Annotated in this window: 113 protein-coding genes (1 of these 113 cut by a window edge); 76 read left to right on the forward strand and 37 right to left on the reverse strand. The window is 68.4% G+C overall.

Annotated elements, in window-relative coordinates; genetic code table 11:
* The first annotated feature begins 549 nt into the window (after positions 1–549).
* Together TY25_RS44185 and TY25_RS21650 are read left to right on the forward strand one after the other, a co-directional pair.
* On the forward strand, positions 550–3,414 hold the full coding sequence (locus tag TY25_RS44185; RefSeq protein WP_226887267.1) for a primosomal protein N': 2,865 nt from the start codon (positions 550–552) through the stop codon (positions 3,412–3,414).
* Positions 3,415–3,584: 170 nt separating this feature from the next.
* Positions 3,585–3,989, forward strand: a complete 405-nt coding sequence (locus tag TY25_RS21650) for a subtilase-type protease inhibitor (protein WP_042258841.1) — start codon at positions 3,585–3,587, stop codon at positions 3,987–3,989.
* Here the strand turns inward: TY25_RS21650 and TY25_RS21655 are convergent.
* Entirely contained in the window at positions 3,986–4,402 is a 417-nt protein-coding gene (locus tag TY25_RS21655) for a DUF6196 family protein (RefSeq protein WP_226887268.1), read from the reverse strand. The genes TY25_RS21650 and TY25_RS21655 overlap by 4 nt on opposite strands.
* Before the next feature lie 64 nt (positions 4,403–4,466).
* Here TY25_RS21655 and TY25_RS21660 point away from each other — a divergent pair, with 64 nt between their 5' ends.
* Both TY25_RS21660 and TY25_RS21665 read left to right on the forward strand, forming a co-directional pair.
* The gene (locus TY25_RS21660; RefSeq protein ID WP_042258844.1) at positions 4,467–5,072 is read left to right on the forward strand and encodes a TetR/AcrR family transcriptional regulator; all 606 of its coding nucleotides are present in this window, start codon (positions 4,467–4,469) and stop codon (positions 5,070–5,072) included.
* Entirely contained in the window at positions 5,069–5,761 is a 693-nt protein-coding gene (locus TY25_RS21665; RefSeq protein WP_052383108.1) for a YqeB family protein, read from the forward strand. Before TY25_RS21660 ends, TY25_RS21665 begins: the two co-directional genes overlap by 4 nt.
* Before the next feature lie 10 nt (positions 5,762–5,771).
* Here TY25_RS21665 and TY25_RS21670 read toward each other — a convergent pair whose 3' ends face one another.
* Positions 5,772–6,617: an SDR family oxidoreductase gene (locus TY25_RS21670; protein WP_042258845.1), complete on the reverse strand. Its 846-nt coding sequence runs from the start codon at positions 6,615–6,617 to the stop codon at positions 5,772–5,774.
* A 79-nt stretch (positions 6,618–6,696) separates the two neighbouring features.
* Here TY25_RS21670 and TY25_RS21675 point away from each other — a divergent pair, with 79 nt between their 5' ends.
* The 7 genes from TY25_RS21675 (at position 6,697) to TY25_RS21705 (ending at position 13,607) form a co-directional block, all read left to right on the forward strand.
* On the forward strand, positions 6,697–7,281 hold the full coding sequence (locus TY25_RS21675) for a TetR/AcrR family transcriptional regulator (RefSeq protein WP_169744350.1): 585 nt from the start codon (positions 6,697–6,699) through the stop codon (positions 7,279–7,281).
* A 92-nt stretch (positions 7,282–7,373) separates the two neighbouring features.
* Complete coding sequence (locus TY25_RS21680; protein ID WP_042258847.1) at positions 7,374–8,030, forward strand: PadR family transcriptional regulator; 657 nt, start codon at positions 7,374–7,376, stop codon at positions 8,028–8,030.
* 61 nt (positions 8,031–8,091) lie between these two features.
* Entirely contained in the window at positions 8,092–9,099 is a 1,008-nt protein-coding gene (locus TY25_RS21685) for an esterase/lipase family protein (protein ID WP_370466249.1), read from the forward strand.
* Positions 9,100–9,249: 150 nt separating this feature from the next.
* Positions 9,250–9,816 carry a peptide deformylase gene (def, locus tag TY25_RS21690; RefSeq protein WP_042258961.1) on the forward strand — a complete coding sequence of 189 codons (567 nt, stop codon included), beginning with the start codon at positions 9,250–9,252 and terminating at the stop codon, positions 9,814–9,816.
* Positions 9,816–10,739: a methionyl-tRNA formyltransferase gene (fmt, locus tag TY25_RS21695; RefSeq protein ID WP_042258849.1), complete on the forward strand. Its 924-nt coding sequence runs from the start codon at positions 9,816–9,818 to the stop codon at positions 10,737–10,739. The genes def and fmt overlap by 1 nt, the downstream gene beginning before the upstream one ends.
* Positions 10,740–11,361: 622 nt before the next feature.
* Positions 11,362–12,801 carry an RsmB/NOP family class I SAM-dependent RNA methyltransferase gene (locus tag TY25_RS21700; RefSeq protein ID WP_081869005.1) on the forward strand — a complete coding sequence of 480 codons (1,440 nt, stop codon included), beginning with the start codon at positions 11,362–11,364 and terminating at the stop codon, positions 12,799–12,801.
* 461 nt (positions 12,802–13,262) lie between these two features.
* The gene (locus tag TY25_RS21705) at positions 13,263–13,607 is read left to right on the forward strand and encodes an MmcQ/YjbR family DNA-binding protein (RefSeq protein WP_042258851.1); all 345 of its coding nucleotides are present in this window, start codon (positions 13,263–13,265) and stop codon (positions 13,605–13,607) included.
* 1 nt (position 13,608) lies between these two features.
* On the opposite strand, the gene TY25_RS21710 is transcribed toward TY25_RS21705, so the two are convergent.
* Positions 13,609–14,511: an RNA polymerase sigma factor SigF gene (locus TY25_RS21710; protein ID WP_088606732.1), complete on the reverse strand. Its 903-nt coding sequence runs from the start codon at positions 14,509–14,511 to the stop codon at positions 13,609–13,611.
* Complete coding sequence (locus tag TY25_RS21715) at positions 14,511–14,933, reverse strand: ATP-binding protein (RefSeq protein ID WP_029903159.1); 423 nt, start codon at positions 14,931–14,933, stop codon at positions 14,511–14,513. Before TY25_RS21715 ends, TY25_RS21710 begins: the two co-directional genes overlap by 1 nt.
* 96 nt (positions 14,934–15,029) lie before the next feature.
* Between TY25_RS21715 and rpe the strand changes: the two genes are divergently transcribed.
* Positions 15,030–15,680 carry a ribulose-phosphate 3-epimerase gene (gene rpe / locus TY25_RS21720; RefSeq protein WP_042258963.1) on the forward strand — a complete coding sequence of 217 codons (651 nt, stop codon included), beginning with the start codon at positions 15,030–15,032 and terminating at the stop codon, positions 15,678–15,680.
* An 838-nt stretch (positions 15,681–16,518) separates the two neighbouring features.
* Here the strand turns inward: rpe and TY25_RS21725 are convergent.
* A complete protein-coding gene (locus TY25_RS21725; protein ID WP_042258852.1) occupies positions 16,519–16,989 on the reverse strand; it encodes a hypothetical protein in 471 nt (156 codons plus the stop codon).
* Positions 16,990–17,589: 600 nt separating this feature from the next.
* Between TY25_RS21725 and TY25_RS21730 the strand changes: the two genes are divergently transcribed.
* From TY25_RS21730 to TY25_RS21750, 5 genes are all read left to right on the forward strand, one after another.
* A complete protein-coding gene (locus TY25_RS21730) occupies positions 17,590–18,213 on the forward strand; it encodes a riboflavin synthase (protein ID WP_042258853.1) in 624 nt (207 codons plus the stop codon).
* Positions 18,214–18,364: 151 nt separating this feature from the next.
* The gene (locus TY25_RS21735) at positions 18,365–19,609 is read left to right on the forward strand and encodes a bifunctional 3,4-dihydroxy-2-butanone-4-phosphate synthase/GTP cyclohydrolase II (protein ID WP_029903165.1); all 1,245 of its coding nucleotides are present in this window, start codon (positions 18,365–18,367) and stop codon (positions 19,607–19,609) included.
* Positions 19,610–19,630: 21 nt separating this feature from the next.
* Entirely contained in the window at positions 19,631–20,110 is a 480-nt protein-coding gene (gene ribH / locus TY25_RS21740; RefSeq protein ID WP_014986425.1) for a 6,7-dimethyl-8-ribityllumazine synthase, read from the forward strand.
* Positions 20,111–20,416: 306 nt separating this feature from the next.
* The gene (locus TY25_RS21745) at positions 20,417–20,911 is read left to right on the forward strand and encodes a PH domain-containing protein (RefSeq protein ID WP_042258854.1); all 495 of its coding nucleotides are present in this window, start codon (positions 20,417–20,419) and stop codon (positions 20,909–20,911) included.
* A gap of 880 nt (positions 20,912–21,791) precedes the next feature.
* Positions 21,792–22,331, forward strand: coding sequence for a GNAT family N-acetyltransferase (locus TY25_RS21750; RefSeq protein WP_042258855.1), 540 nt, complete (start codon positions 21,792–21,794; stop codon positions 22,329–22,331).
* A 505-nt stretch (positions 22,332–22,836) separates the two neighbouring features.
* Here TY25_RS21750 and TY25_RS21755 read toward each other — a convergent pair.
* Positions 22,837–24,801, reverse strand: a complete 1,965-nt coding sequence (locus TY25_RS21755) for a gamma-glutamyltransferase family protein (protein WP_042258856.1) — start codon at positions 24,799–24,801, stop codon at positions 22,837–22,839.
* Positions 24,802–24,939: 138 nt separating this feature from the next.
* Here TY25_RS21755 and TY25_RS21760 point away from each other — a divergent pair, with 138 nt between their 5' ends.
* The 8 genes from TY25_RS21760 to tpiA all read left to right on the forward strand — a co-directional run bounded on the left by TY25_RS21760 (position 24,940) and on the right by tpiA (position 34,652).
* Positions 24,940–25,635 carry an HAD family hydrolase gene (locus TY25_RS21760; RefSeq protein ID WP_042258857.1) on the forward strand — a complete coding sequence of 232 codons (696 nt, stop codon included), beginning with the start codon at positions 24,940–24,942 and terminating at the stop codon, positions 25,633–25,635.
* Between the two features lie 190 nt (positions 25,636–25,825).
* Entirely contained in the window at positions 25,826–27,832 is a 2,007-nt protein-coding gene (gene uvrC / locus TY25_RS21765) for an excinuclease ABC subunit UvrC (protein WP_042258858.1), read from the forward strand.
* 175 nt (positions 27,833–28,007) lie between these two features.
* Entirely contained in the window at positions 28,008–28,988 is a 981-nt protein-coding gene (rapZ, locus tag TY25_RS21770; RefSeq protein ID WP_029903176.1) for an RNase adapter RapZ, read from the forward strand.
* Entirely contained in the window at positions 28,985–30,031 is a 1,047-nt protein-coding gene (locus TY25_RS21775) for a gluconeogenesis factor YvcK family protein (protein ID WP_042258859.1), read from the forward strand. The genes rapZ and TY25_RS21775 overlap by 4 nt, the downstream gene beginning before the upstream one ends.
* On the forward strand, positions 30,022–31,005 hold the full coding sequence (gene whiA, locus TY25_RS21780) for a DNA-binding protein WhiA (protein WP_014986417.1): 984 nt from the start codon (positions 30,022–30,024) through the stop codon (positions 31,003–31,005). Before TY25_RS21775 ends, whiA begins: the two co-directional genes overlap by 10 nt.
* Before the next feature lie 619 nt (positions 31,006–31,624).
* Positions 31,625–32,644 (forward strand): type I glyceraldehyde-3-phosphate dehydrogenase, encoded by a 1,020-nt coding sequence (gap, locus tag TY25_RS21785; protein ID WP_029903178.1) that lies wholly within the window; start codon positions 31,625–31,627, stop codon positions 32,642–32,644.
* A 4-nt stretch (positions 32,645–32,648) separates the two neighbouring features.
* On the forward strand, positions 32,649–33,863 hold the full coding sequence (locus tag TY25_RS21790; protein ID WP_042258860.1) for a phosphoglycerate kinase: 1,215 nt from the start codon (positions 32,649–32,651) through the stop codon (positions 33,861–33,863).
* 3 nt (positions 33,864–33,866) lie between these two features.
* Entirely contained in the window at positions 33,867–34,652 is a 786-nt protein-coding gene (gene tpiA / locus TY25_RS21795) for a triose-phosphate isomerase (protein WP_042258861.1), read from the forward strand.
* Positions 34,653–34,708: 56 nt separating this feature from the next.
* Here tpiA and TY25_RS21800 read toward each other — a convergent pair whose 3' ends face one another.
* From TY25_RS21800 to TY25_RS21810, 3 genes are read right to left on the reverse strand one after another with little or no spacing between them, the layout of a single operon-like run.
* Complete coding sequence (locus TY25_RS21800) at positions 34,709–35,632, reverse strand: hypothetical protein (RefSeq protein WP_042258863.1); 924 nt, start codon at positions 35,630–35,632, stop codon at positions 34,709–34,711.
* Positions 35,633–35,687: 55 nt separating this feature from the next.
* Positions 35,688–36,476: an META domain-containing protein gene (locus TY25_RS21805; protein WP_042258864.1), complete on the reverse strand. Its 789-nt coding sequence runs from the start codon at positions 36,474–36,476 to the stop codon at positions 35,688–35,690.
* Positions 36,477–36,524: 48 nt separating this feature from the next.
* The gene (locus TY25_RS21810; protein ID WP_236639138.1) at positions 36,525–37,772 is read right to left on the reverse strand and encodes a lipase family protein; all 1,248 of its coding nucleotides are present in this window, start codon (positions 37,770–37,772) and stop codon (positions 36,525–36,527) included.
* A gap of 340 nt (positions 37,773–38,112) precedes the next feature.
* On the opposite strand from TY25_RS21810, the gene TY25_RS21815 reads away from it, so the two are divergent.
* The 5 genes from TY25_RS21815 (at position 38,113) to secG (ending at position 43,127) form a co-directional block, all read left to right on the forward strand.
* Positions 38,113–38,742, forward strand: coding sequence for a TetR/AcrR family transcriptional regulator (locus TY25_RS21815; RefSeq protein ID WP_042258866.1), 630 nt, complete (start codon positions 38,113–38,115; stop codon positions 38,740–38,742).
* Between the two features lie 4 nt (positions 38,743–38,746).
* A complete protein-coding gene (locus TY25_RS21820) occupies positions 38,747–39,274 on the forward strand; it encodes a hypothetical protein (protein WP_042258867.1) in 528 nt (175 codons plus the stop codon).
* A 686-nt stretch (positions 39,275–39,960) separates the two neighbouring features.
* The gene (locus tag TY25_RS21825; RefSeq protein ID WP_042258868.1) at positions 39,961–40,875 is read left to right on the forward strand and encodes a DMT family transporter; all 915 of its coding nucleotides are present in this window, start codon (positions 39,961–39,963) and stop codon (positions 40,873–40,875) included.
* A 350-nt stretch (positions 40,876–41,225) separates the two neighbouring features.
* A complete protein-coding gene (locus TY25_RS21830) occupies positions 41,226–42,821 on the forward strand; it encodes an MFS transporter (protein WP_370466248.1) in 1,596 nt (531 codons plus the stop codon).
* A 72-nt stretch (positions 42,822–42,893) separates the two neighbouring features.
* Positions 42,894–43,127, forward strand: coding sequence for a preprotein translocase subunit SecG (gene secG / locus TY25_RS21835; protein ID WP_014986406.1), 234 nt, complete (start codon positions 42,894–42,896; stop codon positions 43,125–43,127).
* On the opposite strand, the gene TY25_RS21840 is transcribed toward secG, so the two are convergent.
* On the reverse strand, positions 43,114–44,247 hold the full coding sequence (locus TY25_RS21840) for a YbfB/YjiJ family MFS transporter (protein WP_172595811.1): 1,134 nt from the start codon (positions 44,245–44,247) through the stop codon (positions 43,114–43,116). The genes secG and TY25_RS21840 overlap by 14 nt on opposite strands.
* Before the next feature lie 68 nt (positions 44,248–44,315).
* Here TY25_RS21840 and TY25_RS21845 point away from each other — a divergent pair, with 68 nt between their 5' ends.
* Entirely contained in the window at positions 44,316–45,215 is a 900-nt protein-coding gene (locus TY25_RS21845) for a LysR family transcriptional regulator (RefSeq protein WP_052383109.1), read from the forward strand.
* 4 nt (positions 45,216–45,219) lie between these two features.
* Here the strand turns inward: TY25_RS21845 and TY25_RS21850 are convergent, their stop codons facing one another.
* A complete protein-coding gene (locus TY25_RS21850; protein WP_042258873.1) occupies positions 45,220–46,068 on the reverse strand; it encodes an SDR family NAD(P)-dependent oxidoreductase in 849 nt (282 codons plus the stop codon).
* A 56-nt stretch (positions 46,069–46,124) separates the two neighbouring features.
* Here TY25_RS21850 and TY25_RS21855 point away from each other — a divergent pair, with 56 nt between their 5' ends.
* Positions 46,125–47,114, forward strand: coding sequence for an alpha/beta hydrolase (locus tag TY25_RS21855; protein WP_081869006.1), 990 nt, complete (start codon positions 46,125–46,127; stop codon positions 47,112–47,114).
* A gap of 59 nt (positions 47,115–47,173) precedes the next feature.
* Positions 47,174–47,776: a DUF7691 family protein gene (locus TY25_RS21860; protein ID WP_014986401.1), complete on the forward strand. Its 603-nt coding sequence runs from the start codon at positions 47,174–47,176 to the stop codon at positions 47,774–47,776.
* Between the two features lie 5 nt (positions 47,777–47,781).
* On the opposite strand, the gene TY25_RS21865 is transcribed toward TY25_RS21860, so the two are convergent.
* Positions 47,782–48,258, reverse strand: coding sequence for an SRPBCC family protein (locus tag TY25_RS21865; RefSeq protein ID WP_042258874.1), 477 nt, complete (start codon positions 48,256–48,258; stop codon positions 47,782–47,784).
* Positions 48,259–48,765: 507 nt separating this feature from the next.
* Between TY25_RS21865 and TY25_RS21870 the strand changes: the two genes are divergently transcribed.
* From TY25_RS21870 to TY25_RS21895, 6 genes are read left to right on the forward strand one after another with little or no spacing between them, the layout of a single operon-like run.
* A complete protein-coding gene (locus TY25_RS21870; protein WP_042258875.1) occupies positions 48,766–50,127 on the forward strand; it encodes a sensor histidine kinase in 1,362 nt (453 codons plus the stop codon).
* Entirely contained in the window at positions 50,124–50,585 is a 462-nt protein-coding gene (locus TY25_RS21875) for a roadblock/LC7 domain-containing protein (RefSeq protein WP_042258877.1), read from the forward strand. The genes TY25_RS21870 and TY25_RS21875 overlap by 4 nt, the downstream gene beginning before the upstream one ends.
* Entirely contained in the window at positions 50,582–50,953 is a 372-nt protein-coding gene (locus TY25_RS21880) for a DUF742 domain-containing protein (RefSeq protein WP_042258878.1), read from the forward strand. The genes TY25_RS21875 and TY25_RS21880 overlap by 4 nt, the downstream gene beginning before the upstream one ends.
* Complete coding sequence (locus TY25_RS21885) at positions 50,934–51,548, forward strand: GTP-binding protein (protein WP_014986396.1); 615 nt, start codon at positions 50,934–50,936, stop codon at positions 51,546–51,548. Before TY25_RS21880 ends, TY25_RS21885 begins: the two co-directional genes overlap by 20 nt.
* A complete protein-coding gene (locus tag TY25_RS21890) occupies positions 51,545–52,825 on the forward strand; it encodes a cytochrome P450 (protein WP_029903218.1) in 1,281 nt (426 codons plus the stop codon). Before TY25_RS21885 ends, TY25_RS21890 begins: the two co-directional genes overlap by 4 nt.
* The gene (locus TY25_RS21895) at positions 52,822–54,039 is read left to right on the forward strand and encodes a cytochrome P450 family protein (protein ID WP_042258880.1); all 1,218 of its coding nucleotides are present in this window, start codon (positions 52,822–52,824) and stop codon (positions 54,037–54,039) included. Before TY25_RS21890 ends, TY25_RS21895 begins: the two co-directional genes overlap by 4 nt.
* 40 nt (positions 54,040–54,079) lie before the next feature.
* Here TY25_RS21895 and TY25_RS21900 read toward each other — a convergent pair whose 3' ends face one another.
* From TY25_RS21900 to tkt, 6 genes are all read right to left on the reverse strand, one after another.
* A complete protein-coding gene (locus TY25_RS21900; RefSeq protein ID WP_042258882.1) occupies positions 54,080–56,296 on the reverse strand; it encodes a thiamine pyrophosphate-dependent enzyme in 2,217 nt (738 codons plus the stop codon).
* Between the two features lie 316 nt (positions 56,297–56,612).
* A complete protein-coding gene (pgl, locus tag TY25_RS21905; RefSeq protein ID WP_014986391.1) occupies positions 56,613–57,386 on the reverse strand; it encodes a 6-phosphogluconolactonase in 774 nt (257 codons plus the stop codon).
* A complete protein-coding gene (gene opcA, locus TY25_RS21910; RefSeq protein WP_014986390.1) occupies positions 57,379–58,287 on the reverse strand; it encodes a glucose-6-phosphate dehydrogenase assembly protein OpcA in 909 nt (302 codons plus the stop codon). Before opcA ends, pgl begins: the two co-directional genes overlap by 8 nt.
* Entirely contained in the window at positions 58,284–59,843 is a 1,560-nt protein-coding gene (gene zwf, locus TY25_RS21915; RefSeq protein ID WP_042258884.1) for a glucose-6-phosphate dehydrogenase, read from the reverse strand. The genes opcA and zwf overlap by 4 nt, the downstream gene beginning before the upstream one ends.
* Positions 59,844–59,847: 4 nt before the next feature.
* Positions 59,848–60,978 (reverse strand): transaldolase, encoded by a 1,131-nt coding sequence (tal, locus tag TY25_RS21920; RefSeq protein ID WP_014986388.1) that lies wholly within the window; start codon positions 60,976–60,978, stop codon positions 59,848–59,850.
* A gap of 6 nt (positions 60,979–60,984) precedes the next feature.
* Positions 60,985–63,126 (reverse strand): transketolase, encoded by a 2,142-nt coding sequence (gene tkt, locus TY25_RS21925; protein ID WP_042258885.1) that lies wholly within the window; start codon positions 63,124–63,126, stop codon positions 60,985–60,987.
* A gap of 488 nt (positions 63,127–63,614) precedes the next feature.
* Between tkt and TY25_RS21930 the strand changes: the two genes are divergently transcribed.
* Complete coding sequence (locus tag TY25_RS21930; protein ID WP_042258886.1) at positions 63,615–64,604, forward strand: heme o synthase; 990 nt, start codon at positions 63,615–63,617, stop codon at positions 64,602–64,604.
* A 7-nt stretch (positions 64,605–64,611) separates the two neighbouring features.
* Here TY25_RS21930 and TY25_RS21935 read toward each other — a convergent pair whose 3' ends face one another.
* Positions 64,612–66,039: an FAD-dependent monooxygenase gene (locus TY25_RS21935; protein ID WP_042258887.1), complete on the reverse strand. Its 1,428-nt coding sequence runs from the start codon at positions 66,037–66,039 to the stop codon at positions 64,612–64,614.
* A gap of 93 nt (positions 66,040–66,132) precedes the next feature.
* Here TY25_RS21935 and TY25_RS21940 point away from each other — a divergent pair, with 93 nt between their 5' ends.
* Positions 66,133–66,729 (forward strand): TetR/AcrR family transcriptional regulator, encoded by a 597-nt coding sequence (locus TY25_RS21940; protein ID WP_042258969.1) that lies wholly within the window; start codon positions 66,133–66,135, stop codon positions 66,727–66,729.
* Positions 66,730–66,735: 6 nt separating this feature from the next.
* Here TY25_RS21940 and TY25_RS21945 read toward each other — a convergent pair whose 3' ends face one another.
* A complete protein-coding gene (locus TY25_RS21945) occupies positions 66,736–67,701 on the reverse strand; it encodes a quinone oxidoreductase family protein (RefSeq protein ID WP_042258889.1) in 966 nt (321 codons plus the stop codon).
* 60 nt (positions 67,702–67,761) lie between these two features.
* On the opposite strand from TY25_RS21945, the gene TY25_RS21950 reads away from it, so the two are divergent.
* Together TY25_RS21950 and TY25_RS21955 are read left to right on the forward strand one after the other, a co-directional pair.
* A complete protein-coding gene (locus TY25_RS21950) occupies positions 67,762–68,112 on the forward strand; it encodes a hypothetical protein (protein WP_042258891.1) in 351 nt (116 codons plus the stop codon).
* Between the two features lie 80 nt (positions 68,113–68,192).
* Entirely contained in the window at positions 68,193–68,921 is a 729-nt protein-coding gene (locus TY25_RS21955; RefSeq protein WP_162184217.1) for a transporter substrate-binding domain-containing protein, read from the forward strand.
* A gap of 4 nt (positions 68,922–68,925) precedes the next feature.
* Here the strand turns inward: TY25_RS21955 and TY25_RS21960 are convergent, their stop codons facing one another.
* The 4 genes from TY25_RS21960 to TY25_RS21975 all read right to left on the reverse strand — a co-directional run bounded on the left by TY25_RS21960 (position 68,926) and on the right by TY25_RS21975 (position 74,118).
* Complete coding sequence (locus tag TY25_RS21960; protein WP_052383111.1) at positions 68,926–69,744, reverse strand: alpha/beta hydrolase; 819 nt, start codon at positions 69,742–69,744, stop codon at positions 68,926–68,928.
* 13 nt (positions 69,745–69,757) lie between these two features.
* Entirely contained in the window at positions 69,758–72,367 is a 2,610-nt protein-coding gene (locus TY25_RS21965) for a PEP/pyruvate-binding domain-containing protein (protein WP_042258892.1), read from the reverse strand.
* Positions 72,364–73,068 (reverse strand): TetR/AcrR family transcriptional regulator, encoded by a 705-nt coding sequence (locus TY25_RS21970; RefSeq protein WP_042258893.1) that lies wholly within the window; start codon positions 73,066–73,068, stop codon positions 72,364–72,366. Before TY25_RS21970 ends, TY25_RS21965 begins: the two co-directional genes overlap by 4 nt.
* A 138-nt stretch (positions 73,069–73,206) precedes the next feature.
* On the reverse strand, positions 73,207–74,118 hold the full coding sequence (locus TY25_RS21975) for a 2-hydroxyacid dehydrogenase (protein WP_042258895.1): 912 nt from the start codon (positions 74,116–74,118) through the stop codon (positions 73,207–73,209).
* A 262-nt stretch (positions 74,119–74,380) separates the two neighbouring features.
* Between TY25_RS21975 and TY25_RS21980 the strand changes: the two genes are divergently transcribed.
* From TY25_RS21980 to TY25_RS40675, 11 genes are all read left to right on the forward strand, one after another.
* Positions 74,381–75,214: an MlaE family ABC transporter permease gene (locus tag TY25_RS21980; protein ID WP_063602746.1), complete on the forward strand. Its 834-nt coding sequence runs from the start codon at positions 74,381–74,383 to the stop codon at positions 75,212–75,214.
* A gap of 74 nt (positions 75,215–75,288) precedes the next feature.
* On the forward strand, positions 75,289–76,083 hold the full coding sequence (locus TY25_RS21985; RefSeq protein ID WP_226887551.1) for an MlaE family ABC transporter permease: 795 nt from the start codon (positions 75,289–75,291) through the stop codon (positions 76,081–76,083).
* 3 nt (positions 76,084–76,086) lie between these two features.
* A complete protein-coding gene (locus TY25_RS21990; protein ID WP_042258897.1) occupies positions 76,087–77,115 on the forward strand; it encodes an MlaD family protein in 1,029 nt (342 codons plus the stop codon).
* Positions 77,112–78,119 (forward strand): MlaD family protein, encoded by a 1,008-nt coding sequence (locus TY25_RS21995; protein WP_042258898.1) that lies wholly within the window; start codon positions 77,112–77,114, stop codon positions 78,117–78,119. The genes TY25_RS21990 and TY25_RS21995 overlap by 4 nt, the downstream gene beginning before the upstream one ends.
* Positions 78,116–79,162, forward strand: coding sequence for an MlaD family protein (locus TY25_RS22000; protein WP_042258899.1), 1,047 nt, complete (start codon positions 78,116–78,118; stop codon positions 79,160–79,162). Before TY25_RS21995 ends, TY25_RS22000 begins: the two co-directional genes overlap by 4 nt.
* A complete protein-coding gene (locus TY25_RS22005; protein WP_042258975.1) occupies positions 79,162–80,211 on the forward strand; it encodes an MCE family protein in 1,050 nt (349 codons plus the stop codon). The genes TY25_RS22000 and TY25_RS22005 overlap by 1 nt, the downstream gene beginning before the upstream one ends.
* Positions 80,208–81,221, forward strand: coding sequence for an MlaD family protein (locus tag TY25_RS22010; protein WP_042258901.1), 1,014 nt, complete (start codon positions 80,208–80,210; stop codon positions 81,219–81,221). The genes TY25_RS22005 and TY25_RS22010 overlap by 4 nt, the downstream gene beginning before the upstream one ends.
* Entirely contained in the window at positions 81,218–82,162 is a 945-nt protein-coding gene (locus TY25_RS22015) for an MlaD family protein (RefSeq protein ID WP_042258903.1), read from the forward strand. Before TY25_RS22010 ends, TY25_RS22015 begins: the two co-directional genes overlap by 4 nt.
* A 15-nt stretch (positions 82,163–82,177) precedes the next feature.
* Positions 82,178–82,744, forward strand: coding sequence for a hypothetical protein (locus TY25_RS22020; RefSeq protein WP_052383113.1), 567 nt, complete (start codon positions 82,178–82,180; stop codon positions 82,742–82,744).
* A 39-nt stretch (positions 82,745–82,783) separates the two neighbouring features.
* Complete coding sequence (locus TY25_RS22025) at positions 82,784–83,452, forward strand: TetR/AcrR family transcriptional regulator (protein WP_052383114.1); 669 nt, start codon at positions 82,784–82,786, stop codon at positions 83,450–83,452.
* Positions 83,449–84,066: a TetR/AcrR family transcriptional regulator gene (locus TY25_RS40675; RefSeq protein ID WP_052383115.1), complete on the forward strand. Its 618-nt coding sequence runs from the start codon at positions 83,449–83,451 to the stop codon at positions 84,064–84,066. Before TY25_RS22025 ends, TY25_RS40675 begins: the two co-directional genes overlap by 4 nt.
* Before the next feature lie 46 nt (positions 84,067–84,112).
* On the opposite strand, the gene pip is transcribed toward TY25_RS40675, so the two are convergent.
* The 5 genes from pip to mptB form a co-directional block, all read right to left on the reverse strand.
* Entirely contained in the window at positions 84,113–85,105 is a 993-nt protein-coding gene (pip, locus tag TY25_RS22035; RefSeq protein ID WP_081869011.1) for a prolyl aminopeptidase, read from the reverse strand.
* A gap of 24 nt (positions 85,106–85,129) precedes the next feature.
* On the reverse strand, positions 85,130–86,098 hold the full coding sequence (locus tag TY25_RS22040; RefSeq protein ID WP_042258981.1) for a COX15/CtaA family protein: 969 nt from the start codon (positions 86,096–86,098) through the stop codon (positions 85,130–85,132).
* Between the two features lie 107 nt (positions 86,099–86,205).
* Positions 86,206–86,997 carry an ABC transporter permease gene (locus TY25_RS22045; RefSeq protein WP_029900627.1) on the reverse strand — a complete coding sequence of 264 codons (792 nt, stop codon included), beginning with the start codon at positions 86,995–86,997 and terminating at the stop codon, positions 86,206–86,208.
* On the reverse strand, positions 86,994–87,926 hold the full coding sequence (locus TY25_RS22050; protein ID WP_042258905.1) for an ABC transporter ATP-binding protein: 933 nt from the start codon (positions 87,924–87,926) through the stop codon (positions 86,994–86,996). The genes TY25_RS22045 and TY25_RS22050 overlap by 4 nt, the downstream gene beginning before the upstream one ends.
* Positions 87,923–89,605: a polyprenol phosphomannose-dependent alpha 1,6 mannosyltransferase MptB gene (gene mptB / locus TY25_RS22055; protein ID WP_036561526.1), complete on the reverse strand. Its 1,683-nt coding sequence runs from the start codon at positions 89,603–89,605 to the stop codon at positions 87,923–87,925. Before mptB ends, TY25_RS22050 begins: the two co-directional genes overlap by 4 nt.
* Before the next feature lie 94 nt (positions 89,606–89,699).
* On the opposite strand from mptB, the gene TY25_RS22060 reads away from it, so the two are divergent.
* From TY25_RS22060 to TY25_RS22115, 11 genes are all read left to right on the forward strand, one after another.
* Positions 89,700–90,476 (forward strand): TetR/AcrR family transcriptional regulator, encoded by a 777-nt coding sequence (locus tag TY25_RS22060; RefSeq protein ID WP_042258906.1) that lies wholly within the window; start codon positions 89,700–89,702, stop codon positions 90,474–90,476.
* Positions 90,477–90,889: 413 nt separating this feature from the next.
* Entirely contained in the window at positions 90,890–91,690 is an 801-nt protein-coding gene (locus TY25_RS22070; protein WP_029900623.1) for a helix-turn-helix transcriptional regulator, read from the forward strand.
* Positions 91,687–93,123, forward strand: a complete 1,437-nt coding sequence (sufB, locus tag TY25_RS22075; protein WP_029900622.1) for a Fe-S cluster assembly protein SufB — start codon at positions 91,687–91,689, stop codon at positions 93,121–93,123. The genes TY25_RS22070 and sufB overlap by 4 nt, the downstream gene beginning before the upstream one ends.
* Positions 93,123–94,346, forward strand: a complete 1,224-nt coding sequence (gene sufD / locus TY25_RS22080; protein WP_042258908.1) for a Fe-S cluster assembly protein SufD — start codon at positions 93,123–93,125, stop codon at positions 94,344–94,346. The genes sufB and sufD overlap by 1 nt, the downstream gene beginning before the upstream one ends.
* A gap of 32 nt (positions 94,347–94,378) precedes the next feature.
* Positions 94,379–95,155, forward strand: a complete 777-nt coding sequence (gene sufC / locus TY25_RS22085) for a Fe-S cluster assembly ATPase SufC (RefSeq protein ID WP_014986356.1) — start codon at positions 94,379–94,381, stop codon at positions 95,153–95,155.
* A 1-nt stretch (position 95,156) separates the two neighbouring features.
* Positions 95,157–96,410, forward strand: coding sequence for a cysteine desulfurase (locus tag TY25_RS22090; protein ID WP_042258909.1), 1,254 nt, complete (start codon positions 95,157–95,159; stop codon positions 96,408–96,410).
* Between the two features lie 3 nt (positions 96,411–96,413).
* Positions 96,414–96,887, forward strand: coding sequence for a Fe-S cluster assembly sulfur transfer protein SufU (sufU, locus tag TY25_RS22095; protein WP_041562921.1), 474 nt, complete (start codon positions 96,414–96,416; stop codon positions 96,885–96,887).
* Positions 96,880–97,245, forward strand: coding sequence for a metal-sulfur cluster assembly factor (locus TY25_RS22100; protein WP_042258910.1), 366 nt, complete (start codon positions 96,880–96,882; stop codon positions 97,243–97,245). The genes sufU and TY25_RS22100 overlap by 8 nt, the downstream gene beginning before the upstream one ends.
* Positions 97,246–97,415: 170 nt before the next feature.
* A complete protein-coding gene (locus tag TY25_RS22105) occupies positions 97,416–98,003 on the forward strand; it encodes a TIGR03086 family metal-binding protein (RefSeq protein ID WP_042258911.1) in 588 nt (195 codons plus the stop codon).
* Between the two features lie 34 nt (positions 98,004–98,037).
* Complete coding sequence (locus TY25_RS22110; protein ID WP_042258912.1) at positions 98,038–98,403, forward strand: ArsR/SmtB family transcription factor; 366 nt, start codon at positions 98,038–98,040, stop codon at positions 98,401–98,403.
* Complete coding sequence (locus tag TY25_RS22115; RefSeq protein WP_042258913.1) at positions 98,400–98,843, forward strand: SRPBCC family protein; 444 nt, start codon at positions 98,400–98,402, stop codon at positions 98,841–98,843. Before TY25_RS22110 ends, TY25_RS22115 begins: the two co-directional genes overlap by 4 nt.
* Before the next feature lie 102 nt (positions 98,844–98,945).
* On the opposite strand, the gene TY25_RS22120 is transcribed toward TY25_RS22115, so the two are convergent.
* Positions 98,946–99,260, reverse strand: coding sequence for a WXG100 family type VII secretion target (locus TY25_RS22120; protein ID WP_042258915.1), 315 nt, complete (start codon positions 99,258–99,260; stop codon positions 98,946–98,948).
* A gap of 91 nt (positions 99,261–99,351) precedes the next feature.
* Here TY25_RS22120 and TY25_RS22125 point away from each other — a divergent pair, with 91 nt between their 5' ends.
* The 8 genes from TY25_RS22125 to TY25_RS40685 all read left to right on the forward strand — a co-directional run bounded on the left by TY25_RS22125 (position 99,352) and on the right by TY25_RS40685 (position 105,692).
* A complete protein-coding gene (locus tag TY25_RS22125; RefSeq protein WP_042258916.1) occupies positions 99,352–101,043 on the forward strand; it encodes an alpha/beta hydrolase in 1,692 nt (563 codons plus the stop codon).
* Positions 101,044–101,113: 70 nt separating this feature from the next.
* Positions 101,114–101,608 (forward strand): LppA family lipoprotein, encoded by a 495-nt coding sequence (locus TY25_RS22130; RefSeq protein ID WP_162184218.1) that lies wholly within the window; start codon positions 101,114–101,116, stop codon positions 101,606–101,608.
* A gap of 18 nt (positions 101,609–101,626) precedes the next feature.
* Positions 101,627–102,202: a DUF3558 domain-containing protein gene (locus TY25_RS22135; RefSeq protein WP_042258919.1), complete on the forward strand. Its 576-nt coding sequence runs from the start codon at positions 101,627–101,629 to the stop codon at positions 102,200–102,202.
* Between the two features lie 9 nt (positions 102,203–102,211).
* On the forward strand, positions 102,212–102,589 hold the full coding sequence (locus TY25_RS22140) for a hypothetical protein (protein ID WP_146153925.1): 378 nt from the start codon (positions 102,212–102,214) through the stop codon (positions 102,587–102,589).
* Positions 102,586–103,887 (forward strand): hypothetical protein, encoded by a 1,302-nt coding sequence (locus tag TY25_RS42805; protein ID WP_052383116.1) that lies wholly within the window; start codon positions 102,586–102,588, stop codon positions 103,885–103,887. Before TY25_RS22140 ends, TY25_RS42805 begins: the two co-directional genes overlap by 4 nt.
* Positions 103,880–104,659 (forward strand): ESX secretion-associated protein EspG, encoded by a 780-nt coding sequence (locus TY25_RS22150; protein WP_042258921.1) that lies wholly within the window; start codon positions 103,880–103,882, stop codon positions 104,657–104,659. The genes TY25_RS42805 and TY25_RS22150 overlap by 8 nt, the downstream gene beginning before the upstream one ends.
* A 194-nt stretch (positions 104,660–104,853) precedes the next feature.
* Entirely contained in the window at positions 104,854–105,225 is a 372-nt protein-coding gene (locus tag TY25_RS22155; RefSeq protein ID WP_226887270.1) for a DUF4189 domain-containing protein, read from the forward strand.
* Between the two features lie 20 nt (positions 105,226–105,245).
* Positions 105,246–105,692, forward strand: coding sequence for a DUF4189 domain-containing protein (locus TY25_RS40685; protein ID WP_052383117.1), 447 nt, complete (start codon positions 105,246–105,248; stop codon positions 105,690–105,692).
* Positions 105,693–105,736: 44 nt separating this feature from the next.
* Here the strand turns inward: TY25_RS40685 and TY25_RS22165 are convergent, their stop codons facing one another.
* The 3 genes from TY25_RS22165 to TY25_RS22175 are packed head-to-tail and all read right to left on the reverse strand — an operon-like array spanning position 105,737 to position 108,296.
* Positions 105,737–106,399 carry a methionine ABC transporter permease gene (locus tag TY25_RS22165; protein ID WP_042258923.1) on the reverse strand — a complete coding sequence of 221 codons (663 nt, stop codon included), beginning with the start codon at positions 106,397–106,399 and terminating at the stop codon, positions 105,737–105,739.
* A gap of 11 nt (positions 106,400–106,410) precedes the next feature.
* Entirely contained in the window at positions 106,411–107,424 is a 1,014-nt protein-coding gene (locus TY25_RS22170) for a methionine ABC transporter ATP-binding protein (protein ID WP_042258924.1), read from the reverse strand.
* Entirely contained in the window at positions 107,421–108,296 is an 876-nt protein-coding gene (locus TY25_RS22175) for a MetQ/NlpA family ABC transporter substrate-binding protein (protein WP_042258925.1), read from the reverse strand. Before TY25_RS22175 ends, TY25_RS22170 begins: the two co-directional genes overlap by 4 nt.
* A gap of 134 nt (positions 108,297–108,430) precedes the next feature.
* Here TY25_RS22175 and TY25_RS22180 point away from each other — a divergent pair, with 134 nt between their 5' ends.
* The gene (locus tag TY25_RS22180; protein ID WP_042258927.1) at positions 108,431–109,297 is read left to right on the forward strand and encodes a MetQ/NlpA family ABC transporter substrate-binding protein; all 867 of its coding nucleotides are present in this window, start codon (positions 108,431–108,433) and stop codon (positions 109,295–109,297) included.
* A gap of 7 nt (positions 109,298–109,304) precedes the next feature.
* Here TY25_RS22180 and TY25_RS22185 read toward each other — a convergent pair whose 3' ends face one another.
* The gene (locus TY25_RS22185) at positions 109,305–110,342 is read right to left on the reverse strand and encodes an isopenicillin N synthase family dioxygenase (protein ID WP_042258928.1); all 1,038 of its coding nucleotides are present in this window, start codon (positions 110,340–110,342) and stop codon (positions 109,305–109,307) included.
* 262 nt (positions 110,343–110,604) lie between these two features.
* Here TY25_RS22185 and TY25_RS22190 point away from each other — a divergent pair, with 262 nt between their 5' ends.
* Positions 110,605–111,012 (forward strand): hypothetical protein, encoded by a 408-nt coding sequence (locus TY25_RS22190; protein WP_146153926.1) that lies wholly within the window; start codon positions 110,605–110,607, stop codon positions 111,010–111,012.
* A gap of 45 nt (positions 111,013–111,057) precedes the next feature.
* On the forward strand, positions 111,058–111,675 hold the full coding sequence (locus TY25_RS22195; protein ID WP_226887271.1) for a hypothetical protein: 618 nt from the start codon (positions 111,058–111,060) through the stop codon (positions 111,673–111,675).
* A 132-nt stretch (positions 111,676–111,807) separates the two neighbouring features.
* Here the strand turns inward: TY25_RS22195 and TY25_RS22200 are convergent, their stop codons facing one another.
* The 3 genes from TY25_RS22200 to TY25_RS22210 form a co-directional block, all read right to left on the reverse strand.
* Positions 111,808–112,365, reverse strand: coding sequence for a GNAT family N-acetyltransferase (locus TY25_RS22200; RefSeq protein ID WP_042258931.1), 558 nt, complete (start codon positions 112,363–112,365; stop codon positions 111,808–111,810).
* Between the two features lie 34 nt (positions 112,366–112,399).
* Positions 112,400–113,329: a non-homologous end joining protein Ku gene (gene ku, locus TY25_RS22205; RefSeq protein ID WP_029900599.1), complete on the reverse strand. Its 930-nt coding sequence runs from the start codon at positions 113,327–113,329 to the stop codon at positions 112,400–112,402.
* Between the two features lie 88 nt (positions 113,330–113,417).
* On the reverse strand, positions 113,418–114,007 hold the 3' portion of the coding sequence (locus tag TY25_RS22210; protein ID WP_042258985.1) for a lycopene cyclase family protein. It continues 523 nt past the right edge of the window; only the last 590 of its 1,113 coding nucleotides appear in the window; its start codon lies beyond the right edge, outside the window — the gene reads right to left on this strand; it ends in the stop codon at positions 113,418–113,420.

Consider the following 114,007-nt stretch of genomic DNA (forward strand, 5'->3'; position numbering starts at 1 on the left):
TCGCGGATTGCGTCGGGGGGCTGACGCGCTGTTGGGGCGTGGCGTTCAGCGTCCGGCGGCGGGTTTTCGGTGGTCTTCGAGCCGTCACGTGATGTCAAGGGGGGCTATCCCCGGGTGGGTGTTTCGAGCGCACTCTGGCCGTTCATTTCGGCCGGATCCGGGGCGGAATTCTTGTTACCGGCCTTGCGGTGGTGACTTGCCGACGGGTTGCGTAGCGGCCGTCATCGAGGCAGGTCAGCCCGGCTTGGACGAAGGTTGCCAGCGCGTTGCGAAGGGCTACGTGCTGCCGTGGCACCGGGCGGATGCGTCGCGGATTCGCTGCGAGGTGCCTGCCGTGGTGTCGGATCGGCGTTGCGCTGGCCGGGGGCTGCGACGGAAGGTCGGGCAGCCGGCTCAGAAGTCGCTGTCGAGCAGGGTGCGCGCTTACATGTCGGTGGAGCGGATGGCTTGCGTGCCACGGTCGGCGGCTGAGCCGACCAGACCTGCGTGAGCGAGCCGACGGCGGAAACCCCTGCCTCGCAAGGGGTTCTGCCGGTAGGGCCTGCGAGCATGGAGTACCCGATTGCCCGGGTGCTTCCGCTGCTGTCGCCCGCACACCTGGACCGTGACTTCGATTACCTGGTCCCGCCCGAGCTGGACGAACTCGCGCAACCGGGCGTGCGCGTGCGCGTCCGCTTCGCCGGACGATTGGTCGACGGCTATCTCCTGGAGCGTCGCGCGCGCAGCGACCACAGCGGCAAACTGGTGAAACTCGAACGCGTCGTCTCCGCCGAACGCGTCCTGACCCCCGAAATCCGCCAACTGACCACCGCCGTAGCCGCGCGCTACGCCGGCACCCGAGCCGACGTCCTCCGCCTCGCCATCCCACCCCGCCACGCCCGCACCGAAACCGGCGGCAAAAAGAAGTCCGCGACCGCACAAGAACTTTCCGCGGACGACGACGAGACCACCGACGATCCCAACCGCGAAGAAAACGGCGGGACCGCACGCACCTCCCCTCCGGCACCCCCGCAACGCGTCCCCGCCGCCCCGGCAGACGCCGAGACCGCGTCACCTGCCGACCCCGAAACCGGTGGCACCGGGAAGAACTCCGCTGCCGCGTTGTCATCTCCCGAGTCCGGGTCATCGACGGACCCGGCCTCGCCGTCAGGCGTAGTACCGCAACAGATTCCGCCGCCCGAGTTCTCGCATGCCGACGCGGAGTTGCTCGGTAGTCCCAGCGTTGTGGCGGCGCGTGCTGCGGGGAGCGGCGCGGCAGGTTCGGCCGGTGCCGATTCGACAGGCCCGCAGCAGGTTTCGCCCGCGCCCTCGGAAGGTGCCGCGGCTGGCTCAGCTGCCGAAGGTGGGACCGAAGAGGCATCCGACAATACGGAAGGCGTCCGATCGGATGCGGTTGTGCCGCCGGATCCGTCTGCGGCCGATGGAGCCGCGCCGACTTCGGCGATCGTCTCGGTGGCTGATCCCGCTCCGTCCGAGATGGGAGCCGCTGGCGAGGCGACGCAACAGGTTTCGCCCGCAGCACGGGATAGTGCAGCACCGCAGCGGGTTTCGCCGCGCATGTTCTCGCATGCAGATGCGGCGTCGCCCGGCATGTCGGACCATGCTGCCGAACTGCCGGATTCGACTGATGCGGCGCGGACGGATGTGGATTCTTCGCCTCGATCGCCGGGGGAGGGTGAGCAGGTCGGGTCCGAGACCGGGGCGTTGACCGGTGGTCCTTCCGTCGCGAGCGGTGGCAGCGGCGGCGGTGTGGCGCAAGAGGATTCGACCGCCGACGTGGCCGAGGCGTCGCCGGGTGTGCAGGTTCCGGATGCTTGGCATCGGTATGTGCATGGGCCTGCGTTTGTGACGGCGCTGGCGCAGGGGAAAGGGCCGCGGGCGGCTTGGCAGGCGTTGCCGGGGGAGGATTGGCCGCGTCGGCTCGCGGAGTTGGCGGCGACGGTGGCGGGTGCGGGACGCAGTGCGATCCTGATGGTGCCGGATCAGCGGGATCTGGATCGGGTGCTGGCGGAATGCGAACGGCTGCTGGGGGATTCGGCGGTCGGGTTGTCGGCGGGGTTGGGTCCGGCCGCGCGGTATCGGCGCTGGCTTTCGGTGTTGCGCGGGACGGCGCGGGTGGTGGTCGGCACCCGCAGCGCGGTTTTCGCGCCCGCCGACAATCTCGGGCTCATCGCGATCTGGGACGACGGGGACGACACCTACGCCGAGCCGCGCGCACCGTATCCGCACGCGCGCGAGGTGGCCATGCTGCGCTCGCACGAGACGGGGGCGGCGTTCGTCGCAGCGGGTTTCGCGCGGACGGCGGAGATCCAGGCGGTCGTGGAAACCGGATGGGCGCACGACCTGGTGGCCGACCGCGCGGTGGTGCGCAAAGCTTCCCCGCGCATCAGCGTGCCCGGCGATTCCGATGCCGCGCTGGAACGGGACCCGGTCGCGCGGGCGGTCCGCATTCCCGCGGTCGCTTTCGCCGCCGCCCGATCCGCGCTGAAGGAGGGTGCGGGCGTGCTGGTGCAGGTGCCGCGCCGCGGCTATGTCCCGGCGCTGGCCTGCGCGAAATGCCGGACCCCGGCGCGCTGCCGCCATTGCAACGGTCCGCTCGCACTGCCGGACGGCCGTGCGGGGCAACGACATTCACCTGAGCCCGCGCACAGTCCGAGCTGTCGCTGGTGCGGTATCACTGAGGCTGCGTTTCGCTGCCAGGCCTGTGGTTCGCGGGCGCTGCGCGCGGTGGTGATCGGCGCGATTCGCACGGCGGAGGAGCTCGGCCGCGCTTTTCCCGGCGTGCCGATCCGTGGTTCGAGTGGTGGCGCGATGCTCGACACCGTGGAGCCCGGCCCGCAGGTGGTGGTGGCCACGGTCGGCGCGGAACCAGTTCTGCCCGGTGGCTACGGCGTGGCGCTGCTGCTGGACAGCTGGGCCCTGCTCGGCCGCGCCGATCTGCGGGCAGCCGAGGACGCGTTGCGCCGCTGGATGACCGCGGCGACGCTGGTGCGTTCGCACGGGCAGGTGTTCGTCGTCGCGGAGCCCTCGATTCCCACGGTGCAGACGCTGCTGCGCTGGGATCCGGTCGGCCATGCCCGGGCTGAGCTGGCCAGTCGCGCCGAGGTCGGTTTCCCGCCTGCTGTGCGCATGGCGGCGATCGACGGCACCTCCGATTCGATCGCCGAATTGCTCTCCACCGCAACCCTTCCCGACGATGTCGTGGTGCTCGGCCCGGTCCCGCTGCCACCTGCGGCCCGCAAACCGTTCTCCTCTGGCGATTCCCCTGCCGAGGTCGAACGGATCCTGTTGCGGGTGGACCGCAGGTCCGGCGCCGCGCTCGCCCGTGCCCTCACCGCCGCCCAGGCGGTCCGCAGTACGCACCGTTCCGACGCACCCCTGCGCGTCCAGATCGATCCGGTCGATATCGGCTGAGTGCAGCCGCACACCAACGTCTGCACGTTCATCCGTGCGTGGCGGCGCCGCGTTCTCGCCGCGAGGGACTCCCACGTCCGCCGATACACGCCCACGAGCTCACGAAACCGGTTCCGCCACCCCTCGGCGCGTTGGTCCCGCGCGCGGATCGCCCGTGCTTAACTCTCCACGTGCCGACGACTCCGCTCCGCCGCATCCTCGCGACCGTGTGCCTTGCGTTCGCCACCCTCGCCCTGTCCGTCGCCTGCGGGAAGTCCGATTCCGCGCCGGCCCGGACCACCCTCGACCTCGCGGTGAGCGGGGGGCAGACGCTGGGCGTGCAGCCCACGCGTGTCTCGCTCACCTGCGAACCGGCCGGTGGCGATCACGCGAATCCCGATGGGGCGTGTGCCGCGCTGATCGGCGCGGGCGGCGATTTCGACAAGCTGGCCGGCGATCCCAGCACGATGTGCGCGCAGGTCTACGACCCGGTCACCGCGACGGCGACCGGCACGTGGCAGGGCAAAGCGGTGAAGTGGGAGAAGCAGTTCAGCAACAGTTGCGAACTGCGCGCCAAAACCACCCCGGTGTTCTAGTCCGAGGGGGAGCGCAGCGTCTCGATCTCACGCTCGACGGCGGCCAGCAACTCGACCGGACAGCCCCAATAGTCGTAGATACCTCCCCGTTCCCGATTGCTCCCGCACACCACGAACACCCCGGTGCCCAGCGCTCGTTTGAGGTGACCCGCGAGCCAGCCCACGAACCCGCTGTTGTCCATGCCGGTGGGGAAGTGGAACGAGAACAGGCCGAACTTTTCCACGTCGGGCCCGTCGGCCTCCGCGAACGGGACGAGCGCGCTCCAGCTCTGCGCGTCGCGGACCACCGCCAGCGTGCGGGCGGACAGCTGTGGCGGTTCGGCCAGCGGGCTTTCCCGGAAACACCACACGCCCGGCTGCACCTCGAGCACCGCGGCCGCGAGTACGCGCCGAAGGCGTTGGGCGGTGGCCAACGGTAACAACCTTGCGTCCGAATAATTATTTAACTGGCCGATCAGTTAATGATACGATCGCCGCATGGCACGCACCGTGGACCCCGATCGAGTCGCCGAGCGACGCCGCGCCATCACGGCCGCGGCCGCCGAGCTGTTCGGCTCGCACGGCTACGAGAACACCACCGCCACGCAGATCGCGCGGGTCGCCGGGATGAGTTCCGGCAGCGTCTTCTACTACTTCAAAGACAAGGCCGCCGTCTTCCGCTCGATCTTCGAGGCCTCGATTCCCGAACACGCGGAAGTCATTGCGCGCCACATCGATCGGACCGACTGCGTGGCCGCGGTGCTCGACATCGTGGACGCGCTGGCCGCCGAGGCGCTCGACCCGGTGGCGCCCGGTCTGATGGTCGAGTTGCTACGACGCATCGATCAGGACGAGGAGCTGACGCGGGTGGTGCTGGAGGACGCGCGGCTCAGCGCCGAAGCGCTCACCACGCTGCTGGAGCGCGGGGTGCGCGCGGGGCAACTGGACTCCGGTTTCCCGCCCGCGGAAACCGCGCGCTGGATCCTCGCAGTCGTCGACGCGGCCTTCCTCAACGCCGATCCCGCGCACCCGCACGATCCGCGCCCGCTGGTGCGCGCGACCGTGTCGCGGCTGCTGCGACCGACCGAAACGGAGCAACCGTGACCATTACCTCCGCACCCACTGTCCTGCGCTTTTCCGTCCTGTGGGCCTGGGCGTTCTCGATCGGCGGGTTGTTGCTCGGCGTCGGGCTCGGGTTCGTCGTCCGCCCGTTCGGGCACTGGGTTATCGATACCTTCGATGCGACGCCGGGCCCGCTGCGCATCGCGATGACGGTGCCGCCGGTGTGGCTGATACCGGTCACCTCCGTCGTCGGCGTCGTCGCCGGGATCGTGCTGTTCGAGGTGGCCCGGCACGAGGCGCTCACGCTGACCGTCACCGACGACCACGTCGAGCTGTCGCAGAACGGCCGGGCACGGCATGTGCCGCGCAAGAGCGTCGCCGCCGTGTTCCGCGAAGGCGCGGACCTGGTGCTCACCGACCGGTCGCAACGCCCGCTGGCCCGATTCGGGGCAAAGGACCTGTCCCGCAACGATATCGAGCAGGCGTTCCGGGACCACGGCTATCCCTGGCTCGACCAGGACGATCCGTTCGGCGCCGACTTCCTGCGCTGGGTCGACGGCCGCCCGGAGTCCGGCCCCGCCGTCGACGCTGTGCTGCGCGCGCGGCGGCGGGCGCTGGCCGACGAAAAGCCGCTCGCGGTCGAAGAACTCGACGAGGAGCTGCTCGCCCTCGGCGTCGATGTCCGAGACCGCCAGGGCGAGCAGCACATTCGCTTCTTCGATCAGGTGTGAACCTCGCGGGTCAGGCGAACGCCGCGCGATTGCGTTGCGCCCACTGCGCATAGCTCGTCGGCTTGCGGCCCAGCACGCGCTGCACATCGGCGCTGAGTTCGAGTTCCGCGGCGGTCGGCGTGCCGAGGATCGCCAGCGTGTGTTCGACCACCGGTTCCGGCATGAACCGTGTCATTCCGGTAAACGCCTGTGCCCGAGTCAATTCCACGAAACGCACGGGGGCGTCGAGTGCCGCCCCGATGGCCGCCGCCTGTTCCCGCGGCGTGCTCAGCGCGGGACCGGTCAGCGTGTAGGTCTGCCCGGCGTGCCCGTCTTCGCGGAGTGCGGCGGCCGCCACCGCGGCGATATCGGCCGGGTCGATCGACGGCAGGCCGATGGCGCCGAAGGGCGCGGCGACCGTGCGGTCCGCGCGCACGGATGCGGCCCACGCGTAGGTGTTGGCGTAGAAGCCCGCGGGCCGCAGGATGGTCCACGCCAGGTCGGACCGTCGAATGGCGTCCTCGAACGCGGCCAACCTGGCATAGCCCGCGGCACCGGGCCGGGTCGCCACGCCCTGCGACGACACGAAGACCACCCGCCGGACCCCGCCCGCCGCGGCGACCGCGAGTACTTGCTCCGGTGCCGGACCGTCGATCAGTTGCTCGCCGGTGATGAGCAGGAACAGCGCGTCGGCGCCCGCGACCGCGGGGGCGAGGCTGCCGGGATCGGCGAGGTCGGCCCGCATCGACCGCACACCGCTCGGCCACTCGATCGGCCGGTTGCCCCGCGATACCGCCGTGACGTTCTCGCCCGCGTCGGCCAGGGTCTGCACGAGGTGTGCGCCGATGTTTCCGGTTGCTCCGGTGACCACGATCATGCTGTCGAATCCTTCTTAGTTAGTTGACTGACTAAATGAAACATAGCCGCGTCTGCCCAGCTTGTCTATAGTGAGTTGGGTGACTAACTCAGTGGCTGGGGAGCGGCCGAAGGGCGGCAAGCGAGAACGGCTCGGCGCGGCGGCGGCCCGGGTGTTCCACGAGCAAGGGGTGGAAAAGACGACCATCGCCGATATCGCGCACGCCGCCGACGTGCCGGTCGGCAACGTCTACTACTACTTCAAGACCAAGGATCAACTGGTCCGCGCCGCGATCGGTGCGCACGACCACACGTTGACCGAGCTGATCGTCCTGCTCGAGCAGTTGCCCGCGCCGCAGGATCGGCTCAAAGCGCTGATTCGCGGGTGGGTCGATCAGCGGGAGACCGCCGCACGGATCGGGTGTCCGTCGGGGACGCTCGCGACCGAACTGGACAAGCGGGCCGACGGTCTGGACCGCGAACTCGCCGCGGTCATGCGGCGATTGGTCGACTGGGTCGAGGAGCAGTTCGCCGCGATGGGCCGAGCCGACGCGGCCGAGCTGGCCGTCGCGCTGATCGCGGCTTATCAAGGAACCTCGTTGCTCACCAACACGTTTCGCGATCCGTCGTTGATGGCGACGGAGGGGGATCGACTGGCGCGCTGGATCGACTCGCTCGTGAGCTGAGTCGCCTTATTCTCTGTAGACCCTTGCGTTCGATGCATTGCCGATATATCGTCGATACTATGAAACGAACACGAGAGCCTGAGGAGGCTTACATGGAGAACCAAGGACATCGAGATTTCGGACGGCGCGGCCCCTGGTCGCGACCGGGTGGCGAGGACTTCGACCCCCGCCAGCGGTTCCGCCGCGGCAGGCACGGGCATGGCCACGGACCCGATTTCGGTCCGGGCTTCGGCCCAGGATTCGGACCCGGCTTCGGTCCGGGTTTCGGTCGCGGGCGTGGCCGCGGTGGCCGGGGCAGGCGCGGTGACGTGCGTGCCGCAGTGCTGCTACTGCTCACCGAGCGGCCGATGCACGGCTACGAACTCATCCAGCAGATCCGCGAGCGCAGCGACGACGTCTGGCGCCCGAGCCCGGGGTCGATCTACCCCGCGCTGGCCCAGCTGGAAGACGAGGGACTCGTCCTCATCGACAAGATCGCCGGTCGCAAGACCGCGCAGCTGACCGAGGCGGGCACCGCGTACGTCACCGAGCACAAGGACGAACTGGGCGACCCGTGGGCGGACGTCAAGGAAGACGTCGGCGCGCAAGCGATCGATCTGCGCGGTCTGCTCGGCCAGGTGATGGGCGCGGTCGCACAGGTGGCGTCCGTCGGCACCCCCGAACAGGCGACGCGGGCGGCGGAACTGCTCACCGAGACCCGCAAATCGCTCTACCGGATCCTCGCCGAAGACGAGACCCCCGAAAAGTAACGGGGTGTGAAACACCGCGCCGGAGTGCACATTTGAACCGAATCCGGTAGATCATTGTGAAATGCAACAGTCTAGGGGTTCGTGGGGTTGGGGAAAGTCACTCTTGTGCAGGGCCGGGGTGGCCGTGGCGCTGGCCGGAGCCGTAGTTCTCGGCTCCGGGCCGGCGCAGGCCGCGCCCCTCGGTTACCTGCCGCCCGAGGTGCCTTCCGAACCCGGCCCGTCGCAGTCCGATCATCTGGCCGCGGCGTGGTACAAGAAAGCACATCCGAACGCGGTGCCGATCGGCACCAACAATTTCGACTGCAAGCCGACCGCCGGACGTCCGCGCCCGGTGGTCCTCGCACACGGCACCGACTCCAGCGCCTACTCCGATTGGTCCGGGATCGCACCGCAACTCACCGCGGCCGGATTCTGTGTCTTCGCGCTCAACTACGGCGGTAAGCCGGGCGCCGAAACCTTCGGCACCGAAGATGTGGTGCTCAGCTCCTACCAGATCGGCGCGTTCGTCGATCAGGTACTGGCCGCGACCGGCGCCGAAAAGGTGGACCTGGTCGGCTTCTCGCAAGGCGCGACCGTCACGCGGTACTACCTCAACAAGCTCGGGGGAGCAGCCAAGGTCGGGCAGTGGGTCGGGCTCGCGTCGCCGAGCTACGGCGGCGTGATGTACGGCCTGGTGCCGATCGTGCAGGCGGTGCCCGGTGGAATGGCGGCCTTCGCCCGGGTGACCTCGCTGGCCGCGGTGCAGCAGGCGCAGGGCTCGACGATCATGGTCGAGTTGAACGCGGGCGGCGACACCGTGCCGGGTCCGCGCTACACCACGATCGGCAGCCGGGTCGACGAGATGATCCAGCCGTTCAGCAATATCGCGCTGCGCGGTGCGAACGCGACGAACATCGTGTTGCAGGACCGCTGCCCGACGAACCTGACCGGACACTTCCACATGGTCTACGACCCGTTCGTGCAGCAACTGCTGCTGACCGTGCTCGACCCGAGCGCGCCCGCGCCGGTCTGCCGGCCGGTCGCGCTCGGCACCGGGATCCCCGAGGTGATCGTCGCCGGGCACTCCTGAGGACTTGCTCGCGGCGGGCGGCCGGGCGGAGGAACCGTCACCCCGCCCGACCGCACTCGAGTTCTACCAGCTTCCGACTGGTGAATCGGGGACATTCGGTCGTCTCACTAGAATGAGACGACCGTGTTCGTCCGCTTCCGGGAGTTTGCCGTGACCATTCAGCCTGTTCGCCTGTTCGGCGATCCCATTCTGCGCGCCCGCGCGGCGGAGGTCACCGCATTCGACCGGGAACTGCAGCAGCTGGTGACCGACCTGACCGACACCATGCACGACGACGGTGGCGTCGGAATGGCGGCACCGCAGATCGGAGTGGGGTTGCGTGTGTTCGTGTACGACACTCATGACGCGGCGGGGCATCTGGTGAACCCGCAGTGGGAAGTCATCGGCGACGAAGAGCAGGTCGGGCCGGAAGGCTGCCTGTCCATCCCCGGGGTGCGCCACGACACCCGGCGGGCGCTGCGGGTACGCGCCAGCGGCGTCGACATGCATGGCGCGCCAGTCGAATTCATCGCCGAAGGGCTGCTGGCGCGGTGCGTGCAGCACGAGACCGATCATCTCGACGGCGTGCTGTTCATCGATCGGCTCGACCCGGCCGAGCGCAAGGACGCGATGCGGACCATTCGCGAATCCGATTGGTTCAGTGCGGGTGTCACCGCCCGGCCGTCGCGGTCGGTGAGCGGAGCGGGCCAGGCCGGTCCGTTCGGACGGGGTCGCTGATGCGCATCGTCTTCGCGGGCACGCCGGAACCGGCCGTGCCGTCGCTGCGTCGCTTCCTCGAATCCAGCCGGCACGACGTGATCGCCGTGGTCACCCGGCCCGACGCTGTCGCAGGCCGCGGCCGCAAGGTGACCCGCTCGCCGGTCGGCCTGCTCGCCGACGAGCACGGCATACCGGTGCTGACCCCGCGGCGGCCGTCCGAACCCGAATTCATCGAGCAGCTCACCGAATTGGCGCCGGACTGCTGTCCGGTCGTGGCCTACGGGGCGTTGCTGCCGCAGCGGGTGCTCGACATCCCGCGCTTCGGCTGGATCAACCTGCACTTCTCGCTGCTGCCCGCCTGGCGCGGCGCGGCGCCGGTGCAGGCCGCGATCAACGCGGGCGACGAGATCACCGGCGCGTCCACCTTCCAGATCGAAGCCGGCCTCGACACCGGACCGGTGTTCGGCACCGTCACCGAGAAGATCGACGTCACCGATACCGCAGGCATCCTGCTCGACCGGCTCGCCGAAAGCGGCGCCCGGTTGCTGGAAGCCACCCTGGACGGCGTGGAAGACGGGACGCTGCACTCGGTTCCGCAACCCGCCGAAGGCATTTCGCACGCCGCCAAGGTGACCGCCGAGGCCGCGCACATCCGCTGGGACCTGCCCGCCCTCGCCATCGGCCGCCGCATCCGCGCGGTCACCCCGGCACCTGGCGCATGGACCGAAATCGGCGGTGCCCGACTGAAACTCGGACCCGTCGAACTCGTCGAAGAAGAGCTGCCGCCGCGCAGCATCGAGGTCCGCAAAGCGGGGGTCTTCGTCGGCACCGCGACCACCGCGGTCCGGCTCGACCAAGTCCAGCCCCAAGGCAAACGCATGATGGCGGCCCTCGACTGGGCCCGCGGGGCTCGCCTGCAACCCGGCGCGGAGTTCGAGTGAGGATCATCGATCGGACTCAGGGGTGGGCCGAGTGCGGCGGCGTGGCCTCGTCGCAGCATCCAGATCAGGTTCGCGGCGTCGCGCCGCGACCGCGACCAGAGCGGTGGAATATGACAGCACGGCGCAGTATCTCGGTACCCGGCCGGACTGTCGGCTCCCGGCGCGTCGGAGTGGTCGCGTGACACCGCCGGAAGGTAAGGGCGGCAACGAGTCTCGCGGTTCGAAGCCGGGCGGTTCGAGAAGTGGTAGTGGGTACACCGGGTCCGGTGCGGGCTCGGGACGCGAGGGATCCCGCGGTCGCAGCGATGCCGGTCGACCCGGCGGCCCCAACCGCTCGGCTGCGCGGAACGAAGAGCGCTCTGGAGCAGCTCGCTCCGGTGCGAAACAATCTGCTTCCCAGGCGAAGTGGAAGCGTGCCGACAACTCGGCAAGCGCACAACCCGACCCAAATGGTGCGGCCGGGACGGAGCGTCGTGCGCGGTCCGGGGGTCAACCGAACAGCGGCGCGACGAAAGGTGGTGCGCGCGTGGGCGGTCGGGACGGTGGGGCGGGCGGCGGTGGTGGCGTGGGTGCTTCGCGGTCCGGTGGTCGTTCAGGTGGGGCGGCGAATGGTGGTGCGCGCGTGGGTGGTCGAGCCGGTGGGGCGGCGCAGGGGGCCAAGCGCGGGTCCGGCGGCAAGGGGGAAGGGGTGGCGAAACGGGGTGGGAAGGATCGGGTTCCGGAGGGGGTGGATGCGGCTCGGCTTGTCGCGCGGGATGTGTTGCGGGCGGTGCGGGAGCGGGACGCGTATGCGAATCTCGTGCTGCCCGGCCTGCTTCGGGACCGGAAGGTGACGGGGCGGGACGCGGCGTTGGCGACCGAACTCGCCTACGGTGCGTGCCGGTCGCAAGGCCTGCTGGATGCGGTGATCGAGGCCGGTGCGGGGCGCCCGATCGTCGAGATCGACGGTCCACTGCTGGATGTGTTGCGGCTCGGCGTCTATCAACTGTTGCGGACCCGGATCGGTGCGCACGCCGCCGTGGACACCTCGGTGGCGCTCGCGCGTACCGAAGCCGGGGCGGGTAAAGCCGGATTCGTGAACGCGGTACTGCGACGCGCGGGGGAGAAAACCGTCGACGAGTGGGTGGAGACCCTGGCGCCGCGAGATCCCGTGGGCCACTTGGCTTTCGAGTTCGCGCACCCGGTGTGGATTGCGCAGGCATTCGCGGACGCGCTCGGCGCGCGAGCGGGCGAACTGCGCGACGCACTGGCCGCCGACGACGCGCGCCCGGCCGTCCATCTGGTCGCCAGGCCCGGCGATATCACCGCCGAGGAACTGGCGCTGGTGACCGGCGGCGAGGAAGGGCGCTGGTCGCCGTACGCGGTCTATCTCGACGGCGGTGATCCCGGAAAGCTGGAGCCGGTCCGCGACGGCATGGCCGCCGTTCAGGACGAAGGCAGTCAGCTGGTCGCACTGGCGCTGACCAGGGCGCCGCTCGACGGACCGGACGGTGGCCGCTGGCTCGACCTCTGCGCCGGACCCGGCGGAAAGGCCGCGCTGCTCGGTGCGCTCGCCGGTATCGACGGGTTCCACGTCGACGCGGTGGAGCCCGCCGAGCATCGCGCCGAACTCGTCCGCAAGGCGGTGCACGGCCTGCCGGTCGACGTGCACGTCACCGACGGTCGCAGCAGCGGCCTGACACCCGGCTACGACCGCATCCTGGTCGACGCCCCGTGCACCGGTCTCGGCGCACTGCGCCGCCGTCCGGAGGCTCGCTGGCGCCGCACCCCCGCCGACGTCGCCGAACTGGTTCAGCTCCAGCGCGAATTGCTCACCGCCGCATGGGATCTGCTCCGCCCCGGCGGCGTCCTGCTGTACTCGACCTGCTCGCCCCACCTCCCCGAAACGGTGGCGGTCGTCGCCGACGCGGTCCGCCGCACCGGCGCCGAACAACTCGACACCCGCGACCTCCTCCCCGGCGTGTCCGACGTAGGCGACGGCCCCACCGCACAACTGTGGCCGCACCGCCATGGCACCGACGCCATGTTCATGGCCGCCCTCCGCAAACCCGCCACCCCCTGAGCCCTGCGGGCGACTCCAGCTAGTCGCTCGGCCTACCGGTCGTCTGCGGGTCACCCCTCCGTGGACCGGCCACCCACGGATTGCCCACGGCCAACCTGTCCACAGAGGTTTGCCGCCCGTGGCCCACCACCGTATTCGGTACCGGCGCAAAGGGATCGGCCGCGCAGTCCTGCGGGCGAGTGCTCGGCCGGGAACGAGTTGTCTGCGGCGGGCCGGGGAGGCCTCCCGAGCGCTGATCTCGCGCGTCGCGGGCTCCGTCTCCGCGGTGACGAGGGGCGGCGCCGCCGGATCGGTCGAGGGCCACCGTCGTAGTCGTTGCGCTCTCATGGCTACCGGTGTCGGGGCTCGGCCGCGGAAGTCGACCCGTACGGCGGGTGCGCCGGACTGGGCCGCGTCCGCCCTCACGACTCGGGTTCCATTCGTCCAATCGTGACGGCGCAGGGGTACGGCATACTCGGGGTATGGCTCTGACCTGGCAGGATGTGGTGGCGGTGGCGACCGAGCTGCCCGGTGTCGAGGAATCGACGTGGTGGCGCAGCCCGGCATTGAAGGTCGGCGGGAAAGGGTTCGGCAGGTTGCGGGTGGAGGCGGAGGGCGGGTTGGTGCTCGCCTGTGATCTCGCCGAGAAGGAGGCGCTGCTCGCGTCTGGTGACCCGGCGTTCTTCACCACCCCGCACTACGACGGCCACCCCTACATCCTGATCGACCTCGAACACATCGATCGGGACCACCTGCGCGAACTGCTGGACGACGCATGGTGGCGCACCGCCCCGCCGAAGCTCCGCACCCAGCGCCAACCGGAGTGAACTATTCCCGGCTGCTCTGTTCCCGCAGCCGGGCAAGGGTTTTCGCGAGGATGCGGGAGACGTGCATCTGCGAGATCCCCATCTGCTGCGCGATCTGCGTCTGCGTCATCGACTCGAAGAACCGCATGGTGAGAATCCGGCGTTCCCGTTCGGGCAGGCCGGCCAGCAGCGGACGGATCGCGACGTACTCTTCGACCCGATCGAACTGGGTTTCTTCCTCGCCGAGGGTGTCGAGCAGCGAAGCGTCGGTGTCGCGGCCGAGCGTGGCCGCGTCGATGGAACTCGGCTGGTAGGCGTTGCCCGCGATGACGGCCTGGGTCACCTCGTCCGGGTCCACGTCCAGTTCGGCCGCGATCTCCTTCGCCGTCGGTGAGCGGCCGAGCCGCTGCGACAGCGCATCGATCGCGGCGCCGATGCGCAGGTGAGTTTCCTTGACCCGCCGCGGGACTCGCATCGCCCAGGTGTTGTCCCGGAAGTAGCGGCGCACCTCGCCCATGATGGTCGGCACCGCGAAGGACAGGAAATTGGAGCCGCGCTCGATATCGAAGCGGTCCACCGCGTGCACCAACCCGACCCGTGCCACCTGGGTCAGATCGTCGAACGGTTCACCGCGCCCGCTGAATTTGCGCGCGATGTGATCGGCGAGCGGAATGCACCGGCTGATCAGTTCGGCACGGATCGCCGCATGCCGCGCGGTGCCCGCCGTGCTTGCGCCCAACTGCTGGAACAGCAAGCCGACATCGTCGTAACCCGCGACGGTGCTTGCCGTTTCGAGGGTTTCGCTGTCCTCGGCGGCGTCTTCCTCGCTGATCTTTTCGGCCTCGGCGGAGGTGGTTTCGGAATCGTCGGTGGCGGTTTCGGCGTCATCTCGTTCCGAGTCGAACACGGTGTCCTCGTCCGCCACTACGCTTTCCCCCGGACCCGACGGAACTCGACCGTCGTCGGATATCCGGATACTGCCGAGTCGAATGAATCCTGAGTGGCCTGGACCTCATCGGTCAGGGTGCGCAGCACATGCCAGCCGAAACTGCGTTGATCGGGTAAGCCCTCCTTGTCGGCGATGCCGCTCACCTTGACCAGCAATTCGGTCTCGCCGACGGTGAAACGGCAGTGCAGGCTCGTCCCCGGACCCGCGACCGCGATGAGGGTGGAGCAGACCTCGTCGACCGCGAGCCGGATATCGGCCACCTCGTCCAATGTGAAATCGCTTAGTAGGACCAGAGTTTCGGCGAGCCCACGAACGATGGGCAGCTGCGTGACCGATGCGGCCACCCGAATCTCCACCGGGGTGCTGTAGAGCCCCTGTTCCGCCGAAATGTTGATCACCCTATGCAGGCTACCCACTCCCGCGCTGGGCAACCCCCAGTACCGATAGACTGCGGCGTTGTGTCCACCCCGACTTACGCGCGCCCGGCCGTCCCGATGATCGCCCCGTCCATCCTGTCCGCCGATTTCGCGCATCTCGCGGATGAGGCCCGAGCCGTCGAGGGCGCCGACTGGCTGCACGTCGACGTGATGGACGCGCACTTCGTTCCGAACCTGACCCTGGGCCTACCGGTGGTGGAAAGCCTGTTGAAGGCCACCGACATCCCGCTCGACTGCCACTTGATGATCGAGGACCCGGGCCGCTGGGCACCCCCGTACGCCGAGGCGGGCGCCTACAACGTGACCTTCCACGCCGAAGCGACCGACAACCCCATCGCGGTGGCCCGCGACATCCGTGCGGCCGGCGCCAAGGCCGGGCTCTCGGTGAAGCCGAACACGCCGATCGAGCCGTACCTGGAGATTCTGCGCGAGTTCGACACGCTGCTGGTGATGAGCGTCGAGCCCGGCTTCGGCGGGCAGTCGTTCATCGCCGACGTCCTCGACAAGGCACGCACCGTCCGCCGCCTGGTCGACGCCGGCGAACTGCGCCTGCTGGTCGAAATCGACGGCGGCATCAACACCAACACCATCGAAGCCGCGGCGGAAGCAGGCATCGACTGCTTCGTCGCCGGATCCGCGGTCTACAACACCGCCGACCCCGCAGCCACCGTCCAGGCCCTCCGCAAACAAGCTGCCGCCCACCGCTGAAACCGGCGGCCCGGTCTCACTGCTGAAACCGGCGGCCCGGTCTCACTGCTGAAACCGGCGGCCCGGTCACCGGCGGAGCGGGGAGTCGCCGACCGCAGGACCCGGTGGCACTACCCGTAAAATTCGGCGCGGCGTACGGCTGTCGCAGGTTGCCGCCACCTGAAATAGGTGGCCGCCGTCCGCTGAACACTTGGACAGTTGATCACCAGGTAATGGTGGCGGCATCGGCCGAGAGGGTGCCGCCACCATTACCTGGTGATCGCCTGACCAACTCCCGGCCGTGCCGATCTCGCGTCCAGCTTTCCGAACTTGCGTTGCGCCTTCCTGAAATCGGGGGGGCCTTCTTGAACTCGGGGGGCCTCCCGAACTTGCGTCGGCCGTCCCTGACCTCGCGTCGGCCGTCCTGAACGCGCGTCGAGTCGTTCTGAACGCGCGTCGAGTCGTTCTGAACGCGCGTCGAGTCGTTCTGAACGCGCGTCGAGTCGTTCTGAACGCGCGTCGAGTCGTTCTGAACGCGCGTCGAGTCGTTCTGAACGCGCGTCGAGTCGTTCTGAACGCGCGTCGAGTCGTTCTGAACGCGCGTCGAGCCGCCCTGAACGCGCGTCGAGCCGCCCTGAACGCGCGTCGAGCCGCCCTGAACGCGCGTCGAGCCGCCCTGAATTCACGTAGGGCCGCCTGGGCTCGTGTCGGCTCGCGCTCGATTTGCGTTGCGCCGTATCTGAATTCGTGTCAGCCGTCCCCAACTCGCACGGGTCGCCGTGAACTCGGGTTGCGCCGTCCTGAGCCTGGGGCACGTCCCGAACTTGCGTTGCGCCGCCCGGAACTTACGTGCCAACCCTCAGAGGGCGCCGCTCTTTCGCGTGCCCATCTCGCGGGTCGCTTCGATCACCGCGGTGAGGGGTGGGCGGGTGGTGGCTGGTTCGGGTGGGCGGATCCAGGTGCGGTAACCGGTGCGTTCGTCGTCGGGGGACGGCAGGACGACCTGGCTGCCGGTGCAGGCGACGGTCGCGTACATCCGGAACAGTTCGGCGGAGACCGCGGCGGACAGGGTGTCGGGGCGGTATGGGCCGGTGAGGAAGGTCCAGCGCTTGGCGCGCGGATGATCGACGACCGGTCCGGCGATATCGGCCTGTTCGAGCCGCTGCTGCACCCGCGCGCCGAGATCGGCGGGCATGGTGATGGCACCGTAGTGGGTGCCTATGTGCAGGAGTATGCGGCGCGAGGTGGGATCGATCGATGCGGGGAGGTGGAATTCGCGGCGATACTGCACGCAGCGAACCTCCAGCGTCGAGTCGAGAAAAGTGGTCACGCCGCGCCCCCAACTGTGTCGGACTTGATTGGACCCACTGTGGTTTCTGACTTCCTCGAGTGGTGGACATCCCTGGGTCGAACTTCCTGAGGGGCCTGACCGGCGTCCCCAGGTCGAACCGTTCCGCGCTGAACTGGTCGGATTTGAAGTTGAACGGTAGGAATCAGCTACATAACAATATTGCGTCTATTTCGATCACGGCGCAAGGAAACGTTAAAAGTGTGTTGCCCGTGGGTATGAACCCGAATGGGCGCCGAACGGATAGCTGGATCGCCTTCTTGCGGTATCAAAAATGCGTTCGCAAATTCGCGTCGGGAAGAATAATGCGACTTTTCCGTATGCGTGAACGTAATTCCCCGACAATTCATTATCAAACCCTTGGTCGACTGCGACTTCTCCGGCAGTCGGTCTGCTTCTCTCGGCGGTTGCCGGGACCAGGTTCGAGTAGGTCGACACCCGGGCGCGAGCCTGGCAGTCCGCGGGCGAACCGGCGTCGGCCGCGCGAACTAAGCTGAGACAACCGGCAGCGACCGGCGGGAATTCCTGCCGCGGCCGGGCTGTTCCGCAACCGGGGACCACAACGCGACAGGGAGTCAGGGCATGTTCACAGGCATCGTCGAGGAGCTGGGCGAGATCGTCGCCACCGAGCGGTTGGCCGACGCCGCCCGGCTGACCATCCGAGGCGAGCTGGTGACCTCCGATGCCGGGCACGGTGATTCGATCGCCGTCAACGGCGTGTGCTTGACCGTGGTGGAGGTGGTCGGCGGCGACTCGTTCACCGTCGACGTGATGCAGGAGACGCTGAACCGCTCGAGCATCGGCAAGCTGGACACCGGATCGAAGGTCAACCTGGAACGCGCCGCGGCGCTGAACAGCAGGCTCGGCGGGCACCTGGTGCAGGGGCACGTCGACGGTACCGGCACCGTGCTCGCGCGCACGCCCTCGGACAACTGGGATGTCGTGCGCATCTCGCTGCCCGACTCGATCGCCCGCTACGTGGTGCAGAAGGGCTCGATCACCGTCGACGGCATCTCGCTCACCGTCTCCGGTCTCGGCGTCGCCGACGGGCCCGCCGACACCGACAGCAAGGACTGGTTCGAGGTCTCGCTGATCCCCACCACCCTTGCCCTGACGAATCTGGGCTTTGCCACCGTCGGCACGACGGTCAATCTGGAGGTGGATGTGATCGCCAAGTATGTGGAGCGGTTGCAACAGCGAGGCTGAACGCGAAAACAACAGTGCGGCCGCGCACCGATCCGGGCGCACCGCAGACGACCACCACGCGCGAGGCAGGCGAAGGCGCAGCGCCGCAGGCGCTGCGAGTCGGACACAGTAGTGTGGGGGCGGACCTAATTCGAGATGGAGCACAACAGACGTGACCAGGTTCGACACCATCGAGCGCGCAGTCGCCGACATCGCCGCCGGTAAGGCGGTCGTCGTCGTCGACGACGAGGACCGTGAGAACGAGGGCGACCTCATCTTCGCGGCGGAGAAGGCCACCCCGGAGTTGGTGGCCTTCATGATTCGCTACACCTCCGGTTACATCTGTGTGCCGTTGACGGGTGACGACTGCGACCGGCTCGGGCTGCCGCCGATGTACGCGATGAACCAGGACAAGCACGGCACCGCCTACACGGTGGCGGTCGATGCTCGGGAAGGCATCACCACCGGCATCTCGGGCGCCGACCGCGCGCACACCATGCGTCTGCTCGCCGCCGCCGACACCAAGGCCGACGACTTCACCCGCCCGGGGCACGTGGTGCCGCTGCGCGCGAAAGATGGTGGCGTGCTGCGCCGTCCCGGTCACACCGAGGCGGCGGTCGACCTGTCCCGGATGGCCGGGCTGCGGCCCGCGGGCGTGATCTGCGAGATCGTCAGCCAGAAGGACGAGGGCCACATGGCCCGCACCGAAGAGCTGCGCGTCTTCGCCGACGAGCACAACCTCGCGCTGATCTCCATCGCCGACATGATCGCCTGGCGGCGTAAGCACGAAAAGCACGTGGTGCGGGTCGCCGAAGCGCGCATCCCGACCGCGCACGGCGAGTTCATGGCCGTCGGGTACCAGAGCATCTACGACGAGGTCGAGCACGTGGCGCTGGTGCGCGGCGATCTCGCCGACGGTGACGACGTGCTGGTCCGGGTGCACTCCGAATGCCTGACCGGCGACGTGTTCGGCTCGCTGCGCTGCGACTGTGGTCCGCAGCTGGACGCCGCACTGGAGATGGTGGCCCAAGAAGGCCGCGGGGTGGTGCTGTACATGCGCGGACACGAAGGTCGCGGCATCGGGCTGATGCACAAGCTGCAGGCCTACCAGTTGCAGGACTCCGGTCACGACACCGTCGACGCGAACCTCGAACTCGGACTGCCCGCCGACGCCCGCGACTACGGCACCGGCGCGCAGATCCTGGTCGACCTGGGGATCCGTTCCATGCGACTACTCACCAACAACCCGGCCAAACGCGTCGGGTTGGACGGATACGGTCTGCGCATCACCGAGCGCGTGCCGATGCCCTTGCGCGCCAACGCCGAAAACCTGCACTACCTGCGGACCAAACGAGACCGCATGGGCCACGACCTGATCGGGCTGGACGACATCGATCTGGGCGAAACCGCCCGCTGACCCACGGAAAGGCCACTATCGATGAGCGGTACCGGCGTACCGACTTTCGCGCTCGCGGATGCCAAGGACCTCAAGCTGGGCATCGTCGCGTCGCGCTGGCACACCACGATCTGCGACACCCTGGTGGCGAATGCCGAACAGGTCGCCAAAGAAGCCGGCGTGGTGCACGTGACGGTGGTGCGCTGCGCGGGCGCGATGGAGCTGCCGGTGGTGGCGCAGGAACTGGCCCGCACGCATGACGCGGTGGTCGCGCTCGGCGTCGTGATCCGAGGTGGAACACCGCATTTCGAGTACGTGTGCGATGCCGTGACGGCCGGGCTCACCCGGGTGTCGCTGGACGCGGGCACCCCCGTCGCGAACGGCGTGCTCACCACCAACAACGAGGAGCAGGCGCTCGACCGCGCCGGGCTCCCCGGTTCCGCCGAAAACAAGGGCGAACAAGCGTGTGCCGCGGCCCTCGACGCCGCCCTCACCCTGCGCGCCCTGCGCCAGTCGGCATAATGCGCTCGGTGGGTTCGGTGAGCGTGGTGGGCCCGGTCGGCTCGATCAATGCCGCGCTTCGGTGGGCTCGGTGCGTGTGGTGCGCTCGGTGAGCGTGGTGGGCCCGGTCGGCTTGATCAGTTCGGTCGGCTCGGTGCGCGTGGTGGGCTCGGTCGGTTCGGTGCGCTTGGTGCGACGGGGTTACGTTAGCCGTCGTCGACCGGGGTCGTCGAGGTTGAGGCGGCGTAATCAGATGTGCTCCACGGCGATTCGCTCGTCCATTGTCGGCCGTAAGCGGTCGGCCCTAGTGCAGGGGTGTAGGTAGCGATGCCGGTGGTGCGCATTTTCCGGAGGAACGCCGAAGCGGCGCAAGCCGAGTCGCCCGAGTGGGACTTCGAGGTGCGACCGCGGCGTGCGGTGCGTACCGCGTGGATCGTCGCCACCCTGATCGCCGCGGCCTTTCTCGTCGGCGGCATCTGGCTGCGCTCCGGTTCGACCGGTGTGAACTTCCGGGTGGCCGACCAGATCGCCATGATCGGCATCGGCCTGCTCATCGCCGGCGGAGTCCTCATGCTCACCAGGCCCCGGGTACGCGTCGGCCCGAGCGGCGTCACCGTTCGAAATGTGCTGGGTGACAACGAATTCCCCTGGGACACCGTCCGCGGTGTCGCCTTCCCCGACCGCAAATCCTGGGCCCGCCTCGAACTCGTCAACGACGACTACGTCCCCCTCCTGGCCATCCGCTCCAACGACAAAGCACACGCCGCCACCGCCATGGACAAACTCCGCGAACTCGGCGCAAAGTACACCGCCGAAAAGTAGTCAGCACGCTCCACAACGTCGTGCCGAGTACGCCGTCGGCAAGCAGTCCTGTGTTCGCACTAGGGAAGCTCGGCGTCAGACGGCCGCCTGGTCTGCGTGCCCTTGGCAAGCTTGTGAGCTTGGTGGCCGAGTACGTCGTCGGTAAGCAGTAGCGTGATCGCAGCGGGGGAGGCACAGCGACTGGGTGCTCTATGGTCTGTGCCGCCTTGGGCAAGCTGCGCGAGACTTCTTGATCCGCGTGGGCAGGGGTGATTTTCGTGGGCTCGTGCTGAGACGGCTTCAGCGGTAGCCCGTCCGGAGGGTGCAGTCGGCGAGTTCAGGGCCGAGTAGGTCGTGAGTGACTCAAGGTGCCTGGCTGGTGGCTGTCCGCGTGGCGAATGTGTCCGTCTGGGTTGGTTCGATAGCGTCGGTTTGGGCTTGTTGGCTGGCTGCCGAAGTGTGACTTGCCCAATGGGGTGTTCCTGCCGCGGGCGTTACAGGGATGGTGCTGAGCACGTCGTGTGCCGTACCCGGCTGTAGGTGCAGATCAGGTGCGCCGCGCGATGTTCCAGCGTGGTCATCTGGCTGTGGTTGCGTCTCGAGCGGCTTGGGGAAGGGGGCGATGGGAAGCGGGCCGGGTGGGTCTGGACCAAGCGACAGATAGGTTGAGGGTCGCAGAGGTTTCGTACGGTTCACAGGGGCTGTAGGCCTTGTGAACCGTATGGAAAGTCTGTGAGCCCCTGGCGCACAGCGGGTCGGCACCGGTCGGACATGCGGAGGCGCAACGACACCGCGGATACCTCGTCAAAGGAACCGTCGAGCACGGCACCACTGCCAGATGACCACGCTGGGACAGGGCTGCCTCCACCTCACACCTCGGCCGATTCGATAGCCTCGCGCTATGGAGTTGGGAGCGGTTGTGCTGGCGGAGGCGTATGCCGACGATCCGCTGATGACGTACTTCTGGCCGAATGCGGAGCGGCGGGGTAAGGCGTTGCCGTTGTTCTGGGAAGCGCGGATTGCGGCGCGGGCGGAGACCGGCATGGTCGATGTCGCGCTCGATGAGGATCGGAACGTCGTGAGTGTCGCGCTGTGGGAGCCGGTCGGGGTGATCTCGCCGATTGCCAAGCATTTCACGCTGGTTCGGGCGTTGCGGAGCAGTCTGCCGCGTGCGCTCGCGGTTTCGCATCGGATGGAAGAGGCTCGGCCCGCGACTCCGCATCTCTATCTGGCCGCGGTTGGCACTCGGCCGGACGCGCAACGCAAAGGTTTCGCGACCTCCCTGCTGGAACAGCGGTTGGCGACCTCGGCCGAACCTTGCTTCCTGATCGCGAACGCCAAGACCACCATGCCCTTCTACGACCGCTTCGGCTTCCACCCCGAGCCCGAACTCCCCCTCGACCACGGCCCCGTCCTCTACCCCATGCGCCTGGCGCGCTGAACCCGAAATCCCGCACCACTTCTAGGGATTCGCACCCCTTTCCGGCCCCAGAGAGGGTGCGGATCCTTAGAAGTGGTGCGGATGTGCGAAGCAGGTGAACGTGCGCCTGGCACCGACGCCGGGCAGGCATGTTCGCGACGTTCCGCTTTGAGCGACGACCGGAACAATTGCGCGGCGAGGGCTCCGGATGTCAGAACGTCCTGCGGCGGCCCGCCATGCCTGTCGCGGGCGAGTTCACCTCCGCAGCGGGCCCGCCTGTCGGCGCAGGTGCCCGCGTCACGTCGCGACCAGTGCTGCCTAGTGGGCGCGGCAGGTCGCGCGATGTTGGCGCGGGTGCGCAACAACGGCGGTGTCCCAGGCGGAGAATCGGTTTGAAGTGGCCCTGTCAGCGCGGGTGCCCGCGTCACGTCGCGAGTGCTGACTAGTGGGCGCGGCAGGTCGCGCGATGCTCGGCGGGCAGTGCTTGGTGCCCGGTGCTCAGTGAGGCGGCGCCGGGCACCCGTGCTCAGCGGTTGTCGCCGAGGACTGCTCCCTCGCGGCGGGGGTCGGCGCCGCCGACCCAGGCGGTGCCGTCGCGGGTCAGGGCGCTGAGGCCGCTGGATTGGGGGGCGACCGAGACCTGGTGGCCTAGTTCGCGTAGGCGCAGGACGAGGGCGTCGTGGTCGCCGTTGTCGGCGGTGTTGATGCTCGGGTGTTCGCCGCCGACGCCGGTGGCGGGGGAGTTGCCGGCGCCGAAGGACAGGGCGGAGACGGCCTGCTGCGGGTCGAGGCCCCAATCGAGCATGCCGACAAGGGTTTTCACGACGAACTGGATGATCACCGAACCGCCGGGGGAGCCTGCGACATGGGTGAGGTTGCCGCGGGCGCCGTCGGGTGCCTTGTCGAAGACCAGGGTGGGGCTCATCGAGCTGCGCGGACGCTTGTTGGGCTGGAGCCGGTTGGCGACCGGTGCGCCGTCGGTGCCCAGCGGGTCCGCCGAGAAGTCGGTCAGCTGGTTGTTCAGCACGAATCCGTCGACGAGGTGGAAGGAGCCGAACTCGGATTCCACGGTGGTGGTCATGGCGGCCGCGTTGCCGTACTGGTCCACCACGGAGATATGGCTGGTGCCGTGTTCCGGCGGTTGCGGGCCGACGCCGAGCGGGACGGGCCCGAAATCGCCGGGCTGGGCGGTGCCCATGCTGCGGTTGCGGTCGATCAGGGCGGAGCGCTGCTTCAAGTAGTCCTTGTTGAGCAGGGTCTGCAGCGAATTGCCGGGCAGCGGAACGAAATCGGTGTCGGCGACGTACTTGTTGCGGTCGGCGTAGGCGAGCCGCTCGGCTTCGGCGATGAGGTGCACGGCTTCGGCCTTCGGCTTGCCGCCGTTGCGGGCGGTGTCGGAGCCCGCGCCGAGATTGTCCGGCGGCAGCGCGGCCAGGTCGAAGTTCTCCAGGATGCCGAGGGTGGCGGCGACGGTGCTGCCGCCGGACGACGGGTTCGGCATGCCGCAGATCTGATGATTGCGGTAGTCGGTGCACAGGGCCGTGCGCTTCTTCGCCTGATACCCGGCCAGGTCGGCGGTGGTGATCAGGCTGGGCGTGCGGCCGCCGCTGGTCGAGGTGGCCGCGGCGACGATGTCCTGCGCGATGGCGCCGGTGTAGAAGGCCTGCGCGCCTTCGGACGCGATGGCGCCCAGCGTCTTGGCCATCGCCGGGTTGGTGAGCAGCGTGTCGGCCGGCTTGGGTGTGCCGTCGGGATTGAGGAAGTACGCCTTCGCGGCCTCGTCCAGGGCGAGGTTCTTGGCCTGTTCGGCGACCTGCGCGGCGAGCCTGGGGCTGATCGAGAAACCGCGATCCGCGAGTCCGATTGCCGGATCGAACAATTCGCGCCACCCGGTTTTGCCGTGCTCGCGATGCACCATCTCCAGCATCCGCAGCACGCCCGGCACGCCGATGGAGCGGCCGCTGGCGCGCGTGTTCGGCTTGGGTTCGGTGCGGTCGGTGTCGCTGACCCAGCGCAGGTAGTTCTCGGTGGCGGCGGCGGGCGCGACCTCGCGTCCGTCGTAGGCCTCCACGGACTTGCTCGCCGCGTCGTAATACATCAGGAACGCACCGCCGCCGATGCCGGACGACTGGGGTTCCACCAGGCCGAGCATGGTCTGCGCGGTGATCAGCGCGTCCGCGGCCGTGCCGCCGTCGCGCAGCACCTCGCACGCCGCCTTGCTGGCCAGGGTGTTCGCGGTCGCCACGGCGAAGGTCTTGGTGCGGGCGGCCACCATCCCGGACCGGTAGCCGGTGGACAGCTCCGGATTGGTGCTGATGTCCTTGCTGCCCGTCGGCCCGGTCGGCGACGCCGCGACCAGCGTTCCGTTCGGCGTCGTCGCGCAGACGTCGGCGGCCTCGTCCGTGTCATCGGACGAACAAGCGGTGGCCATGCCGGCGACGAGCAGTATTGCCGCCACCACGCTGGTCCAGGTTCCTCGCGTGCGACTCATGCAGGGACTCTAACCGTCGGCACCGACACCTCGGGAGCGTTTGATCACCCGGACGCAACGGACATTCGCGGCGTCCGGCCCGGGGCCCGCGGCCTGCGACGACCGGAGCCCGCACCAACCCGTCGGTAGGCTGTTTTCGTGACTCTCGAGGCGGTGCTGTTCGACTATTCCGGGACCTTGTTTCGACTGGAGGAGAAGCAATCATGGGGTGATGATCTGGTCGCTGCCGACGGCCGGGCCTTGGACGTCCACGAGAAGACCGAGCTGCTGCGCCGGATGACCGCGCCGGTGCACCAGATCGTCGAGTTCGACGCGGCGGGCCAGTACGCCTGGGACAACCGCGACCTCGACCCGGAGCTGCACCGGAAGGCTTACCTGGAGGTGCTCCGCAAGTCGGGTGTGCCGTTCGACGATCAGGCCGCCAAGCTCTACGGCCGGATGATCGACCCGCTGGAGTGGACGCCGTACCCGGACGTCGAGGAGGTGCTGACTTCCCTTGCCGCCCAAGGTATCCAGGTGGCGGTGGTGAGCAATATCGCGTTCGATATCCGCCCGGCGTTCACCGCCCGCGGCTGGGACCGCTACATCGACGCGTTCGCCCTCTCCTTCGAGATCGGCGCGATCAAGCCGCAACCCCGCATCTTCGCCGCCACGCTCGACAAACTCGGTGTCGACCCCAAGGCCGCCCTGATGGTCGGGGACAGCGCCGAAGCCGACGGCGGCGCCACCGCCATCGGCTGTCGCTTCGCGCTGGTCGAGCCGACCCCCACGGGCGAACGCCGCTCCGGTCTGCTCGACGCGGTCGCACAGCATGGTGTCGCCCGTCGGCAATGAACTCTGCCACGGCAGTCGCACCACCGTGCACCGGTGGTTCCCGTGGTGAACCGGCCGTAGCTTTGCGATACATGCTGCGGTGCAGGATGTTTCGAAGCGCCGACGCTGACCGAAACGCTCCGGCCCGGCGCGACGCCGCGGACCCGAGCACCCCGGCGAACCTGTCGTAGCCTCCCTCTAGGCTTGACTGGTGGCAGATCCAGCGACGTACCGGCCCAAGCCGGGCACGATTCCCGTCGAACCAGGGGTGTACAAGTTCCGGGACGCGCATCGACAGGTGATCTACGTCGGCAAGGCCAAGAGCCTGCGCAGCCGGTTGAACTCGTACTTCGCCGATGTGGCGTCGCTGCACCCGCGCACGAAGCAGATGGTCACCACCGCGGCGAGCGTCGAATGGACGGTCGTCTCCACCGAGGTGGAGGCGCTGCAACTCGAATATAACTGGATCAAGGAGTTCGATCCGCGGTTCAACGTCCGCTACCGCGACGACAAGTCGTATCCGGTGCTCGCGGTCACGTTGAACGAGGAGTTCCCCCGCCTGTTCGTCTATCGCGGCGCGCGCAAGAAGGGCGTGCGCTACTTCGGCCCGTACGCGCATGCCTGGGCGATCCGGGAAACCCTGGACCTGCTGCTGCGCGTCTTTCCCGCGCGTACCTGCTCCAACGGGGTGTTCAAACGGCACAGCCAGATCGGCCGTCCCTGCCTGCTCGGCTATATCGACAAGTGCTCGGCGCCGTGTATCGGCCGGGTCAGCGCCGACGAGCATCGCCGGATCGTGGAGGACTTCTGCGACTTCCTGGCCGGCCGCACCGACCGCATGGTGCGTCAGCTGGAACGGCGCATGCAGGAGGCGGCCGAGGACCTCGATTTCGAGAACGCCGCGCGCCTGCGGGACGACGTGCAGGCGCTGCGCCGGGCGCTGGAGAAGCAGGCGGTGGTGCTGGGCACCGGCACCGACGCCGACGTGATCGCCTTCGCCACCGACGAATTGGAGGCCGCGGTACAGATCTTCCATGTCCGGGACGGCCGGGTGCGCGGTCAGCGTGGCTGGGTGGTCGACAAATCCGGCGACGCCATCGACGCGCCGGAAACCGGAAGTGAGCTGGCGGTGCTGGTGGAGCAGTTCCTCACCCAGTTCTACGGCGAGCAGGTCGCCGTCGCCGAGTTCGGCGCGGGGGAGCAGCCCGCGACCGTGGTGCCGCGGGAGGTGCTCGTCCCCGAGCTGCCCGGGGACGCCGAGCAGGTTCAGCAGTGGCTGTCGGACCTGCGCGGCTCGGCCGTGCAGTTGCGGGTGCCCCAGCGCGGCGACAAGAAGGCGCTCGCCGAGACGGTGCAGCGCAACGCGATGGAGGCGCTGCAGCAGCACAAGCTCAAGCGCGCGGGCGATCTCACGTCGAGATCGGCTGCGCTGCAAGCCATTCAGGATGCCTTGGAGCTGGACAGCGCCCCGCTGCGGATCGAATGTGTCGACATCAGCCATGTGCAGGGCACCGACGTGGTGGCCTCGCTGGTGGTGTTCGAGGACGGTCTGGCGCGCAAATCCGAGTACCGCCACTACACGATCAAGGAGGCCGCGGGGGAGGGCCGCTCCGACGACGTGGGCAGCATCCGGGAGGTCACCCGGCGGCGGTTCTACAAGCTGCAGAAGGAACGCGAGCTGCTGGCCAGTGAAGACCTGGCGGCCGAAACCGCGGACGCCGCAGCCGAACTCGACGCCCGGCCGGGCATCGATCCGCAGACCGGACGACCGCGCAAGTTCGCCTACCCGCCGAACCTGTACGTCGTCGACGGCGGCGCGCCCCAGGTCGCGGCCGCCGCCGAGGTGCTCGACGAACTGGGCATCACCGATGTCGCGGTGATCGGCCTGGCCAAACGGCTGGAAGAGGTGTGGGTGCCGGGGGAGAGCGACCCGGTGATCATGCCGCGCAACAGCGAGGCGCTGTTCCTGCTGCAACGGGTCCGCGACGAGGCGCACCGTTTCGCGATCACCTTCCATCGCAGCAAGCGGTCGCGCCGGATGACCGCGTCCGCATTGGACTCGGTGCCCGGCCTGGGTGCGGCGCGCCGCACCGCGCTGGTCACCCACTTCGGTTCGGTCGCGAAACTCAAGGAGGCCACGGTCGAACAGATCACCGAGGTTCCCGGGATCGGCCTGGCGACGGCCAAAGCGGTGCTCGCCGCATTACAGGAGGGGTGAGGAAGTTCGGAATCACCAGCTTTTCACCGATGCACCTATATCCTCGTTACCGTTCCAGCACATGTTCGATCACCGGCCTCGGGCACCACGGAGGGTGACCGCGCATGTCTGCGCCCGCTACCGGAACCGGTGCGGGATGATTCGAGAGGTAACCACGAGACGGATCCGGTAGGACATGACACGCGTCGAATCGAACAACACGGCGGGCAATCCGCGACAGACCGCGGGGCAGGACAGCTTCGCGAGCGCTGTCACCGCGGCGAACCCGCAGGTCGAGGTCGTGATCGTGACCGGACTATCGGGCGCGGGCCGCGGTACCGCCGCCCGCGTGCTCGAGGATCTGGGCTGGTACGTCACCGATAACCTGCCGCCGGAACTGATCGGCCGGATGATCGAACTCGGCGCGGCCACCGAGCCGCCGATCCGGCGCCTCGCCCTGGTGATGGACGTGCGCAGCCGCTTCTTCACCGGCGATCTCTCGGTGGTCACCGAACAGTTGCGCAAGCTCGGCATCGAGACCCGGGTGCTGTTCCTGGAAGCATCCGATGACGTGCTGATCCGGCGTTACGGGTTCGCCCGTCGCCGGCATCCGCTGCAAAGCGAAAGCAAAGACGGCACCCTCTCCGCGGGCATCGCCGCCGAGCGGGTTCGGCTCTCCGCTGTGAAAACCGCCGCCGACCTGGTCATCGACACCACCGAGCTGTCCATCCACCAGCTGCATCGCAAGCTGGAGGAGGCCTACGGCGGCGGTGCGCCGAGCGCGTTGCAGCTCACCGTGCAATCTTTCGGCTTCAAGCACGGGGTTCCACTGGACGCCGACATGGTGTTGGATGTGCGTTTTCTACCTAATCCACATTGGATTCCAGAATTGCGGGAACACACTGGTCAGGAACCGGTGGTGAGTGAGTACGTGCTGTCGCGCCCCGGCGCGGCGGATTACCTGCGTACCTGTCACCACCTGGTGGATCTGACCATGAACGGTTACCGCCAAGAGGGGAAGCGATACATGACGGTGGCAGTGGGCTGCACCGGCGGAAAACACCGCAGCGTGGCGATAGCCGAGGCCCTCGGTGAACTGATGAGCGCGGTCACCGACGTGGCCGAGGGATCCGCCGACGTGGTGCGGGTCGTGCATCGGGATCTGGGGCGCGAATGAGTGGTTGGGAATCCGATCCCAGCATCGTCGCGCTGGGGGGCGGGCACGGCCTGTACGCGACGCTGACCGCGGTCCGGCGGTTGACCAGAAAGATCTGTGCCGTCGTGACGGTCGCCGACGACGGCGGTTCGTCCGGGCGCCTACGCAGCGAGCTAGGGGTGCTGCCGCCCGGTGATCTACGGATGGCGTTGGCCGCATTGGCCGCCGACGCCGACGATGTCTTGACCCGCACCGTGCAGCACCGCTTCGGTGGCACCGGAGCGCTGGCCGGTCATTCGGTCGGCAACCTGATCCTGGCCGGTCTCACCGAGGTGCTCGGCGACCCGGTCGCCGCGCTGGACGAGGTCGCGAAGCTGCTGCGGATCACCGGGCGGGTACTGCCGATGTCACCCATCGCCCTCGACATCGAAGCCGATGTCGCTGGGCTGGAAGCGGATCCGCGGGTCAGCCGCTGCATCCGCGGCCAGGTCGCGATCGCGACCACCCCGGGCAAGGTACGCCGCGTCCGGTTGATTCCGTCCGATCCGCCGGCCAGTCCGGAAGCGACCTCGGCCATCGAACACGCCGACGTGGTCGTGCTCGGGCCGGGATCGTGGTTCACCAGTGTCATCCCCCATGTGCTCGTCCCCGAACTACGAGAGGCGCTCGTGTACACCCGAGCCAGAAAAGTTCTCGTGCTGAACCTCGCCGCCGAGCCCGGCGAAACGGCGGGTTTCTCCGCCGAACGGCACCTGCATGTATTGTCCCAGCACGCACCGGAATTCGTGGTCGACGAGGTGGTGGTCGATTCAGGGTCGGTGCCGGAAGGTCGCGAAAGAGAACACGTGGCCAGAGCTGCCGAACAGTTGCGCGCGCGAGTAACCTTCTCCGATGTCGCCGAAGCGGGAACGGACCGGCATCACCCCGGAAGGCTTGCCGCCGCACTGGATCAACTGATCCGGCAACCTCGGCCGCAAATGGCAGGGCTTCGAGTCGAGGGACGGCACATGGGTCAGGATGTGCGTTCCGGGTTGGGTGGAAAGGAGCGCGTCTCGTGGCGATGACAGCCGATGTGAAGGACGAGCTGAGCAGGCTCACGGTGTCGCAGGTCAGTTCCCGGAAGGCGGAACTGTCGGCGCTGCTGCGGTTCGCGGGCGGTCTACACATCGTCGGAGGGCGGGTGATCGTCGAGGCCGAGGTGGACATGGGTTCCATCGCTCGCCGACTCCGCAGGGAGATCTTCGAGTTGTACGGCTACGGTTCCGATGTGCATGTGCTCGGGGCGGGCGGCCTGCGCAAGACCTCGCGCTATGTGGTGCGGGTGTCGAAGGAGGGCGAGGCGCTGGCCCGGCAGACGGGCCTGCTCGATGTGCGTGGCCGGCCCGTGCGCGGGCTGCCCGCGCAGGTGGTCGGCGGCAGCATCGCCGACGCCGAAGCCGCTTGGCGCGGAGCGTTTCTCGCGCACGGCTCGCTCACCGAGCCGGGTCGCTCCTCGGCGCTCGAGGTCAGCTGCCCGGGCCCGGAGGCGGCGCTCGCGCTCGTCGGTGCGGCCCGCCGGCTCGGCATCACGGCGAAGGCGCGCGAGGTGCGCGGCACCGACCGGGTGGTGGTGCGTGACGGCGAGGCCATCGGCGCGCTGCTGACCCGGATGGGCGCGCACGGCACCCGGATCGTCTGGGAGGAGCGCAGGCTGCGCCGCGAGGTGCGGGCCACCGCGAACCGGCTGGCCAACTTCGACGACGCCAACCTGCGCCGTTCCGCCCGGGCCGCGGTCGCCGCGGCCGCCAGGGTGGAGCGCGCGCTGGAGATCCTCAGCGACGAGGTGCCCGATCATCTCGCCGCCGCGGGCAAACTGCGCGTGCAGCATCGGCAGGCGTCACTGGAGGAACTCGGCCAGCTCGCCGACCCGCCGATGACCAAAGACGCTGTGGCAGGCCGCATTCGGCGCCTGCTGTCGATGGCGGACCGGCGCGCCAAGGAACTCGGCGTCCCCGACACCGAATCCGCCGTCACGGCCGAACTGCTCGACGAGGCCTGAGTCGCGTTCGCACCCTCCCGGGCCGGGCTCGGGAGGGTGCTGCGCGTGCAGGGTGAGATGGCGCAGCCTGACCCGAGAGATGCAGCGCAGACGACAGGGTGACGTGGCCGGGTCCGAGCGGTGCGTTGTGGCGTGGCCGAGCCCAAGCGGTGCGCTGCCGCGTGCGGGTGCAGTGCTGCCGCCGGACCTCGGGAGCGTTGCGGCGCCATACGAGAGCGCGACCCCGTCGAGCCCGGCGGGCGCAATTTGCACCGCTTCTCGGGATTTGCACCGCTTCTGAAGGCCCGGAAAGGGCGCGCATCCCGAGAAGGGGTGTGGATGTGGCCGGTACCCCTACTCGGGTGGGGTGGCAGTGGGGTTGACAAACGGTCGGCGCTGGTCGGTGGGGTGGGGTGTGAGGAAACAGACCGGTCGGTGATTGGGGTCGCTGGTTACCGTAGGGGGGTGGTCCCTCAGCCGACTCCAGGACGGCGCCGGAAAGGTCGATCATCCGGCGACCCGGCAGCTCGCCGACAGATGTCCAGTTCACAACGGACAGGTGCATGTCGGTGCGATGCAGGGCGGGCACTACTGTTACTAGACATCGGAATGATCCGCTTGAAAGCTGAGGAGCGATAACGTGACTGTCCGGGTAGGCATCAACGGCTTCGGTCGTATCGGACGTAACTTCTTCCGGGCGGTGGAGGCGCAGAAGGCGCTGGGCACCACCGACATCGAGATCGTCGCGGTCAACGACCTCACCGACAACGCGACGCTCGCGACCCTGCTCAAGTACGACTCGATCCTGGGCCGCTTGCCGCAGGACGTCTCGCTCGACGGCGATGACACCATCGTGGTCGGTGACCAGCGGATCAAGGCGCTGGCCATCAAGGAGGGCCCGGCGGCGCTGCCATGGGGCGACCTGGGGGTCGACGTGGTGGTCGAGTCCACGGGCATCTTCACCGACGCGACCAAGGCCAAGGGCCACCTCGCGGCCGGCGCCAAGAAGGTCATCATCTCCGCGCCCGCCAAGGGTGAGGACCTGACCGTCGTCATGGGCGTCAACGACGAGAAGTACGACGGCAGCCAGAACATCATCTCCAACGCCTCGTGCACCACCAACTGCCTCGGCCCGCTGGCGAAGGTGCTGAACGACAGCTTCGGCATCGAGCGTGGTCTGATGACCACCATCCACGCCTACACGCAGGACCAGAACCTGCAGGACGGCCCGCACAGCGACCTGCGTCGCGCCCGCGCCGCCGCGCTGAACATCGTGCCGACCGGCACCGGCGCCGCCAAGGCCATCGGCTTGGTGCTCCCGGAGCTGCAGGGCAAGCTCGACGGTTACGCGCTGCGCGTGCCGGTTCCGACGGGCTCGGTCACCGACCTCACCGTCACCCTGCGCACCGCCGCCTCGATCGACGAGATCAACGCCGCGTACCAGGCCGCCGCCGAGGGTCCGCTGAAGGGCATCCTCAAGTACAACGTCGACCCGATCGTGTCGAGCGACATCGTCACCGACCCGCACTCCTCGATCTACGACGCGCCGCTCACCAAGGTGATCGACGACCAGGTCAAGGTCGTGTCCTGGTACGACAACGAGTGGGGCTACTCGAACCGTCTCGCCGACCTCATCGGCCTCGTCGGCAAGTCGCTCTGAGGCCATGGCAGTCAAAACTCTCGACGATCTGCTGAGCGAGGGTGTCGAAGGTCGGGGCGTGCTGGTGCGCTCCGACCTGAACGTCCCCCTCGACGACAACGGTCAGATCACCGATCCCGGTCGCATCCTCGCGTCCGTGCCCACCATCAAGGCGCTGGTCGAGGCCGGTGCGAAGGTGGTACTCACCGCGCATCTCGGCCGGCCGAAGGGCGCGCCGGACGCCAAGCTCTCGCTGGCCCCGGTGGCCGCGAAGCTCGCCGAGGAGCTGGGTCGCAATGTCCAGCTCGCCGGTGACGTGGTCGGCCAGGACGCGCTCGCGCGCTCCGAGGGCCTGACCGACGGCGACGTGCTGCTGCTGGAGAACATCCGCTTCGATCCGCGCGAAACCAGCAAGGACGACGCGGACCGGGCCAAACTGGCCGCCGCACTGGTCGAACTGGTCGGCGACGACGGCGCGTTCGTCTCCGACGGCTTCGGCGTGGTGCACCGCAAGCAGGCGTCGGTCTACGACGTGGCGAAGCTGCTGCCGCATTACGCGGGCAAGCTGGTCGCCGCCGAGGTGGACGTGCTCGCGAAGCTGACCGCGGACACCGAGCGGCCGTACGCGGTGGTGCTCGGCGGTTCGAAGGTCTCCGACAAGCTCGCGGTGATCGAGGCGCTCGCGCCGAAGGTCGACACGCTCGTCATCGGCGGCGGCATGTGCTTCACCTTCCTTGCCGCCCAGGGTCTTTCGGTGGGTTCCTCGCTGTTGCAGGAGGAGATGATCGACACCTGCAAGGGCCTGCTCGAACGGTACGCCGACGTGATCCACCTGCCGCGCGATATCGTCGCGGCGGAGCGGTTCGCGGCCGACGCCGACTCGAAGGTCGTTCCGGTGCACGAGATTCCGGACGGCTGGATGGGTCTGGACATCGGCCCCGAGTCGACCGATCGGTTCGCGGCGCTGCTCACCGAGGCGAAGACGGTGTTCTGGAACGGCCCGATGGGCGTGTTCGAGTTCGAGAACTTCGCGGCGGGCACCCGTGGGGTGGCCGAGGCCATCGTGACGGCGACCGGCAAGGGCGCGTTCACCGTGGTGGGCGGCGGTGATTCGGCCGCGGCCGTGCGCGCGCTCGGCCTGCCCGAGGACGGCTTCTCGCACATCTCGACCGGCGGCGGCGCGTCGCTGGAATACCTGGAGGGCAAAGAACTTCCGGGCATCGCAGTGCTGGAGGGCTGAGCAATGGCACGCAAGCCGCTCATCGCGGGCAACTGGAAGATGAACCTCAATCACCTCGAGGCCATCGCGCTGGTGCAGAAGATCGCGTTCGCCCTGCCGGAGAAGTACTTCGCCAAGGTCGACGTCACCGTCGTGCCGCCGTTCACCGATCTGCGCAGTGTGCAGACCCTGGTGGAGGGCGACAAGCTCCTGCTCACCTATGGGGCGCAGGATCTTTCGCAGCACGATGCCGGCGCCTACACCGGTGAGATCAGTGGCGCCATGCTGGCGAAGCTGGGTTGCACCTATGTGGTGGTCGGGCATTCGGAGCGGCGGCAGTACCACGGCGAGGACGACGCCACCGTGCTCGCCAAGGCCAAGCAGGCGCTCAAGCACGGACTCACCCCGATCGTCTGCATCGGCGAGGGTCTTGATGTGCGCGAGGCGAAGACGCATGTCGAGTACAACCTCGAGCAGTTGCGTGGCTCGCTGAAAGGCCTGACGGCGGAGGAGATCTCGAAGATCGTCATCGCCTACGAGCCGGTCTGGGCGATCGGCACCGGCAAGGTCGCCACCCCGGCCGACGCGCAGGAGGTGTGCGGGGCCATCCGCGGCGAGCTGGTCGAGCTCGCCTCCGCGGAGGTGGCCGCGGAACTGCGCGTGCTCTACGGCGGTTCGGTCAACGCCAAGAACATCGGCGAGCTGATCAAGCAGACCGATATCGACGGCGCGCTGGTCGGCGGCGCCTCGCTGAAGGGTGACGAGTTCGCCACCCTGTCCGCGATCGCCGCGGGCGGCCCACTGCCGTAAGGGTTTTCGAACCGTGAAAGGGCCGAGCACCAGCTGGTGCTCGGCCCTTTTCGGTATCAGTCCACGGGGATGCGGTACTCGGAGATGCTGCCGCGCAAGGTGAATCCCGCGCCGGTGAGGGCGGTGCGCAGCGCCTGGTCGGCCGGGTCGGCGGACAGATCGGCGGTCGCGACCTCGGGATGGTCGCGGCGCAGGCGGTGCAGTGTGCTCGCCAGCAGTGCGCTCAATTCCGGCACGAGGGCCTGCGCGTGCACGATGTTCAGCACCGCGGTGCCGCCGCGGACACCGGCCGAGGACTCGGCCCGCAGTGTGCCGTCCACGTCGAGGTAGCCGAGGGTGAAGGTGGTGTCCAGGTATTCGTCCCGGTCGGCGAGCAGTTCGCCCACGGTCTCGGCGGTCCAGCGATCGGTGCAGCCGGTGTCGTCGCAGCGGCTCAGGCCCGCGTCGGTGTAGAGGCGGGCGTATCGGGCGAGCGTTTCCCCGGTCGGCGGCGCCGGAAGTTCCTCGACGTACGCCGCCGGGGTCTCGGGCCAGTCGCCGCTTTCGGCGCGCCACTCGCAGTCGAGTTCCCGATGCGGGTGCAGGCCGAGCGCCGCCGCGACCGCGACACCGTCGGGATCCTGGACGATCCATTGCACCGCAGTGTGTTTCGAGGAGCGGGCGGCGTCGACGGCCGCGCGCAGCATGGCTCGATAGGTGTCGGTGTCGCCCTCGTCGACGACCGGGACGGCGAGCAGGTACCGTTCCGGATCGTCCGGGTCCACCAGCAACGTCCAGCCCACCACCGCGCCTTGCCTGCGGACCGTCAGCACCCCGCGGGTATGCGGGCCGATCAGTTGCTCGCGTAGCTCTCGGAGCTCGCTTTCGGTGTCCGAGGAGCCGGCTACCGACGGTTGACCGGCGTGTAACTCCGCCACCAGACGGTCATCGATGGTGGTGTGGAGTTCGATCTCGCCGACCTCGGTCTGGATTGCTGACATGTAGCTGATGGTACCGGCGTCCGGCGCGGCAGGGGGCGGCCCGAATTTCGGGGGCTCACTCTGCGTGCAGGACCAGACCGTTGCCGTTCTCGTTCTTGATGGTGAGGGCGTTCGCGTCGACGGTCGCGGTCGCCTTGCCGTCCAAGGCTTTCAGGACCGCCTGCTCGACCTCCATCACCTCGGGCGCGCACGCCATCCTGGTGGTGGCGATCCGGAAGGTGAGCTCGGGGTCGGTGCCCGTGGCGCTGCCGTTCATCGTGTTGCAGCCCGCGGTGCCGGAGACCTTGCCGTCGGTGGCGATGGTGAGGGTCGGTTTCACGTCGTCGATGGCCTGCGAACGGATCTGGGCTTCCGGGGTGAGCAGCGCCGTGACGATCCAGGTGGTGCCGCGCAACGGTTTATCGGGTTCGGCGACCTTCTTGTCGAGCATGGTGACGGTCAGGTTGTCGCTCTTCAAGGTCAGTTTCGGGCCGTCGAGCTGCCAGGCGGGCTGGGAGTTCAGCAGGCCGCTGAGCCACTCGTCGGCGCCCTGCCGGTCGCCGCCGCAGGCCATCAGGGTGCTCGCGAGGCTGGACACGACCAGCTTCTGCTCCTCCGATGCCACCGCGCCCGAATGGGTATTGCAGCCCGCGTCCGCGGAGACGCGGTTGTCCTTGAAGGTCAGCCGGAGTGGACCACCGCCGGGAATCGGCGCGCCCTCGACCCCGGTGGAGACGAAGGTGCGGCCCATCAGCGTTTGATCCGGCGGGTTTGCGGGAGAGTTCGAATCCCCGCTCGAGCAGGCGTTGATCGCGAGAACTGCGAGCAGGACGATCGGGCCGAACCGCACGAGATTAGCCGCCATGACGGCGATGCTACCGATGTCGTGCGGTTCGGCCGGGGTTTCGGCCGGTCAGACCGGCATGCCGAGCGCGGAGGCGAGAGTCTGCCCGAGGGCGTTGACGACGGCGGCCGCCGCGCCGGGATCGAGGATCTGCAACGGCACGTCCCGGTTGGTGCAACCCTGCTGCGCGGGGACGCCGTTGAGCCGATCGTGCAACCACATCACGGCCGAACCCGCGCCCGAGGCGGCGGCGATGCCGTGCTCGCTGAGGATCTCGCGGGTGTAGGTCACCTTGGCGTCCGGGTCGGCGCAGTAGGTGTCGTAGACCTTGTTGAGTGCGTTGATCGGCATGGCTTCATCGAGCGGCGCTTGATAGAAGTACATCGGCGATATCGGGGTGCCGCGGTGGCCGAGGCTGAGTTCCCGCAGCATGGGCTGCAATTCGTGAGCGTTCATCGGATCGCCGGGATAGTCGAACAGTCCCTTGATGTTGACGAACGGGAAGCCCGCGAATTGCAGTGCGACGCACTGCCCTTCGTGCACCACGCGCACGGCTTTGCCGAGCGGGTTCATGTAGCGATCGACGAACTGGTTGAGCTCCGGGTATTCCCTTGCCACGCCGAACAATCCACCGAGTACCGCGCCGCCGAAGGTGGAGGTGGCGTTGTTGTAGTCGATGGCCGCGCGAATATCGGCCATCACGCCGCCGGCCGCGGTGCCGACCAGGTTCAGTTCCGGCGCGTACTCGCGTTGCAGTTCCGCCGCGTGCGCGGTCGGGATCGCGCCGCCGGAGTAGCCCCACAGTGCCGTGCGGGTCGCCGCGCCGGGCAGCCCGGCGGGCTCGAAGTTCTGCGCGGCCCGGATCGCGTCCAGGGTGATCCGCGCGCCGAGCGGGCCGGTCGCGTACGCCGCGTTCGGGCCCTGGTGATCGGGCACCACGACGGCGTGCCCGAGCTGCAGCATGGCCTGGGCCTCGATGAATTCCAGCCCGATCACCGAATTGGTCGGGTTGGGCAGCGAGCCCATCTGCAGCGCATAGGAGGGCGCGCAGTTCACCGACAGTGAGTCCTCGGCGAACTGGAACGAGACCAGGCTGCGCTCGGGTGTCGGCGACGGGCGATGCGGCACGATCACGGTGGCGACCGCGGGAATCGCCTCGCCGCGCGTGTTGGTGCTGCGGTACGACAGCTGCCATGCCCGCACATTCAGCGGGATCAGGAAGAAGTTCGCGAGGTTGACCTGCCGCGCGCCGAGGAGCTCACCGGGCTGGGCCGCGGCCACCCTGGCCGGATCCGGGTTGTAGAAGCCCGGATCCAAGTACGGCGGGGCCGGGGGAGGGGAAGGGGAGCGGGGGTGCGACCGGCACCGGATCCGCGTGCGCGGCGGCGCCCAGCGCCGGGCACACCGCGAGGGTCAGCCCCGCGGTCAGAGCGAGGCAGGTGTGCGCGACCACTTTCTTGGTGCGCCCGACGGTGCCCATCTTCATTCGAACTCCTAGACCTCAACGCAACGTTGCGAGACGCGGCTCTCGGGCAAAAAAGAGAGCAATCGTTTCCTAACTGGCGCGTCGACTGTAGAGGGCGGTGCAGCGATGTGTCAACGGTCACGCTGACCCGCCGATCGGTAGCGTTCTGGACGCCGGGCAGGATGGACAGTCATGACCGGTAGCGCCGAAATCTCGCGTCCGCGCAGGACCCAGCAGGAACGCCGGGCCGCGACCGTCGCCAAACTCGTCGACGCGACCATCGCCGCGATCAGCGAGGTCGGCTACCAGCGCACCACCGTGCAGGAGATCTGCGGGCGCGCAGGGCTTTCCGTCGGCGCGATGTTCCGTCAGTTCGACGGCAGGCTGGACCTGATCGTGCGGACCGCCGAAGCGATCGTCGACCGGCAGCGGATCGCCTTCCTCCTGATGATGGAACATCTGGAAGAGCAAGCGAATCCGCTCGACAGCGCCCTGCGGTTCCTGCGCGCGGCCCAGTCGGCCGAAATCACGCACGCCCTGCGCGAGATCTACCTCGCGGCGCGCTCGGACGCCGAACTGCGGACGCGGATCGCGCCGACCGTGGAGAACTATTACGACGAGATCGTGGCCGCGGTCGAGCACACCGGCGTGCTGCGCCGCTATCCGAAACGAGTGCGTGAGCCGCTGTTCTACCTTGCGCTGCATGTGTTCTCGGGGCAGGCCGTGGTCCGGGGGGTGTATCCGAAACCCGAAGTCGACGACGCGGTGCTCGCGCTGCTGGAAGACATGCTGCAGATGTACGCCGACTCGGTCGAGTCCTAGGGTCATGCGATTGTGGACGCTGCAAGCGCCCGAAGTTGTTGCGGCCGTGCGAGCCGGCGGCAGCTATCGGGCGCGCTGGGACCTCGTCACGCCGAACTGGCATACCGCGTTCCAAGCGATGACGGCCGAGATGACAAGGCGCGGAATGGATTGCGCCGCAGCCCCGCCGGTGTGGTGCTGGCCAGGCCGTGCGTTGCGCGCCGCCACGGTCCGGACCACCGCGAATCTCCTGCTCGGCGACCATGAATGGGCGCACGGCCGCTGGCTGCTGAAACTGGCTGTGCCCGAACGATTCACGCTCGTCACCTCGTACGGCGCCTGGAACGACTACCTCGCCCACACCATGGGCTTCGCCGACGGACCCGACCGCATGGACTGGACCGGCCGCCGCACCTGGGCCCGCGACCAACTCCAGGTCACCCTCCCCGAACTCCGCCGCGAATGGATCATCCGAGCCACCCCCTACCCACCCGACCCCGAAACCGCCGCCCGCATCGCCGCCGACCCGGACCTCGGGGGTCTCGAGTCGTGAACGAGATGCGTGCTGTCTCCCCATGCGCACGGGCAGTGGCAGTAGCTGTTGGAAATACCGGGGCGACGCCGCACGGTGCCGGGCATTAGGATCGGCCTCGTGCATCGATGCTTCCCGATATCCCCGCCGCCCACCTCCTAGCGAGGTGTAGGCGTACCTCCGCATCCGCTCCGGCCGTGCGCGTTTAAGGACGGACTACGTCCGGCTGCGCCTGTTCTGCGTACCTCCGCATCCGCTCCGGCCGTGCGCGGTTGACGATTGCGCCGTTCGGCAGTGCTTGTGCTGCACGTAGCGGAGTTTGTTGCGTCCGGGTGGTCGACAGGGACTGAGTTCTGCTGTGCTCGTTGTTGTTCCGATATCGGTTCGGCTGTGCAGGGCAGGCGTGACTCCGTTCGGCCTCGGTAGTTCGTGCCTCGCATCGGGTTCGGCGAGATGCGAATGGCGGCGGGTTGCGGTGCGGCTTCGACTGTGTCGTTGCGGATATGGGCTCAGGCGGCGTGGCTGCGGCGTTGACGGCGTAGTGGGTTCCGTTCGGCAGGGCCGGGCGGACCGGCCTGCGGTTGCGGGCGATGCGTGGGCGTGGCTCGAGGGCGGAGCTTCCTCAGGGTGCGTGTAGCGCTGCGGTATTCGTTGTGCACCTCGCTTCAGCGACCTCCAATCCTTCTGTCGCAGGAGCGCAAACCTTCATGTCCACAACTTTGTCCACGGCCGGCCGTTCGGGGCTGGTCTATCTTGTCGGCGCCGGAATGCTCTGGGGTACCGGCGGTCTGCTCGGCACGCTGCTCGGGCGAGCCACCGGTCTGTCTCCGGTCGCGGTCGCCACCTGCCGACTTGCCGTCGGTGGTCTGCTGCTCGTCGCGCTGCTGGCGGCGACCCGGCGGCCTTGGCCGCGAAATGCGCAGGCGTGGCGCAGGATCGGCGCGGTCGCGGTGCTGGCCGCGGCCTTCCAGGCATGTTATTTCGGTGCGGTCGCCGCGTCGTCGGTGAGTGTCGCGACCTTGCTCACCATCGGCACATCGCCGGTGGTGGTCGCGCTGCTCGAGCAACTCACCGGCGGCCGCCGCTTGGATCGCCGTCGCGCGGGCACGATCTGCCTCGCACTGACGGGTTTGGCGCTGCTGATCGGTGTGCCGTCCGATGACGTCGATGCCACCGGTCTGCTCGCCGGAGCGGCCCTCGCCGTCGCGGCGGCGACCGCGTTCTCGACGGTCACCGTGATCAACACGCGGCCCGTCCCGGGCCTCGACGCGATGACGACGACGGGGCTCGGCTTCACCGCGGGCGCACTGTTACTCGCACCGGTGGCGGTGACGACCGGCCTCACCTTCCACCTCTCCGTCGCGAGTCTCGCCCTGGTCCTCACCCTCGGCCTGGTCCCGACCGCGATCGCCTACACCCTCTATTTCCGCGGCCTCCCCGCCGCAGGCTCCGGCACCGCCGCCGTCCTAGCCCTGCTCGAACCACTCACGGGTTCCGTCCTCGCCGCCCTCCTCCTCGGCGAACGTCTCACCCCCACCGCCCTCGCCGGCGCCGCCGTCCTGACCCTCGCCCTCCTCCTCACCGCAACCGAACAGAGAGGAGCTGTCCGCGACCTGACCTGACCGCCCAGCTGCGGCCTCGATCACCCGTCCTCCCCGACGGTCACGCTGCCTACCCAGGCCGTCCGGGTCCGGCGTCGCCGGAGCGGCGCTGGCCCCGCCACCGTCTTCGGCCGATGTGCTGCGTGCCGACCCATCGCCTGCAACGCACCCGCGGCAGGGGCGAGCCGCGCGGTCGGTTGAGACGGTCGGCCTAAAGCTGCTGCGACGTGCACCGCAGTCCACTCGTATGCGCACCGCGAGGAGTGCTCGGACCTGTGGTCCGGATCGTGTGCGGCTGTCTCGGCGGTCGACGCATAGGACCCGACCGCGGCTCGAGCAGGGCGGTGCGCTGGGGCGCTAAGCTCCGGGGAGTGACCACTGTGGCTACTACCGTCTCTACCTGGGCGCCGATGCGGTCGAAGGTGTATCGCGCGCTCTGGATCGCGCAGTTGGTGTCCAATTTGGGGACCTGGATGCAGACGGTCGGCGCACAGTGGATTCTGGTCGACGAGCCGAACGCGGCCGCGCTGGTTTCGTTCGTACAGACCGCGATCACGCTGCCGGTGATGCTGCTGGCCATCCCGTCCGGGGTGATCGCGGATCTGGTGGATCGGCGCAGGCTGCTGGTGGGCGCGCAGTCGACGATGGCGCTGCTGGCGACGGTGCTCGCGATCTCCACGGCAACCGGGCACACCACCCCGGCGGTGCTGTTGACCTTGTTGTTCCTGCTGGGCTGCGGGCAGGCGCTGACCGGTCCGGCGTGGCAGGCGATCCAGCCGGAACTGGTTCCGCGGGAACAGATTCCATCGGCGGCCGCGCTCGGCAGCATGAACATCAACATCGGGCGTGCGGTGGGCCCGGCGCTGGCGGGGGTGCTGGTCTCGGTGTCCGGGCCGACGCTGGTGTTCGCGTTGAACGCGGTGTCGTTCGCGGGCATCGTGGCCGTGCTGACCGTGTGGCGCAGGCCGCGCGCCGATCGCGGCCTGCCGTCGGAGCGCCCGCTCGCGGCGTTGCAGGCGGGCACCCGGTTCATCCGGGCCGCGCCCGCGATCCGCCGGGTGCTGCTGCGTTCGATCCTGTTCATTGCCCCGGCCAGCGCGCTGTGGGCGCTGCTGCCGGTGATCGCGCGCGACGAACTCGGGCTCACCTCGTCGGGCTACGGCCTGATGCTGGCCGCGCTCGGAGTGGGTGCGGTCCTCGGCGCCGTCGGCCTGTCCCGGTTGCGTGCCCTGCTGACGCCCACGCAACGGCTGACCACCGCGGCCGTGCTGTTCGGTGTCGCGACCGCGGCCACCGCCGTGCTGCACGTGGTGCCGGTGGTGTTGATCCTGCTGGTGTTCGCCGGCTTCGCCTGGCTGCTCGCGATGTCGACGATGAATTCGACGATGCAGTTGCTGCTGCCCGCGTGGGTGCGGGCGCGCGGCCTGTCTGTCTATCTGCTGGTGTTCATGGGCGGTCAGGCGCTGGGTTCGCTGGTCTGGGGTTTGATCGCCGGTGCGATGGGACCGGTGTTCGCCCTGCTGAGCGCGGCGGCGCTGCTCGCGGTGTGCGCGGTGAGCACGGTGTGGCTGCCGATCAGTCACAACGCGGAGAACCTGGACCAGACGCCGTCCGCGTTCTGGCCGGAACCGCAACTGGTGGTGGAACCCGACCCGGCCGACGGTCCGGTCATGGTGTTGCGCACCTACGACGTCCCCGCGGAGAACGTGGCGGAGTTCATGACCGCGATGGCGTTCGTGGGCCGGTCCCGGCAGCGCACCGGCGCGATGGAGTGGCGGCTGTATCGCGATGTCGGCGTGCTCGACCGCTATGTGGAGGCTTTCGTCGTCCGTTCGTGGGCCGAACACATGCATCAGCATCAGGTCCGGCTCACCGCCCAGGATCAGATCCGCGAGCAGGCGGCCTCGAAATACACCGTCGGTGACGATCGGGTCACCCACTTGGTCGCGGTGATGCCCGCCCGGTGAGCACGCGGCGCTGGGGAGCGTTGCCGAGTGCCTGATTCGGTGGGATCCGGCCGACCGCATACACTGTCGGTCATGCGGATGTTCCTGGATATCCTCCTGATCGTCGCCAGCGTGCTGCTGGTGCTGCTGGTGCTGTTGCACCGCGCCAAGGGTGGAGGTCTGTCCAGCCTTTTCGGTGGCGGTGTGCAGTCGAGCCTGTCCGGCTCGACCGTCGTCGAGAAGAACCTCGACCGCATCACCATCTTCACCGGCGTGGTCTGGTTCATCGCCATCATCGGCATCGGTCTGGAGATCAAGTTCGCCTGATCAGGCGAGTCACTACACCGGCCGCGATCGTCGCAGCCGCCAGTACGAGGGCGGCGATGACGAACGCGGCCGGATAGCTGTCGCCGATCACCGGCGCCACCACCAGCGGACCGAGCATCTGCCCCGCGCCGTAGACGGCCGTGAGCGGAGCCGCCGCGCCGCTGTCGGACAGTTCGCTGCCGATCCGCATGGCCAGCATCACGATGCCGAGGAACGTCGCCCCGAACAGCGCCGCCGCGAGCACCGCGGCCCACACCGCGCTCGTCCATGCCGGTAGCACCGCCGAAAAGCATTGTGCGAGCAACGCGATCGGCATAGCCATGGCGGGGGACCAGCGTCGCCCCGCCACGCCCCAGAGCACGGTCGCGGGGACGGCGGCCGCGCCGACCACCACCCAGATCGCGGAGCCGACCACCTGCCCCCGTTCGCTGCTGACCGCCGCGACCAGGAACGTCCCGATCACGATGTAGCCGAGACCCTCCAGGAAGTAGGAAACCAGTAGCGCACGCCACGCGCCGACCGCTCGGATGACGGCCTTGCCCGCCCGATGGCCGGGCCGGATGTCGAGTCGCAGAGCGGGCAGCAGCAACAGCGCGGTGAGCGCCGCCGAGACCAGCCACATCGCCTGCCAGCCGAGAAACGGCCGCACCGCCAGCACCAGCACGCCGGTGAGCGCGATCCCGAAGCCGACACCGCCGAAGGTGATCCCGGCCGCCGCCCTGGCGCTGCCCGGTCGCGCCGCCACGCCCGCGCACGCGACGAAGATGACGGCGCTGGTGACGCCCGCGATCAGGCGTAATGTCGCGGGAAAGAGCGTCGGCGCGGGCACCGCCATCAGCAGTTCGCTCGCGATCAGCAGCGTCGCGGAGACGCGAAAGGTGGTGCGGCTGTTCAGCTCCGGCCAGCGGGTGAGCAGCAAAGCGCCGAGCAGATAGCCCGCGTAGTTGGCGGTCGCGATGACGGCGCCGTCGTGCGCGTCGATCCGGTGCGCGTCCACCATGATCGGGAGCAGGGGCGTGTAGACGAACCGGCCGACTCCCATCGCAGCCGCCAGTCCGGCGGCGGCCGCGAACGCGGGGACGAGGCTGTGGCGCGGTGCGGGTGCGATTACTGCGGTCACCATGCGACCGTACGGTCCGTGCCGGCGCCTGTGAAATGCTTTCTGTGCACCATGTATACGCTGGATGCATGGATAGGGACGACGCGTCGCCGGTGGCGGGTCCGCAGCCTGCGCGTGCGGCCGGTGACCTCGGCAGTTCGCCGCTGGAGCTGCGGCATCTACGGGCGTACGTCGCGCTGTGCGAGGAGGGGAACTACACGCGGACGGCGGCCCGGCTGCATCTGAGCCAACCGGCGCTGACCAGAACCATCCAGCAGCTGGAACGGCTCGTCGAATGCCGGTTGATCGAGCGCAGCTCGCGGCGCTTCGAGCTGACCGAGGAGGGCGCCGAACTGCTGACGCACAGCAGGCGCATCCTCGCCGACGTCGATACCGTTGCCGCGCAATTACGCTCGCGCACCGCCGTCGAGATCGGTTTCGCCTGGCTGCTGCCCACGCACTGGCTGGCGGCGACGCGCCGCCGCTACGAGGCGCTCGGCGGCCGGATCACGTTGCGCCGCATCGACGATCCGCTGGCCGCGCTCGACGCCCGGTCCATCGATATCGCCATCTACCGCAGGGAAACCGAACTGCCGAACCATCTCGCGTCCCGGGTGATCGCGACGGAACGCCGCATGCTCGCGGTCGCCGCGCATTCGCCCCTGGCGTCGGCGACCGAGTTGCGCTGGGCCGATCTCGCGGACTATCCGCTGGTGGTGAACGTGGTGTCCGGTACGACACATGCCGATTCGTGGGAGGACAGCGACCCGGAGCGGCCGATCATCACCTGCCGGAATTTCGACGAATGGATCGAACTCGTCGCGGCGGACCGCGGGATCGGCGGGGTGCCCGCGCTGGCCCGCACCCGTGCCCCGCATCCCGGAGTCGTGTACGTGGATGTGGCCGACGCGCCACCGTCGCACGTCTATCTCGCCTGGCATACGAAGCCCGAATCGCGGGCGGTGCAACGCTTCCTCGGTGTCACCTGACGGATCAGTCCGTGCGCGGCACCCGGCCGTCGACGTCGGTGAAACCGTAAACTTTCGCGAGATCGGCTACCCGCCAAGCGGAACCGGTGCGCGTGCGGCGCTCGGCATCGACGGCCAGGGCGACCACCGCGCGGCCGGGGAAACGCGGGGTTTCGGCCGCGGCGAGATCGAAGGTGCCTTCGCCGGGCAGCGTGACCACTCGGCGTCCCTCGGCATCGGCCGGAACCATTTGCAGCAGTTCGGTGTCCACGATGCCCGGCCACAGCGAGACCGCGGTGACGCCGGTATCGGCCAGGTTGTGCGCCAGATCGGCGGTCAGCCGGTCGAGCGCGGCCTTCGCGACGCCGTAAACCGCGTTGTGCATGTACCTTTCGGCACCGGGCGAGGAGATGTTGACGATCAGTCCGCCTGCCGCGATCAGCAGCGGGGCCGCGTAAACGCTTGCCACATAGTGCGATCGGACGCCGATATCGAACGTCTCGTCCCACGCCTTCGGCGGCACCTCCCAGAACGGTTTGCCGAGCCAGCGCGCCGCGGCGGGGGAGTTGTAGACGTTGTTCACCAGCACATCGAGCCGGCCGTGGGCGGTGCGGATCTGCTCGAACAGCCCGTGGACCGCGTCGTCGTCGCGGTGGTCGCAGACGAACGGGACGCCGACGCCGCCGGCCGCGTCGACCGCGGCGGCGGTCTCGCCCACCGTGCCCGGCAGCCGGCCCGGCGTGTCCGATCGTCCGGTCACGTACACGGTCGCGCCCGCGGCGCCGAGCTCGACCGCGATGCCTTTGCCGATGCCGCGGCTCGCCCCGGTCACCACCGCGATCCGGCCGTCGAGCGGTTTGGCTATTCCGTTCATGAGACAGGGACATTACCGTGAAATAAGAACACGTTCTAGATTTTGGAGGTCCGGCAGTGGAGTTGACGCATCGGTTCGTGACGACCAACGGCGTCCGGATGCACGTCGCCGAGCAGGGCGCGGGGTATCCGGTGATCTTCTGCCACGGCTTTCCGCACACCTGGTTCATCTGGCGGCGTCAGTTGGCAGCCGTGGCCGGCGCGGGATATCGGGCCATCGCGCCGGATCTGCGCGGCTACGGGCAGACCGACCGGCCCGCCGACGTGACGGCCTATGCGAACGAGGCGGTGATCGGCGACCTGCTCGGCCTGCTCGACGACATCGACGCCGAGCAGGCGGTCTTCGTCGGCCTGGACTTCGGGGCGGCGCTGGTGTGGGAGCTGGCGTTGCGCGCGCCGGAGCGGGTGCGCGGCGTGATCGTGCTGAACAATCCGTTCGCGCCGCGGCCGCCGCGCGCGCCGTCGCAGCTGTGGGCGAAGGCCGCCGCGCGACACTTCCTGCACCTGCACTACTTTCAGGAACCCGGCGTGGCCGACGCGGAATTGGGCGCTCGGCCAAGGGAATTCCTGGCCAGGGTGTACTTCTCGCTCAGCGCCGACTATCACTACCTCGACACCTGGCAGTTCCCGGCCGAGGGCACCGGCTACCTGGACGTGCTGCCCGAGGCGCCGCCGCTGCCCTGGCGCTGGCTCACGCAGGACGAATTCGACATCCTGGCGCAGGATTTCGAACGCACCGGGTTCACCGGCGGACTCAACTGGTACCGCGTCCTCGACCGCAACTGGGAGCTGAGCGCCGACTACGCCGACGCGTCGGTCGCCGTGCCCGCCTACTTCATGTACGGCGACCGCGACCCGGATATGGAGGGTTTCAGCGGCCGCGATCCGCTGGCCACGCTGCGCCGCCATGTCCCGCAGCTGCGCGCGGTGACCAAGATCGCGGACGCGGGACACCTGGTCCAATTGGAACGTACCGCGGAGGTCGACGCGCTGCTGACATCCCACCTGCGCGAACTCGTGCCGAATCCGTCCGGGGTGCCCGCGTAGGCCGAACGCCTTCGGCCGGAGGCACGTTCGGTGTCGGTGGGCACCGCTAATGTTCGCTCATGAGTTACAGCCTGAGCGTTTACGTCGTCGAACTGGACAGGGTCAGGGGCGCCATCGCGTCGCGGGACGACAAGCTCCGGCGCATGATCGGAGGTCGCTTCAAAGCCCAGCTCGCGCACGCCGACGACTGGTTCGCCGAGGAGATCGCGAACGGTGCGCCGGCCCGGTACGACGCGGTGCGCGCCGTGATCGACGGCGGCCCGTTCGATCCCGCCTACGGATTCCAATACGCCTATGCCTACCAAACGATCTGCCAGTTCTACGGCAGGTTCCTCGACAACCGCTACTTTTCGCCGTTCCGCGGCAGCTGGCTGGAACAGGTGGACGAGGGCCTGGCCGAGCTCGGCATCAAGGCGATCAGCCTGACCGGCTTTCTCTACCATGCCTTTCCGCCCGCACTGCCGCAGCCGGACGAGCTACCCGGCTACGGCGAGTGGACGCCGGAGCAATGCGCCGAAGCGTTGGTGCAGTGGGAGTCGACCACGCCGGAGTCGCGCGAGTCCGTCGATCACGAGGTGCTCGCCGCCATCGAATCGTGCATGGAGTGGATCCGCGAGGCGCAGGCCCGGCCCGGCTGGGGGATCGCCGGATTCTTTTTCTGAGGCGTTCAACGGTATTCGTCGGCCAGATTCGGGTAGCCGTCCCAGCGCGGCAGCGGCTGCTGGTTCAGGTGGGCGGTCAGCCGATCGAGTAAATACTGCCAGCGCGGGCCGATCGCGGCGGCGTCGCGCTGGCAGACGTGGCGGCGGATCAGTTCGACATTGGTGACCACGCCGACCTGGGTCATGCGCACCTCCACCAGACAGTCGTCGATCCGCACGGCCAGTTCGTGCGGGGCCTGGCAGTGTTCGATCCGGACGGTGATCGGCCCGGCCACCGGCCCGTCCAGCGGTTCGATCGTCACGGTGTCCGCCTCGCCCGTCACCGCGCCGAGCCACTGCGCCAGGTGCGCCCGCTCGGTCGCCGCCGTCCACACCTCCAGCACCGGCCGGTGGAATGAACGCAGATAGTGCAGGAGCACCAGATCGCCGTCGCCGGTGCGATCGTGCTCCGGTCGAACCTCGCCGAGCATGGACATCGTCATCGCCGCGCTCCTCCGCTGCTGGTCAGGCGTCACTGGCACTGTCTTTCCAGTATTCCCCGGTCTAATCCGGAATCGGCGGAATCCGGGCATCGAGTCATCGCGCCGTCGAGCGCGGGGCGGACGCACACGGCGCCGGTGCGGCTTTGTGCAGCGGACTCGAGCGGCCGGGTGCGCGGCCGTCGTGCGCACAAAAGTACGGTGCGCGACGAGATCGCCCGGCGAACAACAACGTTCGTGCGATCGCCGGTGCCTGATTGAAAAATAAAGTAGCGCAATAGAATACAACTATCGTGCGCCACCGCTTGCGCCATGTGCCGGGTGACTACGGTCGAGATGCGGAAGTGCTTGGCAATCTGTACATTTGGTTCAGCCCGAACTGGCAGCAGGGGGTCGGGCGTTCAGCGACATGCCTTTTTGGTGAACGTGAGTGCGGAAGTACGGAACTTGTCACAGTCATTGAACGCGCCGGAAGGCGAGCATCGGGAGCCTGTCGTTCGACGTCAGCGTATGCCGCTGCCGGCCATGTTCGGCAGCGCCGTCGTCACGTCGGTCGCGGTGGTGGTTGCGGTGTACTACGCGCCGAGCGACTTTCGCGTCCCGCTGGCCATCGGTGCGGTTGTGGCCGCCCTCCTGCTGTGCGCCGCGTGCACCGCGGCGGCGCACTATCGGAGCGTGGCCCGGCGGGCGACCAGCGAGGCGGCCGCGGTCACCGCGGCGGCGACCGCGCGGGTTCAGGCCGCCGAGAACGCGGCCGAGGCGCATGCCTGGGAGTCGAAGAACAACGAGAACCGCCGCTCCGCCGCCATGGCCGCGTTCGCCGGCGCCGCGGGCCGGATGCAGGCGATGACCACCAGCATGCTCGCCGAACTGCGCGAGATGGAACACCGGCACGCCGACCCGAAGGTCCTCGCCGACCTGCTCGAACTCGACCACCGCACCGCCCAGGCCGGGCGCCTCGCCGACAGCATCGCCGTGCTCAGCGGCGCGCGGTCCGGCCGGCGCTGGGCCAAACCCATTGCGATGGAATCGATTCTGCGTGGCGCCATGGGCCGGGTCGCGGGTTATCAGCGGGTGCGGCTGCGCGCCATCGCCGAGATCGCCATCGCCGGTCACGCCGCCGAGGGCATCATGCACACCCTGGCCGAGCTGCTCGACAACGCGTGCAACTTCTCGCCGCCGACCACCGAGGTGCACGTATACGCCGCCGAAGTGCCCGCGGGCGTGGTGCTCACTATCGAGGACAGTGGCCTGGTGATGAGCGAATCGGCCCTGCGGCGCGCCGAACAGACCGTGTCGGTCACCGGGCCTGACGGGCGCGGCCAACGTTCGGCGGACCTGTCCTCGCTCAGCGGCACCAGGCTCGGTCTGGCGGTGGTGGGCCATCTCGCGCGCAAGCACGGGCTCACCGTGTCCTACCGGCCCTCCGCGATCGGCGGCACGGCGGTGGTCGTGGTGGTGCCGCGGGATCTCACTGCGCGCGTGGACCGTTCGCAGCCGTCGGCGCCCGCCACCAATCCGTCGCTGCCGGCGGTGCCGCCGCCGGCGCCGCGAACCGGCCCGCAGGCGGTGGCGCTCGCGGAGACGGCCATTGAGCGCGAACCGGCCGCCGTCGCGACCGCTCCCGCGCCGACCGCCGAGGTAACCAGCATGGGCCTGCCGAAGCGGCGACGCGGCAGCACCCTGGCCGCGGTGCATCCGGCCGGGCTCTCGCTACCCGAGCCCGGCGCACCCGCGGCGGCGCCCGCGCCCGCGGCCAGCCCGGCCGCGTTCGGCGCCTTCCAGCGCGCGATCGCCGGGCGTGACGGCGAAAGCGCCGCCGCCGCAACACCTTCCCCGTCCCCTACCGTTGCCGTGGAGAACGATCGATGACCACGTCTGTGCCGTCCCAACTCAGCTGGCTGTTGGAGCAGCTGCTCGCTCGCACCCCGCGCACCAGGCACGCGCTGCTGCTGTCCGGCGACGGACTCAAGATCTGCCACACCCCGGAACTCGGGATGGACAAAGCCGATCAGCTCGCCGCTATCGCCGCGGGCATCCAAAGCCTTTCGCACGGCGCGTCGGTCGAATTCGGTGACGGCCGCGGGGGCGTGCGGCAGTCGATGACCGAGTTCTACGGCGGCATCCTGTTCATCGTCGAGGCGGGACTGGCCGCGCACATCGCGGTCGTCGCCGCCGAGGACGCCGACGCGGGCCTGGTCGGGCACAACATGCGCGAACTGGTCGAGCAACTGGGTCACCACCTCGCGTCGGCGCCGCGCAATCCAGGGGGACGGCAGGGCGGCGAAGCCGATCCGGGGTGGGCAAATACAGGGGCGAGCGTGTCGTGAACAGGCCCGGCCGCGACGACGACCCCGACCGGCTCTACACGCTCACCGGGGGACGCAGTAAACCCGACTCCGACAGTTTCGACCTGGTGACGCTCGTGGTCAGCGAATGCGATCCGACGCCGGGCATGCAGTCCGAGCACGTGGCCATCCTCGACATGTGCCGGGCCCCGACCGCGGTCGTCGAGATCGCCGCGGAACTGCGGCTGCCGGTCGGCATCGCGACCATTCTGCTTTCTGACCTGCTCTACGCGGGCAAGATCACCGTCCGGCATCCGAGCATCGGCCCCGGTTTGCCGGACGCGCCGTGGAATGCCGTACCAGACTCCACCACCCTCGAGAAGGTGCTCGTTGGACTCCGCAATCTCTGACCCCCGACCCGCCCGCGCCGACGCACCGTTGCACAGCGCGACCCGCCAGGGACTCAAGATCGTCATCGTCGGCGGCTTCGGCGTCGGCAAGACCACCATGGTCCGCGCGGTCAGCGAGATCCGCCCGCTCGACACCGAGGCGACGATGACCAACGCCGGCGTCGGGATCGACGATCCGAGCGGCGCGCCCGGCAAGTCGACCACCACCGTTGCCTTCGATTTCGGCCGGATCACCATCGACACCGAGAACGTGCTGTATCTGTTCGGCGCGCCCGGACAGGAACGGTTCTGGTTCCTGTGGGACCGGCTGTTCACCGGGGCGCTCGGCGCGATCGTGCTCGTCGATCAGCGCCGCATCGCCGACTCCTGGTACGCCATCGATCGGCTGGAAGCGCAGCGGACCCGATTCATCGTGGCGTGCAACAACTTCGGCGGGTCCTCGCGCCCCGACGAGGTGCGTGACGCGCTGGATCTCGACCCGCACGTGCCGCTGGTCGAATGCGACGCGCGCTCCCGCGAATCCAGCAAACAGGTGCTGATCACCCTGGTCGAGCACATCTACGCCGACGCACCGCGAGCGGAGACCGCCTCATGACCAGTCCGAGCGCCGCGTCCGCCGGTTTCGGCGGCTGCCCCGTGCAGCCCCAGTCCGCCGTCCCGCTCAGCGGTCCGCGCTTCCACACCGATCCGCAGCATCTGTACCGCGAGATGCGCCGCGAACACGGGCCGGTCGTCGCCGTCGAGTTGCCCGGCGACGTGCCCGCGTGGCTGGTCATCGGCTACCGCGAACTGCATCAGGTGACCAGCGATCCGGAGCTGTTCCCGCGCGACGTCAGCCTGTGGAACCAATGGCCGAACATTCCGGAGGACTGGCCGCTGCTGCCGATGGTCGGCCAGCCGCGGCCGTCGATCTATTTCACCGCGGGCGCCGAACACCGCAGGCATCTGGCGATGGTCGAGCCCGCGCTGGATTCGGTCGACCCGTTCGAATTGCGCCGCACCTGTGAGGAATTGGCGGACCGGCTGATCGACGGCTTCTGCGGGCGCGGCGAAGCCGACCTGGTCGCCGAGTTCGCGGTCCTGATGCCCGTGCTCGCGCTGGCCTGGGCACTCGGTTTCCCGGACGAGGACGGGCCGCGGCTCGCGTGGAGCATGAAGGCGCTCGCCGACGGCGGCGCCGACGCGCAGGCCGCGTACGGCCGCTACTACGAGCAGATGATGCAGGTGCTCGCGGCCAAAAAGGCCAGGCCCGGAAACGATCTGGTGTCGCGCATGCTCGCGCACCCCGGGCAGTTCACCGACGAGGAATACGTGCAGGACCTCATGGCCGTCACCGCCGCGGGCCACCTGCCGACCGCCGACTGGATCGGCAACTCGGTGCGCCTGATGCTCACCGACGACCGGTTCGCCGCCGCGCTGGGCGGTGGCCGCCGCAGCATCGGTGAGGCGATGAACGAGGTGCTCTGGGAGGACACCCCGACGCAGATCCTCGCCGGGCGCTGGGCCGCACGCGATACCCGGTTGGCGGACAAGGTGATTCGTTCCGGCGACATGCTGCTGCTCGGGCTCGCCGCGGCCAATGCCGACCCGCACGTGCGCCAGCACCTCGCCGACGGTGCGGCGACGGCACACGCGGGAAACAGCGCGCACTTCGCGTTCAGCTACGGCGAATACCGCTGCCCGTTCCCCGCCCAGCAACTGGCCGAGATCATCGCGCGGACCAGCATCGAGGTGCTGCTCGACCGGCTGCCCGACATCGATCTCATGGTGCCCGCGCAGAACCTGGTCCGGCGGCCGTCGGCCTTCCTGCGCGGCATGACGTCCTTGCCGGTTCGATTCACACCAGTTCGTGCAGTTGGAGGTACCCCGTGACGGAAACATGCCCATTCGCCATCGATCCCATGGTCGGTGACCTGGACGGCGAGACCGCACACCTGCGGGCCGCGGGCCCGATCACCCGGATCGAACTGCTCGGCGTGCCCGCCTGGACCGTCACCGAACACGCCGTCGCCCGGCAACTGCTCGTCGATCCGCGGCTGATCAAGGACATCAACGGCTGGTCGCTGTGGAACTCCGGGGTGGTGACCCGGCAGTGGCCGCTGATCGGGATGATCGACGCCGGGCGTTCCATGTTCACCGTGGACGGCGCCGAGCATCGACGGTTGCGGATCAAGACCACCCAGGCGCTCTCGCCGCGGCGGCTCGAAGACATCCGGCCGGTGGTCGAGCGGCTGACCGCCGAACTGCTCGACGATCTCGAGGCCGCGGGCGCCGGCGGTGCGGTCGTCGACCTCAAGCAGGTGTTCGCCTACCCGCTGCCGATGCGCGTCGTCAGCGAGCTGATGGGCGTAGACCGCGCCGACCATCCCATGCTGCTGGACTGGTACAAGGCGTTCTTCTCGCTGCTCACCCCGCAGGACGAGCGACTACGGGTGATCGACGAAATGGACTCCTACTACACCGATCTGGTGCGCAAGAAGACCGCCGACCCCACCGACGACCTCACCACCGCGCTGATCTTCGCCGACGACGGCGGCGAGCCGCTCACCGAAGAAGAAGTCGTGGGCAACCTCAAGGCTCTCGTTGCGGCCGGACACGAAACCACCGTCGGCCTCATTCTCAACGCCGTGCGCGCCCTGCTGGCCCGGCCCGAACAGCTCGCCAAGGTCCGCGGCGGCGACTTCGAATGGAAAGCGGCCGTGGAGGAAACGCTGCGCTGGGACAGCCCCGTCACCCACCTGCTGATGCGTTTCGCCACCGAAGACATCACTGTCGGCGACACGGTGATCGAAAAGGGCGACGGAGTCGTCATGTCCTACCGCGCCATCGGCCGCGACACCGCCGTACACGGCGTGGACTCCGACGATTTCGACCTCACCCGACCAACCGCGCACCGCCACATGACTTTCGGGCACGGCCCGCACATCTGCCCCGGCGCCGCCCTGTCCCGCCTCGAAGCAGGCGTCGCCCTCCCCGCCCTCTTCGCCCGCTTCCCGAACCTGCGCCTCGCCGTCCCCCCGGCAGAAATCCGCAACCTCCCCGTCCTCACCCAAAACGACCTGGCCACCTTCCCCGTGCACGTGTGAGACGCACCCCAGCGCTCGGCAAGCGCCGCGGATGCCGTGCTCACTCCGCGAGGAGTTTGCCTGCGGCGGTTTCGATTTTGGTTTCGTCGAGTAGGACGGTGTCGGCGGCGGGGCCCAGGGGGATGAAGGTGTCTTCGCTGGTTACTCGGGCCAGGCGGCCGTCGAAGGAGGCGTCTAGGAGGGCGGCGTAGACGGATTCGGAAACGCCGCCGCTGCGGCGGGTTTCGTCGGCGATGAGGACGCGGCCGGTGGCGCGGGCATGGTGGAGGAGGTCGTCGACGGGGAGGGGGGAGAGCCAGCGCAGGTCCAGGACGCGGGCGTGGATGCCGCGCGCGGCGAGGCGACGGGCCACGCGCAAGCTCATCGGGACGCCGTTGGCGAAGCTGACGATTGTGAGATCGGTGCCGTCGCCGTACACCCGGGCGCGGCCGATATCGACGTGCTCGGTGTCGGAAACCGGTGCGAGCCAACCGTTGTCGCCCGCCTCGTACAGATCGCGGGTGTGGTACAGGGCGATCGGCTCGAGGTAGACGCACACGCGGCCGTCGACGCGGGCCGCCGACACACAGGTGCGCAGCAGGGCGGCGGCGTCGTCGGCGCGGGACGGGGACGCGACGACGACGCCGGGGATATCGCGCAGTGCGGCGATCGAGTTGTCGTTGTGGAAGTGCCCGCCGAAACCCTTCTGGTAGGCGTAGCCCGCGATCCGCACCACCATCGGATTGTGGTACTGCCCAGCGGAAAAGAACGACAGGGTGGCCGCTTCGCCGCGCAACTGATCGGCCGCGTTGTGCACGTACGCCAGATACTGGATCTCCGGAATCGGCACGAATCCGGCCAGTGCGGCACCGAGCGCGGTGCCGAGGACGCTCTGCTCGTCGAGCAACGTGTCGAAGACCCGGCGCCGCCCGAACTGCTTCTGCAACCCCTTGGTCGCCCCGTACACGCCACCCTTGCGCCCGACGTCCTCGCCGAACACCAGCACATCCCGGTCCCGCGCCAGCAACCGCGCCAGCGTGCGATTGACCGCGAGTCCGAGCGTCACCGATTCTTCGCCGCCCACAATAGCTTTCGTGCTCGGAGTGACCGCGGTGGGGCGGAGGGCGTCGGCGCGGATGCGGTCGGGGCGGGTGGGGGCGAGCGGAGCGATGACGGCGGGTGCGGAGTCCAGTTTGGGTTCGCGCCAGACCTCTTCGGCGGTGGTGGCGACGCGGTGGGCGATGGCGTCGTAGCGGTCGAGAAGCTCGGTGGGGGTGGCGACGCCCGCGGCGACGAGGAGGCGGGCGGTGGCCACGAGCGGATCCCGCAGCAGGTCGGCGGTGATGTCGGCGGGTTTGCGGTAGGCGGCTTCGACGTCGGAGCCGGCGTGACCCATCAGGCGCACGGTGCGCAGCCGCAGGAACGCGGGCCTGCGGTGCTCGCGGACCCAGTCGGCGGCGGCGCTCGCGGTGGTCAGCGCGTCGACGGCATCGCAGCCGTCGGCATCGAAATACGCCAGGCCGGGCCGTGATCCGTACGCCTGCAGGATCCAGTCCGGGGGAGTGGGCACGCTGATGCCGATGCCGTTGTCCTCGCACAGGAACAGCAGCGGCAGCGCAACCCCTTGCCGCGCGGTGTGGATCGCCGAATTGATCGCGCCGGTCGCGGTGGAGTGATTGGCCGAGGCGTCCCCGAAACTGCACAGCACCACCGCATCCGACGGCCATTCGCTCGAAATGCCCAGCCGCGCCGAACGATCGATGGCGAACGCGAGTCCTACCGCGCGCGGCAGATGTGAGGCGATGGTGGAGGTCTGCGGTATGATGCTCGCGGCCTTGCTGCCGAAAACCTTGTGCCGACCTCCGGAAATCGGGTCGGCGGCCGCCGCGACGATGCCGAGCAGCACGTCCCGGATCGGGTCGAGACCGGGCACGCGCCGGGCGCGCTGGACGAAGAACCCGCCCGACCGATAGTGCAGCAGCGCCGGATCGTCCACGCGCAGCACCGATCCGAGCGCCGCGTTGCCCTCGTGCCCCGACGAGCCGATGCTGTAATACCCCCGCTTACTCGCCCCCAATTGCCGTGCGGCCAGGTCCAGCTGCCTGCTCGTCGCCTGGGACTCGAACAGCTCCAGCAGGGTCACCCCGCTGATGCCCGGCGCGACCTCGAGGCCCGCCGCGCGGCGCACCCCCGGGGGCAATGCGGCGACCGCCGCCCGAAACCGTTCGTCAAGAATCTTGCCCGGACTCGCCCCGGAAACAGCTTCCCGCTCGCTCACGGCCCCACTGTATCCCCCCCGCCGACGATTATGCGCGCCATCCCCGATCCTGCCGAACTTTTTCCTGCCGCTACACCGTAACGCCGGATATGCAGCCAGACTCCGGGGGAGAGCACGCTCGACCCCGGCCAGCGCCGTAGGCGCACCGCGTTCGTTGTCCCGCGCGCAATTTGGTGCGCCGCGCGCGTGTCCTTCGACTGACGCGCGCGCGGCGCTGAAACGTGCGGGGCGCCGGAATGTGCGCGGCGCCGAAAAACGCGCGCTGTCGCCGTCGAGCAGGCGACCCCGCCGTCCGGGGACGGCGGGGTGCGATTCCTCAGTCGGGGAGCTGGAGGGCGGAGGCGGCGGGCTGGTCGAGCAGCCAGGTGGTGGATTCGAGGCCGACAGCACCTGCGGCGGGAATGTCGACGGGGTCGGCGCCGGCGATGGCGGCGGCGACGGCCTCGGCCTTGGCGGCACCGCCGACGACCAGGACGACGTGGCGGGTGCGGCGGATCGCGGGGACCGTGAGGGTGACCCGGACCGGCGGCGGCTTGGGCGAATTCGTCACGGCGACAACGAGTTCGTGGTCTTCGCGGACCGCGTCGGTGTCGGGGAACAGGGAGTTGACGTGCCCCTCGCCGCCCATGCCGAGCAGGTGCAGGTCGAAGGCGCCGTGTTCGGCGAGGTAGGCGTGGACCGCGGCGGAGTATTCGGCGGCGGCCTCGATCGGGTCGGGATATTCGCCGTCGGAGGCCGCGACCGGATGCACGCGGGCCGGATCGACCGGGACATGGTCGAGCAGGGCCTGGCGGGCTTGCAGGTCGTTGCGTTCACCGTCGGCGGCGGGCACGAATCGTTCGTCGCCCCAGAACACGTCGAGCTGGGACCAGTCGATGGCGCCGGGGGCTTTGCGTACCACCTCGAGCAGGCCGATGCCGGTGCCACCACCGGTCAGCACCACGGAGGCGGAGCCGCGGGCGGCCTGGGCCGCGACCACGACGTCGACGAATTTGGCGGCCGCGGCGGCGACCAGCGAGTCGGTGTCCACGTGGACCTCGACGGTGTCGCTGGCGGAGGTGTCGTTGTCCTGCGTTCCGGTTTCACTCATAGGTCACCTTCTCGATTCCGGCGAGAGCTTCTGCATAGATCTCATCGGCGTCGAGTCTACGCAGCTCCTCCGCGAGGCAGTCCCGAGTTTCCCGGCGGGCCAAGGCAATTCGCTGGTCAGGGTCGCCGGTGCGGGTCAGCGTCGCGGTGCGCCCGGTCTGCGGGCGTTCGATCGCGACGGACACCGACGGCCGGTGGATCTCGACCTTGAGCGCGCCGGAGCGGCGGCGCACCGGGCAGTCCAGGCGGATGGCGAGCCAGCCCGCGAGGATGTCCAGCGCCGGTTCGTTGCGCAGCCCGGAGACGAGCACCGATTCGACCGGCTCGTACGGCGGTTCGTCCAGCGCGGCGGCGAGCAGCGCGCGCCAGTAGGTGATCCGGCTCCATGCCAGATCGGTATCGCCGGTGGAGTAGGACTCGAGCCGCTTCTTGATCGTCGCCTGCGGATCGGCCGCGAAGGTGGCGTCGGTGATGCGCCGGGTCGCCAAGCGCCCCACCGAATCCTTGGACGGGAACTCCGGGGCTCCGCGCGGCCACCAGGCCACCACGGGGGTGTCCGGCAGCAGGAACGGGATGACGACGCTGCTCTCGTGATTGATCAGCTCGCCCTGCAACCGCAGCACGATCACCTCGGCCGCGCCCGCGTCGCCGCCGACCCGGATCTGAGCGTCCAGCCGGGTCTCGGCCTCCCGGTCGCCGCGCGCGAGCACGACCACCCGGCAAGGGTGTTCGCGGCTGGCGTCGTTGGCGGCGTCGATCGCGTCCTCGGCCTCGGAACTGTCCAGCGTGCACACCACCAGGGTGAGCACCCGCATCATGGTGATCACGCCGTTGCTCTCGCGCAGCTGCACGATCCGCTTGGTGACCTCGCCGGTGGTGGTGTCCGGCATATCGATGATCATGGCCGCCGCCATTCCCGCCCGGTGCGGGCGAGCATCTCGTCGGCCGAGGCCGGACCCCAGGTGCCCGCCTCGTAGGGTTCGGGCTTGCCTTCGGTGGACCAGTGCTCGAGCACCGGATCCAGGATGCTCCAGGACAATTCGACCTCCGCGTTCACCGGGAACAGCGACGGCACCCCGAGCAGCACGTCGAGGATCAGGCGCTCGTAGGCCTCGGGGGAGGATTCGGTGAACGCCTCGCCGTAGCTGAAGTCCATGTTGACGTCGCGCACCTCCATGCTCGACCCCGGCACCTTCGAGCCGAACCGGGTGGTGATGCCCTCGTCCGGCTGCACCCGGATGACCAGGGCGTTCTGCCCGAGATCCTCGGTCATGGTCTGGTCGAAGGGCAGGTGCGGCGCGCGCTTGAACATCACCGCGATCTCGGTGACCCTGCGGCCCAAGCGTTTTCCGGTGCGCAGATAGAACGGCACGCCCGCCCAGCGCCGCGTGTCGACCTCCAGGGTGATCGCGGCGTAGGTCTCGGTGCGCGATTGCGGGTCGAAACCCTCCTCATCGAGCAGGCCCACCACGTGCTCGCCGCCCTGCCAGCCTTCGGCGTACTGTCCACGCGCCGTCGTCTCGTCGAGCGGCTCGACGAGTTTGGTGGCGGAGAGCACCTTGATCTTCTCGGCCTGTAACTGCTTGGGCTGGAAGCTGATCGGCTCTTCCATCGCGGTGAGCGCGAGCAATTGCAGCAGATGGTTCTGGATCACGTCGCGGGCGGCGCCGATGCCGTCGTAATAGCCTGCGCGCCCGCCCAATCCGATGTCCTCGGCCATGGTGATCTGCACATGGTCGACGTAGTTGGCGTTCCAGATCGGATCGTAGAGCTGGTTGGCGAAGCGCAGCGCCAGGATGTTCTGCACCGTCTCTTTGCCGAGATAGTGGTCGATGCGGAACACCGTCTCCTCCGGGAACACCCGGTTGACCAGCGCGTTGAGCTCCTGGGCGCTCTCCAGGTCGTGCCCGAACGGCTTCTCGATCACCACACGCCGCCACGGCTTGCGGCCCGCCGCGTCGGTCGTGGTCGGTTGTGCGAGACCGTGTTCGGAGAGCTGGTCGAGCACGACGGGGAACATGTTCGGCGGAATCGACAGGTAGAAGGCGTGATTCCCGCCGGTGCCGCGATCCTTGTCCAGCTTGGCCAAGGTGTCGGACAGCGTGGCGAACGCGCTGTCGTCGTCGAAGGAGCCCTGCACGAAGCGGATGCCCTCGGCCAGGTGATCCCAGACCTCCTGCCGGAACGGCGTGCGCGCGTGCGCCTTCACCGCGTCGAGCACGACCTCGGCGAAGTCCTCGTCCGCGTAGTCGCGCCGGGCGAAGCCGACCAGCGCGAAACCCGGGGGCAGCAGCCCCCGGTTCGCGAGGTCGTAGATGGCCGGCATCAACTTTTTCCGGGACAGGTCACCGGTGACACCGAAGATCACCATGCTGCACGGGCCCGCGATGCGCGGCACCCGCTTGTCCCGCTCGTCGCGCAGCGGGTTCTGCCAGGTCTGAGTTTTCGGGCCGGCCATCGGGTCAGTTGTTCCCGGCCGCGGTGAGCTCTTCGGTCGTGGCGGAAAGCAGTTCGCCCCACGACTTCTCGAACTTGTCCACGCCTTCGGTCTCGAGCACCTGGAACACGTCGTCGAGGTCGATCCCGGCCGCGGACAGCTTGTCGAAGACCTCCTGGGCCTGCGCCGCGGTGCCGCTGACCGTGTCGCCCCGGACCTCGCCGTGATCGGCGACGGCCTCGAGCGTCTTCTCCGGCAGGGTGTTCACCGTGTTCTTGCCCACCAGCTCGGTGACGTACATGACGTCGGAGTACTCCGGGTTCTTCACGCCGGTCGAGGCCCACAGCGGCCGCTGGCGGTTGGCGCCGGCCGCGCCCAGGTGGTTGTAGGTCGAGGTGTGCTTGCCGCCGTCGAACACGTCCTGGTATTCGGCATAGGCCAAGCGGGCGTTGGCGATACCGGCCTGCCCGCGCAGGGCCAGCGCCTCCTCGGTGCCGATCGCCTCGAGCCGCTTGTCGATCTCGGTGTCCACCCGGGACACGAAGAACGAAGCCACCGAATGGATCTTGCCGAGATCGTGGCCCGCGATCTTGGCGCTGCGCAGACCGTCGAGGTAGGCGCCCATCACCGCGCGGTAGCGCGCGACCGAGAAGATCAGCGTGACGTTCACGCTGATGCCTTCCGCGATCACCTTGCTGATCGCGGGCAGGCCCGCCTCGGTGGCCGGGATCTTGATGAACAGGTTCGGCCGGTCGACGGTCTTCCACAGGTCGATGGCCTGCGCGACGGTCTTGTCCGCGTCGAACGCGAAGCGGGGATCGACCTCGATGGAGACCCGGCCGTCCACACCGTTGGACGCCTCGAACACCTCGGTGAACACGTCACAGGCCGAGCGCACGTCGTCGGTGGTGATGATGCGGATCGCGGCGTCGGCGTCGGCGCCTTGGGCGGCAAGCTCTTTCAGCTGTCCGTCGTAGGCGTGCCCCTGGCTCAGCGCGCCCTGGAAGATGGTCGGGTTGGTGGTCACGCCGACCACGCTGCGGGTGGCGATCAGCTCGGCGAGATTGCCGGACTGGATCCGGTCCCTGGACAGGTCGTCGAGCCATACGGACACGCCTGCCGCGGAGAGGGCGGCGAGATTCTCGTTCTGTGCCATGAGCGCTTATCCCTTCACGTTCTCGAGTGTGCGCTGCGCGGCGGCAACGACGTTTTCGGCGGTGATCCCGAACTCGCGGAACAGGGTCTTGAAATCGGCGGACGCACCGAAGTGCTCGATCGAGACGATCTCGCCCGCGTCACCGACGAACCGGTGCCACGGCATCGCGATACCGGCCTCGACCGCGACACGCGCACCCACCGACGGCGGGAGCACCTCGTCCCGGTACGCCTTGTCCTGCGCGTCGAACCACTCCACACACGGCATCGAGACCACGCGGGTGCCGATGCCCTGCTCCTCCAGCGTAGTGCGGGCCGCGACGGCGAGCTGCAGCTCCGAACCGGTGGCGATCAGGATCACCTGCGGCGTGCCGGTGGACGCCTCGGCGAGCACATAGCCGCCCTTGGCCACGCCCTCGAAGCTGGTGCCCTCCTGGATCGGCAGGTCCTGGCGGGTCAGCGCGAGCGCCGACGGGCCGTCCTGGTGCGCCGGCTCGGAGACGGAGAAGTGCGAGGTGTGCTCGCTGCTGTCCCGCTCGAGAATGGTGCGCCACGCGTAGGTGGTCTCGTTCGCGTCACCGGGGCGCACCACGTTCAGGCCGGGGATCGCGCGCAGCGCGGCGAGGTGCTCGATCGGCTGATGCGTCGGACCGTCCTCGCCGAGGCCGATCGAATCGTGCGTCCACACGTAGATGGCGGGCACGCGCATCAGCGCGGCCAGCCGGACCGCGGGGCGCATGTAGTCGCTGAACACCAGGAAGGTGCCGCCGTACGGCCGGGTCGGGCCGTGCAGCGCGATGCCGTTCAGGATCGCGCCCATCGCGTGCTCGCGCACGCCGAAGTGCAGTGTGCGGCCGTACGGATCGGCCTTCCACATACCGGTCGAGATCGACTCCGGGCCGAAGCTCGGGGTGTCGGGCATCGTGGTGTTGTTGGACTCGGCCAGGTCGGCCGAGCCGCCCCACAGCTCCGGCAGCACCGGGGCGAGCGCGGCGAGCACCTTGCCGGACGCCTTACGGGTGGCCATACCCTTCGGATCCGCCTCGTACGTCGGCAGATTCGCGGCCCAGCCGGCGGGCAGGTCGCGCTTGGCGAGCCGGTCGAACAGCTCCTTGCCGGCCGGGTTGGCCTGCGCCCACCGGTCGAACTGCTGCTGCCACTGCGCGTGCGCCGCCTGGCCGCGCTCGACCGCCTTGCGGGTGTGCGCGATGACCTCGGGCGCGACCTCGAAGGTCTGCTCCGGATCGAAACCGAGCACCTTCTTGGTGGCGGCGACCTCGTCGGCGCCCAGCGCGGCGCCGTGTGCGGCACCGGTGTTCATCTTGTTCGGGGCCGGGTAGCCGATGATGGTGCGCAGGACGATGATCGACGGGCGATCGAGTTCGGCCTTCGCGGCCGCCAGTGCGCCCTCGATGGCGACGACGTCCTCACCGCCCTCGACCACCTGCACGTGCCAGCCGTACGCTTCGTAGCGCTTGGCGACATCCTCGGTGAACGCGATGGTGGTGTCGTCCTCGATGGAGATCTTGTTGTCGTCGTAGATCAGCACGAGATTGCCGAGCTGCTGAGTGCCCGCCAGCGACGACGCCTCGGAGGTGACACCCTCCTCCATGTCGCCGTCGGACGCGACGACATAGATGAAGTGATCGAACGGGCTGGTACCCGGCGCGGCGCTCGGATCGAACAACCCGCGCTCGCGGCGCGCGGCCATCGCCATACCGACCGCGGAAGCCAGACCCTGGCCCAGCGGGCCGGTGGTGATCTCGACGCCGTCGGTGTGCCGGAACTCCGGGTGACCCGGCGTGAGCGAACCCCACTTGCGCAGGTTCTTCAGATCATCGAGTTCCAGACCGAAACCGGCCAGGTAGAGCTGGATGTACTGGGTGATGCTGGAATGTCCGCAGGACAGCACGAAACGGTCCCGGCCCACCCACGACGGATCACTCGGATCGATCCGCATGGTGCGCTGATACAGCGAATACGCCAACGGCGCCAAGCTCATCGCGGTACCGGGATGCCCGTTCCCGGCGTTCTGCACCGCGTCGGCGGCAAGCACTCGGACAGTGTCGACGGCCTTGGTGTCCAGATCCGTCCAGTCGTCCGGATGGTTCGGCTGAGTGAGGGCGCGGATGTCGTCTGTGACTGACACGACCGAGGTTCTCCTGACATTGGTTTCGTCGACGGCGGCTTGCTGGCGGCGATGAACGCGCGGCAGCGACGGTGTGCATACCGGGTGTGTACCCCAACCACCCTAGATGTGCCCTATGACCGGCATGAGGGTAACCCTGTGTTTATTTGCCGCGCGGCCGCGAACGGTCGCTCGTAGGACTCGCTCCGTGGTGGGTGCGTCGGGGGAGTTGGTTGCGTGGAGGTGTATGCGGGTGGAGGGGTGGTTTGTCGCACGGGGGTGGTCGCAAGCGATGGTGTGGTGGACCACAATTCGGGTCTGGTTGCTTGGGGCTCTGGATCGGGTGGGGTCGGTGGGGGTCTACCATCCTCTGTAGTAGTAGCCGCGCCGCATCGGCTGTAGGGGCGCCGAGGCGGACGTATGTCCAGGTCTCGCGCATCCAGCAGAGCGGGAACGCGCGCGCTGCTTGGTCCATGCCGGAGGCGATGCACAGCGTGCGAGGAGAAACAGTGCGGATTGGGCAACAGCCGGGTGGCAATGGCGCGCACGGCTCCGCTCCGACGGTGCTGACCGAACGGTTCACCGGACCGGGCCTGCCGTCCCGAGTGCTGCGACGAGTGCTCGCCTACATCGCGCTCACCAAGCCGCGCGTCATCGAATTGCTGCTCGTCGCGACGATCCCGACGATGCTGCTGGCCGACCGCGGCACCATCGACATCCGGCTCATCCTGGTCACCCTGTTCGGCGGCTGGATGGGCGCGGCGAGCGCGAACACGCTGAACTGCGTCGCCGACGCCGATATCGACAAGGTGATGAAGCGCACCGCGAAGCGCCCGCTGGCCCGGGAGGCGGTGCCCACCTCGCACGCCTTCGTGTTCGGCGTCGTGCTCGGCCTGGCCTCGTTCGCCTGGCTGTGGTGGCAGGCGAACCTGCTCAGCGGCGCGCTCGTGGTCGCGACGATCCTGTTCTACGTCTTCGTCTACACCCTCGGCCTGAAGCGGCGCACCTCGCAGAACGTGGTGTGGGGCGGCGCGGCCGGCTGCATGCCCGCCCTGGTCGGCTGGTCCGCGGCGACGGGCGGCATCGGCTGGCCCGCGATCGCGTTGTTCGGTGTCATCTTCTTCTGGACGCCACCGCACACCTGGGCGCTGGCCATGCGCTACAAGGAGGACTACCGCGCGGCGGGCGTGCCGATGTTGCCGGTCGTGGCCACCGAGCAGGCGGTGACCAAGCAGATCGTCATCTACACCTGGCTCACCGTGCTCACCACGTTGGCCCTGGTGCCCGCCACCGGCGTGGTCTACGCCGCCGTCGCGCTGGTGGCCGGCGCGTGGTTCCTGCTCATGGCGCATCAGCTGTACGCGGGCGTGCGGCGCGGCGAGTCGGTGAAGCCGCTGCGGCTGTTCCTGCAGTCGAACAACTATCTGGCCGTGGTGTTCTGCGGTCTCGCGGTCGATTCGGTGCTCGGCTGGGATACGGTCGGCAGCTTCTTCGGCTGAGCCCGATTCAGGCGCGGCGACAGAGGTAGCCGTCCGGCCGGACCGTGATCCGGGTCCCGTCGAGCGCGTGATACGCGGCGTATGCGTGGCCCTCGACATCGATGACGTGCCGGCCCTGCGCCACGGTCCCTGGCCGGACCACCGCATACACCTCGGCGTCCGGAATCGCAGGCAGCGCACCGGTTTCGCCGAAGCACAGCACGGTTGCGTGCGGACCGCGGAACAGGTCGAACAGGCGAATCGGCGTGCCCGCCGGGTCTTTCAGCGGCGCATCGGGCGCGCGATCGCCGGGGACGAGCGCCCCGTGCGCGGCCGGATCGCGGTAGCTGATATCCAATTGCTGTGTCTCCGGGCCGCGTTCCATCGCGTCCTCGTCGCCGTCCTTCAGCTTGTCGAGCAGTGCGGAGCTGACGCCGAGCACCCGCGCCGCGACCGTGCGGCGTTCGGATTCGTAGCTGTCCAGAAGTGATTCGTCCCCGCGCAGCGCGGCGGCGAGCTTCCACCCGAGGTTGTACGCGTCCTGGACACCGGTGTTCAATCCTTGCCCGCCGGTCGGCGGGTGCACGTGTGCCGCGTCACCGGCCAGCAACACTCGGCCGTCCCGGAATCGTTCGGCCAACCGGACATTCGGCCGCCACACGGTGACCCAGGTGAGGTCGGTCAGCGTGACGTCGGTGCGTCCGGAGTATCGGTCGAGGTACTCCTGCAGCACCTCCAGGGTCGGTTCGGCGTCGTCGTCCAGCGGGGCGGCGAACTGGAATTGCCGTCCACCGGGCAAGGGGGACAGTGCGATTCCGGCCATCGGCCGATCGGCCGCCGCGAACAAGTAGCCGAATTCATGGTCGAGCGCGTCGGCGCGGACGTCGCCCAGCAGCATCCGGATCGACTCGTCGGTCGAGCCCTCGAACGCGACGCCGAGCGTCTTGCGCACCGTGCTGCGACCGCCGTCGGCGCCGACCAGGTAGGCCGCGCGCACGGTCTCCTCGACGCCGTCGCGGCGCAGGGTCGCGGTGACACCGGTCGCGTCCTGCGCGAAAGCGGCCAGCGCGGTGCCGAGTTCGACCTGTACGCCCAATTCCGCGAGCCGATCGCGCAGGATCGCCTCGGTCCTGGACTGACCGAGCATCCAGGCGTTGGGGTAGGGGACGGCCGGCGTCGGATCGACCGGTTCGCGCATGATCCGCTCGCCGACGAACGCGCCGCCGAGATGGACCCGCATGGTCGGCACCGACCGTCCTGCTGCGAGCACCGCGTCGAGCACGCCGAGGTCGTCGAACACCTCGAGCGTGCGCGGCTGGATGCCGTCGCCGCGCGAACCGGCGAAGAACTCGGTGGCCTGGTCGACAATCCGTACCGGGATGTCGCGCCGGGCCACATCGATGGCGAGGGTGAGTCCGGTCGGGCCGCCGCCCGCGATGAGCACCTGTTCGGGCACGCTTCCTCCAAAAGTGAATTGAGATTCAATGAATGCGAATTCAGTATTGGAGTTGGTAGGTTGCCTGTCAAGAGGAGGTGGGTGCGGGTGTCGATGAGTCGCAAAGAGAAGTCGGCCGAAACCGAGCACGCGCTGAAGGCCGCGGCATTGCGGCTGTTCGCCGAGCGCGGCTACCTGAACACCAAGATCGCCGACATCACGACGGCCGCCAATCGCGCGGCCGGCTCGTTCTACAACCACTTCGCGGGCAAGGAGGAGCTACTCCAGGCGCTGTTGAACGATGTGGCGACGCAAGGCGACGTGACGGCGGAAGGCCCGGACCACAATCCGGACTTCACCGATCCGGCGGCGATCCATTTCCACGTGGAGCAGTACTGGGCCGCGGCCAGGCAGCACTGGGCGGTCTTCCGCTCGATGCAGCAGGCAGCCCTGGTCAACGAGGAATTCGCCAGGCAGGCAGGGCAATTCGCGATCCAGCAGCGCCGCGACATCGCCGACCACCTGGACGGCTTCGGGCCGGGCGGGCCGACCCTGCCGAGCACCCCGGACGCCAGCCTGGCCATGATGTTCCTGCTCACCACGGGCCTGCTCCAGGCGGTGGAAGAGGGCACCGTCGAACTCACCGACCGGCAGGCGGTCGACGGGTTGACCCGCTTCATCTATCGCGGCCTCACCGGCCGCGACTACTGATCCCGGTCAGGGGAGCAGGACGATCGATCCGGTGGTCTTGCGCGATTCCAGATCGCGATGCGCCTGTTCGGCCTCGGCGAGCGGGTAGGTGGCGCCGATCCGGATCTGCAGGCTGCCTTCGGCGATCGCGGTGAAGATATCGGTGGCGCGCCAGAGCAGTTCGGCGCGGTCGCGGGTGTAGAACGCGAGGCTGGGGCGGGTGACGAAGAGCGAGCCCGCGCCGTTGAGACGCTGCAGGTCGAATGGGGGCACCGGGCCGCTGGCCGCGCCGAACAGGGCGAGCATGCCGCGCACGCGCAGCGAGCGCAGACTGGCCTCGAAAGTGGACGCGCCGACACCGTCGTAGACCGCGGCCACGCCGACGCCGTCGGTCAGCGTGCGGACCTCGTCCGCGAGATCGTCACCGTAGCGCAGCACCTCGGTGGCGCCCGCCTCGCGGGAAAGCTTCTCTTTGGCATCCGAGGACACCGTCGTGATGACGCGCGCGCCACGGGCCACCGCGAGTTGGGTCAGGATCAGCCCGACGCCACCCGCGCCCGCGTGGATCAGCACCGTCTCACCGGGTTCCGGGGTGTAGATGGATTCGAGCAGATAGTGCGCGGTCATGCCTTGCAGCAGCGCCGACGCGGCAACCGGCGGTTCGACGCCGTCCGGCACCTTGATCGCGACGGCCGCGCGCACCGCGACGCGTTCGGCGTAACTGCCCGGCGCGCTCGCCCATGCCACTCGATCACCGACCGCGAACTCGGTGACGTCCGCGCCGACCTCGGCGACCACGCCGGTGGCTTCCGAGCCCGGCACATACGGCACATCCTGGGGGTAGCGGCCGGTCCGGATGTAGGTGTCGATGAAGTTGATGCCGGTCGCCTGCACGTCCACCAGCAGCTGGTCCGCGTCGATCTTGGGGTCGGGCAGCTCGACGTAGTGCAGGACTTCGGGACCACCGTGCTCGGATACCTGAATGGCGCGCATGAGATCCGTTCTACACCCGAAGGGCTGGACCGTTTCCTACTGGCCGGTAAACTCCGGAGCATGAGTGCTCATGCCGCCACGGCTCCAGTGAAGTTGTCGGGCGCCCTCGTGGAGTCCGTCAAGGGTTTCGTCGCCGACCACGACGGGTCGGCCACCGCGGTCCTGCAGCCGATCGGCCGGATCGGCGTGCGCGTGACGCTGGTCGGTGCCGACGGCATCCTCGGTGACCGCGTCGTCGACGATATGGCCACCGCGAAGGAACTCGTCGCCACCGTCGACGGTCTCACCGAGGCCGACGAATGGGAGCGTGAGCTGACCTCGATCGTCACCCCGCGGCGCAGCCACTGGGCGCAGATGGCGGGCTGGGTGGCTCGTCAGAGCCGATTCCCCAAGGCGCGCAACGAGAAGTGAGCCGGATGCGCAGGCGCACACGGACCACGGACCGGGGCCGGCTGCTTCGGCTCGTGGCTCGCGCCGGTGCGGTGCTCGCGGTGGGTTTGCTTGTCGCCCCGGCCGTTCCGGCCGTGGCCCAAGCGTCCGAGCTGCGCGTGTGCACCCCCGGTGACTACCCGCCGTACGCGACCACCGAGGGTGGCTATCGTGGCGTCGACATCGATCTGGCCCGCGGTTTCGCCGACGCGATGCGCCGTCCGATCGAATTCGTCCCGCTGACCTGGGCGAGCTTGAAGACGGATTTCGCCGCGCTGCACTGCGATATCGCCGTCGGCGGCATCTCCGACGCGCCCGCGCGCCGGGCGTTCGCCGATTTCTCGATCACCTACGGCACCGACGGGAAGACGCCGATCACCCGGCGCGGCAACGAGACCGAGTACGCGACCATCGAGCAGATCAATCGCCCCGGCGTCCGGGTGATCGCCAACCGCGGTGGTACCAACGAGGAATTCGCCCGCAGGAACTTTCCCGACGCCCAGCTCACCCTCTGGCCGGAGAACCGCACCATCTTCGACGAGATCGAACAGGGCCGGGCGGACGTCTTCGTCACCGACGCCGTGGAGGGCCGCTATCGCGTCCGGCAGCATCCCGGCCTGCAGGTCCTGCATCCGGACCAGCCGTTCGACTCGTTCGGCAAGATCATGCTGGTGCGCAAGGACGATCCGTGCCTGGGCTTCGCGTTGAACGCCTGGCTGGGCGCCCAGATCGCCACGGGCGCAACGGATCGCCTCTTCGCCCAGTGGATCGGGCCGGACGCCACCGCGTAGACGATCAGGGCAGGCGGAGCGAGCCGAGCCAGTCGTGCCAGCGGTCCAGCCAGGAGTCGCAGGGCAGGCCGCGCGCGGCCATGGCGAAACCGTGGCCGCCCGCGGCATAGGCGTGCAGTTCGACCGGACGATCCGCGGCGCGCCAGGCACGATAGAGCCCCAGGTTGCCGTCGACGACGCCCGCGTCCGGATCGTCGGCAGCGAACGTGACGAACAGTGGGGGAGCGTCGGCGGGGACGGTGTACTCGTGCCAGGTGGGCGGATACAGGACGGTCGCGAAGTCCGGGCGGTGGGCTTCGTCGTATGTCGTTGCGGCGCCGATGGTTACCAGACCGCCCGCCGAGGAACCGAGGATGCCGACGCGCTGCGGGTCGAGATCCCAGTCCGCCGCCCGGGCCCGGACGAACCCGACCGCGCTGCCGCCGTCCGCCGTCGCGATGTACGACTGCGCCCTGATGTCGTCCATCGAATAGTGGGTTGCCCAGTGCTCGAGGAAATCCGCGTCCCGCGGCGGCGTCGCCAGCAGGCGGTACCGCAGGACGAACGCGGTATGCCCTTGGGCGGCAATGGCCTTCGCGATCGCACGGCCGGTGCCGTGGGTCAGGGTGACGAAACTCCCGCCCGGGCACACGATCACGGCCGTCCCGGTGGCCCGCGCCGGATCGGGCCGGTGCACGGTCAAGGCGGGCGCGGTCACGTTGCGGATCAGTCCGACCTCTTTGTCCCCGAACAGTTCGGGGACGACGGTCTCCTGACCGTAGGCAGCCGAGTCGCCCGGGTCGGGCCGGATCGGGATGATCTCGTCGGATGTCTTGGTATGCATGCGGATTCCTCGCTCAGGCGGTGGCCCGGGTGACCGTTCCGGCATCCCCGTCGACGGTGACCGGTGCGCCGTCGGTCAGCCGCTCGGTCGCGACGCCGGTGCCGAGCACCGCGGGAATGTGGTACTCGCGTGCCACGATCGAGCTGTGGCTCAGCGGGCCGCCCACGTCGGTGACGATCGCCGAGGCCACCGCGAACAGCGGCGTCCAGGCCGGTGTCGTGATCTTGGCGACCAGGACGTCGCCCGGGCGCAGCCGCCCGAAGTCGCTCGGGCCGTCGATGATTCGCGCCGGCGCGGTGACCCGCCCCGGACTGCCGGGCACGCCCTTGACCACCGCGTCGGACGTCTCGTCCGAGCCGGCGGGCAGCAGCTTGCCGAAATCGAGGCCGAGCAGCTTGGTGCCGCCGCCGACCGGGAGCGCGTGCGGCGGCGTGACGGTCCGCTGCGCCGTCCAGGTGGCTCGGCGCTCGGCGACGAGAGCGCGCGAATCCTGCGGCGCGCGAGCGGCATCCAGTGCGGCGGCCGCGGCGGTCAATTCGTCCAGCCGCAGCCAGAACACGTCGTCCGGGGCGTCGAGGGCCTCGGCAGCGACGAGACGCGCGCCGATCGTCTGCAACAACCGGCGCACCGTCGGCCAGCCGAGTCCCACATCGGCGAGGCCGTCCTCGCGCAGCGGGCTCATCGTCTGCGCCCAGCGGAGCAGGCGCAGTGTCAGCCGGCGGCGCAGCCCGAAGCGGCGTGCTTCGAGGCCGCGCACGGCCTGCTCGCGCCGCGCCTGCGCGTCGCGCTGGCGCGCGCTCGGATCCTGCGCCGCAGGGCTGCCGAAGAATTCGAGCGTGTGCAGCATCGGCGCCGGATCGTCGACCGGGAGCGGAGCGGCGAAATCGAAGTCGTATACCGTGTCGCCGTAGGTCGCCAGATGGTCGGCGAAACGATCGGTGAACTCGGTCAGCGCCGGATCGCCTGCGGCGCTTTCGCACAGAATCTCTGTGCTGGAGAGCTTTTCGATCCGCTCGGCCAGCCCGGGCTGCGTTGCCACCCACTGCGCGAGCCCGTAGAGCGACTTCTCGGCGCGCAACGGTTTGCTGTCGAAGCCCAGCAGGAACGTCAGCGCCGGTGGATCGGTGCGTCGCCGCATGGTCTTGTAGGCGGCGGTGAACAGCCCCTCGCTGATATAGGTCGCGGGCAGAATGCCGCCCTGCAGCGTCAGGTAGTAGCGGCCGGCCTCCTCGACGAGCGCGCGCGCCGCGGCGAGCAGATCCGTGGCCGTCCGTGCGTCGGGGTCCGTCGCGCGTTCGGCCGCGGTGATGTCGGCGTACCGGGCGTGGGCCGCGCGCCAGCGCTGCGGTGCGGTGCGCAGCGCCCGGGGAAGGGTTCTGGCCAGGAAACGCGGCTGCGCCAACGCCATTCGGGCGAGCATGCCCGGTGGATAGGTGATGTCGTAGTAGCCGTAGCCGTTGATGACCACCAGCGGGTTGTCGAGGTACGGCAGGCCGAGGGAGTGGTACCGGTCCTTGGTGGCCTGTGCCACGGCGGGCAGTCCCAGCGTGGCGAACAAGGGGGACAAGGGGTTCGGCAGCAGTTCGAGCACGCTGGCCCGCATGTACTTGCCCTTGGGATCGGGCAGCCGCCACTGGGCCGGCTGCTGCCGCGCCGCCGCGTCGGGCAGTACGGTGATCGGCCGCGCCTGCACGATGAACAGCTCCGCGCCGTGCAGCGCCCACTCGATATCCATCGGCTGCCCGTACAGCTGCTCGATCCGCAGCGCGATCTCGGTGAGCTCCCCGGCTTTCGCCGCGTCCAGGACCGGGGCACGCCGCTGCGCGGCGGGCACCGGGACCTCGGCGGTGCCGGTGTCGGTACGCACGGTCATCATGTCTTTGTCGCTGATGTCCTGCCGCAGCATGCTGCGGTCGGCCTTCGCCACGAGCAACGTGTCCGGCGTGACGTTGCCGCTGACGATCGCCTCGCCGAGACCCCACGCGGCATTGATCATCACCCGGTCCCGCGCACCCGTCACCGGATCCGCGGTGAACAGCACGCCCGCGGCGTCGGCGGGCACGAGTCGCTGTACCACCACGGCCAGATCCACCTCGTCCGACTCGATCCCTTGGCGGGCGCGATAGTCGATGGCACGCGCGGTCCACAGCGACGCCCAGCAACGTTGCACCGCCGCCATGACCTCGTCGGCGCCGCGGATGTTGAGATAGGTCTCCTGCTGTCCCGCGAAGGACAGCTCCGGTAGGTCCTCGGCGGTGGCCGAGGAGCGCACCGCGACCGCGACGTGGTCGCCGAGCAGTGCGTAGGCCGACCGCACCGCCTGCGAAATCTCCTCGGGCACAGTCTGTTCGGCGAACATCGCGGCGATCTCGGCCGCGGCCGCCGAGACCGTGTCCGCACGATCCGGGTCGGCCGTGGCCACCGCATCGAGAATGCGGGCCGTCAGCCCGGTCGCGTCGACGAAGCGGCGGTACGCGGCCGTCGTCACGTGAAATCCCGGCGGCACCGGGAGTTTCGCCGCGGCCAGGCGGGCCAGCGAGGCGCCTTTGCCGCCGGCGTGGGCCAGCGTGGCGCGCGCGTCGTCCAGCTCGAGGACGAGCGGATCGCTGCCGGAGGTGGTCATGAGAGATTTCCTTCCTGGCGGTTCGGGGTGGCGTCGAACTCGGCGTGGGCGTGCGCAAGTTCGTCGAGCAGCAGCGTCTTGCCGCGGGCGAGATCGGCGCCGTCCGGGGTGAGGGCACGTTCGAGCAGGTCGGCCAGCGTCTCGAGGAGCTGGTCGGCCGACGGTTGCTCGGGATCGGCGGGTGCGGCGTCCCCGATCGGCAGTGTGCGCCGGATGGCCGGGGTCAGCGCGTCGAGGATGTAGGCGGTGGTCCGGACGTCGACCTCGGGACGAAGGGTGCCCGCCTCCTGCATGGCCCGCAGGAAATCGCGGGTGCCGGTGTTCGCCAGTCGCTCGAAGACGTTGCCCGGCTTGGCCGGATACTTTCCGAGAATGTCCGGGTCGCGCGCGACTATCGCGGCGGCCAGGGGCAGCCGGCTGAGCGTGTGCACCATCGCCCGATAGACGCTGGCCACACTGCCCGCGTGCGGGTCGGCCAGCAGATGTGCCCGCCAGGCCTGCGCGTAGCGGCCGAGTTCGCGGCGCACGGTGGCCTCGACGAGTTCGTCTTTCGACTTGAACTGCAGATACACCAGCCCGCGGTGCAGCGCGACGGCCTCGGCGACATCGCCCATCGTCAGCTTGTTGTAGCCGATCCGGCACAGCAGCTCCGCGGCCGCGTCGAGGATCGCCTGCTCGCGCGCCAGTTCGTCGACACTCATAGTTTTGTCACCTTGACATATTTTGAGAAGTTGTCAAAAGCGACCGTACGCCGCAGTGGGCGGTGTCGTCAACGACTGATCGTGATTCTGGTCAGCAGCGGAAAAATGCTCGTGGGCAAGGAGTTCCGGCGCGGCCGATCAGTACTCGCCGCGGACCAGGTTCTTCGGTTCCGTGCCCGCGGTGAAGCGCACGATCTCGGCGCGGACCACGGCCCACGCACGTTCGAAACTGCCGGTGCTGCTGCCCGCGACATGCGGGGTCAGCACCAGGTTCGGAGCATCCCAGAGCGGATGTTCGGGCGGCAGCGGCTCGGGATCGGTGACGTCGAGGGCGGCGCGCAGGCGGCCCGACCGCAGTTCCGCGAGCAGCGCGTCGGTGTCGACCACGGGCCCGCGGGCGACGTTCACCAGGATGGCGTTGTCGGCCATGGCGGCGAGGAACTGCGCGTCCACCATGCCGCGGGTGCGCGTGGTGACCGGGACGGTGAGGATGACGACGTCCTGGCTTCCGAGTAGGCCGGGCAATTCCTCGATGCCGCGCACGCCGTCGCGGGCCCGGGTGCCGACCAGCGTCACCACCGTGTCGAATCCGGCCAGCCTGCGGTCCAGTTCGGCGGCGAGATCGCCTGCGCCGACCACGAGTACCCGCTTGCCTGCGAGGGTTTCGGTCTGATGGTAGGTCCACTGCCGCGCCCGTTTGGCGTCGGCGAAGCTGCCGAGGTCGCGATAGAGATACAGCAGGGCGGCCAGCGCCCACTCGGCCGAACTGCCGCCGTGCGCGCCGCGGGCATTGGACAGCAGGACCCCCGCGGGCAATGCGCCGATCCACCCTTCCGCACCCGCGGTCAGCAACTGGACCAGGCGAAGTTTCGGCAGGTCGGCCAGGTTCATCGCGTCAGGGCGGGAAAGAAACTCGGGCACAAGCACTTCCGCGTGCTCCGCGCCCTCGGGCAGCGGGGAGCCGAGTTCGTAACGCATCGGCCGCACGCCGTCGATGCCGGAGAGTGCCGCGACGCCTTGGTCGTCCGGCACCAGAACGATGACCGCCATGTCCCTCAGGTTAGGCGGTGCCGCGCGAGGCTGCGGCTGGGACATCTCCGGTCGGCTGTCTGATGCGCGGGGTCCGGAACCGGCGGTACCCGGGTTTCGCCGGACATTTTCCGACAGACCGTCTGGTCGGTGTGCGGGACCGTCCGGGCAGGTATAACTGTCTCAGTCAATTTTACGGATTGGCTGATTCCGCCGCAGAGTGACATATCAGTCGGCTAAATTATCCGTGGTCGGGGGTGGAGCCGGCGGAATAGAGGTTGCGGTGGTCGTCGACAAAGTCGCCCGGGTGTCGGAGCCGTTGGCGCGCTGGGGTTTCGATCTCGTCCTCAACAGTCTGCGTACCTTCGGCCGCACCTTGCAGCTCGCCGTCGCGGCCTTCGGCTACCTGGTGAACGACGTGGTCAAGCTGCGACATCCGTGGCGGGACACGCTGCAGCAGGGGTGGTTCATCGTCAGCGTCACCGCGATACCGGCTGTGCTGGTGGCGATTCCGTTCGGCGTGATCGTCTCGGTCCAGGTCGGCAGTCTCACCCAGCAGGTCGGCGCCACCTCGGTGGCCGGTGCGGCGGGCGGGCTCGGCGTGATCCGGCAGGGCGCGCCGATGGTGACCGCGCTGCTACTCGGCGGCGCGGCGGGCTCGGCGATCGCGTCGGATCTGGGCGCGCGCACTATCCGCGAGGAGGTGGACGCGTTGCGCACCATGGGCATCGACCCGGTCCGGCGGCTGGTCGCGCCGCGGCTCGCGGCCATGATCGTGCTCACCCCGCTGCTCTGCCTGCTCGTGATCTTCATGGGGGTGTTCACGGGCTACGTTGTGGCCGTCGGCTTTCAAGGGGTGACGCCGGGCAGCTACCTGTCCTCGTTCGCGGCCTTCGCGACCATGGCCGATCTCGGCGTGGCCATCGCGAAATCGATCGTCTTCGGGGTGATCGTGCTGATCGTCGCGTGCCAGCGGGGTTTGGAGGCGACGCACGGTCCCAAGGGCGTGGCGAACGCGGTGAACGCCGCCGTGGTGATCGGGGTGATCGCGGCATTCGGCGTGAATCTCGTGATCACCCAGCTCGTTTCGATGTTCCTGCCGCAGAAGGTGGGTTGATGACCGAGATTCCCACCCCCTATCGGCCGTTCGGCCGGGTCGTGCGGCTCGCTGAGCGCGGCACCCGGCCGCCGATGACACTGCTCGAATCGCTCGGGCATCAGCTGACCTTTATCGCTCAGGTGCTCGCCGCGGTGCCACACACACTGCGCAGCTATCGCAGACAGACCATGCTCACCCTGACCGACATCACCTGGGGCAGCGGCAATCTCATCGTCGGCGGCGGCACCGTCGCGGTGCTGATCTTTCTCGGTGTCGCGGTCGGCGGTTCGATCGGCGTGGAGGGTTTCACGGCGCTGAACATGGTCGGCATGGGCCCGCTCACCGGCTTCGTCTCGGCCTATGCGAACACCAGGGAGATGGCGCCGATGGTCGCCGCCATCGGCTTCGCGGCACAGGCGGGCTGCCGGATGACCGCCGAGATCGGCGCGATGCGGATCTCGGAAGAGATCGACGCGCTGGAAGCCATCGGCATCCGGCCGATCCCGTTCGTGGTGACCACCAGGGTGATCGCGGGCATGATCACCATCGTCCCGCTCTACCTGCTGACGCTGATCCTCAGCTATCTGTCCTGCGCGGTCGTGGTCAACGTGCTGCACGGTCAGTCCTCGGGCACCTACTACCACTATTTCGACGCCTTCCTGCAACCCGGCGACGTGCTCGCGTCGCTGATCAAGGCGACGGTGTTCGTGGTGATGATCATCCTGATCCACGGTTACCAGGGCTTCTACGCGACCGGCGGACCCGAGGGCGTCGGCCGGGCCTCGGGACGGGCGATCCGCGCCAGCCTGGTGCTGGTGGTGGTCGCGGACATGATCTTGACGATCGTCTTCTGGGGCCTCGATGTCGGAATCAGGATCTCGGGGTGACACATGCCGGTCTTCGTTGATCATTCGGGACGCGCCGCCGGGCGCTGGATGCTGCGGTTGCGCGGGCTGGCGGTGGCCGCCGTGCTCGTGGTCGTCGCGGTGTTCACCACCCAGTACGCGCAGGGCGAGTTCGCCGACCGCTTCGCGCTCACCATCGACGCGGCCACTCTCGGCGAGGGACTGGCGCCCGGCGCCGAGGTGAAATTCCGTGGTCTTGCGATCGGGACCGTGCGCAAGGTCGACACCGTGGGCTACGGCCATCAGCGCATCGAACTGGAATTGGACCGCGGGCAGGCGGCCGCGCTCACCGACGATGTGTCGGCCCGGTTCACCTCGTCGAACATCTTCGGTTCCAGCGCCATCGAATTGGTGAATACCGGCAAGGGCGGCAAGCTCCCGGAGAACACCACCCTGTTCATCGGGGCCAACGCGACGAACGCGACGGTGTCGAGCGTGTTCCGGCGGGCCGCGCGGCTGACCCAGGTGCTCGATTCCGAAACCGTGCGTGCCCTGTTCGATCTGCTGCTCGACAACACCGCCTCGCTCGGGCCCGCGGTGCAGTCGTTCTTCGCCACCGCCCGGGTGCTGGCCACGAATCAGCGTGCGCCACTGGGGCATTACCTCGATATCGGCGCGGACGTGAGCACCGGCATCGCGCAGACCACACCGCCGGTGGTCGACGTGATCCTCGGCGTGCTGGACAACAGCGAGTATTTCGGCCATCAGGAAAACCGGGAGCGGACCAAACAAGCACTGGCGACGCTGGATACGGCGCTGCTGCTGCCGGTCGCCGATCTGCTGCGCCGCGACAACCCGGACCTGGCCGCCATCATCGGCGGCGTGCTGGATCTGGTGGTGCCGATCAGCGCGTCGATCGGCACCGTCGCACCCACCTACAATCGCCTGCCCGCACTGCTGGAACGGATCGACAGCGCGTTCCCGGTGGTGGACGGGCGGGTCCGGCTCCAGCTGGAGGTCATCGTGAAAAACATGCCGTACCTCGCGGATTCGATCATCGGGGTGCCGCGATGAACGGTGTCACCGCCGCCGGCGTCAAGCTCGGCGTCTTCTTCGTGATCGTCGCGGCCTGCTCGGCGTTCATCGTGGCCGCGCTCAATACCCCGGTGCCCGAGGACAAAGTCACGTATCACGCGGTGTTCACCGATGTTTCGGGGTTGTACGCGGGTGACGTCGTGCGGATGTCGGGTGTCGCGGTCGGCAAGGTGGACGCCGTCGAACTGGCGGGCACCCAGGCGCGGGTCCGGTTCACCGTGGACCGGCAGCGGCCGCTCTACGACAACACCGAAGCCGCGGTGCGCTACCAGGATCTGATCGGGCAGCGCTACATCGAGTTGCTGACCGCGAAACCCGGCGGCACGAAACTCGCGGCGCAGGGCACCATTCCGGTGGCACGCACCATCCCGAGTTTCGACGTGTCCAAGCTGTTCAACGGCTTCAAGCCGCTGTTCGAAACGCTGGATACCGCGCAGCTCAACCAGTTCGGCATGAACCTGCTGCGGGTCCTGCAGGGCGACGGCAGCGGCATCGGCCCGGCGCTGGCCGACCTGGACCGGCTGACCAAGCACGCCAAGAGCAGCGAGGCGGTGGTGGTGCTGCTGATCCACAACCTCGGCGAGATCTCGGGCTCGATCAGCGGGAAGTCGGCGGCGGTCGGCGATCTGGTGAAACAGCTCAATGGGGTGCTCAACCAGTTCGGCAGCCGCACCTCGATGATTCTCACCGCCATCGAACAAGCCAATCGCACTCTGGTGCCGCTGATTCCGCTGCTGGAGGAGCTGCGCGGGGCCTACGACGACAGCTACCTGCCGCTGGACGGGCTGCTGCGCCGGCTGCTGCCGCAGACCGATCAGCTGGTCGAAATCCTCTCGCTCGTACCGTCGCTGCTCACGGGGCTGAACCAGCAGCTGCCCGCGGGCGGAGAAGCGAAGACGTACTCGTGCGCGAACGGAGAACTGGGGCTGCCCGGCCTGGGCACCGTTCTGCTCGGGAATCAGAAGCTGGTGGTGTGCAAATGACCGGTGGCACCGCGGAACTCGTCGCGATACCGGCCCGGCTGCTGGCCGAGCTGAAATCCCTGCGCACCGAGAAGGCGGAATCCTGGACGCAATTGCGCTGGGGGGTCGCCGGTGTGCTGATCACCGTGCTCGCTTTGCTCGCCGCCGGGGTGCTGTACGTGGTGCCGTTCGGCGAGCAGTCCTACACCGCGGACTTCCGCACCTCGGGCGGGGCGCGCTCGGGCGACGAGGTGCGGATCGCGGGCATCAAAGTGGGACAGGTCCGTTCGGTCGCGCTGGTGGGCGATCACGTCGAGGTGCGCTTCGGGGTGGACAGCGGTGTGCACGTCGGGGACGGTTCGGCGGTCGCGGTGAAGATGCTGACCCCGATCGGCGGGCACTACCTCGCGCTCGAGCCGAAGGGCGAGCGCGCCCTGGGCGGCAAGCACATTCCGCCGGAGCGCACCACCACGCCGTTCGAGCTGACCGACATCATCGACGTCGCCACGCCGGTGCTCAGCAAAGTGGACGGCAACACCCTGCGCGGCACCATCGCCGAGGTGAACGCCGCGCTGGCCGGTCAGCCCGACGCGGTGCGCTCGATCGTGGGCAATTTCAACGATCTGTCGGGGGTGCTGGCCCAGCGCTCGGGCCAATTGAATTCGGCCCTGCGGGTTTCCGACGAATACGTCGGCGCGATCGCGACCGATCGGGCGGTGCTCGCCGACTTCGTGCGCGAACTCGGCACCGTCGCGGTCGTGCTCGGGCAACGCCGGGGCGAGGTCGTGCAGGTCTTCGAACTGCTGCGGCGGCTGTTCCTGATCATCCACCGGCCGGTCATGGCCTATGGCGACTCGATCGAACCGTCGGTCGCCGAATTCGAGCAGCTGTTCAACAAACTCGTGCAGGACCCGGGGCGGATCGACACGGTCATCGCCGGAATCAAGGACTTCATCGCGAAGATCTCGGCGATGCTCGGCGCCGACGGGCTCACGGTCGACCAATCGGCCAGCGTGGTGCGCGGTCCGGCGCTGTGTGTTCCGTTCGAGGGGAGGGCGTGCTGATGAAGCGCTGGGCGCGAACAGGTGTCGTCGCGGTGGTGGCGCTGGTCACCGTGGCCGTCGTGGTGGGGGTGAGCGGCGCGACCTGGATGGACCGGGTGCGGCCCGCCCAGCAGACGATATGTGCCGAATTCGCTGACACGGTAGGGCTTTACGACGGCAACAGCGTCACGCTGCTCGGCGTCGAGATCGGCACCGTGTCCGGGATCGAGGCGCGCGGTGACCGGATGCGGGTGACGATGACGATCGACGGCAAGATCGAGCTGCCCGCCGACGTCACGGCGGCGACCATGTCCAGTTCGATCGTCACCGACCGGCACGTCGAACTGTCCAAGACCTACACCGGCGGCCCGAAATTCGATACCGCGCAGTGCCTTCCGCTCGAGCGCACGCGCACGCCGGTCGGGATCAGCGAGGCCCTCGACGCGCTGGCGACCTTGTCCGGCGACCTGGTCGGGGTGCAGTCCACGCCGACGCCGGGCGCGCCGTCGGACCGGCTGCTCGATCAGACGCTGACCGGCGCGGTCAACGCGCTGGACGGCACCGCACCGCAGTGGAACGCGCTGTTGCAGCGGCTGTCCCAGGTGATCGGGGACCCGTCCGATCGGGATGCGGTGCTGCGCAGGCTGGTCGACAACCTGGATCAGCTCACCACCATGTTCATCACCAACTGGCCCGATATGCAGGCGCTGATGGACAACCTGAAGAACGGCATCGCGCTGGTCGACGGCTTCTCTGCGGAGCTGTCCCGTGCGGTCGATCTGGCGCTGCAGTTCCTGCCGGTGATCGCCCGCAACGTCGGCAAATACGACCAGCAGTCCTTCGAGTTCCTCGACCGGATCGTGCCGGAGGTGCACCGCTACGCCGTACTGGCGGGGAGCATCGTGGATCTGCTGATGCAGCTGCCGCCGGTGGTTTCCGGTCTGGCGTCGATCGTCGACCCGGCGACCGGTGCGCCTCGTGTGAATTATCGGCCGCCGCACTATGAATCGGCCGACGGCAGCCAGGTCGGTCTGCTCCAGGTCATTCTCGCAACGGTGGGTGCGCCGTGAAACGCCTGCTGCTCGCCGCGCTCGCGCTGCTGCTCACCGGCTGTGGCGTCCGCGCGACCGATGTGCCGATCCCGGGCACCTATCTGGCGGGGGACACCTTCAGCATCCGGATCGAATTCGGTTCGGTGCTCAACCTGCCCGACCGAGCCAAGGTCATCTCGGAGGGCGTCGAGGTCGGCATGCTCGATCGGATCGAGCTGATCGGCGACACGGCCGTCGCCACCGTCGACTTGAAATCCGATGTGCGACTGCCGAAGACGGCCACGGCTGAGCTGCGCCAGAGCACCATTCTCGGCGATATCCACATCGCGCTGGCCGCGCCGCCGAACGCGGGGCCACCGTTCCTGGTGGATGGTGACGTGATCGCGCGGACACGGACCGTGCCCGCCGCGAACGTGGAAGACATCCTGCGCGCGATGTCGAATATCGTCACCGGCGGACGATTCGGCGACATGCAGGACCTGATCGTCAGCGTCAACGCCGCGTTCCCGACCGACGAGGCCGACCTCGCCCGCATCCTGGCGGGTGGTCGCAACGCATTGCACGACCTCGCCACGCATTCCGCCGAGCTGGATCGGATTCTGGCCGCCGCGGCCAGTGTCACCACGACGCTGGACGCGAACAAGGTCAACGTCGACCGGACCCTGACGCTCGGTCCCGGCCGGGCCGCCGGCCTGTCCGACGTGCTGTTCGGCCTGGTCCAGTTGATCATCGATGGCGGTGAACTGGCCAGGTACGTCGGCGATCTCGCGCTGCCGCTGCGCGGCGACCTGCACGACATCATCAGCATCCTGGCCCCGGCCGCGCGCACCATCGGCAGCGCGGACACCACGGTCCCGATGAACGTCGACACGATGAACCGCCTGTTGCGCGAGAAGCTGATCCCGTTCTTCAGCGCGCCGCCCGATATCCAGGTGCAGCGGGTGACGGCGGAGGGGGTCGCGGCCGATGCCGCGCAACGCTCGGATCAGATGATCCAGGTACTGCGATCGATCGGGATGGTGCGATGAAACTCTCCGGACCTGTCTCGCTGGTGCTGCTGCTGGTGATGACCGTGGTGTGCGCGGCCTACATGGCGGTCGGCGTGCTCGACATCGACCCGCGACGCAGCACGAATACCGTGACCGTGCTGATGGATTCGTCCGGCGGACTGATGCCGACCTCGCAGGTCGACTTGCGAGGGATGCGCATCGGCAAGGTACGCGCCATCACCACGACCGGCACCGGGCTCGCGGTGCGGATCGAGCTGGACGCGAAATACCGGGTGCCGCTGGGCAGTGAGGTGCACGTCAGCAACCTGTCCGCGGCGGGCGAGCAGTTCATGGACTTCCGCCCCACCACGACGGCGGGGCCGTACCTCACCGACGGCAGCGTCGTGCCGACGAGCCAGGTGCGCGTCGCGACGACGGTCAGCGAGGCGCTCGCGAAACTGGATGTGCTGAATTCCCAGATAGATCCGGTGAAGGTCGAGCGCCTGGCCGCCATCGTGTCGCAGGGGTACGCGGGACGCGAGCAGGAAATCGCGCTGCTCACCAAGACATTGACGATGACGGCGCAGTTGCTGCACGACAAACGGGACGCGATCACCCGGCTGTACGTGCACGGTCAGCAGCTCGCCGAGAATTTCGACGGCTACGGGCCGGTGATCGGTGACTGGGCCGACGATTTCACCCACGTGCTGCCCGAGGTGGTGCACCTGATCGAAGGGTTCCAGGGGTATTCCTATGCGGGCGAACATGTCTGGGACGAGCCGCTGGGACCGCTGGTGCAGAAGATCGATCAGTACCTCTCGACGCTGGGACCGGATCTCGCACATATCGCGACCGCACTGAAGCCGGCCACCAGTGTGCTGAAACCCCTTCGGGTGGACGCGGGTTCGATCATCGACCTGCTCTCGGCCACCTTCCCGGAACACGGGACCGCCCGTATCACGCTCGACCTGCCGAAGTAGAGAGTTGAGGACGTCATGAGCACCACCGAGACCACCACCGAGAACCCCGCCGAGGAGCCGAAGGCGCAGCCCCGCAAGGGCATCGGCTATCTGCTCGGCGGCCTCGCCGTGCTGCTGACGGCGCTCAGTGTCGCGCTGGGCTTGTCCTGGCAGTCCAGTTCCGACGAACTCGCCGCGCTGCGGCAGACCAACGCCGATCGGGACAAAGCCGCGGAGGTGGCCGAGGACTACACGCTGCGCTCGCTGACCTACGACCACAAGAACCTGCCCGCCTTCTTCGACAGCGTGCAGCGGGGCACCTCGGACGCGTTGCGCAAGCGCTACGACGAGGTGCACGACACGCTGGCGAAGATCATGACCGAGGCACAGGTGGTCGCCTCCGGGCAGGTACTGGGCACCGCGGTGGACGCCCAAGGCAACAACCAGTACTCGGTGACCGTGTTCGCGACCCAGAAGACCCAGAACATCCAGCAGCCGAATCCGGTGACGGTACCGAACATCCTGGTGGTGACGGTGGCCGAGAACGGCGGCGACTGGCAGGTCGTCGACTACGGCCCGAAAGGCGAGGCGCTGGGGCGTTGATACACTCACGGGTCCTGGTTGGCGTCGAGAGGGAGTGCTGTGCCGGACCAGCCCAGCGCGCCGCGCCGCGGTCGGCCACCGGAACCGGGCCTGGCGCAGCGGCGCAGGCAGCAGATCATCGAATCGGCCTATGCCGTGTTCGTCGCGCGTGGTTATGAGGCCACCACGATTTCCGATGTCGCCGCGCACGCGGGCATCGGCCAGGGCACGGTGTACCGGTACTTCGAGAGCAAACGCGAAATACTGGACCACGTAGTCGATTTCGGCATCGCGAAGTTCGTCGACCGGGTGCAGCCGCGGACCTTGCTGAAACGTCCGGCCTCGGCGCCGGAATTGCTCGCCGAGCTCCGGTCCGCGATCGGGCGCTGGTACGAGATGCTGGATCAGGAGCCGGATTTCGTGCGGCTGTTCCTGGTCGAGGCCAGTGCGATCGACAAGGAACTCAGCGATCGGCTACTCGGCCTGGAGCTGCTGGTCAGCACGTTCGTGGCGCACGAACTGCGGCTCGGGGTGGCGGCGGGCTGGATTCGCGCGGACCTCGACCCGGAGGTGACGGCGCACATCGTGCTGACCTTGAGTGTGCCCGGCCTCCTGCAGGAGATGCGGGGCGAGAACACCGCGGCCGAACGGGAACGCACCACCAACGGTGTGCTCACCCTGCTCGAAAAAGCTTTGCGGCCACGCGATTCCGCCAGGACCGTGCGATGAACGCCGCGGATCGGGGCGCCAAGCGCCGCGCCGAACTGGTGCTCGCGGCACACGAACTGTTCGTGGACAAGGGATACCGCTCGGTCGTCGTCGCCGATATCGCGGCCCGGGCGGGGGCCGGTCACGGCACGTTCTACAACTACTTCGACAACAAGCGCGACATCCTCGACGCGGTCATCGACCACTACTTCGCCCTGATCCGGGAACGGGTGTTCGGCCGGGCGATCGCGGGCCGGCGCCCGAAGACCCTCGACGAATTCTGCGACGTGATCGCGACCATCGTGGACCACTGCTACGAATTGGTCGCGGACGAACCGGGTTTGGTGAACTTCATCCTGCTGGAGGCCGCCACGATCGACGAGCGGGTGGCCGAACGCTCGATCCGGAACCTGCGCGTCTACGGCGACGAAGCCACCACCAGGATCAAGCGCGGCATGGAACTCGGCTACATCGATCCCGCGCTGGATCCGCGCCTGACCGGGGAGGCCCTGCTCTCCGCGCTGCTGGCGGCCCTGCTGTCCGCGATCCGGGACGGTGCCGATGGGCTGGACCGGGCGCGAGTCCGGGCCCAACTCGTCGCCTTCGCGTACGCGACCCTCGGGCCTGTTTCATAAGTCACAGCGGCGCTTTCGGGGTCCAGCTCGACTTATGAAACAGGCCCTAGCGCCCTGACGGAGCGAACCGGGCAGCCGCGTCGAGGATCGCCCGCAGCATCTCGGGGCTGCCGGTGTGTCCCGAATCGTCGATGACGTGCAGTTCGGCGTCCGGCCACGCCTGCGCCAATTGCCATGCGGTGTACAGGGGTGTGCCGAGGTCGAGCCGTCCGTGGATCAGTACACCGGGGATACCCGCGAGTGCGTGTGCGTCACGCAGGAGTTGTCCGTCCGGGAGCCAGGCGTCGTTGGCGAAGTAATGCGCGCAGATCCGCACGAAGGCCAGTAGATCGGCATCCGGCTTGTCGCTGTATTGGCCGGGGCGGCCCAGATTTTCGTGCGCGATGACGGCGTCCTCCCACGCACACCAGTCCCGCGCGGCCTTGCCGCGTACCTCGGGATCCGCGTCGTTCAGCAGACGGTTGTACGCGGCGACGAGGTTTCCGTCGCGCTCGGCGGCGGGCAGGGCGTCCCGGAACGCGGCCCACGGCCCGGGCAGGAAGCGGCCGACGCCGCGATAGAGCCAGTCCGTCTCTTCCGGTCTGGTCATGGTGACGCCGACCAGGATGATCTCGGAGACCCGGGCGGGATAGCGTTCGGCATAGGCGAGGATCAGGGTGGAACCCCAGGAGCCGCCGTAAAGCAGCCACTGCTCGATGCCCAGATGCTCGCGCAGGCGTTCCATGTCGGCGATCAAATGGTCGGTGGTGTTGACGGACAGGTCGACCGCGGGATCGGCGGCGTGCGGCAGGCTTTCCCCGCAACCGCGTTGATCGAACAGCACGATCCGATAGGCGCTGGGATCGAAGTTCCGGCGCGAGCCGCGCTTGCCGCCCGAACCCGGCCCGCCGTGCACCACGAGGACGGGTTTCCCGGCCGGGTTTCCACTGGTCTCCCAGTAGATCCGGTTGCCGTCACCGACCTCCAGGAGTCCGTTCGCATATGGGTCGATCAGCGGAAACGGCTGCGGCACTGGCGCTCCCGGCGCGGTGGTCCCCATCGCCGGTACTCTACCGGCCGGACCTCAGGCGGATTGCTCGGCGGTGACCGCGGCCGGGACCGGCTCCCGGGTGTGCAGCGCGGCCCAGAGGGCGGCGGTGGCGGCGACACAGGCCGCGGCGCCGCCGACGTGGAAGACGACCAGCACGGCCGGGACGTCGGTGAAGTACTGCACGACGCCGATCAGGGCCTGGGCGCACACGATGGCGAGCACCACGAACAGCCGCTTGCGCACGGCCGGGGTGATGCCGACCGCGAAGAGGCCGAAGGCGAGACCGATCAGCAGCGCGAGATAGCCGACGAGCAGCTGCGAGTGCAGGTGCACCAGCGTGACGATCTCCACCTGCAACCGTTCGACCTGCCGCTCGATGCTCTTGTCGCCCGCGTGCGGTCCCGCGCCGGTCACCAGCGTGCCCGCGATCAGCACCCCGCTCATCGCGACCGCGCTGAGTCCGGTGAGCCAGCGCAGCGGCGCGGGCGCCTGCACGGTGGAGACGCCGTCGTCGGGTTCGCAGATCTTGGTGTACAGCACGACCGAGAGCCAGACCATGAGCATCGAGGCGAGCAGGTGGATCGCGACGGTCCACCAGAGCAGCCCGGTGCGCACCGTGATACCGCCGATGATGCCCTGCAGCAGCGTGCCGCCGGGCATCAGCCAGGCGTAGACCAGCACATCGCGCCGGCGCCGGGCGCGGACGACCGCGAGCACGATCAGCGCGGCGCACAGCGACACCACGAAGGTCAGCAGCCGGTTACCGAACTCGACGGCCTGATGCAGCACCGGCACCTCGGACACACCGACGGGGGTGAAGCTGCCGGGGAAGCACTGCGGCCAGGTCGGGCAGCCGAGACCGGACGCGGTGACCCGGACGACCGCGCCGGTGACCGAGATGCCCGCCTGGGTGAGGATGACCGCGATCGCGAGGATCCGCTGCACCCGCAGCGAGGGCAGCGGCAGCTTGTCGACGAGTCGCAGGAACGCGCGATACAGCACGTCACGATGGTAGAGCACGGTCAACTACACGCTGTCGTTGGTACCGCGCACGGCGGCTGCCGGCGTGATCGACGCCGCTCCGCGGGCTATCGACGCCGCTCCGCGGGTTACTGGAAGCGGAACCAGCGGGCCGCGAGCCCGCCCGACACCAGGCCCCACACCGCGAGCACCGCGATGCCGAACCAGTCCACGCTGCTGCGCATCGCGTCCTCCAGCGCGACCGTCAGCGCGCCCGAAGGAATCAGGCGGGCAAGCACATTCACCGCAGTGGGCAGGTCGTCGGAGGCGAACACCACGCTGGCGATACCGAGCATGACGAACCACAGGATGTTCGCCAGCGCGAGCACGATCTCCGCCTTCAGCGTGCCGCCGAGCAGCAGCCCCATCGCCGCGAACGTCGCGGTGCCGAGCGCGATCACGAACGCGCCCAAGACGAGTCCGGCGGGCTCCGGTCGCCAGCCCAGTGCGAAACCGATCACGCCGAGCAGAATCGCTTGCAGCACAACGACGATGAGCACCGCGGCACACTTGCCCGCGATGATGCCCCAGCGCGGCAGCGCGGTCGCGCCCAGCCGCTTGAGCGCGCCGTAGCGGCGATCGAAGCCGACGGCGATGGCCTGGCCGGTGAACGCGGTGGACATGACCGCCACCATCATCACCGCGGGCACGATCTTGTCCACCCGATCGTCGCCGAGGTCGCCGAACGGCAACAGGCTGAGCCCGACCAGCAGGGTGATCGGGATGAACATGGTGAGCAGCAGCTGTTCGCCGTTGCGCAGCAACAGGATCAGCTCCAGCCGGGTCTGCGCACTCATCATCGCGAGCCGGGAGCTGGGCCGCGGGTCGGGCGCGAAGGTGCCCGGCGCGAAGCGGTTGGCGCTCAGATCTGGCTGGGTCATCCGCGCAGCTCCCGTCCGGTCAGTTCCAGGAAAACGTCTTCGAGTCTGCGCTGATCGATCCGGATGTCGGTGGCGAGCACGTTCACCCTGGCGCACCAGGCGGTCACCGTGGCGAGCACCTGCGGGGTGATCTCACCCTCCACCAGATACGTGCCCGGCGTGGTCTCGCGGGGCGCGAAGCCTTCCGGCAGCGCCGATTTCAGCAACTCCAGATCGAGTTTCGGTGGGGCGCAGAACCGTAGCTGCCCCGCCGCCCCGTGCGCGGTCACCTCGGCGGGCGTGCCGGAGGCGACGATCTGCCCGTGGTCGATGATCACCAGCTGGTCGGCGAGCTGCTCGGCCTCGTCCATCACATGGGTGGTGAGCACCACCGTCACGCCGTCGCGGCGCAGCGCATCGATCAACTCCCACACGATGAGTCGCGCCTGCGCGTCCAGACCCGCGGTCGGCTCGTCCAGGAAGACGATCTCCGGCTTGCCCACCAGCGCGCACGCCAGCGCCAGCCGCTGCTGCTGCCCGCCCGAGAGCCGGCGATAGGGCGTCGCGCGATTGTCCTGCAAGCCGAGCGTGCGCAGCAGCCACTGCGGGTCGAGCGGATCGGCGGCATACGCGGCCACCAGATCGAGCATCTCGCCCGCCTTCGCGCCCGGATACGCGCCGCCGCCCTGCAGCATCACGCCGATGCGCGCGCGCAGCCGATCCGAATCGGCGATCGGGTCCAGCCCGAGCACCCGCACCGTGCCCGCGTCCGGGGCGACGAAGCCCTCGCACATCTCCACTGTGGTGGTCTTGCCCGCGCCGTTGGGTCCGAGCAGCGCAAGCACTTGCGCCCGTTCGACATCGAAGCTGAGACCGTCGACCGCGGTGGTCTCCCCGTACCGCTTGACGACACCCTCGACCCGAACGGCGGGTTCGCTGCGCTGAGTCACGATGTCACACCGTAGGACTTGGGTGTCTGTGACGGAGCCGACACCCCCGTCTGACCGCGCCAGGGCAGGGCGTGCCGGGTGAGGACGATGAACAGCACGGCGACGATGACCGTCGCGATCGCGGCGCCGACGATCTGGAACACCTCGAACTCGGCGCCGCGCGGCATCAGGATGAGGCTCACGATCGCCGAGAAGGTCACGGCCGGAACGCGGAACACCGGCTGGGTGGCCCAGGCGGCCAACGGCACGATCGCCCACAGCAGGTACCAGGGTTGTACCACGGGGAACAGCAGCACGATCGCGCCGAGCGCGACACCGAGCGCGCCGACCGCGTGCAATCGCCCGATGCCGGTCGCGACCAGCATGCGCACCGCGATGAAGCCCGCGACCGCCGCGGCGATCGGGCGGGTGATGCTGATCATCGCGGTGGTGTGGTCGCCGAGTCCGAGCAGCACGCCGCCGAAACCGGTGATGATGCCGAGCACGGTCGGCAACGACATCCAGCTGCGCACCGCGTTGGCCACGTTGAGGGTGTGGATCCAGCCGAAGCCCAGCCCGCTCATCGAACCGATCAACAGCGTGGTCCCGATGGCGATCGCGCCCAGCAACGCGGCCGCGACGGCGACCGAACGCACCGAGAAACCCCACCGCCGGGCCAGCGCCATGCCGACGAAACCGAGCGCGATGATCGAGGTGAATTTCACCGACGACGACATCGTGATGACGATGGCGCCGGCGATCAGCCACGTATAGGCCCGGCCGTCGAACGGATGGATGTCCTCGATGGCGCGCAGGCAGAACTCCATGCCGGCCAGCATCAGCCCGAGCATCAGCGCGTCGTTGTGCACGCCGCCGACCAGGTGGAACAGCACCAGCGGATTCGCGGCGCCCAGCCAAAGCGCGCTCACCGGCGCGACACCGCAGCGCTGGGACAGCCGGGGCAGCGCCCACACGATCAACGCGACACCGGCCAGCGCCAGCATGCGATGCACCCAGACGCCCGCGATGATGTTGTCGCCGGTGAGTTCGGCGATGCCGCGGCCGATCCACAGGAACAGCGGACCGTACGGCGCGGGGGTGTCACGCCAGATGGTCGGCACGTTGTTGGTCAGCACGTTGTCGATGCCGAGCCCCGCGACCGGCCCTTCTTGGTAGGGGTCGATACCGCGGGCCGCGATTTCGCTCTGTGCCAGATAGGAATACACGTCGTTGCTGAACATCGGCGGCGCGACGCTGAGCGGGATGATCCACAGCAGCAGCGTGCGGTCCAGCTGCGAGCGGGTGAGGCGGTGGATCGGCGAACCGCCGATGCCGCCGATCGCGAAGCGGCCGAGCAGCAGCCAGGCCAGCACCACGATCACCGTGCCGGTCATGCACATGGCCAGCGAGCCGGTGTGCGCGCGGGCGAAAATGCCGAGCACCCGGACGCCGGAGGTCGGATTCTGATGCACCGGCTGCGCGCCGATGCCGAGCGCGCTGATCGCCATCAGCACCGTGCCCGTGGCGCCCATCAGCCGGATCCGGTCCAGCTGGACCAGTTCCTTGCGATTGAGGCCGGGCACTTCGGATTCGTCCTGGTGCAGGACCGCGATCGAATGATCGGCGGCGGGCACGTCCAACCCGAGTGCCCGGCGCCCGAATGCCAGTGTTCTGCGCCGCGCGCCCTCCAGTACCGCCACGAGACGCAGCCTAGTTCGCACAGCGATCCGACACCGCGTACGGGCACCGCTCGTTCCGATCGGCAGCGCCGCCCGGCGGGGGACAATCGGACACATGGTTTCGGAGTCCAGGCGACGGATCGAGGTCGCCGCGTGCGAATTGCTCGCGCGCCACGGGTATCACGGGTTCGGTTTGAAGGCGTTGAGCGAGGCGGCCTGCCTGCCCTACGGGTCCATCTACCACCACTTTCCGGGCGGCAAAGAAGAGATCGCGGTGGCCGCGATCACCGGCACCGGCACCCTGGCGGGCCGGATGATCCGTCAGGCGCCGACCGACGTGTTCGCCACCACGGCAACGCTTTTCGAGTGCATGACTCGCAAGCTGGCGCAGTCCGACTGGGTGGACGGCTGCCCCATCGGCACGCCGGCGCTCGACGGCGGCAGCGATGTCGAGGCGGTCCGGGCGGCCTGCGGCGCCGCGTTCGACGCGATGGAGCAGGCCTTCGCCGGGCTGCTCGCCGAGCTGGGTCTGTCCGCGCAGGCCGCGGGGGAGCTGGCCACGACGGTGGTCGCGGCGTACGAGGGCGCGACCGTGCTGGCCCGGGTCCGCCGCTCGGCGGACCCGCTGCACACGGTGGCCACGGCGATGGAGCGCCTGGTTCGGATCACCTTCACCGAAGCCGGACTGTACGAGGCCGAATCGGCGGCCGAGTCGACCGGTACCGGCTCCTCGGATATCGACGCGGCGATGCCGGACGCCGATTTCGGGGATCCGCCGATGGCGGTGCCCTCGGTCGACGGCGACGGCGTCCTCCCGAATGTCGATGCCCGCGTGGTGGCCGCGGCGTCGGAGCCCGTCGACAAACTTCCGGAAGTGGATCCGCACAGCTAACCGGGATCTGATGGCAGCCCTGTCGGTCACGCCGCTGAAGCTTGTCGCGGTGGGCCGAGTCCGCTCGGGACGGGGTAGTCCGAGCGGTTGTGACGCATCGCACTGAAGCAATTGCAGCCCGGACTAATCAGTCCCGCTTCGGTTGTCCGGGTGCTTGCCAGACGGGCGGCGAACCGTGGCCAGCTCACCGCCGGCCTGGGTCTGGACGGGAACTCGCAGGTCAGGGCCTGGCAAATCGAACAGGTGCGGATTCCGCAGAATTTACGGGCGGATGGCGGTCTCGTCCGCAACCACCCGGCGCGATCGATACCGATCGGTATGGCGCGGTGACGGCGGTCGACGCAGGTCACAGGGGTCTGGAAGTCAGGGCACCCTTATTAGATTTCGGGAACGAATTCCGCCACACTGATGTTGTGAAAACCGTGGGTTTGCGGAAAAACGATGAAGGGGCTGGTCGCCGGGCCGGTACCGCGTCGTCCGCTGCCCCCGCCACGGTCGCCGAAGGGCACACCCGCGCGGCCATCGTCCAGCTACTGCTGGAGGAGGGGCCGATCACCGCCACCGCCATCGGCACCACCCTCGGGCTCGCGCCGGCCGGGGTGCGCAGGCACCTCGACGCGTTGATCGACTCCGGTCAGGCCAGGGCGAGCAGGTCCGCGCCGTGGCAGCAGAAGGGCCGCGGCCGTCCCGCCAAGCAGTACCAGCTCACCGCCGCCGGACGCGGGCAGCTGGGCCACGCCTACGACGATCTGGCCGGTGCCGCGATCCGCCAGCTCGGCGAGATCGGCGGCGCCCAGGCCATCACCGAGTTCGCCCGCAAACGAGCCAGGACTATCGTGGCCGGGATCGCACCCGTCGAGGAGCACACCCCGGAACACACCGAGGCCAAGGCCGAGGAGATCGCCGAGGCGTTCACCGAGGCCGGATTCGCCGCCACCACCCGCAAGGTGGGCGCCGGCGTGCAGATCTGCCAGCACCACTGCCCGGTCGCGCACGTCGCGGAGGAATTCCCGCAGTTGTGCGCGGCGGAACTCGAGGCGTTCCGTGACCTGCTCGGCACGCACGTGCAGCGGCTGGCCACCATCGCCAACGGCGACTGCGCGTGCACCACGCATGTGCCCCTGCTCGTGCTGCCGATCAGCAAAACTTCATCAGAAACCGCTGCACAGCCCGCAACGGTACGAACGAACGACTCCGGAAGGAGTGCCGAATGACGACGACCACCGACCAGGTGCAACCGCTCACCCAGGAAGAGACCATCGCTTCCCTGGGCAAATACGGTTACGGCTGGGCCGATTCGGATGTGGCCGGAGCGAGTGCGCAACGAGGCCTGTCCGAGGCGGTTGTTCGCGACATCTCGGCCAAGAAGAGCGAGCCGGACTGGATGCTCGACATCCGGCTGAAGGCGCTGCGCATCTTCGATCGCAAGCCCATGCCGAACTGGGGTTCCAACCTCGAGGGCATCGACTTCGACAACATCAAGTACTTCGTGCGTTCCACCGAGAAGCAGGCCGCCACCTGGGACGACCTGCCGGAGGACATCAAGAACACCTACGACAAGCTGGGCATCCCCGAGGCGGAGAAGCAGCGCCTGGTGTCCGGTGTCGCCGCGCAGTACGAGAGCGAGGTCGTCTACCACCAGATCCGCGAGGACCTGGAGCAGCAGGGCGTCATCTTCCTCGACACCGACACCGCGCTCAAGGAGCACCCGGAGATCTTCCAGGAGTACTTCGGCTCGGTGATCCCCGCGGGCGACAACAAGTTCTCCGCGCTGAACACCGCGGTGTGGTCGGGTGGTTCGTTCATCTACGTGCCGCCGGGCGTGCACGTCGACATCCCGCTGCAGGCCTACTTCCGGATCAACACCGAGAACATGGGCCAGTTCGAGCGCACCCTGATCATCGTCGACGAGGGCGCCTACGTGCACTACGTCGAGGGCTGCACCGCGCCGATCTACAAGTCCGACTCGCTGCACTCCGCGGTGGTCGAGATCATCGTGAAAAAGGGCGGCCGCTGCCGCTACACCACCATCCAGAACTGGTCGAACAACGTCTACAACCTGGTCACCAAGCGGGCCAAGGCGGAGGCGGGCGCGGTGATGGAGTGGGTCGACGGCAACATCGGCTCCAAGGTCACCATGAAGTACCCGGCGGTCTGGATGACCGGCGAGTACGCCCGCGGCGAGGTGCTCTCGGTGGCGTTCGCCGGCGAGGGACAGCACCAGGACACCGGCGCGAAGATGCTGCACCTGGCGCCGCACACGTCGTCCAACATCATCAGCAAGTCGGTGGCGCGCGGCGGCGGCCGGGCCTCCTACCGGGGTCTGGTGCAGGTCAACAAGGGCGCGCACGGGTCCAAGTCGACCGTGAAATGTGATGCGCTGCTGGTCGATACGATCAGTCGCTCGGACACCTACCCGTACGTCGACATCCGCGAGGACGACGTGACGATGGGGCACGAGGCCACCGTCTCGAAGGTCTCCGAGGACCAGCTGTTCTACCTGATGAGCCGCGGCATGACCGAGGACGAGGCGATGGCGATGGTGGTGCGCGGCTTCGTCGAGCCCATCGCCAAGGAACTGCCGATGGAATACGCGTTGGAACTGAACCGGCTCATCGAGCTGCAGATGGAAGGAGCCGTCGGCTGATGGCGACAGGTGTCATCGGAGCGGTCGAGGGCGAGAACCCCTCGAAGCCGGTCCAGGCCCGGCCCATTCAAAACGTGGGCGCGACAGCCGCGATCAACAAGGGCGAGGTGTTCACCTCGTTCGACGTGCACGCGTTCGAGATCCCGTCCGGCCGCGACGAGGAGTGGCGGTTCACCCCGATGCGCCGCCTGCGCGGACTGCACGACGGCACCGCGGTGCGCGACGGGCAGGCCACGATCGAGGTCGGCGCGGTCGAGGGTGTCCGGGCGGAGACCGTCGGGCGTGACGACGCGCGGCTCGGCACCGCCGGAACGCCTGCGGATCGCGTTGCGGCCCAGGCCTACTCGGGCTTCGAGCAGGCCACCGTGGTGTCCGTCGACGCGGAGACCGAGGTGGCCGCGCCGGTCGTCGTCACGGTCACCGGTCCCGGCGAGGGCAAGACCGCCTACGGCCACCTGCAGATCCGGCTCGGCAACTTCGCCGTCGCCACCGTGGTGGTCGACCAGCGCGGCAGCGGAACCTACGCGGAGAACGTGGAATTCGTGCTCGGCGACAGCGCGAAGCTGACCGTCGTCGCGGTGCAGGACTGGGCCGACGACGCGGTGCACGCGACCGCGCACCACGCGAAGCTCGGCCGCGACGCGACGCTGCGGCATATCGCGGTGACGCTCGGCGGCGACCTGGTCCGGCTGACCGGCACCGTGCGCTACGAGGGCCCCGGCGGTGACGCCGAACTGCTCGGCCTCTACTTCGCCGACGCGGGCCAGCATTTCGAACAGCGCCTGCTGGTCGATCACTCGCAGCCGAACTGCAAGTCCAATGTGCTGTACAAGGGTGCGCTGCAAGGCGATCCGGCCTCGCCGAAGGGCGACGCCCGCACGGTGTGGGTCGGCGACGTGCTGATCCGCGCGGCCGCCGAAGGCACCGACACCTTCGAGGTGAACCGCAACCTGGTGCTCACCGACGGCGCGCGTGCCGACTCGGTGCCCAATCTGGAGATCGAGACCGGCGAGATCGCCGGCGCCGGACACGCCTCGGCGACCGGCCGCTTCGACGACGAGCAGCTGTTCTACCTGCGTGCCCGTGGCATCCCGGAAGACGCGGCGCGGCGCCTGGTGGTGCGCGGCTTCTTCCAGGAGATCATCCAGAAGATCGCGGTCCCCGAGATCCGGGAGCGGCTCGAGTCGGCCATCGAGGCCGAGCTCGCCGCGATCGGCGCCTGAACCCCTCACTCCCACAAAGGAACTCGAATTCGATGACCACCCTGGAAATCAAGGACCTGCACGTCGAGGTCGCCAACCCGGACGAGTCCGGCGAGCCCATCAAGATCCTGAAGGGCGTCGACCTCACCATCAAATCCGGTGAGACGCACGCCATCATGGGCCCCAACGGCTCGGGCAAGTCGACGCTGTCGTACGCGATCGCCGGTCACCCCAAGTACACGGTGACCTCCGGCTCGATCACCCTCGACGGGGAAGACGTGCTGGCCATGTCGGTCGACGAGCGCGCGCGGGCCGGCCTGTTCCTGGCCATGCAGTACCCGGTCGAGGTGCCCGGCGTCTCCACGTCGAACTTCCTGCGCACCGCCGCCACCGCCGTGCGCGGCGAGGCGCCCAAGCTGCGGCACTGGGTCAAGGAAGTCAAGGAGTCGATGGCCGAGCTGGAGATCGATCCGGCCTTCGCCGAGCGCAATGTGAACGAGGGCTTCTCCGGCGGTGAGAAGAAGCGCCACGAGATCCTGCAACTCAGCCTGCTCAAGCCGAAGATCGCCATCCTGGACGAGACCGACTCCGGCCTCGACGTGGACGCGCTGCGCATCGTCTCGGAGGGTGTGAACCGCTACAAGGAGCGCGAGAACGGCGGCGTGCTGCTGATCACGCACTACACCCGCATCCTGCGCTACATCCAGCCGGAATTCGTGCACGTCTTCGTCGGCGGCCGCATCGTCGCCGAGGGCGGTTCGGAACTGGCCGACGAACTCGATGCCAACGGCTACGTCCGTTTTACGCAGAGCGCAACAGCAGGAGCCTGATATGACCGCCACGGTCCCCGCACTCGACGTGGCCCGCATCCGGGCCGACTTCCCGATCCTGAGCCGCACGGTTCGGGACGGGAAACCGTTGGTGTACCTGGACTCCGGCGCGACCTCGCAGCGGCCGCTCGCCGTGCTCGACGCGGAACGCGAGTTCCTGACCACGCGCAACGCGGCGGTGCACCGCGGCGCGCATCAGCTCGCCGAGGAGGCGACCGACGACTACGAGGACGCCCGCGCCGCCATCGGCCGGTTCGTCGGCGTGGACGCCGACGAGATCGTGTTCACCAAGAACGCGACCGAATCGCTGAACCTGGTGACCTACTCGTTCGCCGACGACCGGTTCCCGTACCACGTCGGCCCCGGCGACGAGATCGTCATCACCGAGCTCGAGCACCACGCCAATCTTGTTCCGTGGCAAGAGCTCGCGCGCCGCACCGGCGCGACGCTGAAGTGGTACGGCGTGACCGACGACGGCCGGATCGATCTCGATTCGCTCGAATTGTCGCCCGCCACCAAGGTGGTCGCGTTCACGCACCAGTCCAATGTGACCGGCGCGATCAGCGATGTCGCCGAAATCGTGCGCCGGGCACAGCAGGTCGGTGCGCTGACCGTGCTCGACGCGTGCCAGTCGGTGCCGCACATGCCGGTCGATTTCCGTGCGCTCGATGTCGACTTCGCCGCGTTCTCCGGCCACAAGATGTTCGGCCCGTCCGGGGTCGGCGTGCTGTACGGGCGGCGCGCGCTGCTCGCGGAGACGCCGCCGTTCATCACCGGCGGCTCGATGATCGAGACCGTCACCATGGAGGCCACCACCTACGCGGCGCCGCCGCAGCGGTTCGAGGCGGGCGTGCCGATGACCTCGCAGGTCGTCGGATTGGGCGCCGCCGTGCGGTATCTCGCCTCGCTCGGTATGGAAGCCGTTGCGGCCCATGAGCATTCGCTGGTCGAGGCAGCGCTGGCCGGGCTCGGCGCGATCGAGGGTGTGCGCATCATCGGCCCTGCCGACACGGTCGCTCGCGGCGGTGCGGTCTCGTTCGTGGTGGACGGCATCCACGCGCACGACGTGGGCCAGATCCTCGACGACGAAGGTGTCGCGGTGCGGGTCGGTCACCACTGCGCGTGGCCGTTGATGCGCCGCCTCGGGGTTCCCGCCACGGCGCGGGCCTCGTTCGCCGCCTACAACACGCTCGACGAGGTGGACGCACTCGTGGCCGCGGTGCGGAAGGCTCAGAGCTTCTTCGGAGTTGCATAGAACATGCGCATGGAGCAGATGTACCAGGAAGTGATCCTGGACCACTACAAGCACCCGCATCACCGCGGGCTGCGGGAGCCGTACGGTGCCGAGGTGCACCACGTGAACCCGACGTGCGGTGACGAGGTGACCCTGCGCGTCCAGCTCGACGACAACGGTGACGTCGCCGACGTCTCTTACGACGGCCAGGGCTGCTCGATCAGTCAGGCCGCCACCTCGATCCTCACCGATCAGGTCATCGGCCTGCCCGTGCAGCAGGCGTTGAAGGTCGTCGACTCCTACAGCGAGATGATTTCCAGCCGTGGCACCATCGAGGGTGACGAGGATGTCATCGGCGACGGCGTCGCACTGGTCGGTGTGTCGAAGTACCCGGCCCGGGTGAAATGCGCGCTGCTCGGCTGGATGGCGTTCAAGGACGCGGTGATCCGGATCGCGCCCGAGCAAACCACGTCCACGAATGGGGCCGGCAATGACTGAAACACCTGCATCGGAAACCGCCGCCGAGCAGCTGTCCGAGGAGGACATCAAGCGGCTGGAGGATCTCGAGGAGGCGATGCGTGACGTCGTCGACCCTGAGCTCGGCATCAATGTCGTCGATCTCGGCCTGGTCTATGGCTTGGCCGTGCAGGACGAGGTCGCGATCCTCGATATGACGCTGACGTCCGCGGCGTGCCCGCTGACCGATGTCATCGAGGACCAGTCGCGTAATGCCCTGGTCCGCAGCGGCCTGGTCGAGGACCTCAAGATCAATTGGGTCTGGATGCCCCCGTGGGGCCCCGACAAGATCACCGAGGACGGTCGCGAACAGCTGCGCGCCCTCGGCTTCACTGTCTGATCTCTCGCATCGCACATCGACGGCCGCTGCCTACGAGGTAGCGGCCGTCGACGTTTTCGCATCGGACGCGAGTGCCACTCGTCACGAGGGCTTGGCTCAGCAGCAATAGGTAGGTTATCTTCTACCTATGAAAGGTAGGAAACTTCCTACTCGATATGAATGGAGTGGAGATGTCGGAAGCTGCTGAGCGGTTCCGGGTGACCAGCGAGGGCTTTCTGGCCCGGATCATGGCGGTGCGCGCGGACCAGTGGGACAACGCGACGCCGTGCCCGCGGTGGACCGTGCGGGATGTCGTCGGGCACGTGATCAACGAACAGCGCCGGACGTTGGCGCAGGTGCGCGGAATCGAGCCCGCACCGCTGCACGGGATCGGGGTCGCCGAGATGGGCGCGCTGCCCGAGATCGCGGCGGATGCCGACCCGGCCGCCGCGTGGAAACACCTCGGGGACGGGCTGGCCGCGGCCATCGACGATCCCGCCTGCCTGGCCGCCGAGATCCCGACGTTCCAGGGGCCCAGGCCTTTTCGGGAGATCGTCGACATCCTGCCCGAGGACGTGCTGATCCATACCTGGGATGTGGCCCGCGGCATCGGCGGCGACGAGCGGCTCGATCCCGGCGTGGTCGCGTTCGTGCACGAGCACCTGTTGCCGATGGACGAGGCGCTGCGGCAGCCGTGGGCGTTCGGACCTAAGGTGACTGCACCGGCGGACGCGGACCCGCAGACCGAGTTCCTGTGCTTCGTCGGACGACGCCCGTAGCGCGAGAACCGCCAGCCCCCGAACGAAGGCCGCGATGCCGTACCGCACCAAATCCAGTGACGCCGACCTCCTGTTCGGCGCGCTGGCCAACCCTACCCGCCGCGACATACTCGACCTGCTCCTGGACGGCGAACAGTCGGTGCAGTCCATCGCCGAACGGTTCGATATGGCCCGGCCCAGCGTGTCCGAGCATTTGAAGGTGCTGCGCGAGGTCGGGCTGGTGGGGGAGGAAAAGCGCGGCCGGTTCCGCTACTACCGGGTGGAACCGCAACCCCTGCACGACCTGCAATCCTGGCTGGCGCCGTTCGAGCGGTACTGGCGTGCCCGGATGCGCGAACTGGGCGACGTGCTCGACGCGCTGCCCGACGACCCCGACGACGAGAAGGATGTGACCCGTTGACCGATGACCTGACCACCATCGAGGTGGACCAGTTCTACCCGCACCCGCCGGCCAAGGTCTGGCGCGCGCTCACCACCCCCGACCTGCTGGCTCGATGGTTGATGGAACCCACCGGCTTCGAACCGGTTTCGGGCAACCGCTTCCGGATGCAGGCGCGCCCGATCCCGGAGGTCAACTTCTCCGGGCAGATCCGTGGCGAGGTGCTGGAGGTGGTCGAGCCGAAGTTGTTGCGTATCACCTGGAACGATGCCGCGGTCGCGGAGGACAGCGGTTGGGTGCTCAGCTGGCAGTTGCATCCGGAGGGTAAAGGAACGCGGATGTTGTTCACGCACACCGGTTTCGATCCGGACAATCCGATTTCCCAGTTGTCCCGTACCAGAATGAGCGGCGGGTGGCCCGGTTTGCATCATCGTCTGGCGGGTCTGCTCGACGCGCAATAGATCGCTCGAATGCTGTTGAAAAGATTTGCCGCGCCCGGTTTTCCGATGGCGCGGCAGCGAAAATAAAAGCAGCGCACACCATTGCGTTATGCGCTGCTCGGCTCAGAGGTCCAGGCTGGATTGCAGCTGGTTCGTCTCGGCGGCCCGGGATTGATCCTGCGCGTGCAGGGTGCCCGCCGTCGTGTTCAGCGATTCGGAGAGTTCGGCCACGTGCTGCTGCAGCAGCGTGCGGCGACCGTCCAGGTACGCGTTGAACCTGGTGAACGCCGTGGCAGCGGTGTCTTTCCAGCCCTCGCGGCTGTCGGCGATCGCCTGATCGGTGTCGCGCAACGTGGTACCCGCGTTGTCGTACAGCGTGTCCAGCCGGGCGGCCGCACCACGCAGCAGTTCCGGATCGACCGAAACGGAATCACCCATTTACGCCCCCTGATCCAAAATTCACGGTAATTCCCGGATACCATACCTATCGTCGCAAGCAATCCTGACTTCCGTGGGGGGATCCTGGACGATGTTGCTACCGGACATTCGCTGGTGGAATGTGCTGGCGCTGGAAATGCTCGAGACGTCGTTGTCCCGGCGCATCACCACCGTGCAGGACGTGGTCGGCCAACTCGCCGATATCGGCACACTGCCCGGTTGGCAGGGTGACTCCGCGGCCGCCGCGCGCCGCAGATTCACCGTCACCACCGATCAGCTGATCGACGAGGCCGCCACCCTCGGCGCGGTCCGCGAGCTGACGAAGCAGACCAGGGCAGCGGTCACCCACCTCAAGGAAACGCTGGCCGCCATCGAACAGACCGCGACGGCGAACGGGCTCGAGATCTGGGACGCCGGCCACGTGACCATCGCTGATCTGCCCGATGCGCCGGACCCCGCGCAGGTGGAGTCGCTGCGGCTGGAACTGCAGGACGCCGTGCACGCGGTGATGAAACAGGCCGACGACATCGACGCGGACGCGGCCGCGGTCCTGAACCAGGCCGCCGACGGCAAGATCGACGACCGAGGCGCCACCGACGTCGCGGCGGCCTCCGGCGCGGGTGCGACCCAGGGCGGACTGACCGCCCCCGCGCCGCCGGAGCACGGGACGCCGCAACAAAACAGGGAGTACTGGGACGCGATGGACGAGCGGCAGCGCCGCGAAGTCATCGACCGGCATCCGGAATGGATCGGAAACCGGGACGGCATCCCGTCCATGGCCCGTCACGAAGCGAACGTCAACCGGATCGACGACGAGCGTGCCCGGCTGACCCAGGACCGTGACGCGCTGAAAGATCTGTTGAAGGACGCGCCGGACGGCGCGCGGTATCCGAACGCTCCCGACCCCTACGCCGCCGAGAAGACGAAACTCGCCGAGGTCGAGGCGAAGCTGACCGACCTCGACTCGATCGAGAAGATCCTGAAAGAGCATCCGCTCGACCCCGGCAACCCCGACAAGGGGGCGCGGCTGCTGCTGCTCGACCTGCAGTCGGGGGAGAAGGGGATGGCGGCGGTGGCCGTCGGCGACCCCGACAACGCCGACCACGTCTCGGTCACGGTGCCCGGCGTCTCGACCACCGTGCAATCGCTCGACGGCATGACCCGCGAGGCCGAAGCGGTGCAGCGGGAAGCCGAGAAACAGTTGCGGCTCGCCGGACGCCCGGACGAGCGGGTCGCCTCGATCGCCTGGCTCGGCTACGAACCGCCGCCGGACCTGGGGCTGGAGGCGGCGCGCTCGGCGCGGGCCGAGGACGGTGCGCCCGAACTGGCGCAGTTCTTCGAAGGTTTGGACGTGGCATCGACCCGGCCGGACCCGCACCTCACGGCGCTCGGTCACTCCTACGGGTCCTACACGACCGCGCTCGCGCTGCAAGAACACGGCCGCACCCAGCCGATCGACGACGCGGTCTTCTACGGCTCGCCCGGAATCAACGCGAACGACGAACCCGACCTGGGACTGGCGCAGGGGCACGGTTACGTGATGCGCGCGCCCGACGACCCGATCTCGCTGGTCGACGGCTTCGGCCGGTTCGGTCCCGACCCGGTCACCACGAAACTGGAGCAGCTCTCCGTCGGCGAGGCCACGACCACCGACCACGTGCGCCGCGAAGACTCGAACGGACACAGCGAATACCCGCGGCCGAGCGGCAACGGCGAACTGCGCACCGCCGGATACAACATGGCCGTCGTCATCGCCGGACTGCCGGAACTGGTGGTGCGCTGACATGACGGCCGTGACCCGAATACTCGCGGCGATCGTCTGCGTGACGGTCCTGACCGGATGTGGAGACAGGATGAACGCTCCCGACCGCCCGTCCAAGGAAGACATCGCGCACGCCGAGGCCCAGATGCGACGGCTGCCGTCGGTCGAAGACACCGAGCAGCAACTGGCAGTCCTGCTCCAGCGGATCGCCGACGCCGCGAAAACCGTTGCGCCCGAACTCGAATGGCGCACCCTGCGCGACCGCGGCCAAGGCAAACTCGGCTGCCCCTCGCCCTACCTCGAAACCATCGGCGTCTCCATGACGACCGACTCGCTCACCTCGGCGGTACCGATCACCGACGACGAATGGCCCCGCGTACTCCAGGCCGCCCGCGACCTCGCCGCCGAAAACGGCATCACCGCCCTGACCGTGCGCGCCGACACCCCCGGCCGCCACGACATCACCCTGCATTCACCCGACCACGGCAACGAGATCACCCTCGGCACCGACAAAGCCGCCCTCCTGACCGGCCTCACCGGCTGCCGGTACCGTGAAGAGGATCTGCGGCAGCAGCCGGGAAACTGACCAGCAGAAGGGGGCCTCATGCCGAGCAGAGGGAACACCGTCCGCACCCTCGCGATCACCGTCGGCGCCGTGCTGCTTCTCGCCGGCTGCAACGACACGTCCGGGACCCCGGCGACCAGCAGTGCGCCGAGCGCGAGCGCGTCGGCGTCGGGGACGCCGGTGAAGGATCAGGCGCCGTGGGACCCGTGCTCGCTTCCTATCGACGCCGTGCGGGCTACGGGACTTGACCCGGACAGTAAGAAGTCGGCTCTCGCCGGTGTCCAGTTCGACGGCTGGAAGTCGTGCGCTTGGCGCGCGCAGGCGCGTTGGTACGACCTCAGCATTCTGGCGGGAACCCCGACGCTGACGGCCGTGCAGGAGCGCCGGGACTTCATTGATATGCAGCCGACGACGGTCGGCAACCGCCGCGCGCTTCAGTTCACGATGGCCAGTGATCGAAACGATCATTTGGGATGTGCTGTGGCTGTTGAAGTTCCAGGCGGTACGGTCATCTTCGACATGCTCGGCCGCTACGGTGCGCCGCAGGAGGGGCAGCCATGCCCTCTGGCGAACAAACACACGAACGATCTGGCGAAATATCTGCCGTCGAGGTAGGGGGATCTGATGGTTGGTGAAAGTCTGTCGACTTGGCGAGAGTTGCTCGGCGCTGCCAACGCAGGGGAGCTGACCCTGGATGAGAGCGTCGGAGCTGGTCTCGCTCAGGACTGCGATCGCAATATCGAGAACCTTCGGGACCTCCTGCAACTGTCTCGAAACGTTGCCACCGTTGCCGGGTTCGGCGGTTTCCCTTCGGGACAGGTCCTCGAAGACAAATTCACTTCGAAGGGTTCCACCGGCGCGGATTCGATCCAGAACCGCATTCGGGAGCACATCGACGAGGTCACACTCATGAAGGAAGTCTTCGCCAAGGCCATGGCCAACTACCGCGCCGTCGACCAGTCCCGGGCCGACCAGCTCACCGGAATCGACGCGCCCGCATGACCTACGACGAGTATCGGGCCCGCATCATCGCGGCGCAGGAGCAGTGGAACAGGGATCGCGCGAATATCTACGCCGTCACGAATGTCGGTACCGATCAGTTCCAGGGCGGGTACGAACCGCCGCGGATCACGAACGAGGATCTGGCGCTGTTCGAGACCTTGCCGCTGGCGGATCTGGTGCAGCGGGTGGCCGCGATGCAACCGGGCACGGTGCTGCAGGCCGCGGAGGCGTGGTTCAAGATCGGCACCGCGTTCCGGGAGACGACGGAGACGTTCAATGCGAGTGTGCAGCGCACGATCGCGAACGGCTGGTCGGGTCAGGCGGCGGGCAAGGCGGCGGAGGCGGTGCGGACCTACAGTGACGGTGCGGGGCAGTTGACGACCTCGGCGCACCTCTTGTACGCCAAGCTCACGGAGATGTACACCGGCCTGAATCAGACTCAGGCGTTGATGCCCGGCCTCGCCGCTCCCGTGGATCTGAAGGGCAAAACCCTGCCCGCCGACGGTGCCATGAAGTCCGGTGATTACACCGCGGACGAGGCGCGGGAGGAAGCGAAACGCGTTCTGCAGACGGTGTATTGGCAGGTGGCGAACCAGACCGACAATGGCGTGCCGATCATCCCGCCGGCGCCTACCGTGGTGCGCGATCCGTCGACGCCGGTGGTGCCGTCGTCCGGTCCGGGCACGTCGAATCCGAGTTCCGCCACGCCATCCGGAACCGACGGCACGGCAGGCGCGGAGGCGGATCCGGCCGGCCAGCCGAACAGAGCAGCGTCCGAAGCGAATCCGGCGACGAACACACAGACGGCGAGTACCGGCTCCCCGTCGACGACTTCGGCGACCACGAACCAATCGGCCGCCGCGCCTACCACTGCCACGACCACTGGTACGCCGGCCACTACGACGCCGGTCGCTACGACGCCGACACCGGCGGGCACGCCCGGTCCGGGCACACCATCGCGCTCCAACCCTGTTTCGCCTTTTTCTCGTTCCGGTCCGGGCACTACTTCCGGCGAACCCGGCAGGCAGCCCGCCCCCGGCCGCAGCGTGCCGGGAAATCCGCAGCAGCCGGGCGTAGTTCCGGCCGCTGCCGCGCGGACCGCGACGGGCACGGCCACCGGCCGAGCGGGTACGAGCGGCATGCCCGGCATGGCACCGGGTGCGGCCGGCCGGGGCAACGACGACGAAAAACCCACCGGCACAAAGGATTACCTGATCACGCAGGAGAACGGCGAGGAACTCACCGGTTTGGGTGCGCTGCCGAAGACGGTGCCGCCGGTGATCGGCGACCATGATTGAGGTGCGGTTCACCGGACTGGAGTTCCAGCTGCTCTGGCACGCCTACGGCCGGGACCGGCTGCCGTATCCGCTGCAATTCCGCCCGCAGGCCGTCGATTTCGCCGATCTGGTGGCGCAGCGGGAAGCGGCGGCGGCCGCACTGCTCGACCGGCATTCGATCGAGTTGGAGCGCGCGTTGCAGATCCTGCTGGAGCCCGAGGTCCGGATCGAGCTGAAGGGGTTCGGCGCGCCGGAGCTGACCCGGATCTTCCGTTTCCACGGCGCGGTGCGCGACGCGGCGGGCGCGACCTTGGTGCAGCTGCCGGGCATCGCCGCGGACACCGGCGGTGACGTGACGCTGCGCTACGGCACTGCCGCCGAGGTCGCTGCCGATGCGGTTGGCGCGCTGCCGGATACGCCGCCGGGCACCCATCCACCGCTGGCGGCGCGGCGCGCGGAGATCACCGCCGATCGGGAGCGCCCGGTGCGCGAAGCGTACGCGGTGGGCCTCGCGCAGCGGTTCGACCGGCTGTTCAAACGCGAGCGCCGTGCGCTCGGCGAGATCACGGTGTTGCCCGGCCCTGCCGTCGACGCGCGTCCCACGTTCGGCCGTGGCTTCTGGTGGATGGATTATCCGGACGGCCGCTACTACGTGCAGACCGGTGATCCCGTCGTCGCCAAGCCGATGGATTCGGCCGCGATGGCCGCGGAGATCCGCCGGCTGGTCGTACTCACGCAGCGGTACTACCGCGAGGATCGCGAGCACGACGAGTATCTGCGCACGCGTCGCTAGACGGCAGAACCGAATCCGCAGCCGTACTGCCGGATTGAGCGGATGCCCCGAGTATCGGCGGCAGATTTCCGGGTGCTGGACAGGGTAGGTGGTGTGGGTGATGATCAGCTCGCTTCATCTTCTTTGAACGGGAGTTTCTGTTGTCCAATCTGGGGAGGGCCGCGTTCGGTGCGGTCCTGGCATCCACCGCGGCATTGACCATCGTCGGTGCGGGCTCCGCCGGCGCGGCGCCTGATTATCATGGGACGCTGGCCTTTTCGCCCAGCACCGGCAAAGTGGTCGGCTCGGTCGATCAACCGTCCTGGGTGACCGCGGATGCGGTGGCCATTCGGGACTGCGGCGTGTACGACTGCAAGATTCTCGTGCGCTTCTCCAACGGCTGTGCGGCGGCGGTGCGCGGCGCCGACGGTGCGTTCGCGGCCGATTGGGCGGCGACGCGGGCGGAAGCGGAGCGGCTGGCGGTCGCCAAGCTCGGCGAGAGCGCGCCACCGTTCCCGGATCTCGGCAGTGCCGTGCCGCAGCCGGCGCGCGTCGTACTATCCGAGTGCACCAAGAACGCAAGCTGAACGAACCAATGGGGGGAATCATGAAATACACAGGGAGCAAGGCTGTCCTGGGCCTGTTCGTTTCGACGGCGGTCGCCTTCGTGGCGGCCGGCGCAGGGCAGGCCGGTGCCGAGCCCGGGCCGGACGGTTCCTACTACGGGTCGCGGGCGATCACGGTCGACGCGAACGGTGCCGGCGTTTCGACGGCGTGGAACTATCCGAACTGGGCGGAAGCCGACGCCGCGGCGCTCGACGACTGCCGGGCGAAGGGTGGGCGGAACTGCACTATTATCGTCCGCTTCGTCGACGGCTGCGGCGCCATCGCCGAACGTGACGGTCGCTACATCGGTGGCACCGGTCCCAACCGGGTCGAAGCCGAGCGTGCGGCGCTCGCCGCGTTCGGGCCGCCGCCGGTGAATTTCGGCAGCTCGGCGCCGAGCTCGGCGCGCATCGTCGGCACCACGCTCTGCACCAGCAACGTGGAATGACGCTGTCGCCTGGTGCCCGGGAGTTGTCCCGGGCACCAGGTGCCTCAGCGGCGCAATACTTTTCGGGCCAGCCAGTTGCCGAAGAACTGGATGCCCTGCACGCCCGCCACGATGATCAGCGTGGCCACGAAGGTGACCTGCCAATTGAACTGCTGATACCCGTGGACCAGCGCGAAATCGCCCAGTCCGCCGCCGCCGACGGTGCCCGCCATGGCGGAGATGTCGACGATCGAGATCACCACGAACGTGTAGCCGAGGATCAGCGGGCCGAGCGCCTCGGGAATCAACAGCGTCAAGATGATTCGCAGCGGTCCCGCGCCGACCGCGCGCGCCGCCTCGATCACGCCGGGGTCGACTGTCACCAGATTCTGCTCCACGATCCGGGCGATGCCGAACGACGCCGCCACGATCATGACGAACGCCGCGGCGTCGCGGCCGATGGTGGTGCCGACGACTTCCAGCGTCACCGGCCCCAGTGCCGCGAGCAGGATGATGAACGGGATCGGGCGCACCACGTTCACGATCACGTTGAGCAGCAGGTTGATCGGGGCGTTCGCGAGCAGCCCGCCTTTGCGGGTGGTGTAGAGCACGGTGCCCAGGAACAGTCCGATCAGGCCGCCGATCACGAAGGTGATCAGCACCAGATAGAGGGTGGTGCCGATCGCCTCGGTCAGCAACGGCCGGAGTTTGTCCCAATCCGCTTGCATCGGTACTCCTTTCAGGCCGTGCGCGGGCCGAGTTCGGCGATCACCTTGTCGACGGCGTCGTCGGGTCCGTGCAACGCCAGGGTGATGCTGCCGAAGGTCTTGTTCTGCAACGTGCCGATTCCGCCGTAGACCACCTCGAAGCGGACATCGGCGTGCGCCGCGACGGTCAACGCGGCGCCGATGCCGTGCTCGTCGTCGACGTCCACCGTGACGAGCCGGCCGCCGTGCAGCGCACCGAGCCTGCGCACTTCGTCCTCGGACGGCCGGTTGTGCAGCACCGTGGCCACGAACGATCGCGTCGGCGCGGCCTGCGGCGTCGCGAAAACCGCGAAGGTGCTGGCGAGTTCGACGATCCGGCCCTCGGCGAGCACCGCGACCCGGTCGGCGACGGCACGGATCACATCCATCTCGTGGGTGATCACCACGATGGTGACGCCGAGTTCCCGATTGACCTTCTTCAGCAGGCGCAGCACCTCCGCGGTGGTCTCCGGGTCCAGCGCCGAGGTCGATTCGTCCGCGAGCAGCAGCGACGGCGAGGTCGCCAGCGCGCGAGCGATGCCGACCCGCTGCTTCTGACCGCCGGACAGCTGGTCGGGGTAGCTGCGGGCCTTGTCGGAGAGTCCGACGAACTCGAGCAACTCCGCGACCCGCGCCTTACGCGCGGCCCGTTTCCAGCCCGCCACCTTGAGCGGGTATTCGACATTGCCTGCGGCGGTACGGGATCGGAACAGATTGAACTGCTGGAACACCATCCCGATATCGCGGCGCAGGCGGCGCACCTCGGCCTCGGGCACCCCCGTGATGGGGGTGCCCGCGACCTCGATGCTGCCGCTGGTCGGCCGTTCCAGGGCGTTGATCAGGCGGACCAGGGTGCTCTTGCCCGCGCCGGAATAGCCGATCACGCCGAAGATCTCGCCCTGCTCGATCCGCAGATCGATATCGTCCAGCGCGACATGGGCATCCGCGCCCTTGCCGAAAACCTTGGTTACCGAGCGGAATTCGACGGCGGGCGGGTTACCGCTCACTTGCCGTCACGGATGGTCTGCTGCACCCGCTGGAGAATCTGCTCCAGTTCGGGGCCGGTGCGGCGCACGTCGACGGCCGTGTTCTTGGTGACCTCGGCGTGCGCGCGCTGCACCTCGGGGTCGTGCCAGAGTTCGACCAGCTGCAGCAGCTTCGGGTTGTTCTTGTCCTCGGCCCTGGTCACCAGCGCGTTGATGTACGGCTCGGCCGACGGGTTCTTCGGATCGTCCTTGTACAGCGCCGAATTGGGGTCGATGCCGGAACGGTCGAGGAAGGTGTTGTTGATCACCGCGCCGTCCACGGACGCGAGCGAGAGCGCGGTCTGCGCGGCGTCGACGGTGGTCACCTTGACCTTGGACGCGCCCTTGTCGACATCGGCCGCGGTGGGCGCGCTCGAGCTGCCGGACAGTTTCAGCAGACCGGCCGCCTGCAGGACGAACAGGGCCCGCGCCTGGTTGGTCGGGTCGTTCGGGATCGCGATCTCCGCGCCCTGGGGCAGGTCGGCGAGCGCTTTGTGCTTCTTCGAGTACAAGCCGAGCGGCACGATGTAGGTGGCGCCGATCGGGGTCAGCGTGTCCTTGTTGGCGACGTTGTAGGCGCCCAGGAACTGCAGGTGCTGAAAGAGATTCACATCGATCTGCTTTTGCGACAGCGCGAGATTCGGCTGCTTGTAGTCGGAGAAGTTGGTGATCTTCAGCGTGATGCCCTTGTCCTTGGCCCGCTGTTCGAAGACGTCCCAGGCTTTGTCCTTGTCGGTGGTGCCGATCCGCACTACCGTGTCGGAGGAGGACTTGTCGTCGGAACCGCACGCCGTGACGGTGAGGGCCGCGGTTGCTACCAGGACCGGGATCGCCAGTACCCGATGGAATTTCACTTCGTTGCTCCCGAAAAGCTCGTCGCAATATGAACCCGGTAATCCAAGCGATCCGCGGGCGGACGGGACAACGGTTGGGATTGTGGTGAGCGAAACCCTTCCCAATTCTTGGACGACCGTCTAGTTTGCTCGCAATGCGCTTGATGCACCGTCTGCTGGTGATTCCGATTCTTTCCGCCCTGGCCGTGACCACGATGTCGTGTGGCGCGAAGCACGACGACGGAGTGATCCGCATCGGTGTGAACGATCTCGCAGAGCCGCACTGGGACGTGTACCAGAAGAAGGCGGCCGATCAAGGCATTCGCGTGGAGTTCATCAACTTCACCGACTACAACCAGCCCAATCCCGCACTGGCGCAACGGCGTATCGATCTCAACAAGTTCCAGCACGTGCGCTACCTGGCCAACTACAACGCCCGCAACAACGACACCCTGGTGCCGGTCGGCGCGACCGAGATCTTCCCGCTGACCCTGTACTCGCGCAAGCACAAGTCCGTCGCCGAGATCCCGCAGGGCGGCCAGATCACGTTGAGCAACAACCCCGCCAATCAGGTGCGGCCGCTGCTCAGCCTGGCCGCGGCCGGGTTGGTCGTGCTGAAGGGCGGTGCGAGCTGGGACTCCAAGATCGAAGACGTGGACACCGCGGCCTCCAAGGTGAAGCTGACACCCATCGATCCGACCCTCACCGCGCAGTCACTGTCCAGTGTCGACGCCGCGTTCGTCGACGACACCTTCGCGCGTCCGGCGGGTCTGACCAAGAACGACACCATATACACCGACGACCCGGAACGCCCGGAACTGAAGCAGTACATCAACATCTTCGCCGCGCGGGCCGCCGACAAGGACAACCCGACGCTGCTGAAACTGGCTGCGCTGTACCACGATCCGGAGGTAGAGGCCGCGGTGCGGGCCGAGACCGGTTACGAAGGCATCTTCAAGACGAACACCCCGGCCGACCTGCAAGCCACGGCGACCGAACTGGAAGCGAAGTTCCGCAAGTAGTTTCGGGTCAGTCGCGGGCCGAGAGCACCCGGGCCGCTTCCCGGTGTGCGTTCGTATTCGGTTGCAGCGCACGGGAACCGGCCAGCTTGGCCTGCACATGCTCGGACACGGTGATCGGCGGGTACTTGCTGCCCGCGCCGACGCAGGAGGGCAGCGTCTCGATCACCGCGTCGAAATTGCCGTCGTGGAAGAACGCGGCGCTGCGCCGGCGTTCGATGGTGCCGTCGACGATCGGCGGCATCACCCGGTGCAGCGTCGAGAGCCACCGCTCGTTGGTCCAGCGGGCCATCACGTCACCGAGATTCACCAGCAGCGCCTCGTCGGCGGGTTGCACGTCGTGCCAGCGGCCGTCCGCGCCCAGCACCTGCAAGCCGGGCACCTGGTCGGCCCACAGGACGGTGACGATGCCGTAATCGGTGTGCTCGCCCATTCCCTTCAGCTCGCCGTCGAGGTCCACGCTGCCCGGTGGCAGCGCATAGTTGTTCATGCGCAACACATTCAGCGAGTGATCGGTGAAACTCTCGAAATAGCCGAGCGGTAGGTCGAGGGCGTCGGCGAATACGGTGGTGAGCGTGCCCGCCACCCGCGCGGCCTCGGCGTAATACCGCTGCACCCGCGGCCGGAAGTCGGGAAGTTCTGCGGGCCAGACATTGTCGGCGTAGCCGGCCTGCGCGGGAAGGTCGAGTCCCGGATAGTCGGAGGTGGTCGTGCCGATATTGAACGCCTCGAAGAAGTCGTTCATCCGGGTCGCCGAGGTCACCCCGAGGCTCAAACTCAGGCTCTCGCTCTTGGGTGGCGAATAGCCCCGATTGAATTCGACCGCCGTCCGGTAGCTCTCCTTGACGGCGGGCGTGAGCGCGAAGAACTCGTCCAGCGCGGCCGCGAACTCGTCGAGCACCGGGCGGGCGATCCCGTGCCCGCGGATCTGCATGAACCCGACCGTGCTCGCCGCCTCGTCCACCTGCCGGGCGACCGCGGCCCGCGCCGCGGCGTCGGCGCCCTTGACGTAGGGCGAGATATCGATGATGGGAACGTGGAACTCCACGACGCACCGTCCTTCCGTCTCCGCTGCACCGCCCCCCCAGCATGGTCCGTACCCGCTGCGCCGAACCCACGTTCGGGTCACATTCGGGTAAATCCGTTGCTTGCGGTTCCACCCGAGACCTGCTCGAGGGTTCCAAAATAGACCCGAACGATGGTCCAGAATGGACCGAGATCGGGAGGGCGGCGTTGTCGGTGTCCGGCCTTAAGCTGAGGGCTCCAATCGACGCGACAGGGGGATCTACATGTCAGTCAAAGTTCCATCGTTGGAAGAGCGGGTGGCGGTGCTGGAGCGTAAACGAGAGCAAGCGGAGGGCGACAGGATCGCCTATCAGGACACCCTCATCGACACGCGTGAACGAGTCGTCAACGTCGAGTACGGGATGGCACGTGTGAAAGAGGTCGTCGAGTACACGCGAATTCGGTTGGACTGTCTCGAGACCGAAGTGGCAGGCGTGAAGTCGATCGCCCTGGACTCGCAGGTCCGTCTGGGCAATCTCGAGCGAGACGTGTCGGGGCTGAAGCGGGACGTGTCGGGGCTGAAGCGGGACGTGTCGGGGCTGAAGCAGGACGTGTCCGGGCTGAAACAAGGCGTGTCCGGGTTGACCCGCAGTGTCGATGCGATCGTGTCGCACTTCGGGATCGTGCTGCCGGCGGAGGAAGCTCAGCCGTGAGCTGAAATGGCTGCGGGGCGGGTCTGCACCGGCAATGATGCCGGTGTGGACGAACAGATGTACGAGCGATCGCGGCGCGGGTTGCATGCGGTGGCGGAATTGTTGATCGCGGGGCCGCAGTATCGGCAGTACGAGACCATCCGGCTACGGGTGGTGCACCAGGGGTTCGGCGGGGTGCAGTGGCCGGTGTCGGTGGTCGGCGCCGAACTGGTCTGGCCGGAGGGGCGCGCGGCGCTGGCGGGGACGTATCGGGAACTCGGAAAGCTCGCGAACATCGAACCGGGGGCGCCGGACGGGCTGTACAAGGACACCACCGGCGTGGAACCGGACAGCGCGATGGAGATAGATCCGGTCGCGGCGCAGCAGATCAGCGACTGGTTCGCCCTGGGGGACAAGGCTTTGCGATGTCTGGCCCCGGACAGCACGCCGGTGCTCTGGCCCGAGCACTTCGACCTGTCCAGCGCGGTAGGCGAGGTGAATTACGGTGTGTCACCGGGGGATTCGGCCCACCCCGGACCTTATGCGTATGTAGGCCCGTGGACACCGCGCACAGGCGCGTTCTGGAACGCCCCCTTCGGCGCGCTGCGCCCGGGCACCGAATTCGACTCGGCAGCAAGCCTCTTGGCGTTCTTCGAGGAAGGCCGCGCCCAGGCGGCCGGTTAGGCGCACCCTTTCTGCCATGCGCACCCTTTCTGTCTTCTCGCACCCGCTGTGGCCTGGCAGAACGGGTGCGAGAAGACAGAAAGGGTGCGGCGACGGTCTGAACCGCGCACTGGCATGCGGGGCAGCCGGGCGCTAGCGGGCGGCGCGGTGGTTGTCGCCGGCCAGGCGACCGCGGCGGATCAGCGCGCGCTTGGTGCCGGGGGCGATGGCGGCCGCGTCGAGTTGCGCTTCCGGGTCGGGGTCGTCGGGATTCGGGCGGACGAACAGGGTGACCGTGGCGGCGGGGGTGAAGCCGCTGCGGGTCATCAGTGCGGTGGAGGCCGCGTTGCGGTCTTCGACGTCGGTGACGATGCGGCGCGCGCCGCGGGCGAACAGCGCCTCGGAGCAGACGTCGACCAAGCGCCGGGCGATCCCGTGCCCCTGCATATCCGGCGCGACGGCGATCCATTCGAGGTAGGCCCAGTCGTCGCGGTTCTCGAACTCCATCGACCCGAGCACGAAACCGACCACGCGGTCGGAATCGAGGGCGACCCAGCAGGCGTTGTCGGGGCTGTCGAGGTGCTCGGCGACCGAGGTGAGCGACCACGAGGTGTACGGCTTGGTGGTGATGTCGAAGACTTCGTGGCCGAGATCGAGGACCTGGCGCAGGTGGCCGAGACCCATCGGGACGATCACTACGGCAGAATCCATGCCGACAGTTTGCCAGCAGGACGCGCCTCGGCCCTCACGCGCCCTTACGGGCCGCGGTCTTCTTCGCCGGCTTGTCGGCGGTCTTCTTCGCGGCTTTCTTGGCCGGAGCTTTCTTCGCGGCGGCTTTCTTGGCGGTCTTCTTCGCGGGCGCGGCCTTGCCGTTGTCCTCGGCGGTGCTGCGCCGCCCGCTGGCTTCCAGGCTGCGCTGCAGAGCGGCGACCAGGTCGACCACCTCGGCGTCCATGTCCGCGGGCACGGACTCGGGCTGCTCGGGCACCTTGCCGGTGCCGCTGGCGATCGCCTCGTCCAGCAGCCGCTTCAACTCGATCTGGTACTCGTCGGTGAACTGGTCCGGGTCGAAATCGTCGGACATGGTCTCGACCAGCGTCTCGGCCATCTTGATCTCTTGCGGTTTCGGTTCGGCGACACCGTCGAGGGATTCGAATTCCACCTCGCGGACCTCGTCGGGCCACAGCAGCGTCTGCAGTACCAGCACGCCCTCGTGCACGCGCAGCGCGGCGAGCCTGGTCTTCTGGCGCAGCGTGAAATGCACCAGCGCGGTGCGGTCGATCCGTTCCAGCGTGGTGGCCAGCAGTACGTAGGCCTTGGGCGTGCTGGAGTCGGGCTCGAGGTAGTAGCTCTTCTCGTACAGGATCGGATCGATCTGCTCGGACGGCACGAACTGCAGCACGGGGATCTCGTGCTTCTCGGCGGCGGGCAGTTTGGCGAAGTCCTCGTCGGTCAGGATGACCTTGTCGCCGTCGGGGGATTCGTAGGCCTTGTCGATATCGGCGTACTGCACGGATTTACCGCAGACGGTGCAAACACGGTCGTATTTGATCCGGCCGCCGTCCTTGGCGTGCACCTGGTGGAAGCGGATGTCGTGGTCCTCGGTGGCGGTGTACACCTTGACCGGGACGTTCACCAGCCCGAATGCGATCGAGCCTTTCCAGATCGACCTCACTGCTGCATCCCCTCGACGCGGGTACCGCGTCCGCGAACCCGGCGATCCACCGGTTCGGGACGGATGAGTGCTGGACGGTAAGGCCCACTCATTCCTCCATGATGGCGGACGGTATTCGAATACGCGAGCGAATGGGCGTCCCGAGTGTCGCGGCGGCGACGCGCCGACGGACCGGGGGCGGCAAGGTGCCGAACAGGCCGAGCATGGCTCTGACGGTGCCATTCAAGTCGGTACGGCCCGATAGATAGGCGCGCTGCGCGCTCGGCGGAAGCGTGAAAAACGCGTCGAAAAAAACCGGGAGGTCGGTTGTGGGTAGGCCGAGCAGCGCCCGCAACCCGGCGGCTCGCAGGCGGTACACGGCGCGCGCCGAAACCGGCCATGCCGCAGCGCCGAGTGCGACGGTATCGGCGGCGGCGAGCGCGGCGGCCACGCTGTAGCCGGTGGCCGGATGCGCGAAACCGCCCGCCGCGCCGAAGGTGTACCGGCCCGGCCTGCCGCCTTCGACTGGGAAGCGGACTCGCTCGACCCGTTCGTCGCCGGTGACTTCGATCCCGCGCGAACGCAATCGGTGCAGCAGCCGATCGCGCAGCTCGCGGCCGTCGAGGGCGGGCCGCCCGACCAGACAGGTCTCCTCGAGCAGCATCGTGTCGCCGCCGAGCGGGACCGCGTAGAGAAACG

The organism is Nocardia brasiliensis NBRC 14402 (assembly GCF_000308475.2).
Taxonomy (GTDB): domain Bacteria; phylum Actinomycetota; class Actinomycetes; order Mycobacteriales; family Mycobacteriaceae; genus Nocardia; species Nocardia brasiliensis.

Coding starts and splice junctions, on each gene's coding strand:
- TY25_RS44185 (WP_226887267.1), top strand. CDS start 550: ATGGAGTACCCGATTGCCCGGGTGCTTCCGCTGCTGTCGCCCGCACAC.
- TY25_RS21660 (WP_042258844.1), top strand. CDS start 4,467: ATGGCACGCACCGTGGACCCCGATCGAGTCGCCGAGCGACGCCGCGCC.
- TY25_RS21670 (WP_042258845.1), bottom strand. CDS start 6,617: ATGATCGTGGTCACCGGAGCAACCGGAAACATCGGCGCACACCTCGTG.
- TY25_RS21680 (WP_042258847.1), top strand. CDS start 7,374: ATGGAGAACCAAGGACATCGAGATTTCGGACGGCGCGGCCCCTGGTCG.
- TY25_RS21685 (WP_370466249.1), top strand. CDS start 8,092: ATGCAACAGTCTAGGGGTTCGTGGGGTTGGGGAAAGTCACTCTTGTGC.
- fmt (WP_042258849.1), top strand. CDS start 9,816: ATGCGCATCGTCTTCGCGGGCACGCCGGAACCGGCCGTGCCGTCGCTG.
- TY25_RS21705 (WP_042258851.1), top strand. CDS start 13,263: ATGGCTCTGACCTGGCAGGATGTGGTGGCGGTGGCGACCGAGCTGCCC.
- rpe (WP_042258963.1), top strand. CDS start 15,030: ATGATCGCCCCGTCCATCCTGTCCGCCGATTTCGCGCATCTCGCGGAT.
- TY25_RS21730 (WP_042258853.1), top strand. CDS start 17,590: ATGTTCACAGGCATCGTCGAGGAGCTGGGCGAGATCGTCGCCACCGAG.
- ribH (WP_014986425.1), top strand. CDS start 19,631: ATGAGCGGTACCGGCGTACCGACTTTCGCGCTCGCGGATGCCAAGGAC.
- TY25_RS21745 (WP_042258854.1), top strand. CDS start 20,417: ATGCCGGTGGTGCGCATTTTCCGGAGGAACGCCGAAGCGGCGCAAGCC.
- TY25_RS21750 (WP_042258855.1), top strand. CDS start 21,792: ATGGAGTTGGGAGCGGTTGTGCTGGCGGAGGCGTATGCCGACGATCCG.
- TY25_RS21755 (WP_042258856.1), bottom strand. CDS start 24,801: ATGAGTCGCACGCGAGGAACCTGGACCAGCGTGGTGGCGGCAATACTG.
- rapZ (WP_029903176.1), top strand. CDS start 28,008: ATGACACGCGTCGAATCGAACAACACGGCGGGCAATCCGCGACAGACC.
- TY25_RS21775 (WP_042258859.1), top strand. CDS start 28,985: ATGAGTGGTTGGGAATCCGATCCCAGCATCGTCGCGCTGGGGGGCGGG.
- TY25_RS21790 (WP_042258860.1), top strand. CDS start 32,649: ATGGCAGTCAAAACTCTCGACGATCTGCTGAGCGAGGGTGTCGAAGGT.
- tpiA (WP_042258861.1), top strand. CDS start 33,867: ATGGCACGCAAGCCGCTCATCGCGGGCAACTGGAAGATGAACCTCAAT.
- TY25_RS21800 (WP_042258863.1), bottom strand. CDS start 35,632: ATGTCAGCAATCCAGACCGAGGTCGGCGAGATCGAACTCCACACCACC.
- TY25_RS21805 (WP_042258864.1), bottom strand. CDS start 36,476: ATGGCGGCTAATCTCGTGCGGTTCGGCCCGATCGTCCTGCTCGCAGTT.
- TY25_RS21815 (WP_042258866.1), top strand. CDS start 38,113: ATGACCGGTAGCGCCGAAATCTCGCGTCCGCGCAGGACCCAGCAGGAA.
- TY25_RS21820 (WP_042258867.1), top strand. CDS start 38,747: ATGCGATTGTGGACGCTGCAAGCGCCCGAAGTTGTTGCGGCCGTGCGA.
- TY25_RS21825 (WP_042258868.1), top strand. CDS start 39,961: ATGTCCACAACTTTGTCCACGGCCGGCCGTTCGGGGCTGGTCTATCTT.
- secG (WP_014986406.1), top strand. CDS start 42,894: ATGCGGATGTTCCTGGATATCCTCCTGATCGTCGCCAGCGTGCTGCTG.
- TY25_RS21845 (WP_052383109.1), top strand. CDS start 44,316: ATGGATAGGGACGACGCGTCGCCGGTGGCGGGTCCGCAGCCTGCGCGT.
- TY25_RS21850 (WP_042258873.1), bottom strand. CDS start 46,068: ATGAACGGAATAGCCAAACCGCTCGACGGCCGGATCGCGGTGGTGACC.
- TY25_RS21860 (WP_014986401.1), top strand. CDS start 47,174: ATGAGTTACAGCCTGAGCGTTTACGTCGTCGAACTGGACAGGGTCAGG.
- TY25_RS21865 (WP_042258874.1), bottom strand. CDS start 48,258: ATGACGATGTCCATGCTCGGCGAGGTTCGACCGGAGCACGATCGCACC.
- TY25_RS21870 (WP_042258875.1), top strand. CDS start 48,766: ATGCCGCTGCCGGCCATGTTCGGCAGCGCCGTCGTCACGTCGGTCGCG.
- TY25_RS21875 (WP_042258877.1), top strand. CDS start 50,124: ATGACCACGTCTGTGCCGTCCCAACTCAGCTGGCTGTTGGAGCAGCTG.
- TY25_RS21890 (WP_029903218.1), top strand. CDS start 51,545: ATGACCAGTCCGAGCGCCGCGTCCGCCGGTTTCGGCGGCTGCCCCGTG.
- pgl (WP_014986391.1), bottom strand. CDS start 57,386: ATGAGTGAAACCGGAACGCAGGACAACGACACCTCCGCCAGCGACACC.
- opcA (WP_014986390.1), bottom strand. CDS start 58,287: ATGATCATCGATATGCCGGACACCACCACCGGCGAGGTCACCAAGCGG.
- zwf (WP_042258884.1), bottom strand. CDS start 59,843: ATGGCCGGCCCGAAAACTCAGACCTGGCAGAACCCGCTGCGCGACGAG.
- tal (WP_014986388.1), bottom strand. CDS start 60,978: ATGGCACAGAACGAGAATCTCGCCGCCCTCTCCGCGGCAGGCGTGTCC.
- TY25_RS21940 (WP_042258969.1), top strand. CDS start 66,133: ATGAGTCGCAAAGAGAAGTCGGCCGAAACCGAGCACGCGCTGAAGGCC.
- TY25_RS21945 (WP_042258889.1), bottom strand. CDS start 67,701: ATGCGCGCCATTCAGGTATCCGAGCACGGTGGTCCCGAAGTCCTGCAC.
- TY25_RS21950 (WP_042258891.1), top strand. CDS start 67,762: ATGAGTGCTCATGCCGCCACGGCTCCAGTGAAGTTGTCGGGCGCCCTC.
- TY25_RS21960 (WP_052383111.1), bottom strand. CDS start 69,744: ATGCATACCAAGACATCCGACGAGATCATCCCGATCCGGCCCGACCCG.
- TY25_RS21965 (WP_042258892.1), bottom strand. CDS start 72,367: ATGACCACCTCCGGCAGCGATCCGCTCGTCCTCGAGCTGGACGACGCG.
- TY25_RS21970 (WP_042258893.1), bottom strand. CDS start 73,068: ATGAGTGTCGACGAACTGGCGCGCGAGCAGGCGATCCTCGACGCGGCC.
- TY25_RS21975 (WP_042258895.1), bottom strand. CDS start 74,118: ATGGCGGTCATCGTTCTGGTGCCGGACGACCAAGGCGTCGCGGCACTC.
- TY25_RS21985 (WP_226887551.1), top strand. CDS start 75,289: ATGACACTGCTCGAATCGCTCGGGCATCAGCTGACCTTTATCGCTCAG.
- TY25_RS21990 (WP_042258897.1), top strand. CDS start 76,087: ATGCCGGTCTTCGTTGATCATTCGGGACGCGCCGCCGGGCGCTGGATG.
- TY25_RS21995 (WP_042258898.1), top strand. CDS start 77,112: ATGAACGGTGTCACCGCCGCCGGCGTCAAGCTCGGCGTCTTCTTCGTG.
- TY25_RS22000 (WP_042258899.1), top strand. CDS start 78,116: ATGACCGGTGGCACCGCGGAACTCGTCGCGATACCGGCCCGGCTGCTG.
- TY25_RS22005 (WP_042258975.1), top strand. CDS start 79,162: ATGAAGCGCTGGGCGCGAACAGGTGTCGTCGCGGTGGTGGCGCTGGTC.
- TY25_RS22015 (WP_042258903.1), top strand. CDS start 81,218: ATGAAACTCTCCGGACCTGTCTCGCTGGTGCTGCTGCTGGTGATGACC.
- TY25_RS22020 (WP_052383113.1), top strand. CDS start 82,178: ATGAGCACCACCGAGACCACCACCGAGAACCCCGCCGAGGAGCCGAAG.
- TY25_RS40675 (WP_052383115.1), top strand. CDS start 83,449: ATGAACGCCGCGGATCGGGGCGCCAAGCGCCGCGCCGAACTGGTGCTC.
- pip (WP_081869011.1), bottom strand. CDS start 85,105: ATGGGGACCACCGCGCCGGGAGCGCCAGTGCCGCAGCCGTTTCCGCTG.
- TY25_RS22045 (WP_029900627.1), bottom strand. CDS start 86,997: ATGACCCAGCCAGATCTGAGCGCCAACCGCTTCGCGCCGGGCACCTTC.
- TY25_RS22060 (WP_042258906.1), top strand. CDS start 89,700: ATGGTTTCGGAGTCCAGGCGACGGATCGAGGTCGCCGCGTGCGAATTG.
- sufB (WP_029900622.1), top strand. CDS start 91,687: ATGACGACGACCACCGACCAGGTGCAACCGCTCACCCAGGAAGAGACC.
- sufD (WP_042258908.1), top strand. CDS start 93,123: ATGGCGACAGGTGTCATCGGAGCGGTCGAGGGCGAGAACCCCTCGAAG.
- sufC (WP_014986356.1), top strand. CDS start 94,379: ATGACCACCCTGGAAATCAAGGACCTGCACGTCGAGGTCGCCAACCCG.
- TY25_RS22090 (WP_042258909.1), top strand. CDS start 95,157: ATGACCGCCACGGTCCCCGCACTCGACGTGGCCCGCATCCGGGCCGAC.
- sufU (WP_041562921.1), top strand. CDS start 96,414: ATGCGCATGGAGCAGATGTACCAGGAAGTGATCCTGGACCACTACAAG.
- TY25_RS22100 (WP_042258910.1), top strand. CDS start 96,880: ATGACTGAAACACCTGCATCGGAAACCGCCGCCGAGCAGCTGTCCGAG.
- TY25_RS22105 (WP_042258911.1), top strand. CDS start 97,416: ATGTCGGAAGCTGCTGAGCGGTTCCGGGTGACCAGCGAGGGCTTTCTG.
- TY25_RS22110 (WP_042258912.1), top strand. CDS start 98,038: ATGCCGTACCGCACCAAATCCAGTGACGCCGACCTCCTGTTCGGCGCG.
- TY25_RS22120 (WP_042258915.1), bottom strand. CDS start 99,260: ATGGGTGATTCCGTTTCGGTCGATCCGGAACTGCTGCGTGGTGCGGCC.
- TY25_RS22125 (WP_042258916.1), top strand. CDS start 99,352: ATGTTGCTACCGGACATTCGCTGGTGGAATGTGCTGGCGCTGGAAATG.
- TY25_RS22130 (WP_162184218.1), top strand. CDS start 101,114: ATGAACGCTCCCGACCGCCCGTCCAAGGAAGACATCGCGCACGCCGAG.
- TY25_RS22135 (WP_042258919.1), top strand. CDS start 101,627: ATGCCGAGCAGAGGGAACACCGTCCGCACCCTCGCGATCACCGTCGGC.
- TY25_RS22140 (WP_146153925.1), top strand. CDS start 102,212: ATGGTTGGTGAAAGTCTGTCGACTTGGCGAGAGTTGCTCGGCGCTGCC.
- TY25_RS42805 (WP_052383116.1), top strand. CDS start 102,586: ATGACCTACGACGAGTATCGGGCCCGCATCATCGCGGCGCAGGAGCAG.
- TY25_RS22150 (WP_042258921.1), top strand. CDS start 103,880: ATGATTGAGGTGCGGTTCACCGGACTGGAGTTCCAGCTGCTCTGGCAC.
- TY25_RS40685 (WP_052383117.1), top strand. CDS start 105,246: ATGAAATACACAGGGAGCAAGGCTGTCCTGGGCCTGTTCGTTTCGACG.
- TY25_RS22165 (WP_042258923.1), bottom strand. CDS start 106,399: ATGCAAGCGGATTGGGACAAACTCCGGCCGTTGCTGACCGAGGCGATC.
- TY25_RS22180 (WP_042258927.1), top strand. CDS start 108,431: ATGCGCTTGATGCACCGTCTGCTGGTGATTCCGATTCTTTCCGCCCTG.
- TY25_RS22200 (WP_042258931.1), bottom strand. CDS start 112,365: ATGGATTCTGCCGTAGTGATCGTCCCGATGGGTCTCGGCCACCTGCGC.